The sequence below is a fragment of the Pseudaminobacter soli (ex Li et al. 2025) genome (assembly GCF_003012705.1).
In the GTDB taxonomy this organism is placed as follows: domain Bacteria; phylum Pseudomonadota; class Alphaproteobacteria; order Rhizobiales; family Rhizobiaceae; genus Pseudaminobacter; species Pseudaminobacter soli.
Window position 1 is genome coordinate 167935 of the sequence record NZ_PXYL01000006.1, and the last position, 115343, is coordinate 283277.

Below are 115343 nucleotides of genomic sequence, written 5' to 3' on the forward strand. Positions count from 1 at the left end.
AGATCGGCACGCATATCGACGCCAGCAACCAGCGGCTTTTTGTCCTCGCGGACCAGCAGCGCCGGTCGCCAAGGGCCAACCACGTCGAAAGGCGGGCACCAGCCCGGCATGTGGCCGATCAGGGTCGTGCGCACGAGCCGCAGCCGCTGATCGTCGATCATCCGCGGCTTCCAGCGGGCGCGCGGGCCCTTGAGCGCGTCGAGATGGCCGTCGAGGCTGCGGAAGGCGATGGCCAGCGTTTCCCCGCCGTCGAGCGTCAGGGGGACTTCGCAAGGCACGAACATGGACGTCGAAGTGTGGACCAGCCGGCCGTCGACATAGATTTCAGCGATTGTCGCCAGGCCTTCTAAGACGAGGCGCACCGGCCCAGCGGCGTCGAGCCGGCGGCGATACCAGACGTCTTTGTCGTGCAGGGGCGTCGGCGCGCCGCGCTGCCATAGGCCGTGCGCTTCGAGCGTTGCGGCCGCGGTGCCTGGGCACACAGCATCCAGCCACACGGCGGCAGGATCGATAGCTGCCGGTCCGGACCACGCACCAGCCGGCGAAATGGCGAGCTGCCATCCCGTTTCCAGTCGTTCGCCAAACCCGGCGATCGGGATCGCTGTCGTCATCGACCGTTCCAGGTCATGCCGTCCCCATTCCTGCGTTCCCCTCAGGCAGCTTTCGCCGAAGCTGCCATGCGGGCGTCGAGCACCTTCATGATCACATCGTAGGCTTCAGCCATGGGTTCCAGCGACGCCGCGAGGCCATCGAAACGCTGGCGCGCCATTGCGCGTGCGAGCTTGAACTGCATGACCTTGGCGCCTTCGGCGATACGGCCTGCGGCCTCAACCGCTTCTTCCAGGCCCTGCTGGCCATGTTGGCCCAGCCATTCGAGATGGCTTCCGAGAAGCTCGAAATTCGCGCCGACCTGACGCAGTGTGTTGAAGGCGTAAGTGTGAAAATACTCCGGCGAGCGTGCTGCCAGCGCCTCGGCATGGCGGCCGAACGCGGCCGCATAGGCGGCGAGGGGATTGCGCTTGGGCCGCCGCGCCAGATGCTGCGAAAGCAGTGCCATTGCCGTGCCCACTTCATCGCGAGCAGGCGGCGCGGCGTCGAACTTCACGAATTCGGCGTAAGGAAACAGCGGCAGAGCGCCAGGCGCCACACCGTCCCACTGGCCGAAGATCCCGTCATAGTCCTCGCCTTCCAGCGCAAAGAGACCGTCATTGTGGAAGTAGATCATGCGCTTGGCCTGCGGGTCGAGCGCGTTGACCCCCACGGTCGTCTTCGAATGGCCGGCGCGGTAGGTAATGCCCTTCGTGTCCGGCAGGTAGAAGGCGTCGACTTCCACCAGAGGCAGCCGTCCGCGTTCGACCTGGGTCAGGAAATGCGTTTCCAGCCGGTCGAAGATCGCCAGTTCCTGAATGTCAATGCCCGCGAGCCTTTGCAGGTCGGCGGTCGGGAACTTGAAGAAGGTGAACTGGTCGCCCTCGAAATCCTGCGTCACCGTAAAGCCGAGCGCGGCCACGGGGTCGTGGCCGGTCGCGTGCAGCACCTCGATCAGCAGGTCGACATAGCAATTGGTCTGCGGCCAGCGTCGCTCCGCGTCGTGCAGCCGGTGCGGCCGATAGGTCGCCGGATCGAGGCCGGGGATCACGGCCTTCATATCAGGCATCCCAGAGCGCCGCGCGAGCCGCTGCCGGCCAGGCGTTCACATCAGGTCCATGGTGGCGGAACAGTGCCAGCGCCACCCGCTCCAGCCCGAAGCCGACGCAGGCCGAATGGCACAGGCTGCCGTCGGCAAATTGCAGGCCCCAGGTCTGACCGAAGTGATCCTGATGATAGTTGAAGCTGAGGCACGCCGTCGGCTTTTCCTCGCTGGTCACCGGGATGAGAAGCTCGAACTTCAGCCCCTGGTCGCGCTGGTTGTTGGCCATCATCTTGCCGCCCCGGCCGAAGAACGGGTCGTTGGCAAGGTCAACCTCGCAGGGCAGGCCCAGCGACTCGATCATCGCCTTGCCGCGTTCCAGCCAGCTTTCGCGGAAGGCGCTCACTTGGTCGGCGGCGCCGATCCGGACGAACTCCCGCATGCGGAAAAGCTGCATGCGCGCCGGATCCTGCGACGGCTCGTGGCGGAAGCAGTAGGACGACAGCTCGAACAGAAGCCCTTCCGCCGGCACCGGCCCGCGCGCCGCCACCGTGGGGTAGAGCGGGTAGCAGGCAGCCGGCGTCAGAGCCACCTGGGTGGGCTGCTGCAGCTCGGTCCAGTCCTCGCCTGCCGCCATCATGCCGAGCAGTTTGGCATGCTCGCGCTCATTGCCCATGAAGGAGTGCACGCATCCCGCAAGCTGGGGAAAGCTCTTCATGTAGCCGCTCTTTTCCAAAGTGGCGCGGCTCATGCCGGGGGGGAAATGGATGCGGGTTGCTTTGTCCGGCGCGCCGAGGCGAGTGACCAGGCGCTCGAAACGTTCGATCACCTCTTCGAAAACGCCGGAACGGCCGTAAAGCCCATCGACGCCGGAATCGAAGAGGATCCCGTTGTCGAAAAGATCGTCCAGCAGGCTCTTTGCGCTGAATGTGCCGGTGTCCATCTCAAACTCCCAGGCTGGCATCGAAGCGGCTCATGAGGAGCAGCGTCGAGGTGTTGGCATGGATGCGGTCGTTGGAAATCATTACGGCCGCGGAAGTGACGTCGCGCAGATGCCGGCCGACGCTGAACGGGGTGCCGTTCTTGTAGCCGAGGATCCCAGTGATCAGCATCGCCAGTTGCACGACCTCGGCCGCCTTTTCGCTCGCGGCTACCTTCAAGGCGTTGATCTCGGCGGCAAAGCCGATCGAGGAAAGGTCGTCGTCGTCCTGTTCCGCGGCCTCGAAGCGGCGGATGGCGGCGATGAGATGCCCCTTCATCTCCTGCAACTTGGCGGCGGCCTCCGAAAGGCGCAGCGCGCCCGGCGGCACCACATTGGGCTGCTTGCGTGCGGCCTGCTTGACGAAGGCCTGGGCGCGGGCGAAGGCATCGGCGGCAATGCCGAACCATGTCGCGGCCCAGTAGATGTGCGAGCTGGCCAGCATCGATTGCGCCGCGATTTCGGAAAACGGTTTTGGGAAGATCTGCCCGGCGTCACCAGACGCCGTCAGCAGGAAGCCGTCGGAGCAAGTGCCACGCATGCCGAGCGTATCCCACACGGATGTGCGCTCCAGCTTGAGGTCGCCATTGACCGGGACAACCACCATCACCTGGTCGGTGCTTGCGGCGTCGGGTGCCCGGCGCGCGGTCGTCATGATAGCGTCGGCGTGAGCGCCATAGGAAATTACGGTTGCGTCCTTGGTCAGCGAGAAGCAGCCGTCCGCGATCTCGACGGCGCAGATCGAATTGCGAAGATTGCCGCCGACGCCCGCTTCCGAGGTCGCCGAGGCCATGAGCAACTGATCGGAGGCAATCCGACTCATATACTCCCGGTGCCATTCGCTGCCGACGCCATGGGTGACCAGACTGGAGATTTGGATCTGGTGCATGCCATAGACCATCGCGCTCGACCCGCAGGCTTGGCCCAGCTGGACGATCAGATCGGCTACGGCCGCAGTGGTCAGTCCCTCGCCGCCCAGTTCAGCCGGAATGGCGATGCCGAGCAGGCCTTCGCGCTTCAGCGCGTCAATGGTTTCCTGGGGGAAGCGCCCGTCGCGGTCGACGGCTTCGACGGATTTGGCGGCGATCGCAACGACGCGCGCCATGCGCGCGGCGGGACTTTCGCCGCGGGTCACCCCCTGGGAGGTACTGATCGTTTCAGCGACATCCATGGCGTCACGCAGCCTCTGTCGTGAGCTTGGTGACTGCATCGGCAATGTTGGCAAGCGATGCGAATGTGCGCCGCGTCAGCATCTCTTCCGGAAATTCGATGTCGAATTTTTCTTCGATCGCCAGCATGATCTGGACGGAGGCGAACGAGGTCATCCCCGCATCGTACAGATTGTCCTGGTCGGCTAGCTTTTCGACATCGAACGGAAGCGTTTCGTTCCCCACAAACAGCGAGCGAATTTGATCAATCATCTTAATTACCGTCCCAGATGCCCTGTCCTTCGGATCGCTTCATAAGCCGCAATCTCCAGTAGGGCGGTTAACATGGGCGGGGTATGTGGGCATATGGATAACCAAAAGTTTCCAAGATAATTTCAATTACAAATCAAATTGGTTGATTGAAGTCATCGTGTATTTGCACGTGCCGCATCCGCTAAATTAGATGGCGCTACGGCAAAAGACGTTGCGTGGGTTCTGCCGTAATGATGCAATTGCTTTATTAGAGGTTGCGTAGTCTTGACGGCTGGATGACGTTCTAAATGTTGCATTAGGCTTTGATGATGGAGGCATATTCAAAGCGGACTTTCGGCGCGACGATCATCAAACAATCCCGAATATCACGCCAGACCGTTGCTCCCGGTCATCCCGCCGAATTGCATGCCTATTGAGCATCGTTTATGGACCCTCCATGACAACCATTTCACGCATTGCGAGCATCGTGCTTTTGATCGGTATTGCGTTCGTCACGCTATGTCCGATCGATTTCAGGCCGGAAACCGGGCATCCAACACTGGAGCGCGCCGGAGCCTACCTGCTTTTCGGTCTGGCATTGGGTGCCGGTTTCCCCCGGCATCTTCGGTACTCTCTGATTTTCATCGTTGCCGTAGCTGCGGGGCTGGAGGCTCTTCAACTGGTTGATCCCGGGCGTCATGCTCGCCTCGACGATATGCTGGTGAAGGCAATAGGTGGGGTCGTTGGAGTGTTGCTGGCCTGGTTTCTCACGAGGGCGCGGGGTGCGACGGATAAGAGAGCGCCGCTCGCCTGACCTTCCGTCGAGTAGTGCGCATATGCACGACTCTTGCCAGCAAAGATGGATGTCGAGTTCTTCACCCGGCCAAGCCCGGCGTACTTAACCCGATATTAAGGCTGTTTGAGCATTGTTTCTTAACAATGCGGCGGGTCTGCCGCCTTTAGCTTCGCGGAGCACCTAGCATGGCCATCATCTCCGGCAACAGGGCCAGCCGCAGCCCGACGGCCGGCCGCCAGATCGATTCCGCAATCGATCTTGTCGGCCTTATCGAGACTCTCCTGCGCCGGCGCTGGACGATCGTTGCCTGCGTGCTCGCTTTCGTTGCATTGGCTTTCGTTGCGTTGTCGCTGATCGCGCCCCGCTACGTCGCGACATCCCGCATCTTCGTGGATCCCCGCGAGCAGCGGGCCGTCCAGAATGAGGTCATACAGCGGGGGCTAGGCGGCGACATGGCGCTTGTCGAGAGCCAGATCGAGGTCGTCAAATCCGAAGCAGTGCTGGGCGACGCCATAAAGCAGATCGGCCTCGCATCCGACCCCGAATTTGTGCCCCAGGGCGGTGGCGGCCGCAATCCTTCAGAAGTCGCGCTGGAGAACCTTGCCAAGGCCATCGAAGTAACGCGCCCCGATAACACCTATGTGCTTGAAATCAGTGTGACCGCGAAGGAGGCCGCCAAGTCGGCCCGGCTGGCGAATGCGGTTGCGGCTGCCTATGTCGCCGACCAGACCTCGTCCGCCGCCAACGCGGCGCGTGACGTCACTTCGGCCATCCGCAGCAGGCTGGCGGAATTGCAGAGCCAGTTGCACGAAGCCGAGGAAAAGGTCGAGGCGTTCAAGCGCGAGCATAATATCTCGCAGACGGAAGGACAGCTGCTTGGCGACCGCGAGCTGACCAATCTGTCGGCGCGCCAGTCCGCGGCGCTGTCGCGCGTCAACGAGGCCAAGGCCCGGCTGCAGGTCATGCAGGATGCGCTGAGCGCGCGCGGCTATGTGGGCGCCGCCACGACCGATACCGACAGCTCCATGGGCGCATTGCGTGTCCGCCTGGCTGAGGCCAAGGGGCGCCTCAACGAACTGCAGCAGGTGCTCGGCCCGCTTCATCCCCGCGTCGTCGTTGCCAAGGGGGAAGTGACCCAAGCCGAGGATGCTATCCGCGCCGAGAGCGAAAGGCTGGTTGCGATCGCACAGGACGACTACAAGACGGCCGTCGACGCGCTGAACAAGGTCAACACCGATCTTCAGCAGGCTACGTCGGCTTCCTTTTCCACCAACCAGAACATGATCAAGTTGCGCGAACTCGAGCGAGAGGCGCAATCGGTCAGGGTCGTTTATGAATCCTATTTGGTGCGCGCGAAGGAGACGGCCCAGCAGGAAAGCATTGCTGCAGGCACAGCGCGCGTGATCGCGGAAGCTGGAGTGCCGAATTCGCCTTCCTTCCCGCCAAGGGTGCCCATACTTGCCGCCGCCATGATGCTTGGGCTGTTCGTCGGGATCCTTATCGCGATCCTGCGCGATCTCTTCGCCGGCTTGCTGACCCGTCAGCCGGAAGCTGAGCCGTCCTTGCTCGAAGTCGATGCCGGCACGCCGGCGGCCGGGCTGGTGCTGGTCACCGCATTGGACGACCCCAAAATAGCGCGCCAGGCGGCACTGGATTTGGCGCATGGCGCGATGGCGCGCGATCGCAGCGTGATCTTCCTGGATCTGGCGGCCGACGCGCCGGCATCCAATCCGGGCCTTGCCGAAGTCGCCCTGGGAGAGGCGTCGGCACTCAACGCGGTCCAAACCTGCCACGATACCGAGCTGCACAAGCTCAATGCCGGTCGGCCGGCGGCGATTGCGAGAGTGTCGCGAGATGTACTTCGTGCGGTGCTCGAAGTCATTTCTGCCGAGTATGACGACGTCGTGGTCAATGCCGGCGAACTCGATATCGAGCACGGGATGCCGGTCCGTGTGGCGGCCGAAATGAGCGCTCATGCGGTGCTGGCCGTCAAAGGCGACCAAGCCGGCGCTCGCGAACGGTGGGTGCTCGAGGCACTTTCCAATGAAGGTGCGGTATCCGTTTCCCTCGCCTCGGTGAGGACGGACGCCGATCTCGATAAGGTAGCCTGACGTGATCGACTGCATCGAGCCTGTTTCGCGGCTTCGCGGAGTATGACCGTGGCCGTGCCGATCCGCGTTCTGTGCATCGTGCCACGTGGCCTGGCCGGCCGCGGCGGCATCGAGACTTTGTTCTCGCATGTCGATGAACAATTGCGCGCGCGCCCCGATATCGGCATCGAGATGGAATTTCTCGCCTCGCGCGGCGATGCCTCGGGTGCGGGCTGGGTGCTCCATTTCCCCATCGCGCTTGCGCGCTATGCTTGGCTGCTCGCGACCAGGCGCTACGATGTCGTCCACCTCAACACAGCGACGAATGCCTCGGCCTGGCGCAAATGGTCGATGCAATTGCTTGCTAGAATCGCCGGCGTTGCCACCGTCATCCATTTCCACGGCTCTGCCTTTCCCAAGCCGGGCGATCGTCGGCCGGGGTGGGTGCCGGTTCTGCGGCAGGTCTTCGAGCGAGCCGGCGCTATCGTGGTCCTCGGCGACTATTGGCGCGACTTCGTTGCCCGGTTCTATGGCATGCCGCCCGAGCGTTTTGACGTAGTGGCCAATGGCGTTGCCGATTTCGCGCCCGATGCGCCGCAGGCGCGGGAGGAGGGGGCTGCCGTCCAGCTTTTGTTTGCCGGCAATCTGACGGATGCGAAGGGCGCTAGCGTCCTGCTTCGGGCGCTCGCACTGCTGCCTGAGCATTTGCCACGGTGGCGCGCGGTCCTCGCCGGGACGGGTGACGTTGCAGGCTTCCGCGAACGCGCGGCGCAATCGGGGCTTTCCGGCCAGGTCGAATTCACCGGCTGGGTCGCCCGTGACGCCATCCTGCCTCTCTACCGCCAGGCCGATATCGTCGTCCTGCCGTCGCGCAACGAGGTCCTGCCGGTCTGCCTGCTGGAAGGCGCATGCGCCGGTGCGGCCCTGGTCGCCACCCCGGTCGGATCGGTGCCTGACGTCCTCAGCGAGGGGCAGAATGGCCTGATGATCACGACGGACGATCCTGAGAGCGCCGCGCGTGCGCTCGCGCAACTGATCGCGGATGCATCGCAGCGCGAAGAATTCCGTGCCGCTTCGCGCGATGTCTACGTTTCGCGCTTCCGCCTCGAGACGATGATCGAGGCGCTGCGCGAGGTCTATCGCAAGGCGCTGTCGGCGAACCGGTAGTCCGGTTCGCGCCGCCGCGTAGCAGTTTCCGAGATGGTTGGGCGGAATATCCGGAAGAACTGCTCCAGATTGGCGAGCGCCCAAAGGATCTTTTCGTGGTTCTGCGTGCCGCCGAGATGCTCGCCGACGAGCCGGTCGATCTCGCGGGCATTGCATACTTGTCGCACGGTCGCATCGCCGCTCTGCAGCAAGTCGCGGAGCTGATCGGCCATGCCGGCGCGGAACCACTGTTCCACCGGAACGCGGAAACCAACCTTCTTGCGCTCGATGATCTCACGCGGCAGCAATTTGGAGGCCAATACCCGCAGCACGCGCTTGCCTTTGGGCGCGCCGGTCAGGAAGGCGTCGGGAAAGCGTGCGGCGAGCTCGGCAAGGCCGACATCCATGAAAGGCATGCGTCCCTCGATAGAGCCGGCCATCATCATGCGGTCGCCGCGCTCCAGAAGGTTGTCCGGCAGCCACGAGGTCTGGTCGAAATGCAGCATCCGCTTGAGCGCGCTGCTGGCGCTGTCCGAAGCGAAGGGCAGCGGATCGAGATCCCGCGGTTGGGGCGATCCAGCATAGAGCATCTCGGCTTGACCGCCGTCAGCGCCGCCGAACCAGGCCGCCATGCGGGCCTGCAGGTCGCGGACGCCGGCGACGCCCGCCAGTGTCTTCACGCGCCGCGCCGCATAGGGCAGGGCGCGTACCGCAGGCGCCACCAGACCATCGTGCAAGGCGCCCGGTACCAGCCGCTGATACATTGCGACCCAGGGTTCGGCCCGATGCTTGGGATAGCCGCCCAGAAGCTCGTCGGCCCCTTCGCCGGTGAGCACCATCTTGACGCTGCGGCTTGCCAGCCGCGACAGCAGCAGGACGGGCAAGTCGGAGGGCTCGGCGACCGGCGCTCCACGCCGCAGCACTGCCTCTTCCCACACCGACGTGAATTCGTTCATGCCGACGGCGAGTTCATGGTGGTCGGTTCCGAAGGCCTGGGCGACCTGTCGGGCATAGGGCAGCTCGGAGGAGCCGGGAGCGTCGAAGCCGACAGAGAAGGTGGACACGGGCTTCGCCATCTGGCGGCTCATCAGCGCCACGATGGTCGAGGAGTCGAGTCCTCCCGAAAGATAGGCGCCGAACGGCGCATCCGAACGCAGCCTCAGCCGCACTGCCTCGTCGAGCTTGTCGGCGAAGAGCGCCACGGCCTCGTCGAAATTGTCGATATCGGGCTTGGTGCGCGAGAACGGCGTCGTGAAGTAGCGCTTGCTGCGGATTTTGGCGCCGTCGATCGCCACGAAGGTTCCCGGTGGCACTTTGGAAATGCCGCGGAAGAAAGTGGCAGGACCGGGGACGTAACGATAGCTGAGATATTCGCGTAGCGAATCCTGGTCCAGCCGGTCGTCAACTCCGGGAAAGTTCCGCAGCGGTTCGATCTCGGAGGCGAAGGCATGAAATCCTTCGCCCTTGGCGACGAAGAGCGGCTTCTTGCCGAAAGGGTCGCGGGCGGCGAATAGTTGACCCGTTGCGGTATCCCAGAGCAGGAACGCGAACATGCCGTTCAGCCGGGCCAGGCAATCCTCGCCCCAGGCGCGCCAGGCCTCGATCAAGACCTCGGTGTCGCCCAGCGTGGCGAAGCGATGGCCGCGCTCTACGAGTTCAGCGCGGAGCTCGATATAGTTGTAGATTTCGCCGTTATAGACGATCACGTAGCGGCCATCATGCGAATGCATCGGCTGCGGGCTGCCCTCGATATCGACGATCGAAAGGCGGCGATGCCCGAGCCCGACCTGCCAGTCGCTATCGGGGCTGTGCGCAACAAATGTTCCACGCCCGTCCGGACCACGATGAGCCAACAGATCGGTGGCCTTGTCGAGCTCGCCTGTGAGCGACAGGCGTGATCTGGCATGGAATCCGAAGATGCCGCACATGAGCGAGGGTCCTAGTCCTGGGCGCCGCGTGCGGCGGGATCGACCTCGGCGTAAGGCGTTTCGACTTTGCGCCCCTTGCGTGGCGACTTGAACAAGGCGTCATATGCCGCCAGCAGCTTCGGTGCCTCGTGGCTCCAGGCCAGTTCGTTGCGTACCCGTTCCCGGCCGATCGCACCCATCGCCGCGCGGCGCTCGGGATCGTCCAGCAGCTCGGCGATCTTGTCGCCAAAATCCGCCGGATCGGTGCACTTGGCATAGAGCGATGCGTCACGCGCCGAAAAGCGACCCTCGCGCAGATCGTATTGAACGATCGGTTTGCCGAGCGCCATATACTCCATGATTTTGTTCATGGTCGACTTGTCGTTCATCGCCGTCGGCCGGTCGGGATTGACGCACACGTCGGCCGTCGACAGGGCGGAGAAAAGCATCTCGTCCGGGCAGCGACCGGTGTAGGTGACATAGTCGTTCAAGCCGAGCGCGGCCGTTTCCACCTTGATCGCCTCGAGTTCGGGACCGCCGCCGCAGATGACGAACTGTATGTCCTGACGACCCCTCGCATTCACCAGGTGGCCGATGGACTCCAACAAAAGATCCAGCCCTTCCTGCTTGCCGATGACGCCGACATAGCCGACGACGAAACGACGCCCATTGCGCCATTTCGGATCCGGCTCCACCTCACGCACCCGGTCCAGGTTCGGCCCCGAGCGCACGATATGTACCTTGTCAGGGTCCATCCCGCCGCGCGTAATCGCGATGTCGCGATAACTCTCGTTCGTCGCGATCGAGAGGTTGGCGATGCGGAAGGACAGCCGCTCCAGCCACACCATCAGCTTCCAGCCGAAGTCGCGGCGGCCGAACTTGGCCTCGTAGAGCTCGGGATTGATGTCGTGATGGTCGAACAGGAATTTCTTGCCGAACAGCCGGTAGAAGCCACCGATCAGGAAGATCGTGTCCGGTGGATTGCAGGCGTGGATGGCGTCGAAGCCGCGTTGCCACGCGACCTTCAGTGACAGCAGGAACTCCCAGAACAGAGCGGCACTGTATTCGAGCGCATAGCCGAGCGCGCCCTCGGCATCGAGGGGCAGGGAATGCCGGTAGATATGGACGCCGTCGAGCACCTCGTAAGACGAGGTGTAGCCCTTGCCCTTCGGGCAGATCACCGAAACCTCATAGCCGGCTTTCACCAGGGTCGTGGCTTCGGACCAGACGCGCCTGTCGAACGGGACCGGCAGATTCTCGACGATGATGAGGACGCGTCTACCAGTTGATGCCGTCATAGATCCCCGCAATCCGATCCGTGTTTGGCAGCCGCGCCATGTCGAACAGCACCTGGTCCGGCCGCATATGCTCGACCACGGCCTCGTATTCGGGCGAGCGGCTGGTGGCCACGATCACGTCCGAATGCTTCACCACGTCCTCGATCGAGGGGACCATGAGCTGTGTGACATGCGGGATCGCATTCATCAGATAGGCCTTGTTGGCGCCCACGAGCTTTGCCAGCGAAACGTTCTGATCGAAAATGCGGATGTCGCAGCCCTTGCCGATCAAGCGCTCGATCAGTTCCAGATAGGGGCTTTCGCGCAGGTCGTCGGTGCCTGCCTTGAAGGAGAAGCCGAGGAAGCCGATGTTGCGCTTGCCGAAGCCGAGCACCCGTTCCAGCGCGCGCTCGATCTGCTGCTTGTTGGAAGGCATCAGCGACTTCAGTAGCGGGGCTTCCACGTCATTCTGGACAGCGAAGGCGTTGATCGCGCGCACGTCCTTGGGCAGGCAGGAGCCGCCGAAGGCAAAGCCGGGCAGCAGATATGCATTGGAGACGTTGAGCTTGGTGTCGGCAAAGAACACCCGCATCAGGTCGTGGCTGTCGACGCCGGCCGCCTTGCAGATATTGCCGATCTCGTTGCCGAAAGCGACCTTGAGCGCATGCCAGGTATTGTCGGTGTATTTCACCAGTTCGGCCAACCGCGGCTCGGTGAGGATCATCTGGCCGGGAAGGCCACTGTAGAGCTCGAGCAGCCGCGCGCGTGTCGTTTCGTCGTCGGTGCCGATCACCGTCTTGGCGGGGGTGTTGAAGTCGGCGACCGCCGAGCCCTCGCGCATGAATTCCGGATTTGAGGCAGCGCCGAAGGCCTCGCCCAACTTCTTGGCCGATGTTTCCTCAAGCGACGGCACGACGATGTCGGACAGCGTGCCCGGGAGCACCGTCGAGCGGATGACGACCGAGTGATAGCTGTTCTTGCCGGCGAGCGAGGCGCCGATCTGGCGCGAAACCGCCTGGACCGCCGACAGATCAAGCGAGCCGTTGGCCCGCGACGGCGTGCCGACGCACAGCAGCGACAGGTCGCTGTTCATCACGGCTTCCTCGGTAGAAACGGTGGCCCTCAGGCGGCCCGACGCAACATGGGCTGCGACAAGCTCTCCGATATCCTTCTCGATGATCGGGCTCTTGCCGGCGTTGATGAGGTCTACCTTCGCTTCGCTGACATCGCAGCCGATCACCTCATGACCACGGTCGGCCAGACAGGCCGCGCAGACGGTGCCGACGTACCCCAGTCCGAAAACGGAAACCTTCATACTTACTCAACCAATCTAGCTGTTCTTTCGCCAAGATTTTCAAATACTTGGCATTCTGTCGCGAAGGGTCTATCCGACACAAGTAAAGGTCAGGTTAGCGGATCTATTAGTATTGAACTTTGCCAGTGCATTTGCCGCGCCGGTGCCCGGAAGACAACGGTTGCGGCCTCCCTCAGAATGCCGAAGCCGGGCGAATGGAAGCCGCGTCCGGATGCAGCGTCTGCGCGCACGATTTGGATAGCGGCGCCTGCGGGCGCTACAAGCGTGAATTCCGTCCGGCTGCCGCGGCGTGCCACGACCCCGTGGTCCTCGACCGATGCTTCCAGGTCCGGCGCCAGCAGGAAGGCGATCTCGACTTCGCCCGATGGCGGCGTGCCAGTCAAACGGTCCGCGATGTCGAAGCCATTCGTGGTTTCGACAATGCGCCTGTGATGGACGGCACCAAATCGTTTTGCGTAACCGTCGTGCGAGGCCGATATGTCTAGCCGCGCGGCATGTGCCACCGAGTCCAGCGTTGCCTTTGCCCGCCTCGGCATCCAGTTGAAGGCGCCCGATGGCTCGCTCTGGCTGGCGCCGTCTATTGTCAGGGTGTTGTGTAGGGCGCTGACGCGGAAGCGGCGGCGGTTCTCGCCCTCGGAATGGTAGAGATGGGTGCCGGCATCCACAAGCACCGGCCTGCCGTCGAGCGACAGCCAAACCGACAAGGCGTCGGCATGGCCATGGGCGGCAAGAGCGCCAAATCCCAGCGGCCCATGGTCGAAGACGAGGTGCACACGCCGGCCATCGATTTCGCCCCGCCGAACCGTATAGCCGCCTTGCGGGAACGTGATGGTGCCGTCTGTCAGCTGAGGGCTGCATGGCGGCGTGGCAAACACGATGTCGCGCCAGTGCGGGTCGCGGATCGACGGCGTCAGATCCGGCCGACCGAGGAAGCCAGCAATAGCGCCGGCGATCGAGGCGATGTAGCGCGGCTCGTCGCTGCCGAAGGCCATGAGCACGCGACTCTGGTCGTCATCTCCGATGAGCGGCGCGTGACCGTCGTCGTCGAGGAATGCGTTCAGGGCGCTGGCGGCCTGTGCCATTCGCTCGCGCGTTTTCGGTCCCGGCGCGCCGGCACCCATGGCGGCAAAGCCGATAAGCAGCATCTCGAGCGTGAAGGCGCTGTAAGCGGGCGATTGCTCCTGTCCCACGCCATCTTCGTGGAACAAGGCGAGCGTTCTGTTCTCCAGATGCGCCCTACCGGTGGTGAGCCACATCGCGGCGTCTGGGTGCTCGGGCAACAGTTGCGCGGCGAGAACGAGCCCCATGGCCTCGGCAACGAGGTGGTTGTTTGCCGACGAATGCAGCGAAGGAAATCGCGCCAGCCAGCTGCCGTGGGCGGCCACGAAGGATGCGAGCCGTTCACCGGTCGCGGCATCGATCCATGGTTCGAGTGCGGCGACGATGCATAAAAGCGAGACCAGCCTGTATCCGGCCTCGATGCCCGAATACCAATTTACCCCGCGGCCGGGCGGATTTGCCTCCATCCACGAAATGATGGAGCTAAGGATCGCCCGGGCGAGTTCCGGGTCCAGCGCCCGGCGGGCATGAATGGCCGGCGAGGCCAGGAAATGCAGCCGATTCAGTTCGGCGACATATTTGACGTCTCCGTGGCCGGCTTCGAAGCGAAAATCGATGTCGAATGCAGATCGCTCGGCGCCGGGCCAGCTTGCTCCGCTTACCGGGTCGAGCGTCCAGATTGCGGAATCGACGCGCCCGGAACTGTCCAAGACGGAACCCGGCCAGTCGCGATTGAGCAGCCTGAGATGGCCGGAGCGGAGCGTTTCCGCGGCTGTTTGCAATTGCCGTTCAACTGGCTCGGGGAGGGCGGGTTCGAACAGTGGTGCGAACAGGTGTATCGGCGTGGGCCGCGCGCCGGGGATAACAAAATCCGCCCAGTCTCTACGCTCGCGCCGCGCGGCGCGCCGAGCCAATTGCTCGCGAACGCGATGGCGGATCTCGCCGCGCTCCATGACGGCGAGCCGCCGCGCATACCAGTTCAACCGCTTCAACATGGTGGTGGCTTAGCAAGCTGCGGTTGCGTTGTGATTAACGCCGCGATGCGGAGCTATGTGGGCGTACGGCGCGAAAGATACGCGTGGGCCGATTTGAGATGCTGCCACAGCAACTCGTTTCGGCGCATGCGACTCTTGGTTGCCTGCCCGAGCCGGATTGTGGTGATCGTGGCAGTGCCGATAGGTGTGAATGCCGCATATACGTCATCCAACTCATGAACGACATCACACCAGTGCGTCTTGTAGTCCTCGTAACCGACACCGAGGTCAAAGGCGGCCATACCGCGCTCACAACTGTCCTCGACATGCCTGAAGGTGAGCACGCGGCCGGGGCTGTGCGCTGCGAGCTCGTCGCTGGCGAAGGTCATGAAGTAGACATTCACGCGGCCGTTGTGAACCCCGGAGCCGATGACGGCCCGCGTCTTGCCGCCAACCGATAGCTCCGCCATTTCTAGTAGCGGCTCGGGCGTCGTCTCAGAGCGTTCCAGCAACTCGCGGAAGAAATTCATTACCCCTGGCTCGGCAAAGCTGTTGGGCTGGCCCTGCTCGGCGAGCCTCAGCGCCTTGTGCTCGCAGAAGAAGTCGAGCGCGGCCTTGGCCTCCGCCGGATCCCGCAACACACGGTATCGAAGGGCGCCGGCTTCAGCCATCTTGCGCTCCCTCTTTTCGATCTTACGCGTGCGCGCACCGGCTTTGCTTCTCGCCAGCACGGCCTCGAATCCGCCGTCGAGGTCAAAGGAATAGCCCTCCGTGGACGAAGTGCTGCTCTGCAAAGCGGAGAGGGCCTGGGGGATGCCGTTGTGGATTTTCGGCGTCCTGCCAAGCACCGCACAGTCTGCGCTTTCAAGCACGCTCCCCAGCATTGTTTCGATTTCGGCGCGTGGCAGACGGGCCATCATGGCGGCTGCCTTAGGGCTCCAGAGGCCGAAATTGTAGCCGGAATGCTTGCCGCCGATCCACGTCGCTATTCGCGCGGGCCCAACCCTTGAAATGGCGAGAGGCAAGATGAAGGCCGGCTGGCCGTCGAGCCGACCGAGCACGATCGCAGGTCGCCCATCCTCGTGCGGCAGCACGTTCCGGACATAAGCGTCGACCCAGTCATAGCGCTGGAAGATTGTGGCGACGCCGCTCGCCTCGAGCTGTCGCCATTCCCGCTCTATATCCGACGGCTGGGCGAAGGTCTCGACTTCGAAGTCACCGCAAAGCATGCCTCGTGCGTGCGCAAGCATGCTCAGCTGTGAGTTCATCTCTGGTACTCCATGAGCCCGCCGCAAGGCGGAAACGGATTTTGCCGGCAGAATCGGTGAGCTTGCATGCCGGGTGCGGCCGGCAAATTATCCCGCACGATTTAATGAATAGTCTAACGAGCGCCTAGAATTGGAGGCTTGCCGGATTTTCAGCATTGCGATCGTCAAACAGTGATATTTCTTACGGGATAGTTGATTTTCTATTCTCGTAGTCGCTTGCGCATTCTTAACAAAGTCAGCGCTGTACCCGGATATGTGAACCGGCGAGGAGGTCATCGTGGTGCGGTTTCTGGCAAGTATCAATCAACAGACCATGCCGGTTGAGTTGTGCAATCTATACTTGCGAGGAGCCGAGCCCAGCGATCACATGCGGCCAGATTCCCTGAACCTCCTCCGCCGGCATGTTACCGCAATAAAGATAGTTGCTTTTGCCGCCTTCCTCTTCGTTTTAGCTCCAGGGCTTTCCCACGCCGCGGACTGGCATCGCTATGGCAATGCTCGCTTCCAATATTGGGTCGACATTCCGCCCGGCTTTTCAGCTATTTCGGAAGCAGACAACGGTGACGGCGGGGTTTCCCGATCTTCCGATGGCCGCGCCGAACTCCGTGTCTGGGGCAGCTATCTGCTCGAGGACGATTTCAAGAACGAAGTGAAAGGGCGCGTCGATCTAGATGTCTCCGACGGCTGGACCATCGCATATCGAAAGCAGGGGGCAACCTGGGCCAGCTGGTCAGGCTTGAAGGGCGATAGAGTCTTCTATGAACGTGCGGTCCCAATCTGCGATGGCGCCGCCGCCTATTTCAGGATCGAATACGATAAAGAACAGGCCAAGACCTTCGACCCGATCGTCTCTCGGTTGGTGAAGTCCCTGAAAAGCGGCACCTGCCGATAGCCTTTGTTGGCAACGGCGCCGCGGAAACCCCACCCCCTCGGGTGATCTCGACGTTAGCTTTTTGAAAACGACCAACACGCTATCGCTATTGGCGAAATGAATTCGTCCTAGGTGCAGCCCGGGTACGTTTCGTTCTCAGGGCGGATATCCCGGCGGCTGCTTAGCCGGGCAATTGGGAGGAATTCAATGTTTCCAAAGACGGCAACCGGCCGCAACATGTTTGCCATTGTGGCAACCGGCGTCCTTACCACGGTCGCCACGGCAGGCGTCCTGGTCTGGCTTTCGCATCGGGCGCTGGAAGAGCGCTCCCTCTCCGAAATGACGACTATCGCCGAGGAGAGCGCAAGACGGGTCGAGACCTACTTCAGCCGGGTGGAAGGATTGGCGTATAACGCTAAGTCCAACCTGATTGCCGCGAAGGATGGCGCGGTTCCGGATCGTGAAGCTACAAATCGCCTCTTCGCACGCTGGATGCAGGACAACACTTGGGCGCTCGGCCTCAGCACCTGTTGGGAGCCCAACGCTTTTGACGGGAAAGATGCGGACTATCGCAATGCGCCCGGACATGACGACAGCGGCCGCTACATTCCCTATCTCGTCAGGAACGGCGGCAAGGTCGAATTGGAGGCCTTGGTCGATTACGAGAAGCCAGGTGCCGGCGACTGGTATCAAATCCCTAAGAAGACGGGGAAACCCGTGCTCATGGAGCCCTATAGTTACAGCATCGCCGGCAAGGATGTCGTGATGACATCGTTCATGGTGCCGTTGGCCTTCGACGGTGCTTTCAAGGGAACGGTGGGGGTGGATATCGCCCTCGACAGCCTCGCCAACGACCTGTCCAAGATCAAGCCGCTGGGTCAAGGTTATGTGGCGCTCGTCACCGGCAATGGCGGCATCGTCAGCTATCCCGAAGCGTCGATCCGCGGAAAGGCACTAAAGGATTCCGGCCTGGATGCTGCTGCCTGGGGCGGTCTGGTTGCGAAACCGGGCAAGCCTGCAGATTTGCTCGAAACGTCGGGTGACAGCAGCATTGCGGTTGCAGTTCCGGTCCGTCTGCTGCCGGACACCACCTGGTATACCGTGGTCTCGGTGCCGAAATCCGTCTTGCTCGCGAGCCTGTCGTCCCTCGTCATGACGTCCATTGCGGTCATCTCGATCGCGGCCGGATTGATGACCGCTGTCGGCTTCCTGCTTGCGGCACGTTTCCGCAAGCGGCTCGACAGGGTCATGACCGCGACCGGCGGTATCGCCGCCGGCAACACTGACATCGATCTTTCGGAAGCGACGAAGCAGGATGAAATCGGCGAGATGGCCCGCTCGCTGGCCATCCTCCGTGACGCTACCATTGCGAAGAACCGGCTGGAAATGGAAGCGGAAGAGGCCCGACATCGCGACGCGATGGAAGAGCAGCGCCGCGCTGAGGAAGCCGCCGAACGCGAGCGTCAGACGCGCTTTGCGGTCGACTCTCTGGCCGAAGCTCTACAGAAGCTTGCCGACGGCGACACGACCCATCGGATCGAGGACCATTTTGCTGGCTCGCTTGACCAGGTCCGGCGCGATTTCAACGCTTCGGCTGAGAAACTGCAGACGGCTTTGATTTCGGTCGGCCAGAACGCTGAGGCCATTCAGGCTGGATCCGGTGAAATTAGGGCGGCGTCCGACGATCTGGCAAAGCGGACGGAGCAACAGGCGGCAGCGGTCGAGGAGACTGCGGCGGCGATGGAGGAAATCAGCTCGTCGCTGAAAGATACCTCCAAGCGTGCGGACGAAGTCGGCACCTTGGTTGAACGCACGCGGACAAGCGCCGAGAAGTCCGGCGAGGTTGTGAAGCGTGCCGTCGTGGCTATGAGCGGCATCGAGACTTCCTCCAAGGAAATCTCCAACATCATCGGTGTGATCGATGAGATCGCATTCCAGACCAACCTGCTGGCGCTGAACGCCGGCGTTGAAGCGGCGCGGGCTGGCGATGCGGGCAGGGGCTTTGCGGTTGTCGCTCAGGAGGTCCGGGAGCTCGCGCAACATTCGGCAACGGCCGCGCGGGAAATAAAGTCGCTGATCACCAAATCCGGCGAGCAGGTCAGCACTGGCGTCGAACTGGTCACCGAGACCGGGGCAGCACTCGACGAGATCGTCAAGCGCGTACAGGAAATCGATCGAAATGTCGCAGCCATAGTGGCCGCCACCCGGGAGCAATCCAGCTCGCTCAACGAGATCAGCTCTGCCATCAATTCCATCGACCAAGGCACGCAGCGTAATGCCGCAATGGTCGAGGAGCAGACGGCCGCCAGCCATTCGCTGGCGAACGAAGTGATCGCTCTCAACGACCTGCTTGCTCAATTCCGGATGGGCAGCAGGCCTTCGGATGCGATCGCTCGCAACGCAGACGTCGGCATGATGGCTAGACACCGGCTGGCAAGCTGAGGTCAACGGCAACTGAGCCACACCGCGCCAACGGTCGGCATTCGTGCCGGCCGTTGCTTGTATACGGCTCAGAATACGCCGCGCGGACCGGGCTTCTATTCCCGACTAAGAAACTCGGCGATCGTGTCGGCTAGAAGTTGGTCATTTTCCCGGTGCGGCACGTGTCCGGTCTTTGGAAGGATCAGCGTCGTGCCCCGCCCCGCGGCAATGCGGTTCGGATGTTCGGCAGATCCGTATTCATCCAATTCGCCATGAATCGCGAGTATGGGGCAACACACCGCGGCGAGCGACGCATCCAGATTCCAGTTCGAAAATTCGGACGCCAGCCATGTCTCGGTCCAGGCGTCGACTACCCACCTGGCCTTGTCTCCATGGTATTTTGCCAGCCTGGCCAGATTGGCGGCATCGTGGAAATCGCGTTTCGCAACACGAATCCCGTTGAGCGTCCTGTCTTCGACAAAGGCTTGGGCGGCGATGGTGACTAGCGCCTGACATCGCGTTTGTAGGTGCGCTGCGGTCTCGACAGCCATGCCGCCACCGACGCTGTGCCCGCATGCGATAAACTCGGCGAACCCAAGTTGCTCGCACAGTTGCGGAACGACGTCGAGCGCTTCGGCCGCGATGAAATCGAACTCCAAGTGTCCCGGATGGGGATCCGAACGGCCGAAGCCAAGGCGGTCATACGCGATGACGCGCCGCCCGGTCGCCGAGGCAAGCAGCGCGGGGAAACCGCGCCACAGGTCGACGCATCCGAGAGAGTCGTGGAACAGCAGGATCGACGCGCGCAGAGCCGCTTCCGGACTGCCGGGCGTCCAGGTTTTTGCAAAGAGGCGCCCCTCCTTGGTACGAACCCACGCTTCCTGCTCGTCGATCTTCGTCACCCAAGGAAACTCCGCAAGACGCCCGCCGAGACGATGGCTACCAGGACAGTCGGCAGGATCGAAAGCCGCGTCGCGGCGACTACGGTTACGCCGAGTGCCACAATGTCGGCCGGATGGCCAGTGACGAAATTCGGGGCAATCACCGTGATGAGCACGCAGCCGGGTGCGCTTTCCAGAACTGTCCTCGCGCGCGGGCTCAGCGTGCGGTTGCGCAGGAAGATATATCCGCCGATCCGCGTCATATAGGTGACGGACGCCATCAGCACGATGGTCAGAATGGTCATCGGGTCGATCATGACGGCTTCGCCCAGTAATATGCGGCTGCGACGCCCGACAGCGCGCCGACTGGAACGTACCAGGCACCCGGGACGAGAAGATAGGTGGCCGCGCCCACGACGAGGCTGACGAGCCAGGGGCGGGCGGCGGAAACGCCCTTCCACATGCCAGCGAGCATGACGAGGAAAACCGCTGGGAACGCCATGTCGAAGCCGAAGCGCCTCACATCGCCGAGGACCGGACCGGCCAGAGCTCCGACGCCGGTGAACACGACCCAGGTGAGATAGAGGCTGATCGCTGCGCCCATGTAGTAACCAAGGCTCAAGCGCGAGCCGGTCTTTCGTCCGTCGGCCAGCCCTATGGCCCAGCTCTCGTCGCACATGAAAAAGAGCGCCGAAAACGCCTTGCGTTTCGGCAGATGCCGCATCAGCGGGGCTAGGGCCGCACCCATCAGGAAATGGCGGCTATTGACGAGAAGCGTGATGCCGACGATCAGCAGAACGTGCGGCGGCGAGGTCCACAGTTCGACGGCCGCGAACTCGGAGCCGCCGGCGAAGTTCAGCCCGGTCATCAGCGGTACCTCGATCGGACTGAGCCCCTTCTGAGCTGCCTGGGAACCGAGGACGAGCGCGAAGGGCACGAAGCCGAGCATGACCGGCAAGGCGTCTCTCAGGCCCCGGAAGCCTTCGGAAAGAGAACTTCGCTCGACCGGAGCGTCAAGTGTCAAATTCGTATCTGTCATGAGAGCGAAACCATGCACTGCCTGTGAAGTCCAACGACGCGCGGGGTTCTACACCAATCGGCATGGTCGTTGATTGCGTTCATAGCTCAATTGCCGCAAAGATTGGCATCAGTGATCAATCAAAGCTGCTTTGGTGAAATCGCATGCCAACCGAATTGGACTCCATCGATCGGGCAATCCTGAGAACGCTGCAGCAGGACGGTCGAATCCAGAACATCGACCTGGCTGACCGTGTCGGCCTGTCTCCCTCGCCCTCCCTGCGCCGCGTGCGCCAGCTGGAGCAGGCGGGTGTCATCCAGCGCTATGTAGCACTCGTCGACCCGGCAAAAGTCGGGATGGGACTGACGCTGTTCACTCGCGTCTGGCTGACCGGTCAGGACGAAGAAAGCGTCAATGCATTCGTGGAGGCGATCAAGAAGCTCCCGCAAATCATCGAATGCCATCTTATGGCGGGTGACAGTGACTTTCTGTTACGGGTTGTCGCCGAAGATCTCGAAGGCTATCGGCGCTTCCAGATCGAGCACCTCGGTCGCATCAAGGGGGTCCGCAACATCAAGACGGAAATCCCGATGCAGAAGATCAAATCCTCATGGGAGATTCCGGTTTAAGGCCTGGGCCACGGTTTTTGTGCGAGAAAGCAGAATTTCTAGCCAAGTGCTTGAAATTAGTGGTGCCGCTTGCGTGACTCGAACACGCGACCCCATCATTACGAATGATGTGCTCTACCAACTGAGCTAAAGCGGCGACCATGTTTTCGCGGCGAGGCGCGAAACGGTGAGCGGGTGATAGCCGCATTGCGCGGCAAATTCAAGCGGCCTTCGTGGTGATTTATGCGTTCGTTTTCAAACATTCCATATCTGTGCGCTCGATTGTGGGGGCGATTGATAAGGCTGATGGGGGACCGGTAGCGGACCCAAGCCAGTTGCGGGCGTCCTCGGGGGTGAGGATTGGGTGCCGTGTTCGTGCCGCGTGATTCGCGCGTATCAGGGGACGGGGCAGGTACTGCGATCAGAATCTTGTGGCGTCGCGAGTGCAGGAATCACCGAAGGCCGGCGTCGCCGATCCGCGCCAGCTTGCTCGCCAAGCTCGATCTATGCGGTTCGCACCCGGCGCTTGTTCCCAACTCTCGGCTGTCTTTCAGCGCGAAAAATGCCGTTCGCGGCCTTGCAGGCCGGGATAATGGCAAAGGCGGGCGTTGCCTGAAAGGCCGGCTGCGTCTAACCATCATGCAGGAATGAACCGCATGATGAGGGAATCGGCTTGGATCCGATCGAAAAGGCGATCCGCAACGCCTTCGAAAAAGGAAATGCCGAAGATCGGGATTTTCGAGAGAAAGTCTACCGTTCGGCTTTTGCCGCGCTCGATCGCGCCCTGAAGGCTAACCCGAACCTTACGGTCGAAGCCGCCATCAATCGCCGCAAGGCCTTGCAGGCCAAGATCGCCGAGATCGAGACCGAATTCGTGCCGGTTGCGGCGGCGGTCGATCCGGCAGGTAACGGTGGCTTCGAGCCCAGTCTCGACGACGTGCGACCGGGTAATCGCGGTCGGGGCGCGGCTGCGCCCGACATCTCCATCGAAAGACGCAATGATAGTGGGCGCCGCAAGGCGGTGCGTGCCGACAGCCTGGCTGTCGAGGGCGAGCGCGACGAACGCCGCGCGCGTCGAGGTTTCCGCATTCCGTTCGGCCGCATCTTCGTCACCACGACCGTTATCGCCGCCCTCGGCATTGGCGGCTGGTGGGCGTTGCAGACCGGCATGTTCAAGTCGGCCGCCCAGCGCGACACTTCCGTGCGCAATCCTATGCGGACCACGACCAGCGAGGATTTCATTCCCGAGAACGAAGGCGCCCCGATCAAGCCGGGCCAAGTCGACCCCAGCCGCAACTGGATCGACGTGTTTTCGCCAGCCGACGCTGCGAGCGTGACCGCGCCGGGCCAGACGTCGGCCCAGGTGATGCAGGACGCTTCCGGCAGTTTCCTGCGCATCCGTTCGGGCGGATCGGATGAAGCGGTGCTGTTCGACGTTGGCCAGGGCGTGCTTGAAAAGCTCGCCGGTAAGATGGCGACCTTCGACATCATTGCCCGCGGCGCCGACGGGCAGGCAACGCAGATGTCGGTCGACTGCAATTTTGGCGAACTCGGCGGCTGTGGACGCAAGCGCTACGCCGTCGGCTACGACCGCGGTGACTATCTGTTCGAGCTGGACTTCCGCTCGAAGAACCCGGGCTCGGGCGGCACCATCGCCGTCAACTCCGACGTCGGCGGCCAGGGCAAGCAGGTCGACGTCTACGAGATCCGTGTTTCCGTCTCGGAATAGTCTATAGTCCGGTCCAGCAGCGCCTGCAGCGTCTCGATGCGGTCGGCCTCGCCGGCCGGCTTGTCCCAGCGGAGACGTGAGATGCGCGGGAAGCGCATGGCGACGCCGGATTTGTGCCGTGTGGAGCGGTTCAGCCCTTCGAAGGCGACTTCCAGCACGAGCCCGTGGCTGCGGTCGGCGCGAACCGAGCGCACGGGGCCAAAACGCTCGATCGTGTTGTCGCGCACGAATTTGTCGATCTGGCGCAGTTCCTCGTCGGTGAAGCCAAAATAGGCCTTGCCCACCGGCACCAGCTCTTCCGCGCCTTCCGGACCGGCCCAGACGCCAAATGTGTAGTCGGAATAGAAGCTGGAGCGCTTGCCGTGGCCCCGCTGCGCATACATCAGCACTGCATCGACGGTGAAGGGATCGCGCTTCCACTTGAACCAGGGGCCTTTCGGCCGACCGGCGAGATAGGCGGAGTCGCGCCGCTTCAGCATCACGCCCTCGATGACCGGATGCGGAGGATTGCTGCGCATTTCCTCGAGCGCCGGCCAGTCGGAAAACAGCGCAAGCGGTGAAAGATCGAAACGGGCAGGATCGAGTCGGCGGACGAAGTTTTCCAGCCGCGCGCGCCGTTCCAGGAAGGGCAGGGCGCGCACATCTTCCCCGCCTTTCTGCAGAAGATCGTAACAGCGCACGAAGACGGGATAGCGATCCAGCATCTTGGCCGACACGGTCTTGCGGTTCAGGCGCTGCTGCAGGTCGGAGAAGGTGCCGGTCTCGCGCTGCGGATCGCCCACCAGCAGCTCGCCGTCCAGAACGCCCTCAAAGGTCATCGCCTCGACGAGATCGGGAAAGGCCGGCGAGATGTCGTCGCCGGTGCGGGAATAGAGCCGGCGGATGCCGCCTTCGCACACCGCCTGCACGCGGATGCCGTCCCATTTCCATTCGGCGGCGTAGTCGGCCGGATCGAGCCTTTCGAGGTCGCCGTCGCCGACCGGATTGGCAAGCATGACGGGCCGGAACAGCGCTTTGGCCGCCGTTTCCGGCTTCGGGCCCTTGCCCTCCAACCATGCGAATAGGTCGGCATAGGGCGGCGTCAGCCCGTGCCATAGTTCCTCGATCTCGGAGACGTCGACCTTGCCGAGATCGGCCAGCGCCTGCTTGGCCAGTCGCGCCGAAACGCCAATGCGCAAGCCTCCGGTCACCAGCTTGATGATGGCGTAGCGGGCCGAAATGTCGGCACGGTCGAGCAGGCGCGCCAGTACCCGCGGCCCGTCGGAACGGCTTGCGGATTGCAGTGCGCCCACAACGTCAGCCAGCGTGGGGCGGATGTTCGCCGCATGGTGCCCCGGCGGCTCGGGCCAGACGAGCGAAACGGTTTCGGCAAGGTCGCCGACATAGTCGTAGGAATAGCCGAACAGCACCGGGTCCATTCGCTCGGTCACCAGCGTTCGCAACATGGCCGGCTTCACGGCTGCGATCGACAGGTCGCCGGTGATGGCGGCGAGCGCCAGCCCTCGGTCGGGGTCCTCGACATTGCGGAAATAGTCGGTCAGCAGGGTCAACTTGCCATTGCGCGAGGGCGTCAGCACCAGGCGGTCGAGCAATTCGGCGAAGCGACGCATCAATCCCCCTCGTCCTCGTAGCCGACCAGATGCAAGGGCCGTGCCGCAATACCGTCCAGTTCGCACCAGCGCACAAGGGCCTCCTCGCGGCCGTGCGTTACCCAAACCTCGCCTGCGCCGGTTTCGGTAATGGTCTCGGTCAGTTCGTCCCAGTCGGAATGGTCGGAGATGATCAGCGGCAGCTCGACGCCGCGCTGCTTGGCGCGCTGGCGAATGCGCATCCAGCCCGAGGCGAAGCAGGCGACGGGATCGGGAAAGCGTCGCGCCCAGCGGTCGGAGAAGGCGGCCGGCGGGCCGACCACGATCTCTCCGGCGAAATCTTCCTTGCCGCCAGCCTCGACGGTAGCGGGCTGCAGGTCGCCCAGCTCGATGCCTCGGCTCTGGTAATAGTCGCAGAGTTTTGTCAGGGCACCGTGGATATAGATGGTGCGCTCATATCCGGCCTGGCGCAGCAGGCTGATGACGCGTTGCGCCTTGCCCAGCGCATAGGCGCCGACAAGATGCGTGCGTTCAGGAAACTGCTCGACCGATTTCAGCAGCCGCGCGATCTCATCGGCCGGATGAGGGTGGCGGAACACCGGCAGCCCGAATGTCGCCTCGGTAATAAACACGTCGCAGGGGATGGGAATGAAGGGTGCGCAGGTCGCGTCCGGCTGGCGCTTGTAGTCGCCGGAAGCGACGATGCGCATGCCGCGATGTTCCACGCAGATCTGCGCCGAGCCCAGCACGTGGCCTGCGGGCTGGAACGTCACCTTCACGTCGTTCAGCGAAATCGTTTCGCCAAGCCGCATTGCCTGCTTTGATCCGGCAAAATCCGCGCCGCAGCGCAGTTCCATGATGTCGAGCGTCTCGGCCGTGGCCAGAACGGCGCGGTGGCCGGGACGGGCATGGTCGGAATGGCCGTGGGTGATCAGTGCGCGCGCCACCGGCCGCACCGGATCGATGAAAAAGTCGCCGGGCGGGCAGTAAAGCCCTTCTGGGCGGGAGCAGAGAAGATCACTGGCGCGCATGCTCTCAAAATAGGTATTTGTGCGCGTCCGAAAAGCCTGATAAAGAGCGCGCCGCTCCGGACGTATCCGCGCCCGGATCCCCTCTTTTACAGGTCCAACGCTGCTTGAAGCCGCTGCAAACGTCGTCGGGTGATGTACTGGCGGATCGCCGCGCCGATTACGCAGAAATGCTGTTCGGTTCGGGCGATCATGCTGCCGCCGCCGAGCTGATGCTCGGTGCGCTGGAGCTCGTGCCGCAATGGGCACTGGGCTGGTTCCGGCTCGGCGAAATGCATGAGGCGGCCAGCGACAAGGCCGGGGCTGCGAAGGCCTGGCGCCATGCGCTGGAGCTTGAGCCGGAAGACAGGTTCGGCGCGGGGCTGAAGCTCGAGTTGATCGGCGAGGCAGGCCCGGGCGGTGCACCGCCCAGCGCCTTCGTTGAGGCGCTGTTCGACCAATACGCGCCCAAATTCGACGACTCGCTCGTCAACCGGCTGGCCTACAATGTGCCGGCCCTGCTCGACGCGGCAATCCGCGTTGTGCATCCCGGACGCTTCCCAAGCGCCAGCGATCTCGGCTGCGGCACCGGCCTGATGGGCGAAAAGCTGCGCCCATATTGCGACCATCTCGAAGGCTACGACATTTCAGCCGGTATGCTCAATGTCGCACGCGGCAAGGGCGTCTACGATCGTCTGGTCAAGGCCGACCTGCAGACGCTCGCATATGACGGCGCGCAGGTCGATCTCGTCGCGGCGGCGGATGTTTTCATGTATGTCGGCACGCTGGAAAAGGTCACTGCCACGGCAGCTTCGATGCTGCGGGAAGGAGGGCTGTTCGCCTTCTCGGTGGAATATTGGCGAGGAGAGGGGGATCTCATCCTCCAGCCCTCGCGACGCTACGCACATTCGGAGAATTATGTGCGTAGCGTCTTGAACCAGAATGCCCTTACCCTTCTATCTCTCGAAACCCACATCATCAGACTGGATCGCGGCCAACCCATCGAGGGCCTGATCGTGATCGCGCGCAAAGACCTCTCGGCGCGCTGAGCTTTTCTTCCGATATGCCTATTGGCCCGTTCATGGACGGTCCATCATTCCGCGCGAGCGCAACGGCCTTTCAGCCGGCTTCGCAGTCGTGCCTGCCTGCGATTGCAGGATGCTTTGCTGCAGTTCACGAACGAGCTTCTCCAGCGCAGCGACGCGCGCTTCGAGCGCGATAATCCGCTCGCTATCGGAACTGTCCTGGTCTGTCTTCACTCTGGGCCTCGTCGCAAAATTCGAACCAGCACTAACGGATCGGCCGGCAGCTGTCAGTCTCCCGGGATAAATGATCCTGTTTTGTTCGCAAAATCGCTTGGCGGCCGGTTCGCGCCGCGCTAGTTCTGGCGCGTGAACGACCAGAGCCGACCAGAGCCGAGCGAGCAATCCGCCATTCTGCCCGAACCGTTCCTGAAATGGTTTGCGGGTCGCGGCTGGTCGCCGCGCGCCCATCAGCTCGATCTGCTTTCGCGCGCGCAGGCCGGAAAGTCGGTGCTGCTGATCGCGCCGACAGGCGCGGGGAAGACGCTTGCCGGCTTTCTGCCCACGCTGGTCGATCTGGCAAACACGCCGAAGCGCCGGCCGGGCCAAGCGCGGCGGGGTACCCACACGCTCTATATCTCGCCGCTCAAGGCGCTTGCCGTCGACATCGAACGCAACCTCGGAAAGCCGGTGGCCGAGATCGGCCTGCCGATCACGATGGAGACACGCACGGGCGACACGCCCGCCCACAAGCGCCAGCGTCAGAAACTGGTGCCGCCCGATATTCTGATGACAACGCCGGAGCAGCTTGCGCTGTTGATCGCCTCGCCGGATGCGCCGCGCTTTTTCGAGGATCTGCGCTACATCGTGCTCGACGAGTTGCATTCGCTGGTCACTTCCAAGCGCGGTCATCTGCTGTCGCTCGGGCTGGCGCGGCTGCGCCGTTTCGTGCCCGATCTTCAAGCCATCGGCCTCTCCGCCACCGTTTCCGACCCCGACGAGTTGCGCCGCTGGCTGGTCGGGCAAAATCCGCCCGGCGACATGGCCGACCTGATCGAGGTCGCGGGCGGCGCCAAGCCGGAGATCAGTATTCTGAACTCGGAGGAGCGCGTGCCGTGGGCTGGCCACTCAGCCCGCTATGCCATCCCCGAAATCTATGAGGCGATCCGGCGTCACAAGACCACGCTGCTTTTCGTCAACACGCGCAGCCAGGCCGAGTTCCTGTTCCAGGAGCTTTGGCGCGCCAATGATGACAATCTGCCGATTGCGCTGCACCACGGCTCGCTCGATGTCAGCCAGCGCCGCCGCGTCGAAAAGGCGATGGAGACCAACAGCCTGCGCGCCATCGTCGCCACTTCCACCCTCGACCTCGGCATCGACTGGGGCGATGTCGATCTCGTCGTGCATGTCGGCGCGCCGAAGGGCGCAAGTCGGCTGGCCCAGCGCATTGGTCGCTCCAATCACCGCATGGACGAGCCCAGCCAGGCCATCCTCATTCCCGCCAACCGCTTCGAGGTGCTCGAATGCCGGGCGGCGCTAGAGGCCAATTATCTCGGCGCGCAGGATACGCCGCCGCTGGTCGAAGGCGCGCTCGACGTGCTTTGCCAGCATGTGCTCGGCTGCGCCTGCGGCGCGCCCTTCCGCGCCGACGATCTTTTCGAGGAAGTGCGCACGGCGGCACCTTACGCCGTGCTCGACCGCCACACCTTCGACCGGGTCGTCGATTTCGTCGCCACCGGCGGCTATGCGCTGAAAAGCTATGAGCGCTATGCCCGCATCAAGCTGACCAAGGACGGCACCTGGCGCATCAGCCATCCGCGCGTCGCTCAGCAATATCGGCTCAATGTAGGCACCATCATCGAGGTGCCGTCGCTCACCGTGCGCTATGTGCGCGAGGGCAGGGGGCTGGCCGCGCGCGGCGGGCCGGCGCTCGGCAAGATCGAAGAGGCGTTTCTGGAGACGCTGGTGCCGGGTGACACCTTCCTGTTTTCCGGCAAGGTGCTGCGCTTCGAGGGTATCCGTGAGAACGAATGCTTCGTCTCCAACGCGCCGGGCAAGGATGCCAAGGTGCCCTATTATGGCGGTGGCAAGTTCCCGCTTTCCACCTATCTGGCCGAGGTCGTGCGCGCCATGTTGGCCGATCCCGATCGCTGGAAGCAACTGCCCGACCAGGTCGCCGACTGGCTGCGGTTGCAATCGGAAAAATCCATCCTGCCGAAGCGCACTGACCTGCTTATCGAAACCTTCCCGCGCGGCGGGCGCCACTACATGGTGGCCTATCCCTTCGAGGGGCGGCCTGCGCACCAGACGCTCGGCATGCTGCTCACCCGCCGGTTGGAGCGCGCCGGCGCGCGGCCCCTCGGCTTCGTCGCCACCGACTACGCGCTGGCGATCTGGTCGCTCGGCGACATGGGGCGGATGTTCAGGCGCGAGCTGCCGCTCGGTCAGCTGTTCGATGAGGACATGCTGGGCGACGATCTCGACGCCTGGCTCGGAGACAGCTGGATGCTGAAGCGCACCTTCCGCAACTGCGCGCTGATCTCGGGGCTGATCGAAAAGCGCCATCCTGGACAGGAAAAGAGCGGCCGGCAGGTGAATGTCTCGGCCGATCTCATTTACGACGTGCTCCGCAGCCATGAGCCCGACCACATTCTGCTACAAGCTACGCGCGCCGATGCCGCAATGGGCCTGCTGGACGTCAGGAGGCTCGGCGAGATGCTCTCGCGCATACGCGGCCGAATCGTGCATAAACCGTTGGAGCAGATTTCACCACTGGCAGTGCCTATCATGCTGGAGATCGGCAAGGAGTCGGTTCGCGGCGATGCCGACGACACCCTTCTGCTGGAAGCCGAGGGCATTATCGAGGAGGCCATGGGGCCGCAATGAGCAGTCTGGCGCACAAGGCCCGGCAACCGCGCGACGAGGCGATCATCATTGCCGGCGAGCGCGTGGTCTGCGACCGGCGCGGCGTCCTGTTCGCGCCCGAGCTCGAACTGCTCGTCGTCTCGGACCTGCATTTGGAAAAAGGCTCGTCCTATGCGCGGCGCGGCGCACTGCTGCCGCCTTACGATACCGCGACCACGCTTCAGCATCTCGCCGCAGTCATCGACCACTACCGCCCGCGGCGGGTGATCAGCCTTGGCGACAGCTTTCACGATGGCGAGGGCGCCGCGCGTCTGCCCGATATATTCCGCAACGCGCTGGAAGCGTTGATGACAGGCCGCGACTGGTTCTGGGTGGCCGGCAACCACGATCCGCAGGCGCCAGCCGGACTTCCCGGCGACACGGTGGGCGAGATCCATGTCGGGGGCCTAAGCTTCCGTCACGAGCCGTCGGCCACTCCGGTCGAAGGCGAGATCGCCGGCCACCTGCACCCTTGCGCGCGCATTGTGCAGCGCGGCCGGTCGGTGCGCCGCCGCTGCTTCGCCAGCGACGGCAGCCGCATCGTCATGCCGGCCTTCGGCGCCTATACCGGCTCGCTCAACGTGCTCGACCGCGCCTATCAGGGCCTGTTCGATTGGGAGAAGTTCCGCGCCTATATGCTCGGCTCCCACCGCATCTTTTCCATTGCGGGTGCGATGCTGCATCCGGGCTAGGACTGGTTGGTCGGAAGGGGCTTACGCCCCATCCAATCAATCCTTCCTGAAGATGATGCGGCCGAGCCAGCCGGTGATCATGGCCAGCACCACGGCAAAGATGCCGAACCAGAGGCTGTGACGCATGGCGAAGCGGTAGATCGCCTGCTCGAAGCCTGACTTGTAGATCGCCAGCTGCGCCGAGGTCTCCTTGATGAAGACGCCGTTGCGGAACAGGAAGGCGCGCGCGCGGTGCGTGCCCACCGGCACGTCGGGTGCCAGGAGCAGCTTGGCGCGAAAGAGGTTGGCCGACAGGAACTGCACGCCGCCGATGCGCTCGCTGTAGAGGCCCGTCTTCTGCTTGAGTTCCCTCAGCGCGGCCACAAAGCCGGCGATGGTTGCCGGGCTTTCCGTTGTGTCCACCGGCGCGATGTGCAGATTGTTGGCGCCCAGCGAGAGCTGCCGGTATTTTTCGGGGTCCGCCATGTCCTGCCATGGGCGCGTGGTGGCGACCGAGTAGGACGACGGCACATTGTCGAAGGTCTCTGAATCGACGTTGATCCACATGCCGAGGACGCGGGCCTTGCGGCGCACCACGACCGGGCGGGTCGGTCCCTCGAGCGCGACGATCACGTCATAGCGCCCCTGTCGTGCCAGTAGCGGATCTGAATTCTCGATCGCGCCGAAGATGGTCAGGTCGGCGCCGGTGAAATCGGCGGTGATGGCGATGCGGTCGGTCGAGAGGCCGATCTGGATCGTTTCCTGTGGCAGCTCCACCGCAGGCGCCGGCGTTGCAGACAGCCAGGCAAGGGCAATGGCGGCCAGTGCCGCCACCGGCCTCATAGGTGGCCTCCGTCGACGCCGCTCAGCGAATAGACATTGGCAGGCTGTACGAACAGGTCGAAGGCAAGGCGTAGCGCCACTGCCAGCACCAGCAGCGCAAGCAGTGCCCGCAGCTGCTCGCCGCGCAGCCTCTGCCCGGCCTTGGCGCCATATTGTGCGCCGGCCACGCCGCCCACCATCAGCACGAAGGCGAGCACGATGTCGACGGTCTGGTTGGTGGTGGCATGCACGATGGTCGTGTAGGCCGAAACGAAAATGATTTGGAACAGTGAGGTGCCGATGACGACGTTGGTCGGCACCTTCAGCAGATAGATCAGCGCCGGCACCATGATGAAGCCGCCGCCCACGCCCATGATGGACGACAGGAAGCCGATGGCCGCGCCGAGCCCCAGAACCGGAATGATGCTGACGAAGAGTTTCGAGGCGCGAAAGCGCATCTTCAGCGGCAGGCGGTGGATCCAGTTGTGCTGACCGGGCTTCTTCAGCGTCGGTGCTGCTCCACCCTTGGACTGGCGCAGCGCGTTGACGCTCTCCACCATCATCATCCCGCCGACCGAGCCGAGCAGCACGACGTAGAGCAGCGAGATGAACAGGTCGAGCTGGCCGATGGCGCGCAGCAGCGAGAACACGTAAATGCCCAGCGTCGAGCCAAACACGCCGCCCACAAGAAGCATCCCGCCCAATTTGAAATCGAGCGTTCCTCGCTTGAAATGGGCAAGCGCACCCGAGAAGGACGAGGCGATGACCTGGTTGGCGCCGGTGGCCACCGCGATTGCCGGTGGGATGTTGTAGAAGATCAGGAGCGGGGTGATGAGGAAGCCGCCGCCGACGCCGAACATGCCCGACAAAAATCCCACCGCCGCGCCCATGGCGAGCAGCACGAAGATATTGACCGACAATTCAGCGATCGGGAGATAGATACCCACCCGTCAAACTCTACGCTATGCCCGCCGGCGAAGTCTGTTCCTTGCCTTGGGTGATTGCATGCCCTTGTGCCGACATTGCGGCAAAATCAAAGGTCGGCGTGCAGTCTAAAACGAAAAGCATGTCAACAGGTTAACGATCGCGCCGATTGTCTGTCACATAGCGTCATAAGCGGTGTCTGGACGCGGAGGGTGCTCCCCCGCGTCAAAGCACGCTGAAAGTCATATACCGGTTTCGCGGCAGACGACCACCCGCCACCCGTCCGGGTCCTCATAGGTGTGGCTCCGTTCGAGCCAGTAGGGGTTTTCCGGCGCGACGGCTTCGTAGCCCATGCGGTGCATGCGCAGGTTGAGCCGTTCATAGGCGTCGGCATCGGTGATGTAGAGCACGATCAGGTTGTCGAGGCTCGGCGCCGGGCAGGGGCTGCCATGCGCATGCTGGGTGAATTCCAGGTGGACGCTTTTGCCCGGCAGCCCGAGCATGATGCCGTCATAGTCGACATGGCCGGCGAACCGAAAGAGTTCTGGCAGGCCAAGGCCATCGCGATAGAAGGCAATGACTTGCTCGAGCTTGTCGGTCGGACGCGCGACACGAACCTGGACCAGAACTGCGCCTTCGCCAAGTGTCTGGCTGGCCGCGTCTGCAGCGAGGGCATTGGAGCCATGGACCATGGCAAAACTCCTTTCAATGTTCTGCTGTTTCGGGGGTGGTTTGGATTAGCGCGGGCGCCGGTTGCGATGACGCTTTGGACGACCCTTGCATCACGACGGCGCCGACCACGATGAAAGCCAGACCGATCAGGCGCGGCGCCGACAATGGTTTCTCGGCAAAGCCCATCAGACCGAATTGGTCGATCGAGATCGAAGCGATCATCTGGCCCGCGATTACAGCGGCTATGAAGCCTGCCGCGCCGAGCTTGGGCGCGAGCAGTAGGGCGGCGGTGATGTAGAACACGCCGGCCGCGCCGCCGATCCAGATCCATTTGGGCGCTCCGGCGAGGCTGGCAAAGCTGGGCAGCGGCACCCGCATCGCCAGCATCACCGGAAGCACGCAGAGCGCGCTGATGCCAAGCGAGACAAGCGTTGCCCAGAGCGGGTGACCGAGCATGCGGCCGAGCGCGGCGTTGGCGCCCGCCTGGAATGGTACGACGGCGCCGGCGACGACCGCGGCAATCATGAGGGACAAGGAACCGATTGCTTGCATGTAGAGCACCTCCTTTCGGGTGCGCCGACTTCGTATTCAATCACTTCATCGATGGGAAATTCTGATATATCATTCAGAATATGCACCAGATGAATAGTCTTCGAGGGATCGATCTCAACCTGCTCGTCGTCCTCGATGCTCTGCTTGCGGAGCGGCACGTTTCGCGCGCGGCCGTGCGGTTGAACATGAGCCAGCCAGCCGTCAGTCATGCGCTCGGCCGCCTGCGCGAACTGCTCGGCGATCCATTGCTGGTGCGAAGAGGTGGCGGGCTGGTTCCGACCACGCGGGCACTCGAACTCGCAAGACCGCTGGCTGACGCGCTCACCCAGGTGCGCGCCGTGCTTGGTCCCGTCCATTTCGATCCGGCAAGCCAGACCCACGCATTCAGGCTTGCCATGTCGGACTATGGCGCGGGACTTGTGCTGCCGCGGCTGGTTCGGAAGCTCCGCAGGGAGGCGCCGGGTATCGATCTCATCGTCACCCAGTCGAGCCGCGATGCGATGACCGCGCAGGTGTCGGACGGCGACATCGATCTGGCGCTCGGCGTCTTCCCCATGTTGCCGACGCGCCTGCAGTCGCAGGTGCTTTTCGAAGAGCGCTTCGTGTGCCTCCTCGATCGAAGCACTCTCGCAACTGAAGACGGCCTTTCCTTCGATGCTTATATGGCGCGGCCGCATGCCCTGGTGGCGGTGCGCGGCGAAGCGGACACCGAGATCGACGACCGCGTGACGGCGCTGGGAGGCAGGCGGCGCGTGGCTCTCATTCTCCCGCACTGGAAGGTGGCTCCGGGCCTCATCGCCGGCACGGACCTCGTGCTGACAGTCGCGCGCCGGAGCCTCGAAAGCGTGGCACCTGACGAACGGCTGACCATCGTCGACGCCCCGTTTGCGATCCCGTCCTTTTCATTCGTCCAGATCTGGCATGAACGGCGCGAGGCCGACCCTGGCCATCGCTGGTTGCGCGAGGCCGTGGCCGAGGCCGCAGGTGGCAGCTAGCGTTCAGCGATCGGCCAGCGCCAGCCGCGCGCCGAGCAGCACGAAGCCGGCCGCAAAGCTGCGGCGCATCCATGCCATCACCTGCGGGCGCGAAATGACCTTGTCGCGCACCGAAGCCGCGAACAGGCCGTAGCCGACGAAGACAACGAAAGTCATCGCCATGAAGACTCCGCTCAGCAGCAACATGGTCTCGATCGGGTGCGGATCGGAAAGGCTGACGAATTGCGGCAGAAAGGCCAGGAAGAAGATCGACAGTTTTGGATTGAGGATGTTGATGAGGATTGCGGTGACGGTCAGGCGCATCATCGAGCGCGGCTCCGAGCGCTCCTCCACGTTGAGCGACCCTTTTTCGCGCAGCGCGTTCCAGGCCATGTAGAGCAGGTAGGCCACGCCCGCATATTTGAAGATTTCGAACGCCAGTGCGCTTGTGTGCAGCATCGCCGCCAATCCGAAAATGGCGGCAGCCATGTGCGGCAGAATGCCGATGGTGCACCCGAATGCAGCCACGATGCTCGCCCGCGCGCCGTGTGTCAGGCCCGTCACCAACGTATAGAGCACGCCGGTGCCCGGCGAAGCGACGACGACGAGCGAAGTGATCAGGAATTCGATGCCCATGGATTTTCTCCTGCCGGGAGTGTGCTGTTGCAAGCGCGCATTCAAGCGGCAGGCGCGCCGCCCGTCTTGAACAGGATTGCAGGCTGGAAAAAATTCAGGCCAAGGCAGTGGCGTAGACGCCCGGTGACACACCATATTTGCGGGTAAACACGCGCGTCATATGCGCCTGGTCGGCGAAGCGGCTTTCGGCCGCAGCATCGGCTAGCCTTGCGCCGCGCGCTATCAGCCGCCTGGCAAGGTCGGCCCGCCGCTGCAGCATGTAGGCGTGCGGCGTGAAGCCGGTCGCCTTGGCAAAGCGACGGACAAGCTGGAAGCGGCTGAGTCCGCTCACTTCGGCAAGGTCGGCGAGCGTCAGTGCCGCCGTCGGTGCATCGTCGATCAGTTGGCGCGCCTTGACGATCGCGGCCGGCATTGTCGGCGCGCCGGCGAATTCAGTTCGCTCGCCGATGACGCGCGCGAGCAATAGCGGCAGAAGCTCATCGCGACGCAGTTCGGGCGAATGGGGCTTGGTCATCGCCGCGAACAGGCGGCGGAAGAGATCGGCGGTGCCGGCATCGGTCATGGCCGGCCGATGGAACTCGCAATGCGGGGAAATGCCCTCGCGCATATCCTCGACGGCGGCGACTACGATCTCGGGATCGAAATAGAGCATCCTCCAGGACCGCCCGGCGTCGCCAATCGGTGCGCCGTCATGCACTTCGCCCGGATTGACCGTGATGACGTCGCCAGCACCGGCTTCCACCACGCCGCGGCCGCTCAGGGATTTCTGGGCACCGCTATCGATGACGCCGATCCCGAACTGCTCGTGCGAATGCCGCTGGAAGACGTGCCGCGTCGACGCAGCCACCGCCTGAATGCCGGTGCTGCCGCAGCGAAGCATGGTGAACTCGCCCTGCATCCTTTTGCTGTCCGGCCCCATCGTCTCAGGCGCATTGTGGCATTGCGCATGCCTCATTTCCAAGAGGGATGAGAGACGGCACAAGCGAAAAGCCCCGCGACCTTGCAGTCACGGGGCCCTAATCCTGGTTGGGAAGCGGCTGCTATTTCAGCGCCAGCAGCGCGCGCACCACCTTCTCGTCGACTTCACCGGTCGGCTGCATGCCATTGGCCTTCTGGAACGCGGCCAGTGCGTCCTTGGTCTTCTGGCCCATCACGCCATCGGCGCCGCCGGCGTGGTAGCCATTCTTGCTAAGGATGGCCTGGATACTTTTGACCGCCTCTTTCACATCGACGCTAGCGGTCTTGATGTGGTCTTCCTGCCAGGCTGCGGGCACGTCGACCGCATTGGCATAGGCGTCGAGCTGCTTGGGCTTCCACAACTCGGCCGCGGCGCGGGCGCGCTGCAGCTGTTCGGGGCGCAGGGCCTTGCCGATTTCGTCGCGCTTGCTGGCTGCGTCCTTGTCGCCGCTAGTGGCGACGATCGCGAACCATTTGTAGGAGTCTTCGAGGTTCTGCTGCATGCCCACGCCCTTGGCGGCGAGGATGCCGAGGTTGAACTGGCTGTCCTTCACGCCGAGCTCGGCGGCCTGGCTGAACCAGCGCACGGCCGACTCGTTGTCGGGCGTACCGTCGGCCCCCATGGCGAACAGCACAGCCAGATTGTGCATGGCGCTGGCATTGCCCTGGTTTGCGGCCAGCTGGTACCACAGCTTGGCCTTGCCGAGGTCGCTTTCGACGCCGATGCCCTTTTCGTAGAAATTGCCGATGCGATACTGCGCCGGCGCGAGGCCCAGCTCGGCAGCCTTTTCATACCACTGCGCGGCCGTCTTGTTGTCGGTCGCAACGCCACGGCCATCTGCATAGCGCGAACCGATCTCGAACAGCGCCTTGGCATCGCCTGCGGCGGCGGCTTCGCGCAGCGGCGCCGGACCGGCTTCGACCGGCACGACGATCGCGGCGGTCTTCGATGCGGCGTCGAAGACCGGTGCGGCCGGCTGCTGCGCGGTCACGGGCGCCGAAGCTGCGGGCAGGGCGGCCGCTTTGGTCTGCGAGGCAAAGGCTGCCGGAGCCGGATTGGCAGCTGCGAACGACGACATTGCGGCCACGGGCGCGGCCGGCTGATCGGCCATCGTTGGGGCCTGTGCCGTTTCCACCGGCTGCGGATCGGGTGCCTTGGCCTCGGCAGCTTTGGCCTCGACATCGGGCTGGCTCGCGCTCTCAACCTTTGCCGTTTCGACGGCGGGCGTCTCGGTCACGCCGAGTTCGGCGGCGTCTTCGGCCTTGTTGGCGTCCTGGGGCGTTGCATCCGTGGCGACCTGGACGCCATCGGTCATCAAAGCCTTGCCGAGCTGCAGGCCGGCAAGCGCCATCATGATCGCGGCTGCGGCCATGAGGATGGGCTTGCGCCGCGCCTTCAGCATGTCGCCGAAGCGTACCGCGCGGACGGGTCCCTTGAGTTCGGAGCTGTTCTTCAGCGCTTCCACCTCGGCGGCCGCGGCCTGTGCCCTGCGGCGCGCAGCGGCGATGAAGTCGGCGCGAGCGGCGTCGGTCTCAGCGGGCTTGACCTGTTGGCCGCGCTCGTCGCGCACCCGGCGCATAATGGCGTTGAGGTCGGGTGCGCCGGAACCGGGCTCGAGCGGACGGTTGGCGAAATCCGGATCAAGCGGCATGTCGAGGTCAACGCTCGGCACTGCCTCGGCCTGCTCGGCGACGGGGGCGTCGACGGCTGGCTTTTCCGCTTTCTCCCGCTTGCGGCCGGAGAAGGCCCGCATCAGCCCGCCAAGCCGCGAATGTGAGGCGGCAACCGGCTTGTCGCTGGCGATCGCGTCGGAGTCGAGGGCGGAAGCCACTGCTGCAGCTACGGCGGCTTCGGCAGGCGAACGCACGCCGCCATCGCGGTCGGCCGGGCTCGGCCCCTGCAGATCGTCAAACACGCCCATCAGGGGCAGCGAGGCATCGAAATCCAGCGACGGCGTGTCCTGCACCGCCATTTTCTGCGGCGCCGCATGCTCGGGCTGGGGCATCGCCTCGACGCGGTCGGTGTGCTCCAGCGAACCGAGCCGGTCGACGATCTTCAGCAGCGTGTCGTGGATCGCCTCGAAGGTCTTGGTGTTGCGCTCGTCCGAGCGGCGCGTCAGTGCTTCGAGCGTGCGAAGATCTTCGGCCAGGCCGGAGACGGCCTCGCTCTGGCTCGCCGAACCGACCATCGAGCGCACGGCGCTTTCGGCGGCCTGGCGCGCGGCTTCGAGCAGCGATTCATGGCTGCTTGCAATCGAGCGCTCGATCACGTCGAGGCGCGGCGCGATGTCCTCGAATTCCGGCAGCGGATTCGTCGGGCGGGCGAGGTGCTCGGAAAGGCCGGCAACCTGTGCTTCCAGATTGCGGATCAGCTCCGGATCGATCCCGGCAAACTGCTGCGCCGAACTGTCGAGGCGGCGCGAGATGTCGTCGAGACGGGTTTCGAGACCGCGAACCGCTTCTTCATCGGCGCCGAACCGCTCCGCAAGAGCGGAGAAGCGGACATCGATGGCTTCCATGATGCCGGCATTGTCGAAGGTGGAGACATGGGCGCGCTGGTCGAGCCGGTCCGCAACTTCGTCTAGGCGGCGCTCGAGGTCGCGGAACAGCATGTTGCTCTGTTCGAGCGCATCGCCCTGGCGGCGTTCGATCATGGTAGAGAACAGGTCGAGCCGCTGCTCGATGCCCTGGAATATGTGATCGGCATCGGGTGCCACCGGTGCCCGGTCAATTTTTTCGGCAATGCCCGCGATCTGCTGGCCGATCCGCTCGACGGCGGCTTCAGGCAAGCGCACTTGCGTGGTGATTTCGTCGACGCGCTGCGAAAGCAGGGTCAGCCGCTCGATCACCTCGTGGGGAGGATGGTCGTTGGCCACTTCCTCGATCTGCCGGGCGAGTGAGGAAATCCTGGCCTCGATCCGCTCGAACGGCTCGGGGTCGAAATTGGCCTGGGTTATCGCAGCAGTGGAAGCCACGATGGCGCGGGAAATCTCGTCCAGTCGCTCTTCGATCTGGTTGAAGGTCTCGCCGCCGCGATGCTCGTTCTGGCGGGCGAAATGCTCGACCGCGCCGGCCAGCATGCGCACCTTTTCTTCCAGGGAGCGCAACGACAAGGATTCCGGCAGGTTGTCGACGGCATTGCTGATCTGTTCGAGACGCTGGGTCAGCGCGGCAATCGCCGGGTCCTGCGTCTGGCTCGACGCCACGCGGCCTTCGAAATCGGTCCAGCGGCGGTCGAAATCGTCCCAGCGCCGGTCGACGGAGAGCACGGTCTCCTCGCGGGCCAGCGTGTCGACTGCGCCCTTGACCTGTTCCAGCTCGAGCCGAAGCAGGTTGAGGCTCTTGTCGTCCGCGCGTTCCGACAGCGCCTGGATGGCGCCGGAGAGCCGCTCGAATTCCAGATTGAGTTCGTGCGCGTCGCGATTTGCCGGAGACTGGCCGACGCGCTCGATGTCGCGACGCATCGCCTCGAACTCGCGGCGCATGCCCGACGAGACCTGCTGGCGCAGATCCTCGCGCAGGGTCTTCAGCTCGTTCGCGATCTTGCCGAAAGCGGCAACACCGTCTTCCTGGCTGCGGATGTTGTCGAGGTCGCGGGCGATGGTTTGGTAGGCCTGTTCGGCAGTGCCCACGTCGTGCGCCGAGCGCTCGCGAAGCTCGGCGAAGCTGCGCGGAAGCTCCGCTTCAGGCTCCATGTGACGGCCGAGGCGCTGCTGCAGATGGTCCAGAGAGCGGTTGAGTTCCTCGAGTGTGGTATACGACCTGCGCGGCCGTCCGGCATTGAGTGTGTCGAGATAGGAGCGCTTGCTGTTCATCGAAACGTCCGTTCGCCGGTTGCTGGCTTGAGCCAGTGAGAAATTCACTGTCGGGACGGATGCGTGCGCTAGCGCTGCGAAAAGGCTATTTCCAAGGCTCGCCCACACTCCGGGAAACCGTGAACAAAGCGATACGGGATATCCACGACAGGCCGACAAGCGCACCTTTCGCCCAACGTGGTAAACAACCCGTTAACTGCGGGCCCGTTGGGGTAAGGATTTCGTTAAAATCGTTCAAAACTGTTTCGCGCACTCGGCGCTTGCAAGACCGGGGTCTCGTGAGTATAGCATTGACGTAAACGTAAGTGGCGCGAACAGTTCGCCGCTCACGGCATTGATCCTGAAGAAACCTTGACTGGAAGCCAGGCGTAAAGCCGTAGCCCCGCTGCTTCCATCCCGGTGTTGGCTCCGCGCCGCACCCCAACGGGGAAAGCAAATGACGATGAAACTTATGAAGGCCGACGATATGGCGGCCACGACTGACAGCATTATTGACGAAACGGACGAGAACCTCGTCCGCATCGGGGAAATGGCCAAGAAGTATGGCGTGACGCTGCGCACGCTTCGCTTCTATGAAGACAAGGGCCTGCTCAACCCGCAGCGCGAAGGCAGCACGCGTCTCTACACGCACCGCGAAGAAACCCGGCTCAAGCTTATCCTGCTTGGCCGCAAGGTCGGTTTCTCGCTGCGCGACGTCAAGCAGATGATGGACCTGTACGAGCCCAACGGCTCGAACACGAAGCAGCTGCGCGTTGCGCTGGACAAATCGGAGAAGCAGCTTGCCCGCCTCAACAAGCAGCGCCAGGCAATCGACGAAGCCATCGGCGAGCTGACCGACGCCATGGCGATCGTGCGCAGCAAGCTTGCCGAGCAGCGCCCCATGCCGGTTGCGGCCAACGACTAAGCGCAATTCCGATTTCTATCAGAAGGCCGCGCGATGCCCTGGGTGGGTATCGCGCGGCCTTTTTCTTTGGGCGGACGATTGCACGGGAACTGCCTGCAGAGCCTTCCGAGCTGCCGCCCGAGGCCGCTTCTCAAAGACCTGGCTGCGATGAAAAATTCAGCGCTTCACAAATTGACGTTTACGCAAACGTCAATTATTGCTATGGCCACAATTCGGAAAGCGGACTCGACGCTTCACGGACGGGGCATCGAAGCCGCATGTTTGTGGTGGAGGTTGTGCGATGCCGTCATACAGGGCGCCGGTTCAAGATACGCTTTTCGTGCTGAATGAGGTGCTCGGCTACGAGCGCTACAGCAATCTTCCCGGATTTTCCGACGCGGCGCCCGATGTGGTCGAAGCCATTCTAGGCGAAGGCGCCAAGCTCGCTGAAAACGTGCTCCAGCCCACCAACCGTGTCGGCGACATGGAAGGCTGCGTGCGCAACGCCGACGGCTCTGTCACCACGCCCAAGGGTTTTAGGGAAGCCTTCGACCAGTATCGCGATGGTGGCTGGCTCGGGCTGGCCGCACCGGTCGAATTCGGCGGGCAGGGGCTGCCTTACACGGTGCACTCGGCGGTCGCGGAATACATGGTCTCGGCCAATATGGCGCTGATGATGTATCCGGGCCTGACCCAGGGTGCCATCGCCGCAGTCCTCGCGCACGGCACCGAGGAGCAGAAGACCACCTGGCTGCCGAAGCTGGTCGAGGGCGGCTGGACCGGCACCATGAACCTTACCGAGCCGCATTGCGGCACCGATCTCGGCCTGCTACGCACCAAGGCCGCGCCGAACGGCGATGGCAGCTACAAGATTTCCGGCCAGAAGATCTTCATCTCCGCCGGCGAGCACGACATGTCGGACAACATCGTCCATCTGGTTCTGGCCCGCATCGAGGGCGCGCCGGAGGGCGTGAAGGGCATCTCGCTCTTCATCGTTCCGAAATTCCTGCTCAATGGCGATGGCGAGCCCGGCAAGCGCAACGCCGTTTCCTGCGGCTCCATCGAAGAGAAGATGGGCATCCACGGCAACTCCACCTGCGTCATGAACTATGACGAGGCCACCGGCTATTTGCTCGGCGTCGAGAATGGCGGCCTGAAGGCCATGTTCACCATGATGAACGAGGCTCGCCTCGGCGTAGGGCTGCAGGGCTTGGCCGTGTCGGAAGCCGCCTATCAGGGCGCTGTGGAATACGCCAAGGAGCGCCTGCAGGGCCGCTCGCTGTCAGGCCCCAAGGCGCCGGAGAAGAAGGCCGATCCCATCATCGTCCACCCCGACATCCGCCGTAACCTGATGACGATGAAGGCCTTCAACGAGGCCGGTCGCGCGCTGGTGCTTTGGACCGCGCTCAAGGCCGACATCTCCCATCGCGGCGAAGGCGAGGCGGAGCGCCAGGAAGCGGAAGACCACATGGGCCTGATGACGCCGGTGGTGAAGGGCGTGCTCACCGACAAGGGGTTCGAGCATGCTGTGATGGCGCAGCAGGTGTTCGGCGGTCACGGCTATATCGAAGAGCACGGTATGAGCCAGTTCGTGCGCGACGCCCGCATCGCCATGATCTACGAGGGCGCCAACGGCATCCAGGCGCTCGATCTGGTCGGCCGCAAGCTGGCGCTGAACGGCGGTCGGGCGCTGCAGGCCTTCTTCAAGGAAGTCGGCGATTTTTGCGAGGAAAACCGCGCCGACGAGAAGATGGCGCCCTACACCAAGGCGCTGAAGAAGGGCCTCAACGACCTCCAGGCCGCAACGATGTGGCTGATGCAGAACGGCATGGCCAAGCCCGACAATGCGGGTGCGGCTTCCACTGATTACCTGCATCTCTTTGGCCTCGTTGCGCTCGGCTACATGTGGGGCCGCATGGTCAAGACCGCCCACGGCAAGCTTGTCAACGGCGCCGGCGACAACGCCGCCTTCTACGAGCACAAGCTCGTCACCGGCCGCTATTTCATGGAGCGGGCCATGCCCGAGACGGCGGCGCATCTCGCCCGCCTGTCGAGCGGTGCCGACACGATGATGGCCCTGCCGGCCGAGGCGTTTTAGGGTGGCGAGCAGCGGCGTCTCCCTCCCCCTTGAGGGGAGGGTGGCCCGAAGGGCCGGGAGGGGTCAGGGCGGCCGCGCGCCGACTTCAGGCCCGAACATGCACGTTGGGAGGATTGCAGGCATGCCTCGTACCCGCGTCAGTTTCGAAATGCGCCAGAAGGCGCGCGCGCTTCGCCTCCATGCGACCAAGGCCGAGTCACTGCTTTGGTATGAATTGCGGGAGTTGCGGCCCTTGGGCCTGATATTCAGGCGCCAGGCGCCGGTCGGGCCGTATATCGTCGACTTCCTGTGTCCGGCGGTTCGACTGATTGTCGAGATCGATGGCGATCTCCACGAGACCGCAGCCGGTAAGCGCCACGATGCCAATCGCGATGCTTATCTTAAATCTCTTGGCTACGCGGTTCTCAGGATCGATGAGCCGGATGTGATGCACAGCGCCTGGCATGTGGCGCAGGCGGTGAGGGAGAAGGCCGAGCGCATGTTGGGCGACCCCTCCCGACCGCTTCGCGGCCACCCTCCCCTCAAGGGGGAGGGGGACGTTGGCGCTATAGAGGGAGCGAACCGATGACCACAAATCCCGCCGAAGTGCTTGGCCTGCCTAAGCCCGCCTGGGTCAGCGAAGACGTCGCCATGCTCTACGACATGGCGACGAAGTTCCTCGAGGCCGAGATCGCGCCGCGCTACGAGGAATTCGAGAAAGCCGAGATATTCGACCGCGAAAGCTGGAAGAAGGCTGGCGAGGCGGGGCTGCTCTGCGCCTCTATGCCTGAAGAGTATGGCGGCTCGGGCGGCACGTTTGCGCATGAAAGCGCCATCATGGAAGCCATCAGTCATGTCGGCGTCGACGGCTTCGGCATCGCGCTACACAACTCCATCGTGGCACCCTACATCCTCCACTATGGTTCGGAGGAGCAGAAGAAGAAGTGGCTGCCGAAGATGGCGACCGGCGAGTTGATCGGCGCCATCGCCATGACCGAGCCCGGTGCCGGCTCTGATCTTCAGGGCGTCAAGACCTCCGCCGTCAGGGACGGCAACCAGTACCGCATCAACGGCTCCAAAACCTTCATCACCAACGGCCAGCTCGCCAATCTGATCGTCGTCGTCACCAAGACCGACCCTTCGAAGGGTGCCAAGGGCACCTCGCTGATCGTGGTCGAGACCGACGAGGTGGAGGGCTTCGAGCGCGGCCGCAACCTCGACAAGATCGGCCTGAAATCCAACGACACATCGGAGCTCTTCTTCAACGATGTGCGGGTGCCGACGGCCAATCTGCTCGGCGCCGAGGAAGGACAGGGCTTTGTCCAGCTCATGCAGCAATTGCCGCAGGAACGCCTGCAGATCGGCGCGACTGCCATCGCCATGGCCGAGCGCGCGCTTGCCGTGACCATCGACTACGTCAAGGAGCGTCAGGCCTTCGGCAAAGCGATCCTCGAATTTCAGAACACCCAGTTCAAGCTGGCGGAGCTGAAGACCGAGGCAACGATCGGCCGCGTCTTCTACAATGACTGCGTCCAGCGTCATCTAAATGGTGGGCTCGACCCGGTAACGGCGTCCATGGCCAAATACTGGCTGAGCGATTTGCAGGGCAAGGTCGTGGACGAGTGCCTGCAATTGCACGGCGGCTATGGCTACATGAACGAATATCCCATCGCGCGCATGTATCGCGACGCCCGCGTGCAGCGCATCTATGGCGGAACCAACGAGATCATGAAGCTGCTGATCGCGCGGAGCCTTTAGGAGGAAGCCATGTCGATCCACACCGCGGAACTGAGCTGGAAGCCGGGTGACGACGACCAGTTTTCAACCGGCCGCTATAGCCGTGTGCATCAGATCGCCTTCGACGGCGGAACCAGTTTCCTCGGCTCGCCCGCGCCTACAGTGGTGCGCGAGCCCTATGCCTCGAAAGCTGCAGTCGATCCCGAGGAGATGTTCGTCGCCTCGCTGGCTTCCTGCCACATGCTCTGGTTCCTGGATTTTGCCCGGCGGGCCGGTATCGAGGTCCTGTCCTACCACGACAAGGCGGAAGGTCTTCTGGAGAAGAATGCGGAAGGCCGCATCGCCATCACCCGCGTCACCTTGCGCCCGGAAGTCGAAATCCGCGGAGACAGGGCAAAGCTCGCGGAAATTCACAGGCAGGCGCACGACGCCTGCTTCATTGCCAACTCGGTGAAGAGCGAAGTCATCGTCGCACCGGAAGATTGAGATTTCAGGAGGTAACGTCACCATGGCCGATGCATATGTCTATGATGCCGTGCGCACCCCGCGCGGGCGCGGCAAGAAGGACGGTTCGCTACACGAGGTTCCAGCTGTGCGGCTGGCAGCCCGTACGCTGGAAGCCATCCGCGATCGCAACGGGCTCGACACCGCGCAGGTCGACGACATCATCTTCGGCTGCGTCGATCCGGTCGGCGAGGCCGGCTCCGTAATCCCGCGCGCGGCCGCCTTCGAGGCAGGCTTCGACAACAAGGCGCCGGGCATGCAGATCTCGCGCTTCTGCGCCTCGGGCCTCGACGCCATCAATTTCGGCGCGGCCAAGATCGCCCAGGGCGCCGACGAAATCGTGATTGCCGGCGGCGTGGAGTCGATGAGCCGCGTGGGCATGGGCATGTCGGGCGGTGCCTGGTTCATGGACCCTTCGGTCGGCCTGCCGGCCTGGTTCGTGCCGCAGGGCATCTCGGCCGACCTCATCGCCACCAAATACGGCTTTTCGCGCGACGACGTGGACGCCTACGCGGTCGAGAGCCAGAAGCGCGCTGCCAATTCCTGGGAAAAGGGCTACTTCAAGAACTCGGTGATCCCGGTCAAGGATCAGAACGGCCTCACCATCCTCGACCATGACGAGCATATGCGCCCGACCACCGACATGCAGGGGCTGGCCTCTCTCAATCCGTCTTTCGTCATGCCGGGCGAAATGGGCGGCTTCGACGCGGTCGCGGTGCAGAAGCACCCCGAGATCGAGGCGGTCAACCACGTGCACCACGCCGGCAATTCGTCCGGCATCGTCGACGGCGCGGCCGCCGTGCTGCTCGGCTCCAAGAAGGCCGGCAAGGCGATGGGCCTGAAGCCGCGCGCCCGCATCCGCGCCTTCGCCAATATCGGCTCCGAGCCGGTGCTGATGCTGACCGGCCCGGTCGACGTCACCGAAAAGCTGCTCAAGCGCGCCAAGATGAAGCTGTCGGACATCGACCTGTTCGAGCTCAACGAGGCCTTTGCCTCGGTTGTGCTGCGCTACATGCAGGCCTTCGACATTCCACATGACAGGATCAACGTCAATGGCGGCGCCATTGCCATGGGCCACCCGCTCGGCGCCACCGGCGCAATGATCTTCGGCACCGTGCTCGACGAGTTAGAGCGGCGCAACCTCAACACCGCGCTGGTCACGCTGTGCATCGGCGCCGGCATGGGCACTGCCACCATCATCGAACGCGTCTGACAGGAGAGGGGAGACAAAAATGGCCTACAAGAACTTTACTCTCGAAACCGACGCCGAAGGCATCGCTCTCGTCACCTGGGACATGCCCGACCGGTCGATGAACGTCTTCACCGAAGAGGTGATGGACGAGCTCAGCTCGATCATCGACCAGGTCGCCGGCGACGCTGCCATCAAGGGCGCGGTCATCACCTCGGGCAAGGATTCCTTCTCGGGCGGCGCCGACCTCACCATGCTGCAGAAGATGCTCGGCCTGTTCCAGAAGGAGAAGGCCAAGGATCCCGACAAGGCGATCAAGCTCTTGTTCGACAATGCAGGCCGCATGAGCCAGCTCTTCCGCAAGCTCGAAACCAGCGGAAAACCCTGGGTCTCGGCCATCAACGGCACCTGCATGGGCGGCGCCTTTGAAATGTCGCTGGCCTGTCACGGTCGCGTTGCCGCAGACAGCGACGGCGTCAAGATGGCCCTTCCGGAAGTAAAGGTCGGCATCTTCCCGGGCGCCGGCGGCACCCAGCGCGTGCCGAGGCTGGCCGATCCGCAGTCGGCGCTGCAGATGCTGACCTCGGGTCAGAACCTAACACCGCAGAAGGCCAAGGGAATGGGTCTCATCCACGCCGTGGTCGAGCCCGCCAAGCTGGTCGAGTCGGCCAAGGCGATGATCGCCGCCGGCCTGAAGCCGGTGCAGCCCTGGGATGAAAAGGGTTTCAAGCTGCCGGGAGGTCCCGTCTATTCGGCCGCTGGTGCCAATCTGTGGCCGCCCGCAATCGCCATCCTGCGCCGCGAGACCTACGGCAACTACCCCGCCGCAGCCGCGATCCTGAAATGCGTCTATGAGGGCCTTCTGGTGCCCTTCGACACGGGGCTCAAGATCGAGCAGCGCTATTTCACCGAGATCATGCAGTCGAAGGAAGCGGCGGCGATGATCCGCTCGCTTTTCGTGTCGCTGCAGGAGCTCAACAAGGGCGCACGTCGCCCCGAGGGCGTTGCCCCGACCAAGTTCAAGAAGATCGGCGTCATCGGCGCCGGCTTCATGGGTGCGGGTATTGCCTATGTCACCGCCAAGGCCGGTATCCCGGTCGTGCTGATCGACCGCGACATTCCCTCGGCCGAAAAAGGCAAGGCGCATTCGGACGCGCTCATCTCCGAGCAGGTCAAGAAGGGCCGCGCCAAGCCCGAGGAGAAGGAAAAGCTGCTGTCGCTCATCACGCCGAGCGACGACTATGCCGCGCTCGAAGGCTGCGACCTCGTCGTAGAGGCGGTGTTCGAGGATTCCGAGGTCAAGAAGGCGGCCACCGAGAAGGCCGAGGCCGTGCTGAAGTCTTCGGCGGTCTTTGCCTCCAACACGTCGACCATCCCGATCACCTCGCTGGCGAAGAACTCGGTTCGGCCGAAGAATTTCGTCGGCATCCACTTCTTCTCGCCGGTCGACAAGATGATGCTGGTGGAAATCATCCTCGGCAAGAAGACGGGCGACAAGGCGCTTGCCGTGGCGATCGACTATGTCCGCGCCATCAAGAAGACGCCGATCGTGGTCAACGACACGCGCGGCTTCTACGTCAACCGCTGCGTGCTGCGCTATATGTCTGAAGCCTTCAAGATGCTGATCGAGGGCGTGCCGGCACCGATGATCGAGAATGCCGCGCGTGCGGCCGGCATGCCGGTCGGCCCGCTGTCGCTCGCCGACGAGACGGCCATCGACCTTGCGCAGAAGATCATGAAGCAGACCATTCGCGATCTCGGCGAGAAGGCGGTCGACCCCGAGCAGATGAAGCTCATCGACACGATGGTCGACAAGTATGGTCGCTTCGGCCGCAAGAATGGCAAGGGCTTCTACGACTATCCGGAAAAGCCGGCCAAGAAGCACCTTTGGCCTGGCCTGAAGGACCTCTACAAGCAGCAGAACCCCGACAAGATCGATTTCGAGGAGCTGAAACAACGCTTGCTCGCCGTCATCGCGCTCGAGGCTGCGCGCGTGATGGAGGAGGGTATCGTCACCGATCCGCGGGAGGCCGATGTCGGTTCCATCCTGGCCTTCGGCTTCGCGCCCTATACGGGCGGCACGCTGTCCTACATCGACGGCGTTGGCGCGAAGAATTTCGTCAAGCTCGCCAAGGCGCTGCAGAAGAAATACGGCGCCGAGTTCAAGGCGCCCAAGCTTCTCCTGGATATGGCCGAGAAGGGCGAGACCTTCTACCAGCGCTTCAGCCCCTATCCGAAGGAAGAGGCCAAGAAGGCGGCCTAATGCGGGTTGCTCCAGCCTGCTGCGGCAGATAGATCGCTGGCCGGGCGAGATTTTCCGATCTCGCCCGGCTTGCTACATAGGCCGCGGATTTCCCGATGCGGGAAAATGAGGTGGCATCACACAGGTGAATTGAAATGTATGTCTGGGCTCGTCTTGCCAGGATGGCGCTCACCACTGGCAGCCGCGGCGACTACCGCATGGGCGACGAGAGCCGGCTGAGCTTCCGCTGCCTGCCGACCGACATCGACTTCAATCTTCATCTCAACAATGCCCGTTATCTGATGCTGGCCGATGTGGGCCGCATCGACATCTTTTTCCGCACCGGCCTCATCGCGCTCGCGCGCGAAAAAGGCTGGGCCCCCATGCTGGGCGGTCTGCAGACCGTCTTCGTGCGCGAAATCCGGCTCTGGCGGAGGTTCGAGGTCGTCTCGACAGTCGAAACCTGGGAGGGCACGCAGATCATCGGCCGGCACAAATTCGTGCTCGACAGCGGCGAAACAGCCGCGCTGGTGCTGACCACGGCCGGCATCTACGATCGGCGCAATCGCCGCTTCGTCGAGTTCGACGAGGTGTTGAGGGCTCTCGGCCGCACCGCCACCGCGCGCCCGCCTACAGAGGCCGAGCGCATCTTCCTCGCCTCTCACACCGGCTTGCGCGCGCTGACCAAGCAGGGTGGCTAGCCGTTTTTCGGAACCTTTGGTAGCGGCTAGCTCAGCCGCCACAGCGTCAGCAGGGCAAAAATCGCCAGAACCACGCAGGCGAACAGGTCGCTCACCATCGCGACATTCTGTTTGACGTTTCGGTCGGTGTCCGTGGCATGCCGGATGCCCGCAATGCCGTAGAACAGGGCGCCAACGATCGCCATCGGCAGCACGAAGCTCGGCGCCACAAGCGAGAGCGTGCCGACGACGCCGGTCGAGAAATTCGCCACGCCGAGCTCCCGCACGAAAGGCAGGACGTCGCCGCTTTCGATGCCGAAGATCCGCCTTGCGGTGAAGCTCGGCTGGAAGAACTGCCTGAGCCCGGCCAGCAGCAGCCGAATCCCGACCATCCAGAACACGAACCACTTGCCGACGAGCGGCAACAGCGAAGCCGTTTCCTCCGAGTGGAAATATTCCGTCAGGATCGATCCAGCGGGCATAACCAGCATCAGGAGAAGAACGACCAGTGCGTACATGGCTGCTTCGAACCGGGTGCGAGAGGGATATGTAGCGGTGCGCCGTCTCGTCAAATCTTGACCAAGCCGGTGCTGAGGGCGCCCACTTTGCTTCCGCCAAGGGAGCCAAAGTGGTAAAGTCATCTCGTTACGTATGTCAGCCGGAAAGGATTGATCATGCGTATGTTGCTGAAGATCTCGATCCCGGTTGCCGAGGGCAATCGCACCATCAGGGACGGCAGCCTCCCCACCATCATGGAAAAGGCATTTGCCAAGCTTCGGCCTGAGGCAGCCTACTTCACGCTCGAGGATGGCAATCGCACCGCCTTCATCTTTTTCGACCTGAAAGATGTGACGGTGATGCCGACCATCGCCGAGCCGTTTTTCAATGGCTTCAACGCCAAGATCGACCTGACGCCGGTGATGAATGTCGAGGACATGAGGGCCGGCCTCAAGGCCATGCTGAACGAGGCCTGATGAGATTAGCGAACACTGGCACGACAACAGGAAATGGGGGGCGCGCGTTGCAGGACGGCTGGCACTCAACCGGTTTCGGATGTCTCAATGTATGGACAAGGCACATGGCGAGGGGTAGATAGCAGGAAAGGTATTTTTTCCTGTTTCCGAAGGGAGCAAGCCATGCTCTCCCATGAGCGAGTCTGGGCCGCCATCGATGCGCTGGCTGACCGTTATTCGCTGTCAGCCTCGGGGCTGGCCAAGCGTGCGGGCCTCGATTCCACGGCCTTCAACAAGTCGAAACGCGCTTCTGCAGACGGTCGCCCGCGCTGGCCGTCGACGGAGTCCCTTGCCAAGATACTCGAGGCCACTAATTCCACGCTCGAGGAATTTCTCGGGTTGGTGGAAGGGCGCAGCAGGGACGACAGGAAAGACGACAGCCTGCCCGTCCAGACCTCCACGGTCCCGTTGCTCGGCTTTGCCCAGGCGGGCGCCGGCGGCTTTTTCGACGATGCCGGTTTTCCCGCGGGCCAGGGCTGGGATCTGGTCGAATTGCCCGCGCGCACGACCGAGAATTCCTACGCGCTCCAGGTTCAGGGCGACTCGATGCTGCCGCTCTACCGCAATGGCGACGTGCTGATCGTCGAGCCGGGTGCGCCCATACGCAAGGGCGACCGCGTCGTGGTCAAGACGCGATCGGGCGAGGTCATGGCCAAGGTGCTTGCGCGCCGCAGCGTAAGCGGGATCGAGCTCGTCTCGATCAATCCCGAGCATCCGGACCGAAGCCTTGCCATGGAAGAGGTAGACTGGCTGGCACGCATCGTCTGGGCAAGTCAGTAGCGAGCCGATAGCCAGTAGCGAGCCAATGGAAAGGAGCGGGCCATGAGTCCGGCTGTCCTTCTTGTCTCCGCCGTTTCACTCGTGGCTATGGGGGGAGCGATTGTAGCCGGCGGCCGCGTCGTAAGTTCCAATGAAGCTGGACCGGCATCTCCGAAATTGAATGTCTCGGCCACCGAAGTGCGCACTGTGTCGAAGATCGACCTGGTCCTGCCGAGAGATAGAGCCGAGCTGATCAAAGCAACCGAACCCGATTCAGAGAGCGTCAGCGGGTACGCGCAAATGCTGGCCGTGGCCGCGCATGGCACCAAGCGCCATAGAGCGCCGAAAGAGCAGCCGACCATCGGCGACGTGTCCATCGCTATGTTGCCAATGCAGGAGCAGGGCCGGCTGAAGGTGCTCTATCGCCCGCGCGCGACGGAAACCGGCACCATCGACGCCATGGGCTACACGCTAATCCTCACGGGCGTGAACCCGCCGAAGCTCAATGAGAAGTGCGTCTACAATGGCAGGTCCTGGCCGTGCGGCGCGCGCGCCTTGACGGAATTTCGTGCCTGGCTGCGCGATCGCGCAGTCACCTGCCTGGTGCCTGCCCAGCCGGCGGGGCGTGCGGTTCTTACCAAATGCAGCGTCGGGCGCGAAGATGCCGGCGCCTGGCTGGTCAAGAACGGCTGGGCGCGGGCACAGGCCGCCGGCCCCTATGCAAGGGCCGGCGAAAAGGCGCGAGCGGAAAAGCTAGGCATTTACGGCGAAGCGCCATGGCTCAAGCCGAGGCAACCGGCATTGCCGCGCCCGGTCAAAGCGCCTGTGCCGCTGCCGCAACCCGAGCTGACGGCTACGCCGCCAACTGACCTTTCAGCGCCTTCTCAATGAGGGCGCGTGTCTCGGCGATGCCGTAGAGCGCAGCGAAGGAGCCGAAGCGCGGACCGCGTTCCTGGCCGATCAACACCTGGTAGATCATCTGGAAGAAGGCGACGGACACGCCGGGGCCGCCTTCCGGGCTTTGCTTGGTGTGATCCTGGTAGCGCTCGATCTTGCGGGCGACGTTGAGCGACGCGTTCTGGATCGCCTCGCTGTCCGCTCCGGCCGGCAGTGCCGCCAACGCATCCGACAGCTTCGCAAGCGCCTCCTGCTCGACTTCGTCGGGCGCACGGTAGACCTTGGTCGGCTTCACGAAATCGTCGAAGTAGCGGATCGCATAGTCCGCCAGCTTGTCGAGTTCGGGATGCGAGGCAGGGGTGACGTCCGGCGCATGGCGTGAGATGAAGCCCCACAGCACGTCCTTGGTCTGGGCGTTGGAAGCGCTGACCAGATTGAGCAGTAGCGAGAACGGCACTGGTAGGTCGATGACCGGCGGCTGGCCGTTATGCATGTGCCAGACGGGGTTGCCGAGGCGGTTTTTCCAGTCCTGCTTCGGATAGGCGGACAGGAAGCTGTAATATTCGTCCACCGCCTTGGGGATGACGTCGAAGTACAGCTTTTTCGCCTGCCGCGGCCGCTGGAACATGTAGAGACCCAGGCTCTCGGTCGTCGCATAGGTCAGCCACTCGTCGATGGTGAGGCCATTGCCCTTCGACTTCGAGATCTTCTGGCCGTTCTCGTCGAGGAACAGTTCGTAGACGAAATGCTCCGGCGCGCGGCCGCCCAGGATGTTGCAGATGCGATCGTAGATCGCCGCGTTGGTCTGGTGGTCCTTGCCGAACATCTCGAAATCGACGGCCAATGCCGCCCAGCGCATGCCGAAATCCGGCTTCCACTGCAGCTTCACATTGCCGCCCTTCACCGACAGCGTGGTCTCGGTCCCGTCCTCGTCGTCGAAGGTGATGGTGCCAGCTTTCGCGTCGACATGCTTCATCGGCACGTAGAGCACGCGGCCGCTCTTGGGTGAGATCGGCAGGAAGGGGCTGTAGGTCGCCTGGCGTTCTTCGCCGAGAGTGGGCAGCATCACCGCCATGATCTGGTCGTAGCGTTCGGCTGCGAGCAGCAGCATTTCGTCGAAGCGGCCCGACTTGTAGTACTGCGTCGCGCTGGCGAATTCGTAGTCGAAGCCGAACGTATCGAGGAAGCGGCACAGCATCGCGTTGTTGTGGTCCGCGAAGCTCTCATAGTCGCCGCCGAACGGGTTCGGGACGGATGAAAGCGGAATGTGCAGATAGGGCTCGAGCGCGGCGCGGTCCGGAACGCTGTCCGGAATCTTGCGCATGCCGTCCATGTCGTCCGAGAAGCAGATCAGCTTGGTGGCGACCTTGTCCTCGGTCAGCACGCGGAAGGCGTGGCGCACCATGGTCGTGCGCGCAACCTCGCCGAAGGTGCCGATATGCGGCAGGCCCGACGGGCCGTAGCCGGTTTCGAACAGCACCGTTTTGGGGAACTCGCGACCTTTATAACGCGCGATGATTTTGCGCGCCTCCTCGAACGGCCAGGCTTTGCTTTCGGCGGCCGCCGCGAGGATTTCGGGGTTGAGATCGATCATGTTTGATCCCGTCATGTCGCTGTTCCTGCATCGTTTGCCGGCGAAGCCCGCCGGCCAGCGTGTTTGTGGAGGCTTGCCAAACTCACGTGTTGAGGCGGGCGACCGCATCGGGCGCGCCCGCTGGAACGGAGTGTGCCAAAGGTCTCTAAGCGGGCGGGCGTTGGGCGTCAACGATTACAGGCATTTTTCCTTGCGGCCAGCGGGCCGCCTACCTACCTTCGGCGCATCGCAAACATGAGGATCGCGCCGCAAAATGTCCAAGCCCACTGCCCAGGAAGCCCTGATCTACCTGATGGTCATCACCTCGGCCGCGGACCGCGACATGACCGACTTGGAATTGGCGCGCATCGGCGACGTCGTGCGCACATGGCCTGTATTCGAAGACTTCAATGAGGACAGGCTGGTGCGCGTCGCGCAGGATTGCCAGAAGCTTTTGCAGGAGCCTGCCGGGCTGGACGGTGTGCTCGTCCTTGCGGCCAAGGCGATCCCCGAGCGCCTGCATGACACCGCCTATGCCGCAGCCCTTGAGGTGGCTGCAGTCGATCTCGAGATCCGACTTGAAGAGGTGCGCGTGCTTCAGCTGCTGCGCCGGCATCTCGCTATCGACAAGCCGACCGTCGCGGCCGTCGAGCGCGCGGCCAAGGCGCGCCACCGCATGCTGACCTGAGACAAGGGGGGAGGGGCAAGCGATGAATGCGATCCCTTCCGAACTTGCCGTTCGCGCCGGCGCCTTCCTGGCGATCTTCCTCACCATGGCATTTTTCGAGCTTTGGTCGCCAAGGTTGGAGCGGGCGGAAATGGCGGGCGCGATGAAGTCGCGCCGCTGGGTGACCAACCTGTCGATGGTCCTCATCTCTTCGCTGGTTTTGCGCGTGGTCTTCCCTGCGGCGGCTGTCGGCGCCGCGGTCTGGGCGCAAGCGCACGGGTGGGGACTGCTGCGTATGGCGGGCGTCCAGCCCTGGCTTGCCGGCATCATCGCCTTCGTCGTGCTCGACTTCGCCGTCTGGCTTGAACACGTCGCCAGCCACAAGATTCCGATCCTGTGGCGCATCCATCGGATGCACCACGCCGACACCGGCTTCGACGTCACCACCGGCCTGCGCTTCCACCCGCTGGAGATCGTGCTGTCCATGGTCTGGAAAGCAGCGGTTGTCGTGGCGCTTGGGCCTCCGGTGCTGGCCGTGCTCGTCTTCGAGGTCGTGCTCAACGGCACCTCGATGTTCAACCACTCCAATGTGCGGATCGCCCCGCGTATCGACCGCCGGCTGCGCCGTGTCATTGTCACGCCCGACATGCACAGGGTCCACCATTCCTCGGATCAACCCGAGACCGACTCCAACTACGGCTTCAATTTTCCGTTCTGGGATCGGCTGTTCCATACCTATGTCGCCGCCCCGAAGCGCGGCCATGAAGGCATGACGATCGGGCTCGACGAATGGCGCGGCGATCAGCCCTCACGTATTGGCTGGTCGCTGCTGCTACCGTTCCAGCCGAACCGCCGGCCGGCTGACCGGGAATTCAGTAGAAACTGACCGGAAAATATCGCAGATAGAGTTCGGCGAAGGTTCCCTTCACCGAAAGTGCGTGCAACGCGTAGTTGAACGCGTCCGCCAGCGCCGGATTGTCGGCCTTCACCGCGATGGCAAGGCCGTTACCGAGATATTCGGGCGCGAGATATGGACCGCCGGCGAAGCGGCAGCAGTCGGCCGCGTCGGAGCCGACGAGCCAGAAACCGAGCCGCATACCGTCGCCATAGACGGCGGCGATCTTGCCCTTTTTCAGGTCGCTGAACAGCGCTTCCTGCTTGTCATAGGTCACCACTTTTGCGTTGGGAAAATAATCGCGCAGCATGCGCTCATGCGCCGACCCGGCCATGACGCCGATCTCCTTGCCGGCGATCTTGCTGTAGAGCGGCTCGGTAAAGACCGCATCCTTGGGCATGATGAAGCGGGCCGGAAACTGAAGATAGGGGCGCGAGAAGGCATATTTGGTGCGCGCTTCTTCCGTCACCGCAATACCTGCGATAATTGCCTCGCCTTCGCCCTTCTGCAGCGCCTGCTCCAGCTCGCCCCATGGCAGGGCCTGGATCTGGCATTTGTCCGCGATGCCGAGCTCGCTGCAAATGGCGCGCACCAGGTCGACATGCAGGCCAGACAGGCGCCCACCGGCGTCGAGGAAGTTGAAGGGCGGAAAATCGGTGGTCGTCAGGAAGCGCAGGCGATCGAGCGACGACAGGTCGGGCTTGGCCAGCCGCTCCTTGGTATCCCAGAACACCGGCACCTGCGGTTCGGCCGCACGGGCGGGCAGGGCGAGGGTCGCCAAGGCACACGCGACAAGGGACAGAGATCGAAGCTTCACCAGAAGGCCCTCGGCTGAACGGGACGAATAAAGGCCGGCAGACCACTATTTCATAGCGCCAATTGAGCAGATTTCCACCCTGGCCTAGCCGATTGCCTACGCCTTTTGGCTTAGCAAAGATACAATCACCGGTACGTGGATCAATTTCGGTTACGTGCATACGATCTTTTCGGGGACTTGCAACATTGGGGGATGTTGCCATGAACAATCGCATTGACGTTGCATTCTGTCATACGCCGCCAGAGGGTCTTTTAAAGACTCGACTGTCGGCTCCTGCCGCGTCGCCACCTCAGATCGATACCGCAGCAGTGAGCCTCCGATGGTGGGTGCGGTGTCGTGGCTTTGTTTGACGCGACAGCTGACGGCTGGGGCACCTTTGAAAGAGTGCCTCTGCACCCCCGACCCACTCGCCCTGCGCCCAGCGCACCGGCGCCGACCTTGCTGGAAAGCCTGTCCTTTCCCGATCAGGAGGAATGGCAGCCGCTCCTGCAGCGGCTGAAGGTTGCGCCGGATATCGCGCTATCCGCCGCCGTGCGGGCTCGCGTCAATGGCACGGACTTCCAGACGGAGCTGCTGGCTTCCGGCCTTGTCACTGAGGAGGCCTTCTTCAGAGCACTCGCCGACGAAATCGGCCTGTCCTTTGTGGAGCGGATAAATCCCGACAAACTGATCCTGCGCGAGGCCCATTGCCTTACGCTGCTGCAAAGCAGCAACGACTATAGACCCGTGAGGGTCGAGGGGGACGATGGGATTTTCCATGTGATTGCGCCCGAGCGGCTGTGCATGGGCGCTTTTCGGGCGCTGATAACGCACTGTCCTGGACTGTACACTCAGCTCAAGCTTACGACACCTGGTGCGTTGCGCAAGGCACTGCTGGCGCGAGCCGAGCCGCTGTTGGTCCGGGCCGCTGCACGCGGCCTGTTCGAGAAATACCCTCAGTATTCGGCGCGCATCGTCGCGAATGCCTGGCAAGGGATGGTTTGGGGAGTTGCCATGGCCGCCTTGGCGGCAGCGATCCTGATCACCCCGTCTGCGGCATACGGCTTCGTCCATTTCATTTTTTCCATCTGCTATCTTGCATGCATCGCTCTTCGCTTTGCAGCCCTGCCGACTGCGCAACCGCCGAGCACGGCCGAAATGCGACCTGCCGAAGCCGGCGAGATGCCGGTCTATTCGGTGCTGATCGCCCTTTATGATGAAGCCGAGATGGTTCCGGGCCTGCTCGACTCCCTGGCGCGTCTCACCTGGCCAAGGAGCAAGCTGGAGATAAAGCTGGTCTGCGAGGCCGACGACCGCGCCACGCTGGCGGCAATACGCGCCCGTCCGCTTCCGCCGCATATCGAGGTGATCGAAACGCCGCTATATGGTCCGCGCACCAAGCCCAAAGCACTGGCGTATGCCCTGCCGATCGCACGTGGGGAGATCGTGGCGTTGTTCGATGCGGAGGACCATCCTCATCCTTCGCAGCTCATACAGGCCTGGCAACGGTTTCGCGACAGCGACGAAAGCCTCGCTTGCGTCCAGGCGCCGCTGGAAATTGCCAATCCCAACGGCTCATTGATATCGCGGATGTTCTTCTTCGAATACGCTGCCCTGTTTCGAGGCTTGCTGCCCTGGCTGGCGCGCAAGGGATTGGTGCTGCCGCTCGGCGGCACATCGAACCATTTCCGTCGCGAGGCGCTGGAGAAGGTCGGCGGCTGGGATCCGCACAACGTCACCGAAGACGCCGATCTCGGTCTGCGGCTGGCGCGCTTCGGCTATAGGTCGGAAACCATCTCGTGCCCCACGCTGGAGGATGCGCCCGAAGATTTCGGCACGTGGTTGCCACAGCGGACTAGATGGTTCAAGGGCTGGGTCCAGACCTGGCTGGTCCATATGCGCAGCCCGTCCCGGCTCGTTGGCGAGGTTGGCTTTGGCTCCTTCGTGATCGCCCAGATCCTCTTCGCCGGACTGATAATTTCGGCCCTGACCCACCCGTTGCTTGTGGCGATGGTGCTGGACACGCTTTTGGACATCGCAGCGGGCAAGCCGCTCGATCCGTGGGAATCCAGACTTTCGCCGCTCGACATCTTCAATATCGCCTGCGGCTACCTATCCTTCCTGCTTCTCGGCTGGCGAACGCTGCTGCCTTCGGAGCGGAAAGGGTACTGGAAAGTGGTTCTGTTCATTCCGGTCTATTGGCTGATGATCTCGCTCGCCGCCTGGCGCTCGGTCTGGCAATTGTGGCAGCGGCCTCACCATTGGGAGAAGACCGCCCACCGCCGGGCAGCGAAGGCGAACCTTTAGAGCTTTCGAGTAGGGCGGAGGCTACTTAGGATATCTTCTTGAGGAATTTCGGCCCCTCGCCGACCAGTTTTTCGTCACGCTTGCCGACCGCTTCGAGGTCGCGATCGTCATAGGGCAGGCTGAGCAGGATGTGGCGCATCACCTCCAGCCGCGCGCGCCGCTTGTCGTTGGCACGCACGATCGTCCATGGGGCGTGTTCGGTATGTGTGCGATCGATCATCTGGTCGCGCGCCTCGGTGTAGGCATCCCATCTGGTCATGCCCTCGACGTCCATCGGCGAGAACTTCCAATTGGTCAGGGGGCTGTGGCGGCGCTCGTGAAAGCGCTTGAGCTGCATTTCCTGCCCGATGTTCAGCCAGAACTTGAAGAAGCGGATGTCGTCACCGACGATCTGCCTTTCGAAACGTGGTGTATCCTCGAGGAAGTGCTCGTGCTGCTTTGGCGTGCAGAAGCCCATCACCGGCTCCACGCCGGCGCGGTTGTACCAGGAGCGATCGAATGTGACGAATTCGCCCGCGCTCGGGAAGTGGGCCACATAGCGCTGATAGTACCACTGGCCGCGTTCGGTTTCGGTCGGCTTGGTCAGCGCAACATTGTGCGCGGTGCGCGGGTTTATGTACTCGTGCATCACCTTGATCGTGCCGCCCTTGCCGGCGGCATCGCGCCCTTCGAAAAGGGCCATCACGCGGGTTCCCGTCGTCTGCATCCAGGAAATCAGCTTCACGAGCTCGATCTGGAGGCGCCGCAGCGTCTCTTCGTATTCCTTGACGGGCATTTTGTCGTCATAGGGATAACCGCCCGATCCTATGGCCTTCTTGTCGATCCAGTCGGGCAGCTTGGGATCGTTGATGTCGAAGACGCGCTTCTTGCCGTCGACCTCGAGCTTCAGCGGGCCGACGCTGACTGTGTTCTCGCGACTGGCGATTTCCTCGACGGCCTCTTCGGCGTTTTTCATCGCAGCGAACCTTTCCTGTTCTTCAACTCATGCTATTGGGTGCTGTCCGCCGGGTCCAGAGAGAGCGTGATGGGCCGGCAAGGAGGTTTATTCGCATGAGCGCTGCAAGCAGGGACAATGGCCGCGGCCGCGCCGCCAGGCTCTTTGCCCATCGGTTCCGCCAGAACCGTTGGATGCTTGCTGCCGGTGTGGCGGCAGTCCTGGGCGTCTTTCTCGCATTGCCCCAATGGCCCTGGGTGGTTGCCTGCGTCATCGCCGCTTTGTTCGTCGTTGCCGCGCTGGCGCCCAGCCGCACGGCCGACCAGCGCCGCGTCGAGGCGGAGGAAGTCAGCAACTCGGGCGGGTTGATCGGCCTGTCGAGCGAAAACCTTGCCGCCGCCGTCACCGATCCGCTGATCGTGTTCGATGGCGCCGGCGCCGTCGTCCACGCCAATGCCGCAGCCACCGCCGCCTTCGGCGCCTTGCATCCGGGCATATTGCTGCTTCTGAAATTCCGTGCACCTGAAATGCAGGAGATCATCCAGGCAGTGCTGTTCGGCCACGCGACCGCGCGCCAGACGGATTATTCCGAGCGCGTGCCGATCGAACGGGTGTTTCGCGTCACCGTTTCGGCCGTCGGCCGGGGCACCGGCTTCTACGTCATGGTGTTCAAGGACCAGAGCGAGACGCGCCGTATCGACCGCATGCGGGCCGACTTCATCGCCAACGCCAGCCACGAGCTGCGCACGCCGCTGGCGTCGATCTCCGGCTTCGTCGAGACGCTGCGCGGGCCGGCCCGGGACGACGCCAAGGCGCGCGACCAGTTCCTGCAGATCATGCAAAACCAGACGGCGCGCATGGCACGTTTGATCGACGATCTTCTGTCGCTGTCGCGACTGGAGATGAAGCCCTTTTTGAAACCCGGCGCGACAGTGGACCTGCGCGGCGTCGTGGAAAGCGTCATCGATTCTTTGACGCCGCTGGCCAAGGACAGCGGGGTCGTCATAGAGCGCGACTTTGCCGACGACATCCCGGCCGTCCTCGGCGACCGCGACGAGCTGTTCCAGGTTTTCGAGAACCTTGTCGAGAATGCCTGCAAATACGGCCAGACCGGCGGTCGGGTCATCGTGTCGATGGTCGGTCCGGAGACGAATGCGGAAAAGGAGACGACCGTCACCATCCGCGATTTCGGCCCGGGCATCCCCGAGGAGCACATTCCTCGCGTCACCGAGCGCTTCTATCGCATCGATGGCGAACTCAGCCGTACCCAGAAGGGGACAGGGCTCGGCCTCGCAATCGTCAAGCACATCCTCACCCGGCATAAGGCGCATCTGACGATACGCTCGAAGCTGGGCGACGGTGCGGCCTTTACCGTTCATTTCCCATCCGAGTGATAGTTCTTCGGCGCCGGGGGGCGAACGAGGACATATAATGACAATCCTGCTCAGACCAAGACTTCTGCTTGGGCTGCTCGCTGTCGCGGGCTGGCTCGGCATCTCACCGGCTGTTGCGGCACAGCCGGCCAAGGTTCCCGAATGCACCGTCATACTGGATGCGGCTACCGGCAAGACGCTGCATCGCGAAGGGACATGCAGCGAACGCTTCAATCCGTTTTCGACGTTCAAGCTTCCGCTTGCGCTCATCGGCTACGATGCCGGCATCCTGCAGGACGAGCACACACCGAGCTGGGACTACAAACCCCAGTTCAAGGCGGTCAAGCGCGACCAGAAGACGGTCGATCCCACCATTTGGGAAAAGGACTCCATCCTCTGGTTCTCGCGCCAGATCACGCGGCGGCTGGGCGAGAAGCGCTTCGCCGGCTACGTCTCCAAGTTTGGCTACGGCAATGCCGATGTTTCAGGCGACCCCGGCAAGAACAACGGCCTCACCGATGCATGGCTCTTGTCATCGCTAAAAATCTCGCCCGACGAGCAGGCCGATTTCGTGCGCCGCATGCTCGCGGGCCAGCTACCCGTGTCCGACAAGGCCTACGCGATGACCAAATCGATCATCCCGCAGTTCGAGGCCAAGGACGGCTGGGTCGTGCACGGCAAGACGGGCAGCGGCTGGCTGCCCGGCAAGGACGGCAAACCAAACAGAAACCGACCGCTGGGCTGGTTCGTCGGCTGGGCGGAAGCGAACGGCCGCCAAATCGTTTTCGCCCGCATGCAGGTCGGCACGGACAAGGCCGAGTCCCCCAAGGGGCACAAGGTCCGCGACCGGTTCATCGAAGAACTGCCGGGCTTGATGCGGCAGTGAAGTTTGGTCGAGCTGCCTGGGTTCAGGCAGCTCGACTGCAATAAGGGCTATGCCGTCTCGCGCTCGAGGGCCCTTGCCAGGCTTTCGAACAGTTCGCGCGTGCCTGCCTCACGCTGCTCCACATTGTCGAAGCCGTCGAGATAAGCGCCCTGCTCGGTGAAGACGAGCTTGGTGCCGTTCCCCGCCGGCGTCAGTTCGGTGGTGGCGAGCGAGGCGGAAATCCGGTTGTCGCCAATCATCATCGAATAGGCGGCGATGATGCGCTGGTTGGGCACGATGTCCTGATAGAGCGCGTCATAGCGCATGCGCTCGCCGCTGCGGAACTTGAACTGCGACGCCTCGATGCCGCCAACGCGAAAATCGAGGTCATAGCTTTCCACGATCCAGCTTTCGCCCTCGGCGAACCATTGCCTCTTGATTGCGGGATCGGAACATGCCCGGAAGACCTGCTCGGGCGACGCGTCGTAGAGGCGCTCGATAGTGAAGGTTGCATGCGTGACGTGTCTTGCAGTCATGACTTACTCTCCTTGTCCTGTTCGTTGGCCTGATTGGCGAGGATTTGCCCGAGGCGGTCGAAGCGCCGCTCCCAGATCGCCCGCCGCTGGCTGATCCACCGCTCAGCAATGTCGAGCGCCTGCGGCTCGATGCGGCATGTGCGAACGCGCCCTACCTTCTCGGAGTGGACGAGCCCGCTCGCCTCCAGCACCTGCAAATGCTGCACGACGGCCGAAAGCGACATGTCGAGCGGTTCGGCAAGCTCGCTGACCGATGCAGGCCCAAGCGCGAGGCGCTCCACCATCGCGCGCCGGCTGGCGTCGGCAAGAGCCTGGTACATGAGGTCGAGTTGGTCTGAATGGTGAAGCATACGCTTAAGTATCCTGCTGCGTGGCCGGTGTCAAGAAAAGTTTAGCGTCTACTTCAGTATCGGGAATTTGCGCCTGTTTTCGGCGCTTCGGCGCGTATCCCGGCTAAGCATTCTTTTTTCCGTCATGCAGCTGGCGTATGTACTTAGATTCAGGATCAGAGCTGCCTGAAGGGCATCGAGGAAGAGCACCGCTCATGTATTCGCACCACACCGTTCGCGCCTATGACGACGAGCTGACATATCTGACGCGCAAGATCGCCGCGATGGGTGGCCATGCCGAGCGGCTTGTGGATCAGTCGGTGGCGGCCCTCGTCAATGCCGATGTCTCGCTGGCCCGAAAGGTCATCGAGGATGATGCGTTGCTCGACGAGGCGCAGCGCGAGATCGACGACAAGTCCATCCTGGTCATCGCCCGGCGTCAGCCCATGGCAGGCGACTTACGTGAGATCATCGGCGCCATTCGTATTGCTTCAGATCTCGAGCGCGTCGGCGACCTTGCCAAGAGCGTCGCCAAGCGTGTCATGGTGGTGGCCGAGGGCCGTCAGCCGATCAGCCTGTTCCGTGGGCTTCAGGCGCTGGCCGAACTTGCGCTGACCCAGCTCAAGGAAGTGCTCGACGTCTACGCGTCGCGTTCGGTCGAGCGCATCGAGTTCGTGCGCGACCGCGATAACCAGATCGACGCCATGTACACCTCGCTGTTCCGCGAGCTGCTCACCTATATGATGGAAGATCCGCGCAACATCACGCCCTGCACGCATCTTCTGTTCTGCGCCAAGAACATCGAGCGCATCGGCGACCACGCCACCAACATTGCCGAGACGATCTATTACGTCGTCACCGGCGACCAGATGCCGGTCGACCGCCCGAAGGAAGACAAGAGCCACCGCGTGACGCTGCCGGCGGATAAGCAGTAGGCCGGTTTGGGAAGTTGCGCCCTTATCTCCCTCTTGATGGGGGAGGTGGCCACTCCGAGCCTTCGAGTTTCCAAGAAACAGTGGGAACAGCCGCGCCCCGATAAAAAAACGCCGGGCTTGGAGCCCGGCGCGATAATTTGGGAGCATTTCGCAGAAGGCAGGATCAGCGCAGGCGGCGGCGTTCCGCGGCCGGCTGGAAAGCGATCTTGGAGTGGTACCTGCAATAAGGGCCGGTTTCGCCTGCCTCATTGCCGCAGAAGTGGAATTCCTCGGTCAGCGGGTCGCCGTTCGGCCACTTGCAGGTGCGCTCGGTGAGATCGACCAGCTGCAGATGACGCGAGATCGGAACCACGACGTTCTCGACCGGGCGCAGGTATTGGCGGGCCACCGGCTCGACTTCGAACTGGGCCTGCAGCGCCGTGGCACCCACCGTTGCGGTCACGGTGCGGGTAGGGGCTGCAACCGGGCGTGGCGCGGCCTTGGTCACGGTCGCGACCGGAGCCTGGACGGTCTTCTTCTGCCGGGTCGGGGCGGCCGTAGTCCGGCCGCGGCTCGACAGCTTCAGCCGGTGAACCTTGCCGATGACGGCATTGCGGCTGACGCCGCCCAGCTGTGCTGCAATCTGGCTTGCGCTCAGGCCTTCGGCCCAAAGTTTACGTAGGGTTTCGACGCGCTCGTCAGTCCACATGGAAATGTGCTCCTGCTGCAATGTGCGGCACCCGGAATCCATTCCCGTCCCGACTAAAGTCGGGCCGACACCACATATACACGGGTGAATGAGTTTGCCGCACGAAATCTAGTTATTTCTGGCCACAAATTAGCTTATCGGCTGACTCGGTGACAAGAGTCCGAGAAGCCACACGAATCCGTTTTTTGGGTTTTCCCCAACTTGCCCGCGAAATCGCCAATCCCGACCGCGCGATTTTGCGAGCTTTTCTTTTCTGGGCGACGTTTTCGTTGACTTGATGGCAGAAAAGGCAATATGCCCGTTAAGGCCGCCGTTTGGGCGGCTTTTTGGTTTTCGGTACCCGGAGACGCATAGATGAGCGGTTCGGCGCTTTATGATACTTTTGCGCGCGCCCCCCTGGCTTTCGAGCGGGGTGAGGGCTCATGGCTGATCACCGAGGACGGGCAGCGATATCTCGATTTCGCCGGCGGCATTGCGGTCAATTCGTTGGGCCACGGCCACCCAAAGTTGGTGGCAGCGCTGACCGAGCAGGCCGGCAAGCTCTGGCATACGTCGAACCTTTATGAGATCCCCGGCCAGTCTCGCCTGGGCGAGCGGCTGGCTGAGGCCACCTTCGCCGACAAGGTGTTCTTCACCAATTCGGGCGCCGAGGCGCTGGAGTGCGCGATCAAGACCGCGCGCCGCTACCAGTATGTGAACGGCCACCCCGAGAAGTTCCACATCATCACCTTCGAGGGCGCCTTCCACGGCCGCACGCTGGCGACCATCGCCGCCGGCGGCCAGCAGAAGTATCTGGAAGGTTTTGGGCCCAAGGTCGAAGGCTTCGACCAGGTGCCGTTCGGCGATATTGCTGCGCTCGAAAAGGCGATCACGCCCGAGACGGCCGCGCTGCTTATCGAGCCCTTGCAGGGTGAGGGTGGCATTCGCGAAGTGCCGGTCGCGTTCCTGAAGCGTCTGCGCGAGCTGTGCGACCAGCACGGCTTGCTGCTGATCTTCGACGAGGTACAGAGCGGCGTCGGTCGCACCGGCAAGTTCTTTGCCCACGAGTGGGCAAACGTCACCCCGGATATCATGGCGATCGCCAAAGGCATCGGCGGCGGCTTCCCCGTCGGCGCATGCCTTGCGACCGCTGAGGCGGCTGCCGGCATGACCGCCGGCGTCCACGGCACCACCTTCGGCGGCAATCCGCTGGCCATGGCGGTCGGCAATGCCGTGCTCGACGTGGTGCTGGAAGATGGTTTTCTTGCAGAAGTCCAGCGCAAGGCGCTGCTGATGAAGCAAGGTCTCGCGGCCGTTGCCGACGAGTTTCCGGACGTCATCGAGGGCGTGCGCGGTTCGGGCCTCATGCTCGGCTTGAAGTGCAAGATGCCCAATACAAAGGTCAACGCGGCCCTGCGTGATCAGAAGCTGCTGGCGGTTCCCGCCGGCGACAACGTGATCCGCCTTCTGCCGCCGCTGACCGTTTCGGACGAAGAGATTCGCGATGCGCTGGAGCGCATCCGATCGGCTGCCAAAGGCCTGTCCGAAACTTCCGCATGAGCTGAAACGACCTCAGAGGATCGACATGACCAGTGGTATTCGCCACTTCACCGACCTTTCCGCTATTTCCGCAAGCACGCTGCGCGGCATCCTCGACGACGCCGTGGCGCGCAAGGGAAGGCTGAAGGCCGGCGAGCGATCGCGACCGCTGGACGGCAAGGTGCTGGCCATGATCTTCGACAAGCCGTCGACGCGCACCCGCGTGTCGTTCGATGTCGGCATGCGCCAGCTCGGCGGTGAGACCATCATGCTGACCGGCACCGAGATGCAGCTCGGCCGCTCCGAGACGATCGCCGACACTGCCAAGGTGCTGTCGCGCTATGTCGACGCCATTATGATCCGCACCACCTCGCATGAGCGGCTGCTCGAGCTGACCGAGAATGCTACCGTGCCGGTCATCAACGGCCTCACCGACGACACCCATCCCTGCCAGCTCATGGCGGACGTGATGACCTTCGAGGAGCATCGTGGCCCCGTTGCCGGCAAGACTTTCGCCTGGGTGGGCGACGGCAACAACGTGCTGCATTCGCTGCTGGAGGCTTCGGCCCGCTTCAGCTTCAACCTCAATGTCGCTTCGCCGGAAGGCAGCGAGCCGGCGCAGAAGTTCATCGACTGGTCGCGCGACAATGGCGGCCAACTGAAGTTCACGCGCAGCGCGGAAGAGGCGGTCGAGGGCGTCGACTGCATCGTCACCGATTGCTGGGTGTCTATGGGGCAGGAGCATCGCGCCCGCGGCCACAACGTCTTCATGCCCTATCAGGTCAATGAAGCGCTGATGAAGCGTGCCAAGTCTGACGCGCTGTTCATGCACTGCCTGCCCGCCCACCGTGGCGAGGAAGTCACCGACGAGGTCATCGACGGACCGCATTCGGTGGTGTTCGACGAGGCGGAAAACCGCCTGCACGCGCAGAAGGCGGTGCTGGCCTGGTGCCTGGGCGCCGGAGCCTGACGCTGAAGGCTCGTCGCTGGCGCTTGTGAATTGTGCCAGCGCGGGCCGGTGGTCGGCGACGGCTTGACCTTGGCCGCGCAGGACAAGAGCTTGATCCGGCGGGCATGTATGCCTATTTGCGCCGGATCGCACTTGTTTTGATGCTCGAACGCGCGGCCCCGGCGCATTGTTGGAGGCCGTAACAAAGGATTTGGTCAATTGGCTGATACTGAACGCAAGCTTGGCGAATTTGGCTTCGCCGGTGACGACGCCGTCGTTCCTTTCGAGGTCGGCCCGCTCGACGTGCGCGGCCGCATTGTGCAACTCGGGCCGTTGCTCGATCAGATCCTGGCCCGGCACGACTATCCCGAGCCGGTGGCTCGTCTGCTCGCCGAGGCGGTGGTCGTGACCGTGCTGCTGGGCACGTCGCTGAAATTCCAGGGCAAGTTCATCTTCCAGACCCGCACCGACGGGCCGGTGGACATGCTTGTGGCGGATTTCACCACGCCGCAGTCGCTGCGCGCCTATGCGCGCTTCGATGCCGACCGGCTCGAAGCTCTGGTGGCGGCAGGCGAGACTTCGGCTGCGACGCTGCTCGGCAAGGGCGTTCTCGCGCTGACCATCGACCAGGGCGCGCACATGCAGCGCTATCAGGGCATCGTCCAGCTCGACGGCACTTCGCTCGAGGAAGCCGCCAAGACCTATTTCCGTCAGTCGGAGCAGATCCCGACTGACGTGAAGCTGGCGGTCGGCAAGCAGGTCGTTCCGGGTTCGGGCGGCCGCGAGCACTGGCGCGCCGGTGGCTTGATGGCCCAGTTCCTGCCCAAGGCGCCGGAGCGGATGCGCGCGCCTGACATCCATGGCGGTGACGGCGACCACGATCACTCGCCGCGCGAGCTGGCAGATAATGCCTGGCAGGAACTGCTGGCACTGACCGGGACCATCGAGCCGACCGAGCTGGTCGACCCCACCGTGGGCTCCGAGCGGCTGCTCTACCGGCTGTTCAACGAGCACGGCGTGCGCGTCTTCGACAGCACAGCCGTGCGCGACGAATGCTCCTGCTCCCGCGACAAGGTCCGCGGCATTCTCGGCGGCTTTTCGGCCGAGGAGATCGCCGACAGCGTGGAAGAAGGCGTCATCCGCGTCAATTGCGAGTTCTGCTCGAAGAAATACGAGTTCGAACCGACGGAAGTTACCGCCGACGCATAAACACGACTAAGGCGCAGGATCGGCGACTGTCGTTCCTGCGCCTTTTCGTTGTCGTTTCTCGCGCCGACCCGATGGGTCAGTTCACCGTGCGCATCGTGTCCGGCAGGTCGAGCGAGAAGGCGGGGATTTCGACGTCGAACAGCTCGTCGCGTTCATTGCGCATGGTGTAGCGCCCGACCATAATTCCCGACGGCGTCGTCAGCGGGCATCCCGACATGTATTGATAGCTGTCGCCGGGGCTGAGTTCGGGCTGTTCTCCAACCACGCCGGCGCCGCGCACCTCTTCCACGCGGCCCAGCCCGTCGGTGATGTGCCAATAGCGCGACAACAATTGCACGAATTCGTCCGATTGGTTGGCGATCGTCACGCGATAACCCCAGACGTAACGGCTTTCGGCAGGGTCGGAACGCTCTTCAAGGTAGAACGGCTCGACGCTCACTTCGATATTGCGCGTAATGGCGCGGTACATGGCATCGACTCCTTACCCAACACAAGAATCTTCCCATGCCATAGGCAGGTCAACAGACTCTTGTCATCATCACCGCGATTGTGATTTCCGCATGAGCAATGTGGCAGCGAAGGGGAAACGCATGCTGGATGGCTGGGCGCGCAGGCGCATCGATCCCGTGCTGAACGTGATGGGCAAGGGCCTCGCGCAGGCAGGCATTTCTGCGAATTCGGTAACGCTTGCCGCTTTCGGCGTCGGCGTTCTGGCCGCGGCTGCCATCGCCTTTGGCTGGTTTCTCACCGGCCTTGCACTGCTTCTCGTCAGCCGCCTCGGTGATGGGCTCGATGGCGCGATAGCGCGGTTCAAGGGCAAGACCGACTTCGGCGGCTATCTCGACATCGTGCTCGACTTCGCCTTCTACGGCGCCATCCCGCTCGGCTTCGTGCTGGCCGATCCCGCGACCAATGCAGTCGCGGGCGCCGTGCTGCTACTCTCATTCTACGTCAACGGTTCGAGCTTTCTCGCCTATGCCATCATGGCCGAGAAGCGGATACTCCTGGGCGAGGTGAGGGGCGACAAGTCGCTCATTTTCAGTACGGGCCTTGCCGAGGCCACCGAAACGCTGATCGTCTTTGTCGCCTTTTGCCTGTTCCCCGGCTGGTTCGCCCAGATCGCCTATGTATTTGCGGCGTTGACCTTCTACACTGCGCTTTCCCGCATCGTGCTGGCGTCGCGCTCGTTTCGGTGAGGGAAGGGCTATTTCCTCGCCACCGCAACTCTCACCAATTCATAGGCAGCATCCCCGGCCGCTTCCATATAGGCCGGGTCGCGATGCAGCAGTGCCACCGCGAAGGAACCGTCCAGCAGCAGGATGACCTGGCGGGCGAGCAGTGGAGCGGCATCCGCTGCTCCAGCCGCCGCGAACTCGGTTTTTAGCCAATCTTCCACCCGCTTCTTGTGCGCGGCGCCGGTCTTCATGGCCGGATGTCCCGGCATGTTGGCGAGCTCGGCTGCAGTGCGCAGGAAGCCGCAGCCTTTCCAACTCGGTTTACGCGCCGATTGCGCGAGATTGAGGAATAGCCCACGCACCTTGTCGGCGGCATTGCCTTCCATTTCGGCGAACCATCGCCGGTAGAGAGCGAGATTGGGTTGGTCGCGGGCGGCGAGATAGGCCGCGACCAGATCGTCCTTGCTTTCGAAATGATAGTAGAGCGTGCGCTTGGTGACGCCGGCCTTCTCGGCGACCGCATCGACGCTCACTGCCCTTATGCCTTCGCTGTAGAACAGCTTGGCGGCGGCCGAGACAATGCGTTCGCGGGTCGGGATCTCGCTTTGCTTCATGCTTCGAATGTATACCGACTAGTGAATATACTCAATCTGCCGCAATCGTTAGTCTGCCTGCCATGAACCAGCCGGAGCATGCTGCCATGGGCAGGACGGAAAGTGTCGCGGTGGAGATCGTCTGCCGCGACGGCGTGAAGCTTGGCGGTCACCTGTGGCCTGCTCTTGGACGGACGCGTTGCGGCAGCGTCGTCATTAATCCGGCAACCGGGGTCCTGGCCAGCTACTACCACCGCTATGCTCGCTTTCTCTCCGAGCGCGGCTTTACCTGCCTGACCTACGACTATCGCGGCATCGGCCTGTCGCGGCCCGAAAAGCTGCGTGGCTGCGGCTATCGCTGGCGGGATTGGGGCGAGTACGACTTCGATGCCGCCCTCCGGTTTCTGCGCAGCCAGGCCCCGGAGGGTCCCTTGATGGTCGTCGGGCACAGCATCGGCGGCTTCCTGCCGGGGCTGGCGGAAAACGGGCCGCTCATCGACCGCATGCTGACGATCGGCGCCCAACATGCCTACTGGCGCGACTATGCGCCCGGCAGCCGCCTGCGCCTATTCCTCAAATGGCATGTCGCCATGCCGGCCGTGACCGCGCTGTTTGGCTATTTTCCCGGCCGCTTGCTCGGCTGGCTGGAAGACCTGCCCGCCGGTGTTGCCAATGAATGGGGCCTTCGGCGCGCTCGGGTGGAGTTGAGTCACCCAGCCGAGACGCGGGCGGCGGTTCTTCGGCGTTTCGCCGCCGTCACCGCTCCGATACTTGCCATCTCGGTCACCGACGACGATCTGGGCACCGCCCCGGCTGTTCAGCGGGCTCTGGGCTATTACGGGGGCGCGAAATCCACGGCGGTGCTTCTATCGCCCGGCGATCTTGGTTTCGACCGGATCGGCCACTTCAGCTTGTTCCACGCACGCCACGCCGCGGGCTTCTGGCTCGATACGCTCCTGTGGTTACGAGACGGCACGAACCCCTGGCCCGACAAGCAGTTCGGCCGTCTTGGGCAGAGCAGCGCAAAACCCCGCGTTGATCGCTGTTTGGGAGTGATGTGAGGGGTAAACCCAGGAGCAAGAAACGGGTTGCCGCTGTCGGTCATCAGCGCAAGCTGTGGGTGCCGCCGGCGTGGATCGAGACATCTGATCGCTGCCAGGCGATGGAACTGGAGTTCGATCGATGACCCTCTTTCTCTCTGCCTTTCACAGGATTGCCGTTCAACGTGGCGACGGGTTGCTGCCCGAACTGGCTGAATTGCTGATTGCTGGCCGCGCCGGTTCCGAGGCTGACCTTGAAGTTCCGTTCGGTGACGAGATACGTCGAGCGCCTGGGCCGGAATCCTGTCGTTCATCATCACTCGACGCCGCTTGCTCGCCAAATAGACGGTTGCATCTGGTGCGCCGGCGGTGATGAAGGTCGCCGGGGCGCCTCATTCGGTAAAGTTGGCCAGATTGTCCAGCGTTGACGCCATGCCTGCGGCGTGGTCCTCGGGCCTGATGCCCCGGGGCACGTTCTCGCAGCGAATGGTGACTTCCGTCCCGCCGTCCACAGCTCGCAGGCTAGTCGTCACCGTCATAGCGCCTGCGAAAGCCGGGTCGTCGGACTCGAACTCGATCAGTTCCACGACGCGCTGATCGGGGACCAGTTCCAGAAAGCGTCCTTCGAAAACGTCTGCGTCGTCGGAGGTCTTGCCGCGCACCTCATGACTGGCATCCGCGTAGGAAAACGACATCCGGAATGTCCCGCCCTCCCGCGCGTCGAAGGCATAGACCTGCGCCTTCATGCCGGCGGGCGGGCGCCATCTGACGATGGCCTCGGGATCAAGCAATGCACGGTAGATAGTGTGCGGCGTTGCGCGAATGATGCGCGACGCGGTGTCCGTTCTCCCGGTGCTGGCACTCATTTGTCCTCCTTTCCCCTGCCGCTTGGGTCGCATGATAGCGGTCCCTCGCGCAGACGCGAAGGTTGGAAATGGATCGAACGAATGGGCAGATTTCCGGGAAGATGAGGCGCCGAGCGAAGACCGGCGCCTCCGATACCTTAGGCCGCCGCCTTCAACGCGCGGTCGATGTCCTTCAGAAGGTCGTCGGTGTCTTCCAGTCCCAGCGACAGGCGCAGCGTGCCGTCGCCGATGCCGAGTTCGGCGCGCGCTTCATCGGTCAGGTTCTTGTGCGTGGTGGTGGCCGGGTGCGTGATCAGGCTCTTGGAGTCGCCGAGATTGTTGGAGATCAGCACCACGTCGAGCGCGTTCTCGAAGGCGAAGGCCGATTTCTTGCCACCCTTGAGTTCGAAGCAGATCAGCGTCGAGCCGCCCTTCATCTGCTTCTTGATGATGTCGGCCTGCGGGTGGTCGGCCCGGCCGGGATAGATCACGCGCGCCACCTCCGGCCGCCCGGCCAGGAAGTCGGCAACCTTGGCCGCACTCTCGCTCTGCTGGCGCACGCGCAGCGGCAACGTCTCAAGCCCTTTCAGCAGCGTCCAGGCGTTGAAGGGCGAAAGGCTCGGGCCGGTGTGGCGGAAATAGTCGTGCAGGTTCTCATCGATCCACTGCTTGTCGGAGAGGATGACGCCGCCCAGGCAGCGGCCCTGGCCGTCGATATGCTTGGTGGCCGAGTAGACGACGACATGCGCGCCAAGCTCCAGCGGCTTCTGCAGGAGCGGCGTGGCGAAGACGTTGTCGACGATCAGCCGCGCGCCGATCGAATTGGCGAGCGCTGCCACGGCGGCGATGTCCACGACTTCAAGCGTCGGGTTGGTCGGGCTTTCCAGGAAGAACACCTTGGTGTTGGGCTGCACCGCCTTTTCCCAGTTGGCGATGTCGCGGCCGTCCACCAGCGTCGCCTCGATGCCGTAACGAGGCGCAAGCGTCTCCACCACCCAGCGACAGGAGCCGAACAGCGCGCGCGCCGCCACGATGTGGTCGCCGGCCTTGAGGCTGCACAGGATCGCGGCCGTCACCGCCGCCATGCCGGACGCCAGCGCGCGGGCGTCTTCGGCGCCTTCCAGCGCGCACATGCGCTTTTCGAACATGTCGACCGTCGGGTTGGCGTAGCGCGAATATATGAAGCCGGGCGTCTCGCCCTTGAATCGGGCCTCTGCGGACTCAGCCGTTTCGTATACATAGCCCTGCGTGAGGAACATCGCCTCCGCGGTCTCGCCGAATTCGGAGCGCAGCACGCCGGAGTGGACGAGTTGGGTTGCAGGTTTCCAGTCACGCGTATTGTTCGTCATAGCCTTGATCCAGACACAAAAAAACCGGCCGCGAAAAAGTCGCATGCCGGTTCACGAACGGCCCTTTAGCGACTTGTTTAACGTGGCTGCAAGCCGACCGGCAAATCACCACGGGATAAAGTTCCATTAGACCTCGTGCAGGCTTGCGTCAATGGCGCACATCACTAAACCTCCTTCGACCATTTTCGTGGAGCTGGCATTGGCGAAGGCAGGAATTCTTCCGGATCAGGAGATCGCGGCACTCTTTGAGAAGAGAGCGCTGGTCTCCGCACGCGCGCTCGACGCCGACCAGATCCAGCCGGCGAGCCTCGACCTGCGCCTCGGCGAAAAGGCTTATCGCGTGCGCGCGAGCTTCCTGCCCGGGCCCGGCCACAAGGTCGTAGACAAGCTCGAGCGGCTGAAGCTGCATGAGATCGACCTGACCCAAGGCGCAGTACTGGAAACCGGCTGCGTCTATATCGTGCCGCTGCTTGAAAGCCTCGCACTGCCACAGGCGATATCGGCCTCTGCTAATCCGAAGAGCTCGACCGGTCGCCTCGACATCTTCACCCGCGTCATGACCGACCACGGCCAGGAGTTCGACAAGATCCCGGCTGGATACACCGGGCCTCTCTACATGGAGGTCAGCCCGCGCACCTTCCCGATCATCGTGCGCACCGGCTCGCGCCTGTCGCAAATTCGCTTCCGCACCGGCAAGGCCGTGCTGACCGAGGCCGAACTCCACGACCTGCACGAAAACGAGACGCTGGTCGCTTCAGAGACGCCCAACATCTCGGGCGGCGGCATCGCACTCTCGATCGACCTTCATGGCGATAAGGACGGACTGATCGGCTACCGCGCCAAGCATCACACCGGGCTGATCGATGTCGACAAGCGCGCGGCGCAGGATCTGCACGATTTCTGGGAGCCGCTCTACCGGCGCGGCGCGGGCGAGCTGGTGCTCGACCCGGACGAGTTCTACATCCTCGCCAGCCGCGAGGCCGTGCATGTGCCGCCCGGCCATGCGGCCGAGATGACGCCCTTCGACCCGCTGGTTGGCGAATTCCGCGTCCATTATGCCGGGTTCTTCGATCCGGGCTTCGGCCATTCGGCCGCCGGCGGCACTGGCAGCCGCGCGGTGCTGGAGGTGCGCAGCCATGAAGTGCCGTTCATCCTTGAACACGGCCAGATCGTCGGTCGCCTCGTCTATGAGCGCATGCTGTCGCGCCCGAAGGCGCTTTACGGTTCCGATCTCGGCTCGAACTATCAGGCGCAGGGCCTGAAGCTCTCCAAGCATTTTCGTGCGGAATCCTGATTGACGAAGCGGAGGCCACATCTGCAGCCTCCGCTTGAAATTGAAGCGTCGTTATCCTCGCCGCCGCGTTAGGCCACCCGCATCCAGATGGCCGGCGCGCTTGTGGAAGCCGCCTCACTCGCCACATATCCCCATGCCGCGGGAGTGGCGGTCGCAAAGGCAAGCGTGCGCTGCAGGGTCTTGTTGACGGTTGTGCCGATGGCTGCAAGATCGAGATTGGGCGATGCATCGGGTTGCCAGGCCGAAACGGTAGCGGTCGAACTGTGCCGTAGGCCAAGCCAATATTGCACCCCCTTCCGAAACGCCAGCGAGACGGTTGCCTCCTTCGCCCCGGCGGTCGAGAAGTCGAGCGTTCCGGTCTCGGTAATGCGCCCGCTCGGCCGGCCTCGGGCGTCACTCTCATAGACGACAATCTTGCCTTGGGCGCTCGCCACCGCCGTGGTGACGTTCGCCCCGATCCGATCCGCGGTGAAATCGAATTTCGGAATGAATGGGTAGAGGCTGATGCGGTTGGCGGCGCCCGCCACCGTTGCCGGCGTCGTTCCGACGCCGGTGTCCGCGCAAACGTAGCGGCCGCTGTCCGCCTCGATACCAGGTAGTTCGTCGTCGCCCAGCGTGACCGTGCGGCCGGCCTTTCGACCCTGGAAGCGGCCGCTCGTGTGATTGTACCAGAGTTGGCCGTTGACGGGCGTGCCGGGATCGCTTGCCTGGCTCACCAACTCCAGGCCGTTGTGCACGCGGGTGAGCCCGCTGGTCCGGACCAGTTCCAGAGAGGTGAAGAAGGCGGAGCCGTCCGGCGACACCTTCATCGTGAAATTGTCGTCGCCCAGCGTGCCGAACAAGGCGCGCGAGCTCCAGTTGGTCTGGAAGATGAACCCAGCGTCGTTGCCGGATGCGCTCTTGTTCAGCGTTGCCTGCATGCTTGCGCCGGCGTGGTTGAACAGTACGGCCGGCGAGTTGATGGACAGGCGATTGTAGCTGTCGGCGGTGGCGCCGCCTATGCCCGCATACAAAGCGGTGACGTTCGCCGACGCCGCAAGGACCTCCAGCACCCGGCCACTGAACGTGACCGTCGCAGCGGCGGTGGCGGCTGTGGGGCCGATATTGACGTTGGTCGTGGACCCGTTGGCGCCGCCGGTGCCGATGTTGACGATCTTGGTGTTGCCGCTCGTCGTCGCGCCGGTGCCCAGGTTTACGGTCGACGCGCCGGTGCCGGTGCCGAAGGAGACCGTGGTGCCAGACGCCGTGAAGGTGCCAGAGAAGGTGGTGGCGCCCGAGAAGGTCTGCGACAGGTTGCCGATCGTAGCAAGTGCGCCGGTCAGGTTCGGCAGCGTGTAGGTGCGCGTCTGACCGGCCGTGATGCCCGAGAGCAGGAACTTCGCCTGCTTGCTGGCGTCGGCCTCGTTGACGAGCGTAAACAGGGTGTCCTGGAACGGAGAGGCAACGGACGTCGTCCACTTCCCGCCGTCCCAGGCAACCAGCTGCGCCTCGTCGGCCACCCAGGCCAGCCAGCCGGTGCCCGGCGAGAGAAATATCCACCCGCCGTCCTGGGCAACCGCGATCTTCCCGTGCTGGCCCGCCCAGGCACCCGTCGCGCCTGAGGCCACGATCCAGCGCTCACCGGCGCTCACGCTGCTGGGCGGCGCGGCAAGGTCACGGTCCTGGACAGAGAGCTGCACCAAGGCATCGAGCATTTGCAGCGCCTCGTTGTGCGTCACATGCTTCTGCGCCTGCGAGGGCATCAGATAGGGAAGGGCGAGATTTGGCGTGTTGTCCATGGCGGTTCCTGCGCTAGGGTTTCCTGGGCGCAAGTGTACCGGTGGCTCTGAGATGGGGGATAAATCCGCCCGATTACGTGTCCAAGGCGAAAGCCCGCCGGGTAAAAGAACACATATTCGTGGTTGCAGGGAAAACTGGAGCGGGTAGCGGGAATCGAACCCGCGCGATCAGCTTGGGAAGCTGACAAGCTACCATTACATCATACCCGCACAGGCTTCGATTATCACGGAGTTGCGGAGGTCGGCAATCGCAAATCGCTCTGCCGTCTTTCGGTCGAGCTTGTCGGTATGGTCGAAAGTCGCGTATGTGCGCGAAAGAGCAATTGGAATGCGAATCGCAGGAGGACAGACGTGTCCGAACTTACACGCTTTCTCGGCGACACCCCGTTTCGGGTGTTTCTCAAGCTGGTGGTGGTGTCGTTTCTGGTCGGCATCGCCATGAGCTTCTTCGGCTGGTCGCCCTATGACATCTTCTACCAGCTGCGTGATTTCGTCGTGCAGATCTGGAACATGGGTTTTAAGGCCATCGACCGCTTCGTCGGCTACTTCCTGCTCGGCGCGGCCGTTGTCATCCCTGTCTTCGTGGTCTTGCGGCTTCTCAGCTATCGCCGCTGATCAGCCAAAGGCTGAAGCCACTTCAAACAATATCGCGTGCCGGCGTGCCAGTGCCGGCACATCGCGCGAATAGCCGCCGCCGATCACACCACAGACCGGCACGCCTTTTTCCCGAAAATGCTGGATGACGGCCAGGTCGCGGCGACGCAGGCCGTCGTCGCTCAGCGACAGTCGACCGAGGCGGTCTTCGGCATGCGGGTCGACGCCCGCATTATAGAAAACCAGATCCCAGCGCGCGATGGACGACAGCCTCGGCAGCGTTTCCAGCAGCGTTTCGAGATAAGCATCGTCGCCGGTTCGATCCGGAAGCGCGATGTCGAGATCGGAAGCGATCTTGCGCGCGGGGTAGTTGCGCTCCCCGTGCATCGAAAAGGTGAAGACGCGCGGCTCGCCGCGGAGGATGTCGGCGGTGCCGTCCCCCTGATGCACGTCGAGGTCGACCACGAGGATTTTCATGTCCGGTTCTTCGGCAAGCAAGGCCAGCGCGGCCACCGCAACATCGTTGAAGGTGCAGAAGCCGGCCCCTTGCAGATGCCGAGCATGATGGCTGCCGCCGGCGGTGTTGCAGGCAATGCCGTGCCGAAGCGCCAGCCTGGCCGCCAGCATGGTGCCGCCTGCGGCAAGCTGGGCGCGGCGGGAGACGCGCGCGGAAATCGGAAAGCCGATGTCGCGCTCGATCTGCTCCGGCACCGCGCAGGCAATCACCTGCTCGACGTAGCGTAGGTCGTGGGCGAGGCCGAGCAAGCTTGAGGGCGCGGGCTCGGCAAGATGCAGATTGCCATTTGCCAGACCGCGCTCGTTCAGGCTTTCCATGAGCAGACGGTACTTGCCCATCGGAAAACGATGGTCAGCCGTAAAGCCCGCGTCATAATCGGGGTGGTGGACAAGCTGCAGCGCCATGATCAGCCTTATGTAGCCTGTCCGGGCCCCGGTGACAGCCCTCTGCATCAACTGTCTCCTGACAGACGGGCCTTGCGTTGCAGAGGAGCCCTGTTGCAAATCTGGCACCTCCGCAAAGGGAAAGGCTGCTAGCCGTGAACCAAGCTCCATCGATCACGCCAGGTGCGAAGGCTTTCGAGGTGAACAATCGCCTCGTTCTGGCCATCGCCATTCCCATGACCCTTGCCTATGTCACCACGCCCTTGCTGGGTCTGGTCGACACGACGGTTGTGGGACAGTTCGGCGACCCGGCACTGCTCGGCGGCCTTGCGGCCGGGGCGATCATTTTCGACGTGGTATTCGCCAGCTTCAATTTCCTGCGCTCGGGTACCACGGGCCTGGTTGCGCAGGCGTTCGGCCGCGGTGAACCGTTGGAAGAACGAGCGGTTTTCCTGCGCGCCTGCGCCATAGCGATCGCCTGCGGCCTGGCGCTGGTCGTGCTCGTTCCACTGTTAGCCAGAATGGGCGAATGGTTCATGGGGGCCGAGCCGGGCGTCACCGCCGCCATGGACAGCTACCTCCGCATCCGCATGCTTTCGGCGCCCGCATCGTTGCTCAACTACGCCATCCTTGGCTATTTCCTTGGGCGCGGCGAGGCCAATCTGGGGCTGCTCCTCCAGCTCGTGCTGAACACCGTCAACATCGTTCTTTCCATCTGGTTTGGCTTGCGTCTCGGCTGGGGCGTGGCGGGCGTCGCCTGGGGTACGGTCTGCGGCGAGATCGTAACCGCGCTGCTGGGGCTGACAATCATCGGCAGGCGCTTCATCGCCATGCCAAAGGTGGTCTGGTCCCATGTCTTTGCGACGGCGGCGCTGCGCCGCATGCTGGCGCTCAATGGCGACATCATGATCCGCTCCTTCGTGCTGATGGGCGCCTTCACGCTTCTGACGCGTCAGGGCGCCCAACTCGGCACGCTGACGCTCGCGGCCAATGCGGTGTTGATGCACTTCTTCATGGTGTCGAGCTATTTCCTCGACGGCTTTGCGACGGCGGCGGAGCAACTGGCGGGCAGGGCGGTCGGCGCCCGGTACCTGCCGGCCTTCAACCGTGCGATCCGGCTGACATCGCTGTGGGGATTCGGAATGGCTGGCGTTGCAAGCGTCGTCGCCCTTCTTTTCGGCGATCAGCTGATCGGGATCATCACCACAGCCGCCTCGGTCAGGGAGGAGGCGGCGCTTTATCTGCCTTGGGCAGCGTTCACGGCGATCAGCGGCGTCATGGCCTTTCAGATGGACGGCGTTTTTATCGGCGCCACCTGGTCACGCGACATGCGCAACATGATGCTCCTGTCCTTCGCCGTCTTCGTCGTGGCGCTGCTGCTTCTCGGCCATTTCTTCGGCAATCACGGCCTGTGGGCGGCCCTGCACATCTTCCTCATCGCGCGCGGCCTCAGCCTCATGGCGATCCTGCCGAGAAGCGTTCGCGCGACCTTTTCCGAAAGCTGATCAGCCGATCGAACGATCGGCCCATTGAACCAGCCGGGAGTCGCGGATTTCGCGAAGGCTCGCGATGTTCTGGCTTTCCGCAAAGCGTGCCATGCCGGCCACCACGCGCGCCGGCAGCGCCGGTCCGGCATAGATCATGCTCGTATAGAGCTGCACGAGGTCGGCGCCCGCCCGGATTTTTTCGAGCGCCGTCTCCGCAGAATGCACGCCGCCAACGCCGATGATGGCGAAGTCGGGCCCGAGCAGTCGGCGCATCTTTGCCAGCACAATGGTCGAGCGCTCGAACAACGGCTTGCCCGACAGGCCGCCGCTTTCGCCCTTATTTGCCGTGCTGGCGAGCACTGGGCGCGCAATCGTCGTGTTGGACACGATGACGCCTTCAATGGCCTTCTCCGTCACCTCGGCGGCGATGTCCTCCAGATCGGCCTCGTGCAGGTCCGGCGCGATCTTGAGGAACAGGGGAACCTTGCGGCCGAGCCGCTGAGCCTCAGTGTCGCGCGCCGCAACTACGCGAGAAAGCAGTTCTGCCAGGCTTTCGCGCGCCTGCATGTTGCGCAGGCCCGGCGTGTTGGGAGACGAGATATTGACGGTCAGGTAGCTCGCATAGCGCGCAAACCGCTTCACGCCCAACTCGTAGTCACTGATGCGGTCGGCGCTGTCCTTGTTGGCGCCGATGTTGACGCCCACGATGCCGCCCCGTCCTGCGCGCGCGGCAAGGCGCTGTTCGCAGCGCTCATGGCCTTCATTGTTGAAGCCAAGGCGGTTGATGACGGCCTCGTCCTCGGTCAGGCGGAATATGCGCGGCTTTGGGTTGCCGGGCTGCGGCAGCGGCGTCACCGTGCCGACTTCGGCAAAGCCGAAACCAAGCCGCAACAAGGCGTCCGGCACTTCGGCATTCTTGTCGTAGCCGGCCGCCATGCCGAGCGGATTGGGAAACTCAAGCCCGCATAGAGACACGCGCAGTCGAGGACTCGAAACTACGCGGCCGGGAAGCGGAACGCCGCATTTCAGTGCCCTGATGGAAAGCCCGTGGGCCGTCTCGGGATCGAACGTGAAAAGCAGGTTGCGGCCAAGCGTGTCGAAAAGGCTCATCAGGATTCCAGCACCGGAAACTGGTGGACGCCGTCGCCATCGAGCGGCAGCGGCTTGACCCAAAGCACAGCTTTGAGGTCGAGCAGGGCGTAGAGATGCGGGAAGAGGGCGCCGCCGCGCGAAACCTCGTATTTCAGCGCGTCGCCCAGCTTTTCCCCGTCGATGGCGATCAGCAGCAGCCCGTTCTGACCGGCAAAATGCTTGGCCGCGGTTTCTCGGACCTGCTCAGCGGTCGAGAAATGGATGAAGCCGTCGGCGAGGTCGATGGGCGCGCCGGTGAAGGTCCCCACAGCTTCGGCCTCGCGCCAGAGCGATTCAGGGCATATCTTGTAGATGATCTGTCGCATCAGCGCCCTATAGTCCGAAAGCGGTTGCGGGGAAAGCTGCGCTTGCAGGCCCGGACCCAATTTCCGGCGCAAAGGAAGCGCAGCCTGTCAAACTGCTTGCGAATGGAGGAAAACATGCGCCCCATTGCCATCGCCGCCGCCACGGTTTTCATCTCGCAAGCCATTGCCGGAGCACACGCTGCGGAAGACCGCTATCGGCTCGAGAAGACCGACAACGGCTATGTGCGGATGGACACGCAGACCGGCGCGATGTCGATCTGCGAGGAGCGTTCGGGACAACTGGTGTGCAAGCTCGCGGCGGACGAGCGCGAAGCCTACCAGACCCAGATCGATCAGTTGCAGAGCGCGTTGAAGGCTATCGAGAGCCGGGTTACCGCGCTTGAAAAGAACCGTCCTGCCCTACAGGCGCCGCTGCCGACCGAAGAAGAGTTCGAAAAGGGTATGAGCTATATGGAGCGCTTCTTCCGGCGCTTCATGGACATAGTCAAGGATTTCGACAAGGAAGAGAAGCAGCCGAACCAGCAGCCGCAAGGGCAGCTCGAGCCCAACAAGACCTGACCTCTTGGTTTTGCACCGATTTTCACCCGTCTGCTCATCCATGCGGCAGTTCCGGCCGCGACCCGCTTGAAAAGAGCGCCCATCGCCGCATAATGCCTCGCAAGATCCCGCGCCTAACAACAACGACAAGCGAGGATTTGGGGAGGGTAGGCATTTGCCGTCAGGCTACAAGTTCGTGATCGCCGACGATCATCCGCTTTTTCGGGGAGCACTCAAACAAGCCCTATCGGGCGTGGCTCAAAAAACAACCATCCTTGAGGCTGGCGATTTCGAATCCACCAAGTCGCTGGTGGCCGCCAACGAGGACATCGATCTTCTTCTGCTCGACCTTTCGATGCCTGGCACAAGCGGTCTGTCGGGCCTGATCTCGCTGCGCGGCATCCATACGGACGTGCCGATGGTGGTGGTTTCGGCCCATGACGAGCCGGAAACCATCCGCCGGGCGCTGGAGCTCGGCGCCTCGGGGTTCATCTCCAAGTCGGCGAGCATGGACGATATCCGCAGCGCGGTGCAGACGGTGCTGTCGGGAGGCATCGCCGCGCCGGTTGGTGTCGACTTCGGCGTCGAGCGCGATCCTGAGGTTTCCGATCTCATCAAGCGCCTGCAATCGCTGACGCCGCAGCAGGCCAGGGTGCTCGGCATGCTGGGGGAGGGGCTGCTCAACAAGCAGATAGCCTACGAGCTTTCGGTGTCGGAAGCCACGATCAAGGCACATGTCTCGGCCATCTTGCAGAAGCTTGGCGTCGACAGCCGCACCCAGGCGGTCATCATGCTCTCCAAGATCGGCGGCGACCCGCGCGCAGCCGTGCAGTAGGCAAGTTCGCTATTCGGCGGCGGATGCCATGCGCCGCAGCCGCATCATCGTCGAGCGCAGCACGGCCGGCTTGATCGGCTTGTTGATCACTGGCACGTCGAGCTCATCGGCCGCCGAGCGAACCTCGTTCGACCGGTCTGCGGTCAGAAGCGCGGCCGGTGTGTCGCGGCCATAGATCGCACGGAGGTCGGCGATGACGTCAAGGCCGTTTTCGCCACCGTCGAGATGATAGTCGGCCAGGATCACGTCTGGCCGATCTGCTGGGCGAGCGTCCTCGAAGTCCCGCAGGCCGGAATAGGCGTAGACATCGCAACCCCAGCCTTCGAGCAGCAGGCGCATGCCTTCCAGAATGCGCGTGTCATTGTCGATACAAAACACGGTCAGGCCGTTGAGCGCTGCGCCGGGCGTGGGGTGAGGCTTCGCCTCCACGGCCAGAGTTTCCTCCGGCGCCTCCGTCACAGGCAGGATGACCGAGAAGCGCGTGCCCATGCCGCGATCGGAAAAGATCTGTAGTTCCAGCCGCAAGACGCGGGCAATGCGATCCACAATCGACAGGCCAAGTCCAAGCCCTTCGGCTTCTCGCGCGCCTTCATCGAGGCGCAAGAATTCGCGAAAAACCGTGTTGAGCTGGTCGGCGGGAATACCGATGCCGGTGTCGATGACTTGGATCTCGGCCAGTTCGCCACGTCGCCTGACGCCTAAGAGGATGCTGCCGCTGCGGGTGTATTTGATGGCGTTGGAAACCAGGTTCTGGATCAGGCGCCTGAGCAGGTTGCGGTCGGTTTCCACTGCCAGCGACGAGGGCATGATGGTGAGCGTCAGCCCCTTCTCCGCCGCAAGGGGCTGGAAGTCGGTGCCTATCTGGCGCAGCAGCCCGTCGAGCCGGAACACCGTGTCGACGGGTTTCATCGCGCCGGCATCGAGACGCGAAATGTCGAGAACCGCCCCGAGGATCGTTTCGACCGATTCGAGCGACGACTCGATGTTCGTCGCGGCATCTCCAATCGCGCCGCTTCCGGCGGTTTCGATCAGCGACGAGCAATAGAGCCGGGCGGCATTGAGTGGCTGCAGGATGTCGTGGCCGGCCGATGCCAGGAAGCGCGTCTTGCCGAGATTGGCCTCTTCGGCAAGCATCTGCGCCTGCGCCAGTTCCTCGTTGACGCGCGTCAGCTCTACAGTGCGGTCGCGGACGCGTTGCTCCAGCGATTCATTGGCGCGCTTCAGCGCAAGGTCGGCCGCCACGCGCGCGGAAATGTCGGCATAGGTGGCGACGATGCCGCCGTCCGGCATGGGGTTGGAGCGTAGCTCGATGATGCGTCCGCTCGTGCGCAGCTCGAGCTGCCAAGGGCTTTCGAAATTGGTCAGGCGGTTGAGCACGAACAGGCGCGTTTGCTGGGTGATGTCGCCGCGCGTTGCCAGAAAACCTAGTATCTGGTCGAGCGAGACGCCGACCTGTCCCAGCTCGTCAGGCAGGTCGAATAGGATCCTGTACTGCCGGTTCCAGCAGGTCAGCCTAAAATCCTGGTCGAATACGGTGATGCCCTGCTCCATCTGGTCGAGCGCGATCTGCAAGAGGTCGCGATTTTGCTGCAGCGCCTCGGTGGCATCGTCCAGCAGGCGGAACGTGTCGCGGGAAGAGTTGTCGTGGCGTTTGAACAGCAGCGACAGGATAAGCCGCGCCGACGAGGAGCCGACGGCACTCGCCAGAAGCTGCTCCGAAAAGCGTACCACCTCCATGCTGGCCGGCTCGTTGCCGTTCAGCTTCAGCCCATCGTTCACCTCGAAGGTGTGGAAGGAGCGTTCGGTGCGCTCGACGCCCAGGTAGCGCGAGATCGTGTCCTTGAGGTCGTTGACGGTCACCGCAGTTCGGAAGCGGCGCAGGCTCGGCATCGGGTTTGCATCGCGCGGCACGAAAATGGCCGCCTGGATGCGCTCCAGCGGCACCGAAGCGCGCGACAGCGAACCGAGCACGAAAAAGATCGTGTTGATGGCAAGGCTCCACATCACGCCGTGGTTCAGCGGCTCGGCGACGGTGCCGAACAGGGCCTGCGGCCGCAGTGCCTCGATGCCGAACAAGCCGCCCGCGATGATCGGCGTGCCAGGCACTGCTAGCGACGGCAGGAGCAGCGTATAGGCCCACACGATTATGCCGGCCGTCATGCCAAGGGCGGCGCCACGCGCATTGGCGCGGCGCCATATCAGGCCGCCGAAGAAGGACGGGGCGAACTGCGCAATGGCAGCGAAGGACATCAGGCCGATCGAGGCCAGCCGCGCATTGTTGGTGCTCTCGCGATAGTAGAGGAAGGCGACGAACAGAAGGACGAAGATCGCGGCGCGCCGGATGTTGAGTATCAGGTTCGACCAGTCCTCGTTCTCGCTGCTTTGGGATTTCAGCAGGCGCCGCACGAAAAGCGGGATGATCAGGTCATTGGAGATCATGATCGCCAGCGCCACGCTTTCGACGATCACCATCGCGGTCGCCGCCGAAAGCCCGCCAATGAAGGCGATCATGGCGAGCAGATCCCGGTTGCCGAGCAGCGGCACCGACAGCACGTAGAGGTCGCTGCTGGTGCGCTGCCCGACCATGACCAGGCCCGCAAAAGCTATCGGCAGCACGAAAAGGTTGATGGCGACGAGATAGAGCGGGAACACCCAGGTCGCCTTGCGCAGCTCCTTCTCGCTGCGGTTTTCGACGATCATCACGTAGAACTGCCGCGGCAGCATGATGATGGCAAAGCCGCTGATGACGGTCGATACCAGCCACGTGCCGAGCGAGGTGGTGTAGCTCATCGCCTGCTCGACACCGGCGTTTGCCGAAAATGCCTCGAGCATTTTGCCGGGGCTGCCGAAGAAAAGGAACGTGACCACGATGCCGACCGCCAGGAAGGCGGCGAGCTTGACCACGGATTCCACGGCAACCGCCAGAACCAGGCCGTCCTGATGCTCCGTGGCGTCCGCGTGGCGTGTGCCGAACAGGACGGCGAACAGCGCCAGAAGCATTGCTACGACCAGCGAGATGTCGCTGACGAAGGGGTCGAACGAAGGCGGTGAGCCGCTGTAGTGCTCGACCATCAGGCTGACCGAGCCCGAGATCGCTTTGAGCTGCAGGGCGATGTACGGCACCGCCCCGACGGTGGCGATCAGTGTGGCGATGCAGGCCACGGCGAAGCTCTTGCCGTAGCGGGCGCCCAGGAAGTCGGCAATCGAGGTGATCTTCTCGGCCTTGGCCAGTTTGACGATACGCCTGAGCAGCGGAAAACCGAAGGCGAAGACCAGCGTCGGCCCAATATAGATGGCGAGGAATTCGAAGCCGCGCTCGGATGCCAGTCCAACCGACCCGAAGAAGGTCCACGATGTGCAGTAGATGGCAAGGCTGAGCGAGTAGATGCCGAGCCTCGGACGCCCCGAACCGCGGAGCGCCGCGCGGCGATCTCCAAGGCTGGCGATCGCAAAGAGCAGCGTCACATAGGCGACCGCGATGATGACAATGACCCAGCCCTGCACGCTTGCTCACCCCTCCTCGCCGAGCGCGTCCTTTTGGAAAGGCAAGCATAGCTTGCCGCCCTTGTCTATCGTCGGCCCGTAGGCGGTTGATGATGCTCGTGGTTTTCTGAAACCGGGCCGCGATTTTCGGATTTTGCAATTCAGGGTTTTTGCTATCATGGCGTAGCGCGCTGCGTCGTCGACGCGGTCGCCAGGATTGCGGACAAGAATTTACCAGGAGGGTCGGGTGCTAAAGGAATTTCAGGAGTTCATCTCAAAGGGCAACGTAATCGACCTGGCGGTCGGTATCATCATCGGCGGCGCCTTCACCCTGATCGTCAATTCGCTGGTGGGCGACATCGTGATGCCGATCGTCGGCGCCGTTTTTGGCGGCTTCGATTTCTCCAACTACTTCCTGCCGCTTTCCTCGAAGGTCACAGCCGATACGCTGGTGGAAGCCAAGAAGCAGGGCGCGGTCTTCGCCTATGGCGCCTTCCTGACCGTCCTGATCAATTTCCTGATCCTGGCCTGGATAATCTTCCTGATGGTCAAGGGTGTGAACACCATGCGCCGCAAGCTGGTGGCCGAGAAGGCAGCGGCGCCGGCAGCTCCGGCGCCGGAGATCGCTCTTCTGACCGAAATCCGTGATCTGCTGGCGAAGAAATAGGCCCGCCTGGAGCAATCAAAGTTTGAAAACCCCGGTCATTGTGGCTGGGGTTTTCTGTTTTCGAAGCTTGGAAAACCGGCTAGCAATTCTCGGATCATCAGGACCTGACATGACCTTAATTGACAGTCTGCGAAGCGAAGCCCGGCTTGCCCCTGAAAGCGGCATCGTTGCCGTCGCCAATTATGGCCGTGGCCGCGAAGGCCTCATCCCGCTCTGGGCGGGGGAAGGCGACCTGCCGACCCCGTCCTTCATTTCGGATGCGGCAGCGCGCGGGCTGAGCGCCGGCGAAACCTTCTACACCTGGCAGCGCGGCATACCCGAACTGCGCGTGGCGCTTGCCCGCTACCACGAGCGCCACTTCGGCCGCAGCTTCAGCGATCAGGAGTTCCTTGTCACCGGCGGCGGCATGCAGGCGATCCAGCTTGCGCTGCAGGCAACGGCTGGCGCGGGTGACGAAGTCATCTACCTGACGCCTGCCTGGCCGAATTTTCCAGGCGCCGCGGGCGTAGCCGGTGCAAAGCCGGTAGCTGTCAGGCTGGACCAGTCCGACAACGGCTGGACCTGCGACGTCGACAAGATCGAAGCGGCCGTGACGGAGCGAACCACCGCGATCTTCGTCAACAGCCCGTCCAACCCGACTGGGTGGACGGCCGACATCGAGACGCTGAAGGCCATCCTCGATCTCGCGCGCCGCAAGAACCTCTGGATCATCGCCGACGAGATCTATGCGCTGTTCTACTACGGCGCTGCGCGGGCGCCGTCCTTCATGGACATCATGGAGGACGAGGATCGCATCCTCTTCGTCAACACGTTTTCGAAGAACTGGGCGATGACCGGCTGGCGCATCGGCTGGCTGCGTCTCCACCCATCCCTGCAGCAGACCTTCGAGAATCTGATCCAGTATTCGACTTCGGGCGTTGCTCAGTTCATGCAGCGCGGCGCGATTGCGGCGCTCGAACATGGCGACGAGTTCCTGGCTTCACAAATCGAGCGGGCGCGGCAGGCTCGCGATCTCGTCTGCGGCATCCTCGGCGAGACGGGGCGTGCGCGGATCAGCGCACCGCAGGGCGCGTTCTATCTGTTCTTCTCCGTCGACGGCATCGACGATTCAAGAAGTGCTGCCTTCGATATCGTCGACAAGGCCAATGTCGGCCTGGCTCCCGGCACCGCTTTCGGGGACGGGGGAGAAGCCTTCTTCCGGCTGTGCTTCCATCGCCGCCTCGACCAGCTCGAGGAGGCTGCGACGCGCCTCGCCGCCTGGATCAGAAGCACCTAATTTTACCCGTCGCTGTTGCGAACCCTTGCCGGAGTGGACTATGCAGTCTGCAAATTTCGGCGACACCGAGAAAGTACATTCGATGACAGACAAGGCATCCATCAAACACATCAAGCATCCTTCGCCGACCTCGCCTGAGCAGCGCGCGGCACTGATGCAGAATCCGGGCTTCGGCAAGGTCTTCAGCGATCACATGGTGACGATGAAGTGGACCGCCGAGAAGGGCTGGCATGACGCCGAGATCAAGGCCCGCGCGCCGTTCTCCATCGACCCCGCTGCTGCCGTGCTGCACTACGCGCAGGAAATCTTCGAAGGCATGAAGGCCTACAGGACCAAGGACGGCATCGCGCTCTTCCGTCCCGAAGAGAATGCGCGCCGCCTGGCGATGTCGGCTGAGCGCATGGCAATGCCGGCTGTGCCAGAGGATCTGTTCATCGAAGCCGTCGAGACGCTGGTGCGCACCGATGCAGACTGGATTCCGGATGGCGACGGCAGCCTCTATCTCCGGCCATTCATGTTCGCCAGCGAAGCCTTCCTCGGCGTGCGTCCGGCTTCGGAATACATCTTCTGCGTCATCGCATCGCCGGTGGGCGCCTACTTCAAGGGCGGCTACAAGGCCGTTACCGTCTGGGTGTCGGACGATTACACGCGCGCAGCACCCGGCGGCACTGGTGCTGCCAAGTGCGGCGGCAACTATGCGGCGAGCCTGATTGCCCAGGCTGAAGCGACCAAGAATGGCTGCGACCAGGTGGTGTTCCTCGATGCGGCCGAGCATCGCTGGGTCGAGGAGCTCGGCGGCATGAATGTGTGCTTCGTCATGGACGACGGCACGCTCATCACCCCGCCGCTCGGTGGAACCATCCTGCCGGGCATCACGCGCAACTCGATCCTCAAGCTCGCCCAGGAGGCTGGCCTCAAGGTCGAGGAAAAGCCCTATTCCATCGAGCAGTGGCGCAAGGATGCCGAGAGCGGCAAGCTGCGCGAAGCCTTTGCGTGCGGCACGGCCGCCGTCGTGGCCGGCATCGGCGCGGTGCGCTTCCGGGACGGTTCGTTCTCGATCGGCAACAGCGGCGATGGTGAAGTGACCGCCCGCCTGCGCGCCGATCTGGTCGGCATCCAGCGCGGCAACGCTGCCGACAAGCACGGCTGGGTTCGCCTGGTCAAGTAAGGCGCGGGGCAGCCTGGCTGCCCCAGCAAATTGCCGGTCGACGCAAGAGCTTCGACCGGCCTTTAGGAAGGTCGTAAGAGGCCTCTGCCCACGCCACTTGAATGGCGTTGATGCGCCCCCCGCGACGTTACGTGCGGGACGCCTTTGTTTCTTCAAAATGAAAAGATGCTTGGCGGGGCAAAGCCCATTCCACCGACAGCTTGCCCCACATCGGTCAGGCAAGCGCCGTTCGCTTGCCTGCTGAAGCTATCGAAAATCCGTGAGGTGGCCAGGCCGAAGCCCGGCTATCAGCCGCCCGACTTCGGCACCAGGAGCGGGATGATCCGCTCGGACTTCGCAACCGAAGGCTGGTCGGAGGTGCGATAGGGGATACCCAGCGCGTTCCAGGTTTCGACGAGCGCATCCCTGAGCGTTTCGATCAGCGCGTCGTCATGGAACGGCGTCGGCGTGATGCGCAGGCGCTCCGTTCCGCGGGGAACCGTCGGATAGTTGATCGGCTGGATATAGATGCCGTGCACGCCGAGCAGGCGGTCGGAAGCCATCTTGCAGAGTTCGGGATCGCCAACCAGCAGCGGCACGATGTGCGTGACCGAAGGCATCACCGGCAGGCCTGCCTCGGAGAGAATGTGCTTGGCCTGCTCTGCCTGTCGCTGCTGGGCGTTGCGCTCGGCCTGCGAGCTCTTGAGGTGGCGGATCGACGTGGCCGAGGCCGCTGCGATCGCCGGCGGTAGCGCCGTGGTGAAGATGAAGCCCGGCGCATAGGAGCGCACGGCGTCGATCACCGCGCTCGGGCCGCTGATGTAGCCGCCCAGCGTGCCGAAGGCCTTTGCCAACGTGCCCTCGATGATGTCGATGCGATGCGCCAGTCCTTCGCGCTCGGTGATGCCGCCGCCGCGCGGACCGTACATGCCCACCGCATGGACCTCGTCAATATAGGTCATGGCGTTGTACTTTTCGGCGAGGTCGGCGATCTCGGCGATCGGGGCGATGTCGCCGTCCATCGAGTAGACCGATTCGAACACGATCAGCTTGGCGCGCTCACGGCCGGCGGCCTGCAACAGGCTTTCGAGGTGCGCCACGTCGTTGTGGCGGAAGATCTTCTTCTCTGCGCCCGAGCGGCGCACGCCTTCGATCATCGAGGCGTGGTTCAGCTCGTCGGAGAGGATGAGGCAGTTCGGCAGCAGCCGCGCGATGGTCGAGATCGACGCCTCGTTCGACACGAAGCCGGAGGTGAAGACCAGCGCTGATTCCTTGCCGTGCAGATCGGCCAGTTCGGCCTCAAGCTCGACCAGCGGATGATTGGTGCCGGAGATGTTGCGCGTGCCGCCGGCGCCGGAGCCCATCTGGCCGGCCGCGTTCTGGAACGCGCCGATGACGCTCGGATGCTGGCCCATGCCGAGATAGTCGTTGGAGCACCAGACGGTGATTTCCTGGGCTTGGCCGTTCGCCCGGTATATGGCTCGGGGGAACCTGCCAACGATACGTTCAAGATCGGCAAAGACGCGGTAGCGTCGTTCGGCATGAAGCTGGTCGATAGCCTCTTCGAAAAATCGCTGATAGTTCATCATGGCTTCCCGGATTTCGGCAGGATCATAATGACCGCGTGCATTTCAGTCCATTCCATGAATGCGGTCAAAATGCCACGCCGCCTTTGGTCGAAATATAGACCCGCATTGGCCCATTTCATTGATTCAAGTCAAAAGGTGCCATCGCCGGATGAGACGGTGGCATCTCCGTTTGTGGTGGCGTTCGTGCGGCCCTTTCAGTAATCAAGGATTGTCAATGAGAGGGCTCAAGCATGACGGTTTTGGTGACTGGCGGCGCTGGCTATATCGGCAGCCACATGGTCTGGGAGTTGCTGGACGCGGGTGAAGAGGTCGTCGTCGTCGACCGCCTTTCCACCGGTTTCGAGTGGGCCGTCGCGCCTGAGGCCAAGCTGGTGGTGGGCGACATTGCCGACAGCGCGTTGATCGACTCGGTGATCCGGGAGAACGGTGTCGATGCCATCATCCACTTCGCCGGCTCCATCATCGTGCCCGAATCGGTCGCGGACCCGCTGAGCTATTACGAGAACAACACCTCCAAGACGCGCACGCTCATCGATACGGCAGTGCGTGCGGGGGTGCCGCACTTCATCTTTTCCTCTACTGCCGCGGTCTATGGCGCGGCGGGGCTCGAGCCGGTGCGCGAGGATGCCAGGCTGGCGCCCGAATCACCCTACGGCCTTTCGAAGCTGATGAGCGAGTGGATGCTGCGCGACGCCGCAGCCGCACATAGCCTGCGCTACACCGCGCTGCGCTACTTCAACGTCGCGGGTGCCGATCCGCGCGGCCGGACCGGCCAGTCCACCCCCGGCGCGACTCATCTCATCAAGGTCGCCTCGGAGACCGCGCTGGGCAAACGCAACTCGATGCAGGTTTTCGGCACGGATTATCCGACGCCCGACGGCACCTGCGTGCGCGACTACATCCATGTCTCCGATCTCGTCGCGGCACATCGTCTTGCCTTGCAGCGCCTGCGCGATGGTGGCGGCGACCTCGTCGCCAATTGCGGCTACGGTCACGGCTATTCGGTGCTACAGGTGGTCGACAGCGTCCGGCGCGTGCATGGGCGCGAATTCGAGGTGACGGTCGGCGGCCGCCGGGCGGGCGATCCGCCTTCGATCATTGCCGACGCCGGCCTTGCGCGGCGCGAATTGGGCTGGGTACCGACCCGGGACGATCTCGACGCCATCGTTGGCGATGCGCTATCGTGGGAGCAGATTTTGACCGGCAAGAATTCGGCACGCAGCGCCTGATCGGTCGGGGGCGAGGGGGCGATCTTTCATGAAAATTCTGGTTTTGGGCGCCGGCGTCGTCGGAACGGCAGCCGCCTATTACCTGGCGCGTGACGGCCATGAGGTGACCGTCATCGAGCGCCATCCGGCGCCGGCACGCGGCACCAGCTACAGCAATGCCGGCCTGGTTTCGCCCGGCGATGCTTTCGCCTGGGCCTCGCCAGGCGCGCTGCGCACATTTGTGAAATCGATCTTCAATCCCGATCTCGGCGTCAAGCTGCGGCCGAGCCTCAATCCGGTCTTCCTGTCGTGGACCTGGCGCTTCCTGCTCCAGTGCACGGAGGCGCGCGCCTATGCCAACACCGACGTGAAGCTGCGGCTGGCCCTCTACTCGCGCGAATGCATCAACGAGATCAGCGCCGAGACCGGCGTCGACTTCGATGAACGGCGCAGGGGCATCGTCTATTTCTACCGCGACCAGAAGAGCCTCGACAACGGCGCCCAGCATTTCCGCTACATCGGCGAGCGGGGGCTGGAGGTCGAGGTGGTCGATCGCAAGCGGCTGCTCGAGGTCGAGCCGGGCCTGGCCAGCTCCGGCGACAGGATCGTCGGCGGCATCTATTCGCCGATGGACCAGACCGGCGACTCACGCATGTTTGCGACCAAGCTGGCGCAGCTCGCCGTCGAGCGGCACGGTGTGAAGTTCATGCGCGACACCAATGTCGAAGGCCTGGATGTCGAGGGCGGTCGCGTGCGCGCCGTCAGGACCAGCAAGGGCTCGATTGCATGCGACGCGGCGGTGCTTTCCATGGGGCCGGAAAGCGGCGTGTTCGGCCGAAAGATCGGCATCGACCTGCCCGTCTACCCCGTGAAAGGCTACACCGCGACGATCCCGCTGGAAGACCCCGAGAAGGGGCCGACCATGGGCGGCGTCGATGAAGACCGCTATGTCGCCTATTCGCGCCTCGGCAATCGCCTGCGTCTGGCTTCTACCGCCGAGTTCGCGGGCTTCGACCGGACGCACAAGCCGAGCGACTTTGCTCGGATGTTCCGCTCCGCCCACGAACTCTTCCCCGGCGCGATCGACGAGAAGAAGGCCGAGCTTTGGGCCGGCCTCAGGCCGATGATGCCCAATTCGGTGCCGGCCATCGGCCGCACCCGCTACGACAATTTCTATCTCGACACAGGCCATGGCCATGTCGGCTGGACCATGGCCTGCGGTTCCGGAAAATTCCTCTCCGACATCGTTGCCGGCCGCAAGCCCGACATCGACCCGCAAGGACTTCTGCCGAAGGCCTGAGCTCCCAATACCCGTCGCAAGCACGGGCGAAATCGCCGAACTTTTCAAGACCGCACCGACCCGCTCGGTGCGGTCTTGTCATTTTGCCCGGCTTCCACAATCATCGGTTTGGTTGGCCCAATGAATTGCCCGCTTCCGGGGCTGTCGCCGAGGCGGTGAAGCAGGTCACGTTGAACAAAAAAGTGCAGCTTTGCCGCGAGGCGAAGACTGCGCAGGGGTTGAATAAGGAAGGAGTTTCGCAATGTCGAAAGTGATCAAGGGCGGCACCATCGTGGCCGCGGACCGGACCTACGAGGCCGACATCCTGATCGAAGGCGAGCGCATCGCCGCAATCGGGCAGAACCTGTCCGGCGATACGGTAATCGATGCCAGCGATGCCTACATCATGCCTGGCGGCATCGATCCGCATACCCATCTTGAAATGCCCTTCATGGGTACCACCGCCGCTGAAACCTGGGAAAGCGGCACCTTTGCCGCGGTTTCGGGCGGCACCACCATGGTGGTGGACTTCGTCATCCCCGGCCAGGACGGCATGCTGGCTGCGCTGGAGGAATGGGAGAACAGGGCAACGCGCCAGGCGTCGTCCGACTATTCCTACCACATGTGCGTGACCGACTGGTCCGAGCAGATCTTCTCCGACATGGCCAAGGTCGTCGACCGTGGCATCAACACCTTCAAGCACTTCATGGCCTATAAGGGCGCGCTGATGGTGAATGACGACGAGATGTTCGCTTCGTTCCAGCGCTGCGCGGCGCTCGGCGCTCTACCGCTGGTCCATGCCGAAAACGGCGACATCGTAGCAGCCCTTCAGCAGAAATACATCGATGCCGGCATTCCCGGCCCCGAGGCGCATGCCTATTCGCGCCCGCCGGAAGTGGAGGGCGAAGCGACCAACCGTGCCATCATGATCGCGGACGCTGCCGGCGTGCCGGTCTATATCGTGCACGTCTCCTGCGAGCAGAGCCACGAGGCCATCCGCCGCGCGCGCCAGAAGGGCATGCGCGTCTTTGGCGAGCCGCTGATCCAGCATCTGACGCTCGACGAGAGCGAATACCAGAACCCCGACTGGATGCATGCCGCGCGCCGGGTCATGTCGCCCCCGTTCCGCGACAAGAGCCACCAGGACAGCCTGTGGGCGGGTCTGGCCGCCGGCTCGCTGCAGGTGGTTGCGACCGACCACGCCGCCTTCACCAGCGAGCAGAAGACGCTTGGGCTCGACGATTTCCGCAAGATCCCGAATGGCACCGGCGGCCTTGAAGATCGCATGCCGGTGCTGTGGACGCGCGGCGTCGACACCGGCCGCCTGACTATGAACGAATTCGTGGCGGTCACCTCCACCAACATCGCCCGTATCCTCAACATCTACCCGCAGAAGGGCGCGATCCTGCCGGGCTCTGATGCCGATCTGGTGGTATGGGACCCCAAGCTTTCCAAGACGATCTCGGCCAGCAACCAGAAGTCGATCATCGACTACAACGTGTTCGAAGGGTTCAAGGTCAATGGCCTGCCGCGCTACACGCTCTCGCGCGGCGACGTGGTCTGGTCGCATGGCCAGAACGATCAGCCGCAGCCCGGCCGCGGCAAGTTCGTCAAGCGCCGGCCGTTCCCGGCCGTCAACCAGGCGCTGTCGAAGTGGAAGGAAATCACCGCGCCGCGCGCCGTGACCCGTTCGGCCGAGCATATGCCGATCGGCATCTAACCAACCGCGCCTTGCCAAAAGCCCGGCAAGATTTGCCGGGCTTTTTCATTTTTGGACGGAGCAGATAGGCTCTGCCGTGGCCGCGCGGCTACATCGTTCGAAAGTTCATGAAGACCTCGGTGCCTGGTACTGTCATGCCATATTGCCGGCCATTTTTCCGGCTCAAGGTGCCGCATCGCGCTCGGGAGCATCCGACTCTGTTGCCATCCCGCAGCTCTGAAATATCTTCGAGCGGAATCGCACATCAGGGAACATGGACGTGAAGCGCTTTCTGGGGTTCTCCCTCGCATCCTTCTGCCTGCTCGGCGTAGCGGGATCGGCCCCTGGCGCGTCCATCGATACGGGCCTCATTCCGTCCCCCCGCATCGTCATGCCGGACGATACGCCCAAGAGCACCGTCTTCCTATTTTCCGACAAGACGGGCTGGTCTGCTTCCGAAGACGATTTTGCGCAGCGCCTCAGCAAGAACGGTGCGATCGTCATTGGGGTCGACCTGCCGCGTTACCTGGGCGCGATCGAAAAGGTTCCGGACGACTGCGCCTATCTCGTCTCGGACATAGAGAACATCAGTCATCAGGCTCAGCGCGCGGCCAATTCGGACAATTATAATCCTCCGATTCTCGCGGGCGTAGGGCAGGGCGGCGGGCTGGTCATGGCGATCGCGGCCCAGACGCCTGATGCCACGATCGGACACAGCGTGGCTGTGGACCCGACCGCCAGCGTTCCGCTCGCCAAGACCCTTTGCAGCGGCGCGCCCCGCAAGGTGACCCCGCAGGGCACCGTTTACGACCTCGCCGAGGGCGCCTTGCCCAATCCTATCGACGTCACCTTTACGCCGGAAGTTTCAGCCGACGGGCGCAGCCATATCGAGGACCTTCGCAAGCAGGGCTTCGACATTACCGTCAAGGATGCTGGTGTTTCGGCCCAGGCGGCGCTGGAAGCCTCCCTGACTGCGATGGTCGGCAATCCGCCGGCCAGTGCGGCCGCCAGCATGCCCATCGTGGCGCTGCCAGCCAAGCCGACGCACGACACCATGGCCATCGTCTATTCCGGCGATGGCGGCTGGCGAGACCTCGACAAGAGCGTCGCCGACGTTCTGCAGTCGCGTGGCATACCGACCGTGGGCGTGGATTCGCTGCGCTACTTCTGGTCCGCGCGGGCGCCGCAGGATGTGGCGAAGGATTTGCATGATCTGATGAAGACCTACACCGAGCAGTGGAAGGTCAAGCACGTCATCCTGATCGGCTATTCGTTCGGCGCGGACATCATGCCGGCCACCTTCAATGCGCTGAGCACGGACGACAAGATGAAGATCCGGCAGATTTCGCTGCTGGGCTTCTCGCCCCAAGCCGATTTCGAGATATCGGTGGCGGGCTGGCTGGGTTCGTCCAGCTCGGATGCCGTTGCCACGCTGCCCGAGCTCGGCAAGATCGATCCCAAGCTCATCCAGTGCTTCTACGGCCAGGAAGAGGACGATACCGCCTGTCCGCAGCTCGAAGGCCATGGACCGGAAGTATTCAAGACTACGGGCGGCCACCACTTCGACGGCAACTATCCCGGCCTGGCTTCGAAGATTATCGATGGCCTGGAAAAGCGCCTCGACCAGGAAGCGCGCGCAACACCTTGATCGGTGACACGTAGCGTCGGCTCGACTCTTTCGCTCGGTAGATCGAAAGCACGACCGCAAAGAATATCGCAAGTAATTCCGTCATTCAGTCGATGTTCGGGGTGGATTCTTGCGGGTGTCTTTCCCGTTCCAGCGTGTATTGGTGAGCTGGGAATTAAATCTTCGTAATGTGCGAAATAGCTCTAAATTGCGGCCCGGTCGCGCCCTAACTACATGGGTATCGAATGAACCGTGGCGACGTGCCGAGCCGACAATTCGCGGTCCCGATACGTCGAACAGACGGTTCCGTCAGGAACACGCCACGGCGCTGGATCAACTCTCGCAGGGACCACGCAAATGTCCTCCACCATCCTCCGTAGACACCGTCTTGCCGCCTTGCTTGGCGCTGCGCTGATCGCTACGCCTTTCTTGCTCTCACCCATGCTGCACGCTGACGCGCATGCGACGCTACCCATAACGCCGGTTGCTGGCATCGTTGTACCGGGCGGCTCGTTTGCTCCCATCGTCAGCTCGGACAAGCCCGCCGTGGTGACCATCACGACCAAGATGAAGGTCGCCTCGAGCGACAGCAACGACCAGAATTCGCCATTCGCACCCGGCTCGCCCTTCGACGAGTATTTCCACCAGTTCTTCGGCGACAACGGGATACCGAAGATGCCGCATCGTCCCAAGGGCCAGGAGGCCCAGGCCTTGGGATCGGGCTTCGTCATCAATCCGGATGGCACGATCGTGACCAACAACCACGTCGTTGACGGAGCCTCCGAAATCAAGGTGACGCTCGACGACGGCACGGAACTGCCGGCCAAGCTCCTCGGCCGCGATGCCAAGACTGACCTTGCGGTCATCAAGGTCAATGCTGGCAAGCCGCTGCCGGTCCTGAAGTGGGGCGACTCCGACAAGCTCATGACGGGTGACCAGGTGCTGGCGATCGGCAATCCGTTCGGTATCGGCACGACGGTGACTGCCGGCATCGTATCAGCGCGTGGCCGCGACCTGCATAGCGGCCCCTATGACGACTTCATCCAGGTCGACGCCGCCATCAACCACGGCAATTCCGGCGGTCCGCTTGTGGACATGGAAGGCAATGTCATCGGCATCAACTCGGCCATCTACTCGCCCAATGGCGGTAATGTCGGCGTCGGCTTCGCGATCCCGTCCGATCAGGCGCAGCCCGTTGTGGCCAAGCTGATCCAGAGCGGCTCCATCGAGCATGGCTTCATCGGAGTGCAGATCCAGCCGGTTACGCCCGACGTTGCCAATGCGATCGGCCTCAATGCCCCCTCCGGCGCCCTCGTCGCACATGTCAACGATGGCTCGCCGGCGGCGGCGGCCGGCCTGAAGACGGGCGATATCGTGACAGGCTTCGGCGGTCACAACGTCAAGGATCCGAAGGATCTGTCGCGCGCCGTGGCCGACGTGACGCCAGGGTCCAAGGAAGAGATGACCGTATGGCGCAATGGCAAGAGCGAAAACATCACGATAACCGTTGGCAACAACGACACCAGCGAGAAAACGGCAACAAACCAGACCGCGCCGAGCCAGTCGCCTGAAGGTAACTTCAACGTCCCGAGCCTTGGTCTGTCGCTGGGTGACATCACGCCTCCGGTTCGCCAGGCGCTTAACCTTCCCGCCGGTCAGAAGGGAGCAGTCGTCGCCAGCGTCAATCCGGACAAAGCCGGTGCTGACCAGGGCATCCAGGAAGGCGACGTGATTCTCTCGGTCAACCAAACTCCGGTGCGGAATGCCAAGGAGGCAAGCCGCGCGGTGGCCGAGGCCAGCAAGTCCGGCAAGAAGTCCGTGCTGCTCCTGATCGAACGGGGTGACACGCAGACTTTTGTGGCAGTGCCCTTCAACCACGCCTGATCCGACATCAGGCTGACATGCCGCTCGGACAAATTGTCCGGGCGGCATCTTTTTTGCGTGGAGTCTCACCGATTGCCGCCAAAAAGCCGCGAGGCAATTGACTAACATCGCCGCCTGCAGCGAAATCGCCTCAATATCGGTTTTGCGCAGGGCATGGAGCAATAGAAGAGTCTTTGCTTGGAGGCTTGCGTTCATTCATGAGCGAGCAAACCGTCGAAGGAACGCGGTTCTATCAGCGTGCGGGGGCGTATTTCGGGCCCGTCCTGGCAGTGGTAGTCACGGTGGGAGCCCTCTGGCTGTTCCACCAGATGACGGCCGGGCTGCGCCTTCACGACATCAAGTCGGCGCTGAGCGCGATGCCAACATGGGGCATCGGGCTCGCCCTGGTCGCCACCGCGATCAGCTATTGCGCGCTGGCAAGCTATGACATCGTCGCCTGCCACATCGTCGCTCCCGGCAAGGTGCCGTGGCACAACGCTGCCATGTCCGGCATGAGCGGCTACGCCTTTTCGAATTTCCTCGGCTTCCATCTCTTCACCGGAGGCGCGATCCGCTTCCGCACCTATTCCCGCAGCGGGCTCGATGCCGGCGAGATCGGACAGGTCGTCCTGCTGACGTGGATGGGGCTTTGGCTTGCCTTTGCCACCATTGTCGGCCTCGCGCTCATGGTGGATCCGGAGGGCATTCCTTTCCTGCAGATCATGCATGCTTCCGCCGACCGCGTGATCGGCTTCGGCATGATCGCAGCGCTGGTCGCGCTTTTCGTCATTGCCGGGCCGGAGGGGCGCGAGCTGCGGCTGTTCGCCTGGCGCATTCCCGTGCCGCGCCGCGGCATGCTGTTGCTGCAGCTGCTGGTCGGCGTCATCGATCTGCTGGCTTCCGCTGCTGTTCTTTACGTCCTGCTGCCTGCCGACGCACAGGCCGGGCCGGCCCTTTTCATCACGGTCTATATGAGCGCGGTGATCCTCGGCTCGATCAGCCATGTGCCGGGCGGCATTGGCGTGTTCGAAGCAACCCTCATTGGCGGCCTTGGGCTGCAGGGGCGTGCCGACATACTGGCGTCGCTACTGGCCTACCGGCTGATCTATTATTTCCTGCCCTTCGCGTTTGCCGTCGCGGCATTGGCCGCGGCCGAAACCGGCATCATGCGCGGCAAGCTGGCGGCCTGGTTCGTTGGCCCGAGCAAGGCGATCAGGGCCATGGTGCCGCTGGTGGCAGCCACCCTGGTGTTCATCTCCGGCGTGGTGCTGCTGTTCTCCGGCGCAACGCCCGGCATTCCGGATCGTCTGGAAATACTGGAGGACTGGCTGCCGCTGTCGGTTGTGGAATCTTCCCACTTCCTGGGCAGCCTCGCTGGCCTTGCCCTGCTGGTTGTCGCGCATGGTTTGCACCGGCGGCTTTTCTCGGCCTGGGTCGTGGCCGTCGCCATGCTCTTCGCCGGGTCGCTGCTGTCGATGATCAAGGGGCTGGACTGGGAAGAGGCGCTTACGCTCGCCCTGTCAGCGGTGTTCCTGCTGCTGTCGCGCCAGGCCTTCTATCGCCGTACGCCGCAACGCATCAGCCGCCTCTCGTGGGAGTGGTTGGCGCTTGTGGCGCTGGCGCTGGTCGCGACGACCTGGCTTGGCTTCTTCTCCTACAGCCATGTCGAATATTCCAACGAGCTGTTCTGGGAGTTTGCATGGCGCGGCGAGGCGCCGCGCTTCCTGCGCGCTACGGTCGGCCTGGTTGTGGCGGCGGTCGGCCTGGGCGTGGCGGTGGCGATCCATCGCCCGCCGGCGAAGACCAAGCGCCGTGACGAAACCGAGCCCGATGCCATCGCAGCCGTCATTGCGAACTCGCCCGATACCCAAACCAACATCGCCTATCTTGGCGACAAGGAATTCCTCTGGTCGCCGGACGGTCAGGCGTTCCTTATGTATGCGCGAGCAGGGCGCTCGCTGGTGTCGATGGGCGACCCGGTGGGCGATCCAGAGCAGGTCGAAGACCTCGTCTGGCAGTTCCGTGACATGGCCGATCGTGAGGCATCGCGTGCCGTGTTCTATGCCGTGCGGCCCGACAACCTGCCGCTCTACCTGGACATGGGCTATGCGCTGCTGAAGCTCGGCGAGGTGGCGCGCGTGGAATTGTCGAACTTCTCGCTGGAAGGGCCCAAGAACCAGGAGCATCGCTACTCGGATCGGCGCGCGGCCAAGGAGGGCCTGGTGTTCGAGGTCATCCCGCGTGCGGACGTGCCCCCCATCATGGACGAGTTGCGGCACGTATCGGATGTCTGGCTGCAGGAAAAAGGCGGCAGCGAAAAGGGCTTTTCGCTCGGTCGCTTCGATCCGGACTACCTGTCGCATTTCGACATCGCGGTGATACGCGACACAACTAACGGAAATCGCATCGTCGCCTTTGCCAATATCTGGCGCAGCGGCTGCATGAACGAGATGTCGATCGACCTGATGCGCTACCTGCCCGGCGTGTCGAAGGTGCTGATGGACGCATTGTTCGTTCGTTTGCTGCTTTACGCCAAGGAGCAGGGATATCGCTGGTTCAACCTCGGCGCGGCACCGCTGTCGGGTCTTGCCGATCACGCGCTTGCCTCGCGCTGGAACCGCATGGCGACCTTCGTCTTCCGCCACGGCGACGATTTTTATCACTTCGAGGGCCTGCGGGCCTTCAAGCAGAAATTCTCGCCAGTATGGACGCCGCAATATCTGGCATGCCCGGGCGGCCTGAACATCCCGCAGGTGCTGCTCGATGTGAATTCCCTGATTTCGGGCGGCATCGGCCGGCTGATCGGGTCGAGTGCGCTGCGGCCCAAGCGTAAGCGCTCGAAAGCTACTCAGATGGCGTGACTTGAGGGCTTCGCCGCTCCGGCTCCCATCAGCCGTCGGAGCCGGAAGCGGCACAGGCTTGCTAGAGCCCCATGAAACTCTCGAACCCGCCATAAATCATTCGTTTGCCATCGAAGGGCATGTTCTGCATCGAGCCCTTGAGACGCGGGTCGGCCACCACCTGCTCGTTGATGGCGTCGCGATCGGCCCGCGAGGCATAGACGATCCAGGAAAACACCACGACTTCATCCTCCTTGGCCTGCACGGCCCGGGGAAATGAAGTCAGCTGGCCATAGGGAACGTCGTCGCCGATGCACTCGACATAGGCGAGCGCGCCGTATTCCTTCCAGATGTCGCCGGCCGTCCGCGCCAGCGACTTATAGGCTTCGATATTCTGCCTGGGGACCGCGACTACGAAGCCGTCGACATAGCTCATTTCGCTTCTCCTCTCGTTGACATTGACTGCCTGGCAAGGACGAATGGAGCGATGCTGATCCGACAGCCAGTCAGAGATTTAAAAACGGCGTCTTTGCCGGTACGGTTCACGACCTCACGATTGGACGCAGAAAAAAGCTTAAGCGGGTTGTCGGATTTGCAACCGTCCGTTCGTCACTATGAGAGCCGCCTACGGCAAAACCGAACAACAGGAGTTTCGCAATGTCCGAAGCAACCGCACAGACCATGGAGAATCCGGCCCCGAAAGTGCATGGCGGCCTCGTCGCCTATCTGCAGGTCGACGGTGCCCACAAGGCGGCCGAATTCTACCAGCGCGCCTTCGGCGCCGAGACCGCATTCGCCTATCCGTCGGACGAGAAGGGTCGGACCATGCACGTCCACCTCTACGTCAACGGAAGTTCCCTGATGCTCGGTGATCCGTTTCCTGAGCATGGCCACCCGAGCGTGCCGCCGCAGGGCTATACGATGCAGCTCGTACTGGGCGACGACGTCGATGCCTGGTGGAAGCGGGCTGTCGAGGCCGGCTGCGAGGTGGTCGTGCCGCTCGGTGACATGTTCTGGGGCGACCGCTGGGGCCTGCTGCGCGATCCTTTCGGCGTCAACTGGGGAATGAACTCGCCGGTCAAGAAAGGCTAAGTCGACGTTGTCGGCATTCTGCCGTCGGCCTTTTCGGGCCGGCGGCAAGAGCTTCCGAAGGGCTTCGATAGCTCTTTTCGCGCGAGCTTAAAGGGGGCCGGGCAATGCGGCCCTGGCGCGCAACTCCAGTTCCTTCTCGTGATGCCGGAAGAACAGATAGCCGGCGATCACCAGGACGACCGCCCCGATAAGCAGTATCGCGCTGACCGGGCCGGCGACGGCTCTGATGCGCTCGCCGAAGAAATACGCTCCGCAGCCGAACAGGATTGCCCAGCAAATGCCGCCCGCGGCATTCATCAGCAGGAAATGCGGCCAATTCATCCGGTTGGCTCCGGCAAGCACCGCCGCAAAGGCGCGCAGAAAGGCGACGAAGCGCCCGAAGAAGACGATTTTGCCGCCGTGCTTGAGGAACATGTATTGGCCGACCTTGAGCCGGCCTTCGTCGAGGCGAATGTAACGGCCATATTTGGTCAGCAGTTTCAGGCCGATCGTATGGCCGATCAGGTAGCCGATATTGTCGCCGATGATGGCGCCGGCCGACGCAATGGCGATCACATGCACCAGGTCGATGTGATGGGTCGCGCCGGCATAGAGGGAGGCCGATACCAGCGCCGTTTCGCCGGGCATGGGAATTCCCATGCTCTCGCCCATGACCACGAAGAAGAGCACCCAGAGCCCATAGCTGTGTATCAGTTGGTGGAGCAACTCCGGTGAAAGGATATCGGGCATTTGGGTTACGCTGCGAGCCTGGTTGGAAAGTTAGAATGCCTGCGCCGGCCTTAGGTTGCGGCCCGCCCGGATATGAAGCGCGACGGGAAAGGCATGATCATGACTTTTTCCATCGTATCGCAAAGATAATTTGATCCCTTTGCGCCGATTTCGCCTGACATCTCAATGGGTGCGCGCCGGTTCCGCCCGGTGACGCCCAAAAGTTGATGTGCTATCTAGCTCGCATCGATAACAGGAGAGGTCTTCGATGAAAATACGCTTGTCTTTGGCCGCCACCCTGGCGCTGACGACTCTTGCGCTCGCCGGGTGCAACACGCCGGGGGAACGTGCCGTTGGTGGCGGCGCTATCGGCGCGGGCGTTGGCGCCCTGGCAGGGCAGGCCATCGGTGGGAACACGGGGAGCACAGTTGCAGGCGCCCTGATCGGCGGCGCTGCGGGTGCAGCGATCGGTGCGTCGACTGCGCCCAACATGTGCGTCTATCAGCAGTTCGACAAGCGCGGCCGTCCGCTTTACGACCGCTACGGCAACCCGCGCACCTATCAGGCGCCCTGCCGCTAATATGTTGATGGCCACATAGGCTGGCCAATCTCAGTTCTTGCCGCCCGCTGCTTCCGTTGAAGCGGCGGGCGTTTCCTTATCTGCTGCCGTTTCAGCCCCCTTGTGCCGGAACCGGGCAAGTCGGGCCGAAGCCCATTCGCTGAAAATCTCCATGTAGAGATATGTCACCGGCGTGGTGAACAGCGTGAGGGCCTGCGATACAATCAGGCCGCCCACCACGGCAACGCCTAGCGGCTGGCGCAAATCGGCGCCGGCGCCTATGCCCACCGCAATGGGAAGCGTCACCAACAAGGCTGCCATCGTGGTCATCATGATCGGCCGGAAGCGCAGCACCGCCGCTTCATAGATAGCCTCTTCGGCGGACTTGCCCTCGATGCGCACCCGCTCCAGCGCAAAGTCCACCATCATGATCGCGTTCTTCTTCACGATGCCGATCAGCATCAGCAGGCCGATGATCGCCATCATCGTCAGGTCGAAGCCGAATATGTTCAGGAAGAACAGCGCACCGACGCTGGCCGACGGCAGTGTGAGTAGGATGGTGATCGGATGCACGAAGCTCTCATAGAGCACGCCCAGCACCACATAGACCGCAAACAGCGCCGCGATGATCAGCATGGGCTGCGTCGACAGCGACGCCTGGAATTCATGCGCCGTGCCCTGGAAGGTGGGGGTGATGGTGTCCGGCATGCCCATCTGGGCTGCAGCCTTGTTGATGGAGTCCACCGCCTGGCCAAGCGACACGCCCGGTGCCAGGTTGAACGAAAGCGTAACCGAGGGGAACTGGCCCTGATGGTTGACCGCGATCGTCGTCGGTGCCGGCTCGAGCGTCGCGAACTGGCTGATGGGGATCAGCTTGCCGCCGGTTCCATGCACGTAGATGCGTGAAAGCGCTGAGACATCCGTCTGGTACTGCGGGGCAACCTGCAGGACGATGTGATAGGTGTTGAGCGGCCCGTAGAGCTGGGTGACGAAGGGCTGGCCGAAGGCGTCGTAGAGCGTCTGCTCGATTTCGGTCACGTTGACGCCGAGGCGGGCTGCGTTGTCCCGGTTGATCTTGATCATCAGTTGCGAGCTGCCGGTCTGCTGGTCGCTTGCCACGTCCTGAAGGCCGGGAATGGTCTTCAGCTTGGCCAGCATCTTTGGGCCCCATTCGTTGAGCTCATCCAGGTTGATGTCCTGCAGCGTGTACTGGTACTGCGTCGCGGTCAGGCGCGCGCCGATCTGGATGTTCTGGATGGACTGCAGGAATGTTGTCACGCCGGGTACCCCGGCGAGCTTTGGCCGCAGGCGCTGGATGAACTGACTCGCCGTTCCGATGCGCTCGCTGTAGGGCTTGAGCTGGATGAATATGCGCCCGTTGTTCAGGCCGGAACTCGAGCTGCCGCCGATCGAGGAGCCGAAAGCCTGGACGTCCGGGTCCTGCGCGATGATGCGCGCCACGGCCTCCTGCCGGCTCGCCATGCCTTCGAACGAGATATCCTGGTCGGCCTGCGTAAAGCCGAAGACCAGGCCCGTATCCTCCTGCGGGAAAAAGCCCTTCGGCATGGAATAGAACATCCATGCCGAAACGACGATCAGCAGGAGGTTCAAGGTCATGGTGGCGCGCCGGTGCCGCAGGGTGAAGTGCAGGCCCCGCTCATATACATCGAGCATGTATTGGAAGCCGCGCTCGCTCCATTGGTAGATCCGACCGTGCTTCTCTTCCTTCGGGTTTTGGAGCACCAGCGAGGCCATCATCGGCGACAGCGTCAGCGCAATCACCGCCGACAGGATCACCGCAAGCGTCACCACCATGCCGAACTCGTGGAACAGGCGGCCCACGATGCCGCTCATGAACAGGATGGGGATGAAGACGGCCACGAGAGACACCGTGATCGACACGATGGTGAAGCCGATTTCCTTCGCACCGAGCAGCGCGGCGGTGACGCGATCGTGCCCCGCTTCGAGATAGCGGTAGATGTTCTCCAGCATGACGATGGCGTCGTCGACGACAAGTCCGGCGGCAAGCGTCAGCGCCATCAGGGACAGGTTGTCGAGGCTGTAGCCTAATATGTACATGAGGCCAAATGTGCCGACCAGCGACAGCGGAACGGTCACGCTTGGGATCAATGTCGCCCAGACATTGCGCAGGAACAGGAAGATCACCAGCACAACGAGTACGACGGCCGCGAGCAGCGTCAGCTTGACGTCGGTGAAGCTCTCGCGGATCGACGACGACCGGTCGCTGATGATCGAAAGATTGATCGAAGGCGGGATGCCGGCCTGCAACTGGGGCAGGGTCGCCTTGATCTGGTCCACCAGCTGGATCGTATTTGCGCCGGGCTGGCGCCAGATGCCGATCATCTCACCGCGCGTCGTCCCAACCCAACTCGCCTGAAGCGGGCTCTCGGATCCTGCGGTGACCGTGGCGATATCATCGAGCCGAACGGGCGCCCCGTCGCGATAGGCCACGACCGAACGTCCGATCTCCTTCGTGTCGAAAAGCTGTCCGTTGGTGGCGATCTGGTAGGATTGTTGCGGCCCTTGCAGCGTGCCCACCGGCAGGTCGGCGGTGAGGCTGGCGATCGAATTGGCCACGTCATCGAGCCCGATGCCGCGCGCGGCCAGCGCCAGCGGATTGACGCTGACGGTTGGCGCATATTTCTGCTCCCCGAAGATCAGAACCTGACCGACGCCGGGGATGGCGGAAATCTGCTGCGCAATGTTCAGGTCGGCATATTGGTCGAGTTGCGTGAGCGGCATGACGGACGAGGTCATCCCGAGAATGAGGATCGGGTGATCCGCCGGGTTCACCTTCCTGTAGGTGGGGGGCGTCGGCAGATTCTTCGGCAGCGAGCCTCCGGCCGCATTGATTGCGGACTGCACGTCGCTGGCCGCCCCGTCGATGTTGCGCGAAAGGTCGAACTGAAGCGTTATCAGCGTGTTGCCGAGTGTGCTCGACGAAGTGATCTGGTTGACGCCGGGCAGATCGGCGAATTGCCGCTCGAGCGGCTGTGCGACCGAGGCGGCCATCGTTTGCGGGTCGGCGCCAGGCAGGCTGGCCGACACCGAGATAGTGGGAGAGTCGATCGTGGGCAGCGCCGACACGGGCAGCAGGTAGTAGCCGACGACACCGCCCACCAACAATGCCAGCATGAGAAGGAAAGTGGCGATCGGCCGCGCAATGAAAGGCGCGGAAATGTTCATTGGGTTGCCACTCCGCCAGGTTCTGCCGGGGTGGCCGACGCGATCCCGGTATTATTGTTGGCGATGGCCACGGCGGCGCCGGGCGTAAGCCTGGATTGACCCACAGTGACGACCTGCTCGCCCTCGGTGAGGCCCGAGCCGATCAGCGAGACGTTGTCCTCCGTCTGCGTGACGGTCACCGGCCGCACCTCGACCGTATCGTCGGGTTTCACCACATAGACGAATGTGCCCTTCGGACCGGTCTGCACTGCGGCGCTGGACACGGTGATGCCGTTCTCGACCGTCTCGACCACGAGATGCGCATTGACGAACTGGCCCGGCCACAGCGCTTCGTCCTTGTTGGGGAACCTCGCCTTGAGTTTTACCGTACCGCTCGCCTGGTCGACCTGGTTGTCGACGAGTTCCAGCGTGCCTTGTGCGATCTGTTTCTGGTCGGCAGGGTCATAGGCGAGGACCGTGAGCTTGCCTTTGCTCATGGCGCTGCGCACGCGCGGGATGTCAGTCTCGGGAATGGTGAACACGACGTAGATCGGCTTGATCTGGGTGACCACGACGAGCGTGCCGGAATTCGCCTGGACGAGGTTGCCGAGGTCGATCTGCCTGATGCCTGTTATCCCGTCGATGGGCGAGCGGATGGAAGCATATTCGACGTTCAGCTTGGTTGCGTCGATCATGGCCTTGTCGCCGGCAATGATCGCTTCGTCCGCCGCCACCGTCGCCTTCTGGGTGGCCACTTGCTGCTCTGGCGCGAAAGAACGCTTGAGCAGATCGGAATAGCGGACAAGGTCCTTCTGTGCGTTGACGAGATTGGCCTGGTCCTTGGCGAGGCTTGCCTGGGCCTGGTCAAGCGCCGCCTGGAATGGGCGGACGTCGAGCTGGATGAGGAGATCGCCGGGCTTGACCTCCTGGCCTTCCTTGAAATTTACGTTGACGACATTGCCTTCCACTCGGCTTTTGACGTCCACGGTATTATAGGCGGTGACCGCGCCCAGCCCGCGGATGATGACCGGCGTGTTCTTGGTGCCGGCGGTTACCGTCATCACCGGGACAGGTGCGGGCGCAGTACGGGCCGCCGCCGTGGTGGCGGAAGAACCGCCGCGCATGGTGTTGTTGTGGAAGGCCACAAATCCGACGCTGACACCGACGATGGCAGCAGCGCACCAGATCATGATTTTGAGCAGTTTTCCCATCCGCCAGGAGCACTTTCAGGTGGGCGTATTGTACGCCCTTGGCGATGGATTAAATGGTCAATCGATACTGCGGTTCCTCTTGGAACCGTCACTAGTTGGTGACTGGCCGGTTACCGGAAAGCCGGGAAAATCGCGCTGCTAGCGCTCTCCGGAGATGTCGCGACGGGCCTTGTCGAGCTCTTCCGCATAGCGCCTCAGCATATGGCCCTCCGTCAGAAGGCCAACGACTTTGCGGCCGACGAAGTCCTGCACCACAGCCAGTTCTTCGCTGCCGGAACGTGTGAACGCTTCTGCGGCCGCCTTCACGTTCATCGTCGGTACCAGCACCGTGTCATGGTATTTCGCAAGATCCGCGATCGGCTCGCGCTCGCCCGCCGTGTCCGGGTGCTTGGCGTGAACCTCGGCGACGACGAGTATGCCGAGATATTTCTTCTCGGGACCGGTGATGATCACGCGCTGCGTGGAGCCCAGCGGAACCGCGTTTCGGAACTCGGCCACGGTCATGTCGCCGGGCACGGTACGCGGATCCTCACGCATCATGCTGCCCACGGTGAGATTGCGCATCCAGCCGATATCCTGTGCGCCGCGGATGGTTTCTCCGCGGAGGTGGAAGCGCCAGGTCGAGAAGGAGAAGCCGAAGGTCTCCCGTACCAGCAGCGATGATACGATGGCCGCGGCCAGAACCACGCCGGTAAGCGCTAGATTGCCGCTGGATTCCAGCGCAAGGAACGTCATCGTCAGAGGTCCGCCCACCACGCCCACGGCCAGCAAGGTCATGCCGACGACCGCTGCGACCAGCGGATCGATGCCGACTTCGGGCGACAGTATCGCCATGCCGGCGGCGAATATCTTGCCCAGCAGCGCGCCCAGAAAGAGCGATGCGAAGAACAACCCGCCGCGAAAGCCGGAACCGAGCGAGACCGCGGAAGCGAGCACCTTGAGCACGAAAAGCTGGGCGACGACATAGAGCCCATAGTTCATTGCCAGTTCTCGGTGCAGGCCGCCATGTCCGCTGGAGAGGACTTGCGGCGTCATCAGGCCAAGCAGCCCGACGATGCAGCCGCCGAGCACCGGACGCAGGGTCGCGTCCACCGACAGCTTGGCGAAGAACTGCTAGCGGAAATCGCGGCTGCCATCACCGGGGCGACATTGGCGATGGAGTATGTGCCGATGATGAGCTCGAAGGCATAAAACGCGCCCGTGAGTGGTGCGCCGAAGGCCGCAGCGATCGCACCGCCTGCACCGGAGCCTACCAGGATCCGGACGTCGCCCCGGCGCAGACGGGTTTTGCGGGCTATCCATGATGCCACACCCGATCCGGCTTGCGTGTATGCCGCCTCCAGGCCCACCGATGCGCCGAAGCCGGTCGAGATGATCGTTTGCCCGCCGACGATGAAAGTGTCCGTCATGGACAGGCGTCCGCCATGCAGGGCATTGGCCTCGATCGGGTCAATCGGCGTGCGAAACCGCCGCCATCTCAGATAGACGACGCTCAATCCAAGGACGCTACCTCCGATGACCGGTATCAGTCCCTGCCACGGGCTGGACAGGGAAAACATCGCCGAAAGGCGGGCACCCGGCTGCAGACCGAAAAGCAGCCAGTGCATCGTCTGTACGATCCAACTCATCGCGGTGACGAGTACACCTGCTATTACGCCGACTATGCAGCCCAGCAGGACGATTGCGATGCCGCGGGCATTGAGGAAACGCAAGGTGGCGCGGACGTGCGCATACAGTCGTCCGGGTTGGGTAGCTGTGAAAGTATCGAGGCGCACGGCAAAGTCCAATCGGCAGAAAATAAGATTAGCAACAGCGCGCGTATTTGGACAATTGCATGATCGCAAGAGGCGGCGTTTCGAAAAAGGGACGTCGCCGTTGGAAAATGCGAGATGGGCCTGCCAAGGGTCAGCAATGCAGCGTGAGCGCGATTGTGCTAGCATCGGTCTCAACGAAGCTGATCTGGTGGAGCGCGAGGATGAAGGCGATGGTGCTGGAAGCCGTGGGGCGGCCACTGGTTCTCTCGGAGCGGCCGGATCCCGTGCCTGGGCCGGGCCAGATCAGGCTGGAAGTCGAAGCTTGCGCCGTATGCCGTACGGATCTCCATGTCGTCGATGGCGATCTTCCTGATCCGAAGCTTCCGCTCGTCCCCGGCCATGAAATCGTGGGCATCGTCGATGCCGTTGGCGATGGGGTCGATGCCGCACGCATAGGACGGCGCGTCGGCGTGCCGTGGCTCGGCCATACCTGCGGCACATGCCCTTATTGCCGGATGGGCTCGGAAAATCTCTGCGACTATCCGGAGTTCACCGGCTACACGCGCGATGGAGGCTTTGCCACCCATGTCGTTGCGGACTCGGACTTTGCCTTCGACCTCGACATGGAGGCGGATCCGGTTTCGCTTGCACCGCTTCTCTGCGCGGGCCTGATTGGCTGGCGGTCGCTGAAGCGGGCGGGCGAGGGCCGGCGCGTCGGTCTCTATGGCTTCGGCGCGGCCGCCCACATCATCGCGCAGGTTTGCATATGGCAGGGGCGAGAGGTCTATGCCTTCACGCGGCCGGGCGACGTGGAGGCGCAGCGCTTTGCCCGTGAAATCGGTGCGGTCTGGGCCGGAGGCTCGGACACGCAGCCGCCGGAGCAACTCGATGCCGCGATCATCTTCGCGCCGGTTGGCGCGCTCGTGCCGGAGGCATTGCGAGCGGTGCGCAAGGGCGGCCGCGTGGTCTGCGGCGGCATTTACATGAGCGACATTCCTTCGATGCCCTATGCGCTTCTGTGGGAGGAGCGTGAACTGGTTTCCGTCGCCAACCTGACGCGGCAGGATGCGCAGGAGTTCTTTCCGATAGCCCGGGAGGCGGGTGTCCGCACGCACACCACTCCCTATCCGCTGGAGCAGGCCAACACCGCTCTTGCCGATTTGCGCGCCGGACGGTTCAGCGGCGCTGCCGTGCTCATTCCCTAGTGAAGTCAAAGGGTACTGCCGAATTCGAAAGCTGTTCGGCGTAGCGCCGCGCGGACGGGAATAGACGCTGCGGTCTTTCCATCGGCTCGTCGGATACCTAGCTATGCAGTTAGACGTAAATCCGTTTCATACAGCGAACCTCATCCCGCCAGCGATTGCGCAACATTATTGCGCCCGGGGTATTGATGTAGGGCAGGCTTCGCGGAGGCACTCGTAAGACCTTGGAAAGGGTTGCGATGCTGAAGCGCATGATAATCATGCTGGCCCTTGTCGCAGTGGTGCTGGGCGGGGTCTTCGGGTTCGAGGCCTTCCGGGCGTCGATGATCGAGAAGGTCATGGCCTCGCTGGCCAATCCGCCGCAAACCGTCTCGACGATGGTGGCGGAAACGCAGGACTGGCAGCCGCAGTTGGAGGCGGTCGGCAGTTTGCGGGCTGTCAACGGGGCCAACCTCAGCGCACAAGTCTCCGGCATCGTTTCAGCCATCCATTTCGAGTCCGGCGCCGACGTGGATGAGGGCGATCTCCTTCTGGAGCTTGCCGCGGCCGATGACATCGCCCATCTCGAGGCCCTGAAGGCGACCGCCGCGCTCGCCAAGATTACCTACGATCGCGACAATGCCCTCGTCAAAAACACTACGGTGAGCAAGCAGGTCGTCGATACCGACAGGGGCAACATGCTGAATGCCCAGGCGCTGGCGGCGCAGCAGCAGGCCCTTGTCGACTACAAGACGATCAGGGCGCCGTTTGCGGGGCGGCTCGGCATCCGTCAGGCTGACATCGGCCAGTATCTACCCGCAGGCACCATGATCGTGACCTTGCAACAGCTCGACCCGATCTATGTCGACTTCTTCGTGCCGCAACAGTCGTTGGCGCAGATCAAGGTCGGCCAGCCGATAAAGGCGAAAGTCGACACCTTTCCCGACAAGACCTTTCCCGGAAAGATCTCGGCCATCAACTCGCAGGTGGATGCCGCGACGCGCAACGTGCTGATGCGGGCGACCCTGCAGAACAAGGCGCACCTGTTGCTCCCAGGCATGTTTGCCACGGTCGATATCGATATCGCCGCCCCGCAGAAGCTGGTGACCCTTCCGCAGACCGCGATCGCCTACAACTCCTACGGAAACATCGTCTATCTCGTCGACAAGCAGGGTACGGACACCAACGGCCAGCCTCAGCTCGTCGCCCGCCAGACTTTCGTTACCACAGGCGCAACGCGGGGCGATCAGGTCGCGGTGCTCAGCGGCGTGAAGGACGGTGATACCGTCGTAACCGCCGGCCAGATCAAGCTGCGCAACGGCGTGCCTATCCGAATCGAAAATGACGTGCAGCCTTTGAATAACCCCAATCCGAAACCGGTCGACAAGTGATGGACGGGCAGTCCGCCAGATAGCCGACATGGAATGCGGTAGGTCGTGATGAACTTCACCGACATCTTTATCCGCCGACCAGTTCTCGCGATCGTCGTCAGCCTGACGATCCTCGTGCTCGGCTTGCGCGCGGTCGGGTCCCTGCCGATCCTCCAATATCCCCGCACGGAAAACGCCGTCGTCACGGTCACCACGACCTATTACGGCGCGGACCCGGACGTCATCGCAGGGTTCATCGCCACCCCGCTCGAGAATGCCATCGCGCAGGCAAACGGCATCGACTACATGAGTTCGACCAGCCAGTCGGGCGTCAATGTCATCACCATCTATCTCCGGCTGAACTACGATGCCGACAAGGCCCTGACCGAAATCAGCACCAAGGTCGCCTCGGTCATCAACCAGTTGCCATCCGGCACCCAACAGCCGGTGCTGAGCATCAAGGTCGGGCAGACCATCGACGCCATGTATATGGGCTTCGACAGCGATGTCCTGCCGCGCAACAAGATAACGGACTACCTCACGCGCGTGGTCCAGCCCAAATTGCAGGCCGTGCCCGGCGTCCAGACCGCGGAAATCCTAGGCGGCCAGAATTTCGCGCTCAGGGCCTGGCTCGATCCGCTCAAACTTGCTGCCTTTGGCTTGACGGCCACGGACGTCTCCAACGCGCTGCAGCAGAACGACTATATCTCCGGGCTCGGCAATACCAAGGGCCAGATGGTGCAGGTGAATCTCACCGCCTCGACCAATCTGCACAGCGTCGAGGAGTTCGCAAACCTCGTCGTCAAGCAGAGAGGCGGCGCCATCGTACGCCTGAAGGACGTGGCCAATGTCTCGCTCGGCGCGGACGACTATGAATCGCAGGTCGCGTTCGATGGCAAGCAGGCAGTCTACATCGGCATCCAGATTGCGCCGGCGGCCAATCTTCTCGACGTGATTTCCGGCGTGCGCAAACAGTTTCCGGGCATTCAGGCGCAGCTGCCGCAGGGGCTGCGCGGCGCCATCGTCTACGACTCGACCGACTTCGTGAACAGTTCGATCCGCGACGTGATCTGGACACTCGGCGAAGCGCTGGTGATCGTCACATTGGTTATCTTCGCCTTCCTGGGCTCGTTGCGCTCGGTGCTGATCCCGACCATCGCTATTCCACTATCGCTCATCGGCACTTTCACGATGATGCTGGCGCTTGGTTTCTCGATCAACCTGCTGACGCTTCTGGCCCTGGTGCTCGCCATCGGCCTTGTCGTGGACGACGCCATCATCGTGGTCGAGAATGTCAACCGCCACCTCGACGAGGGCCAGCAACCCATTCCTGCCGCGATCCTGGCAGCGCGAGAACTCGGCGGCCCCATCATCGCGATGACGGTGGTGCTGATAGCCGTCTATGTCCCAATCGGATTTCAGGGAGGTTTGACCGGTGCACTGTTCACCGAGTTCGCCTTCACGCTGGTGGGCGCGGTGACGGTGTCGGCGATCGTTGCGCTGACGCTCTCGCCGATGATGTGTTCCCGCATCCTCAAGCCGCGCTCGGCCGAACGCGGCTGGCAGGAAAGATTGTCGGATTTCATCGATCGAACGTTCGATCGTCTGCGCGACGGCTATGAGCGGATGCTGCGCGGCAGCCTCAATTATCTTCCGGTGACGGGGCTCTTCGCACTGATCGTTCTGGGGAGCATCTACTTCCTCTACACCGGCGCCAAGAGCGAGCTTGCGCCGCAGGAAGACGAGGGCGTCATCATCGCCTCGGCCACGCCGGCGCCCAACGCAACACTGGACCAGAAGCTGCTTTATTCGAAGCAGGTCTACCAGATATATGCCCAATATCCGGAAACGGCCCATGTGTTCCAGATCGACGCTCCGGGCACATCGATCGGCGGCATGGTGTTCACGCCCTGGGACGAACGTACGCGGACCACGAACGAGCTGCAGCCGATAATCCAGAAGCAGCTCGACAACATCGCCGGTACCCGCGTCGCAGCCTTCCAGCTGCCGCCTCTGCCGGGCAGCCAGGGGCTGCCGGTGCAGTTCGTTCTGGGAACGACGGAGTCGTTCGAGCAGCTCAATCAGGTGGCACGGAATTTCCTGCAGGAAGCCGTGAAGAGCGGCATGTTCATCTTCCTCGACAGCGACCTCAAGATCGACAACCCGCAATCGACCGTCGTGTTCGACCGCAACAAGACCGCCCAGCTAGGCCTGAATATGAGCGACGTCGGCTCGGCGCTCGCCAACATGCTGGGTGGCGGATACGTTAACTATTTCAGCCTGGACAACCGTTCGTACAAGGTGATCCCGCAGGTGCAGCAACGAAGCCGGCTGAACGTCCAGCAGCTGATGAATTACTATATCGGCAGCGTGAACGGCGTTCCCATTCCGCTCTCGTCGGTTGCGACGGTCGAGACCAAGACCATTCCGGAATCGATCAACCACTTTCAGCAGCTGAACAGCGCGACCATTCAGGGTGTCGCCGCACCGGGCGTCGCACAGGCCGATGCGCTGAACTATCTGAAGGACCTTGCCCAAAGGACGCTGCCGCAGGGCTATTCGATCGACTACGCGGGACTGTCGCGGCAGTATATCCAGGAGTCGTCCGGCTTCATCGCCACCTTCGGCTTTGCGTTGATCGTGATCTACCTGGCTCTGGCGGCGCTATTCGAGAGTTTTCGAGATCCCGCCATCATTCTCGTCTCGGTGCCGATGTCGATTGCCGGCGCGCTGATCTTCATCAGCGTTGGCCTGGGTGGCGCGAGCCTCAACATCTACACCGAGGTTGGCCTGGTGACCCTGATGGGCCTGATCAGCAAGCACGGTATCCTGATCGTGGAGTTCGCCAACACGTCGCAGCTGGAAGGAAAATCCAAGCGCGAGGCCATCGAGCAGGCCTGCGGCATCCGGCTGCGTCCGATCCTAATGACGACGGCCGCCATGGTGCTGGGCGTCATTCCGCTGATCATCGCCACCGGCGCCGGCGCGGTGTCGCGCTACAACATGGGGCTGGTGATTGCCAGTGGCCTGGCGATCGGAACGCTGTTCACCCTGTTCGTCGTCCCTGCCGTGTATCTGATGATCGCAGCCGACCACTCGAAGCGGCGCGAGGTTGAAGAGGTCGTCGAGCCGCAGGCGTAGAGCCTTACGCAGGAGCAGCGGCAACAAACGGCCGCTCCAGCCAGCATGCTCGGTCAAACAATTCGTGGCCGTCTAGGCTCGCCTGGCGCGCATTCGAGGTTGGGGCAATCCCAGTTCCCGAGATCGGCCGCTGCCCGGTAGGTGGTGTCGAGGAAGGCCAGCAGCGTGGCCACAGGATCCTCTGCGCGCCGAACAGCGTCATATGGCAGCAGAAATTCGCCCAGCGTCTTGTCGAAATAGGCGGCGTGGGGTGCGACTTTCGTGTCGGCATAGCCGGGCGGAGCGGGATAGGCATAGGAATAGAAGGCCGGAAAATCCACTCCGCCGCCCCCGGGCCAGAAGCCCGCCGAGGAAACCTCGTGGCTATAGGCTTCGCGGGTGACCGCGTCGGGCAGGCTCGGCACGCCACCGGGATGCAGCGGCGCACGCCTGCCTGAAAAACGCGTCACGGCCAGATCGAAGCTGCCCCAGAAAAGATGGATCGGACTGACCTTGCCGAGAAACGAGGTGCGGAATTTGTAAAACACCGTCGAGATCGAGAGGCAGGCCTTGAAGAAGCGATGCACCGCATCGGCATCATAGGGGCGCTCGTTCAAATCCGCCTCGAAGGGAATTTGGTCGGGAACCTCGTTTGGATGGTCGTCCATTTCCGGCGTGCCGCCAAGGAACTCGATCAGTTCCAGAACATGCGCATGAAAAGCCGCGACGGACATCGGCTCCAAGGGGAAGCTTGCCTGCCGCCCCTCTGTGGAAGCGCCGACCACGCGATGGGCGATCAGGTCGAAGCTCAGCTCGATGCCGCCCGGGCGATCCGGCACCAGCCCTGTCGTGAAGCCGCGCGCATTCGGATAGAGCGTTGCGTGCCATGAATGGTTGACCCATGGCGTCCGGGCGAGCCGATATTTCCCAATGATCTGGAAGTAGAGGTGGAGCGCCGAGCAGGTGTCGCGCCAGGCGGGGTAGGGGATATCGGGCCATTGTTCGGCAGTATGAGCCATGTCCAAATCTCCTAGACGGCGATGTTCAAGTTAGCGCTTCAACGAGCGACGTGCATGAAAAGCTAGGGTAAGTCGGGGTTAGAGGCTAGTCAAAGCCGGTCTGGCTATGCGC

99 protein-coding genes, 2 tRNA genes, 1 pseudogene and 1 riboswitch (2 of these 103 only partly in view) are annotated in these 115343 nt (G+C 62.9%); of the genes and pseudogenes, 53 read left to right on the forward strand and 49 right to left on the reverse strand.

The features are described from left to right. The 5 genes in view from C7I85_RS14030 to C7I85_RS14050 are tightly spaced (at most 41 nt apart) and all read right to left on the reverse strand, a layout consistent with a single transcriptional unit that may run on beyond the window. Positions 1–611, reverse strand: partial view of a glycosyl hydrolase 2 galactose-binding domain-containing protein gene (locus tag C7I85_RS14030; RefSeq protein WP_106724612.1) — the start only. The gene continues 1897 nt to the left of window position 1, outside the view; 611 of the gene's 2508 nt are visible here — the first part of the coding sequence; the start codon lies at positions 609–611; its stop codon lies beyond the left edge, outside the window. Between the two features lie 41 nt (positions 612–652). Further along, positions 653–1648 (reverse strand): DUF1839 family protein, encoded by a 996-nt coding sequence (locus tag C7I85_RS14035; RefSeq protein ID WP_106724613.1) that lies wholly within the window; start codon positions 1646–1648, stop codon positions 653–655. Position 1649: 1 nt separating this feature from the next. Further along, the gene (locus C7I85_RS14040; RefSeq protein ID WP_106724614.1) at positions 1650–2573 is read right to left on the reverse strand and encodes an amino acid--[acyl-carrier-protein] ligase; all 924 of its coding nucleotides are present in this window, start codon (positions 2571–2573) and stop codon (positions 1650–1652) included. A gap of 1 nt (position 2574) precedes the next feature. Further along, entirely contained in the window at positions 2575–3780 is a 1206-nt protein-coding gene (locus C7I85_RS14045; RefSeq protein ID WP_106724615.1) for an acyl-CoA dehydrogenase family protein, read from the reverse strand. Positions 3781–3784: 4 nt separating this feature from the next. Next, complete coding sequence (locus C7I85_RS14050) at positions 3785–4030, reverse strand: acyl carrier protein (RefSeq protein ID WP_106724616.1); 246 nt, start codon at positions 4028–4030, stop codon at positions 3785–3787. A 436-nt stretch (positions 4031–4466) separates the two neighbouring features. Here C7I85_RS14050 and C7I85_RS14055 point away from each other — a divergent pair, with 436 nt between their 5' ends. From C7I85_RS14055 to C7I85_RS14065, 3 genes are all read left to right on the forward strand, one after another. Continuing rightward, complete coding sequence (locus tag C7I85_RS14055) at positions 4467–4823, forward strand: VanZ family protein (protein WP_106724617.1); 357 nt, start codon at positions 4467–4469, stop codon at positions 4821–4823. 167 nt (positions 4824–4990) lie between these two features. Beyond that, positions 4991–6916, forward strand: coding sequence for a GumC family protein (locus C7I85_RS14060; RefSeq protein ID WP_106724618.1), 1926 nt, complete (start codon positions 4991–4993; stop codon positions 6914–6916). Between the two features lie 48 nt (positions 6917–6964). Then, positions 6965–8062, forward strand: a complete 1098-nt coding sequence (locus C7I85_RS14065; RefSeq protein ID WP_181257179.1) for a glycosyltransferase family 4 protein — start codon at positions 6965–6967, stop codon at positions 8060–8062. Here C7I85_RS14065 and asnB read toward each other — a convergent pair. From asnB to C7I85_RS14090, 5 genes are all read right to left on the reverse strand, one after another. Beyond that, complete coding sequence (asnB, locus tag C7I85_RS14070) at positions 8032–9969, reverse strand: asparagine synthase (glutamine-hydrolyzing) (protein ID WP_106724620.1); 1938 nt, start codon at positions 9967–9969, stop codon at positions 8032–8034. The genes C7I85_RS14065 and asnB overlap by 31 nt on opposite strands. A gap of 11 nt (positions 9970–9980) precedes the next feature. Then, positions 9981–11246, reverse strand: a complete 1266-nt coding sequence (locus tag C7I85_RS14075; RefSeq protein ID WP_106724621.1) for a glycosyltransferase family 4 protein — start codon at positions 11244–11246, stop codon at positions 9981–9983. Further along, complete coding sequence (locus C7I85_RS14080; protein WP_106724622.1) at positions 11227–12540, reverse strand: nucleotide sugar dehydrogenase; 1314 nt, start codon at positions 12538–12540, stop codon at positions 11227–11229. Before C7I85_RS14080 ends, C7I85_RS14075 begins: the two co-directional genes overlap by 20 nt. 89 nt (positions 12541–12629) lie before the next feature. Next, complete coding sequence (locus C7I85_RS14085; protein WP_106724623.1) at positions 12630–14594, reverse strand: heparinase II/III family protein; 1965 nt, start codon at positions 14592–14594, stop codon at positions 12630–12632. Between the two features lie 53 nt (positions 14595–14647). Then, positions 14648–15841 carry a GNAT family N-acetyltransferase gene (locus C7I85_RS14090; RefSeq protein ID WP_106724624.1) on the reverse strand — a complete coding sequence of 398 codons (1194 nt, stop codon included), beginning with the start codon at positions 15839–15841 and terminating at the stop codon, positions 14648–14650. Positions 15842–16118: 277 nt separating this feature from the next. Between C7I85_RS14090 and C7I85_RS14095 the strand changes: the two genes are divergently transcribed. Continuing rightward, positions 16119–16733, forward strand: a complete 615-nt coding sequence (locus C7I85_RS14095) for a hypothetical protein (RefSeq protein ID WP_245444941.1) — start codon at positions 16119–16121, stop codon at positions 16731–16733. 186 nt (positions 16734–16919) lie between these two features. Continuing rightward, on the forward strand, positions 16920–19154 hold the full coding sequence (locus tag C7I85_RS14100) for a methyl-accepting chemotaxis protein (protein WP_106724625.1): 2235 nt from the start codon (positions 16920–16922) through the stop codon (positions 19152–19154). Between the two features lie 95 nt (positions 19155–19249). Here C7I85_RS14100 and C7I85_RS14105 read toward each other — a convergent pair whose 3' ends face one another. From C7I85_RS14105 to C7I85_RS14115, 3 genes are read right to left on the reverse strand one after another with little or no spacing between them, the layout of a single operon-like run. Next, positions 19250–20035 (reverse strand): alpha/beta fold hydrolase, encoded by a 786-nt coding sequence (locus C7I85_RS14105; RefSeq protein ID WP_106724626.1) that lies wholly within the window; start codon positions 20033–20035, stop codon positions 19250–19252. Continuing rightward, complete coding sequence (locus C7I85_RS14110; RefSeq protein WP_106724627.1) at positions 20032–20331, reverse strand: AzlD family protein; 300 nt, start codon at positions 20329–20331, stop codon at positions 20032–20034. The genes C7I85_RS14105 and C7I85_RS14110 overlap by 4 nt, the downstream gene beginning before the upstream one ends. Then, positions 20328–20963, reverse strand: coding sequence for an AzlC family ABC transporter permease (locus tag C7I85_RS14115; protein ID WP_245444956.1), 636 nt, complete (start codon positions 20961–20963; stop codon positions 20328–20330). The genes C7I85_RS14110 and C7I85_RS14115 overlap by 4 nt, the downstream gene beginning before the upstream one ends. A 233-nt stretch (positions 20964–21196) precedes the next feature. Here C7I85_RS14115 and C7I85_RS14120 point away from each other — a divergent pair, with 233 nt between their 5' ends. Further along, the gene (locus C7I85_RS14120) at positions 21197–21661 is read left to right on the forward strand and encodes an Lrp/AsnC family transcriptional regulator (protein ID WP_106724629.1); all 465 of its coding nucleotides are present in this window, start codon (positions 21197–21199) and stop codon (positions 21659–21661) included. Between the two features lie 60 nt (positions 21662–21721). On the opposite strand, the gene C7I85_RS14125 is transcribed toward C7I85_RS14120, so the two are convergent. Beyond that, a tRNA-Thr gene (locus tag C7I85_RS14125) sits at positions 21722–21797 on the reverse strand. Between the two features lie 516 nt (positions 21798–22313). On the opposite strand from C7I85_RS14125, the gene C7I85_RS14130 reads away from it, so the two are divergent. Further along, the gene (locus tag C7I85_RS14130) at positions 22314–23369 is read left to right on the forward strand and encodes a hypothetical protein (RefSeq protein ID WP_106724630.1); all 1056 of its coding nucleotides are present in this window, start codon (positions 22314–22316) and stop codon (positions 23367–23369) included. Here the strand turns inward: C7I85_RS14130 and C7I85_RS14135 are convergent. Then, positions 23339–24979 carry a cisplatin damage response ATP-dependent DNA ligase gene (locus C7I85_RS14135; protein ID WP_106724631.1) on the reverse strand — a complete coding sequence of 547 codons (1641 nt, stop codon included), beginning with the start codon at positions 24977–24979 and terminating at the stop codon, positions 23339–23341. The genes C7I85_RS14130 and C7I85_RS14135 overlap by 31 nt on opposite strands. Beyond that, the gene (locus C7I85_RS14140) at positions 24979–25989 is read right to left on the reverse strand and encodes a ligase-associated DNA damage response exonuclease (protein ID WP_106724632.1); all 1011 of its coding nucleotides are present in this window, start codon (positions 25987–25989) and stop codon (positions 24979–24981) included. The genes C7I85_RS14135 and C7I85_RS14140 overlap by 1 nt, the downstream gene beginning before the upstream one ends. Positions 25990–26093: 104 nt before the next feature. Here C7I85_RS14140 and C7I85_RS14145 point away from each other — a divergent pair, with 104 nt between their 5' ends. Next, positions 26094–27014, forward strand: coding sequence for a methyltransferase domain-containing protein (locus C7I85_RS14145; RefSeq protein WP_106724633.1), 921 nt, complete (start codon positions 26094–26096; stop codon positions 27012–27014). A gap of 30 nt (positions 27015–27044) precedes the next feature. On the opposite strand, the gene C7I85_RS14150 is transcribed toward C7I85_RS14145, so the two are convergent. Continuing rightward, a complete protein-coding gene (locus C7I85_RS14150; RefSeq protein WP_106724634.1) occupies positions 27045–27224 on the reverse strand; it encodes a hypothetical protein in 180 nt (59 codons plus the stop codon). Positions 27225–27356: 132 nt separating this feature from the next. Here C7I85_RS14150 and C7I85_RS14155 point away from each other — a divergent pair, with 132 nt between their 5' ends. Together C7I85_RS14155 and pdeM are read left to right on the forward strand one after the other, a co-directional pair. Then, entirely contained in the window at positions 27357–29873 is a 2517-nt protein-coding gene (locus tag C7I85_RS14155; protein WP_106724635.1) for a ligase-associated DNA damage response DEXH box helicase, read from the forward strand. Further along, complete coding sequence (gene pdeM, locus C7I85_RS14160; protein WP_106724636.1) at positions 29870–30583, forward strand: ligase-associated DNA damage response endonuclease PdeM; 714 nt, start codon at positions 29870–29872, stop codon at positions 30581–30583. The genes C7I85_RS14155 and pdeM overlap by 4 nt, the downstream gene beginning before the upstream one ends. Before the next feature lie 36 nt (positions 30584–30619). Here pdeM and C7I85_RS14165 read toward each other — a convergent pair whose 3' ends face one another. The 4 genes from C7I85_RS14165 to C7I85_RS14180 all read right to left on the reverse strand — a co-directional run bounded on the left by C7I85_RS14165 (position 30620) and on the right by C7I85_RS14180 (position 33532). Then, positions 30620–31405, reverse strand: a complete 786-nt coding sequence (locus tag C7I85_RS14165; protein WP_106724637.1) for a TIGR02186 family protein — start codon at positions 31403–31405, stop codon at positions 30620–30622. Further along, positions 31402–32331 (reverse strand): sulfite exporter TauE/SafE family protein, encoded by a 930-nt coding sequence (locus C7I85_RS14170; protein WP_106724638.1) that lies wholly within the window; start codon positions 32329–32331, stop codon positions 31402–31404. The genes C7I85_RS14165 and C7I85_RS14170 overlap by 4 nt, the downstream gene beginning before the upstream one ends. Before the next feature lie 219 nt (positions 32332–32550). Beyond that, positions 32551–33000 carry a VOC family protein gene (locus C7I85_RS14175; RefSeq protein ID WP_245444942.1) on the reverse strand — a complete coding sequence of 150 codons (450 nt, stop codon included), beginning with the start codon at positions 32998–33000 and terminating at the stop codon, positions 32551–32553. 13 nt (positions 33001–33013) lie between these two features. Continuing rightward, complete coding sequence (locus C7I85_RS14180; RefSeq protein WP_106724639.1) at positions 33014–33532, reverse strand: DMT family transporter; 519 nt, start codon at positions 33530–33532, stop codon at positions 33014–33016. A gap of 89 nt (positions 33533–33621) precedes the next feature. Here C7I85_RS14180 and C7I85_RS14185 point away from each other — a divergent pair, with 89 nt between their 5' ends. Continuing rightward, the gene (locus C7I85_RS14185) at positions 33622–34527 is read left to right on the forward strand and encodes a LysR family transcriptional regulator (protein WP_106724774.1); all 906 of its coding nucleotides are present in this window, start codon (positions 33622–33624) and stop codon (positions 34525–34527) included. Between the two features lie 3 nt (positions 34528–34530). Here the strand turns inward: C7I85_RS14185 and C7I85_RS14190 are convergent, their stop codons facing one another. From C7I85_RS14190 to C7I85_RS14200, 3 genes are all read right to left on the reverse strand, one after another. Beyond that, complete coding sequence (locus C7I85_RS14190) at positions 34531–35142, reverse strand: LysE family translocator (RefSeq protein WP_106724640.1); 612 nt, start codon at positions 35140–35142, stop codon at positions 34531–34533. Positions 35143–35236: 94 nt separating this feature from the next. Then, a complete protein-coding gene (locus C7I85_RS14195) occupies positions 35237–36040 on the reverse strand; it encodes an AraC family transcriptional regulator (protein WP_106724775.1) in 804 nt (267 codons plus the stop codon). Between the two features lie 142 nt (positions 36041–36182). Beyond that, positions 36183–39914, reverse strand: a complete 3732-nt coding sequence (locus C7I85_RS14200) for a peptidoglycan-binding protein (RefSeq protein ID WP_106724641.1) — start codon at positions 39912–39914, stop codon at positions 36183–36185. Positions 39915–40350: 436 nt separating this feature from the next. On the opposite strand from C7I85_RS14200, the gene C7I85_RS14205 reads away from it, so the two are divergent. From C7I85_RS14205 to C7I85_RS14240, 8 genes are all read left to right on the forward strand, one after another. Further along, positions 40351–40818 (forward strand): MerR family transcriptional regulator, encoded by a 468-nt coding sequence (locus tag C7I85_RS14205; RefSeq protein WP_106724642.1) that lies wholly within the window; start codon positions 40351–40353, stop codon positions 40816–40818. A 280-nt stretch (positions 40819–41098) separates the two neighbouring features. After that, positions 41099–42895, forward strand: a complete 1797-nt coding sequence (locus C7I85_RS14210; protein ID WP_106724643.1) for an acyl-CoA dehydrogenase — start codon at positions 41099–41101, stop codon at positions 42893–42895. A 121-nt stretch (positions 42896–43016) separates the two neighbouring features. After that, complete coding sequence (locus tag C7I85_RS14215) at positions 43017–43463, forward strand: endonuclease domain-containing protein (protein ID WP_106724644.1); 447 nt, start codon at positions 43017–43019, stop codon at positions 43461–43463. Continuing rightward, the gene (locus tag C7I85_RS14220; protein WP_106724645.1) at positions 43460–44632 is read left to right on the forward strand and encodes an acyl-CoA dehydrogenase family protein; all 1173 of its coding nucleotides are present in this window, start codon (positions 43460–43462) and stop codon (positions 44630–44632) included. The genes C7I85_RS14215 and C7I85_RS14220 overlap by 4 nt, the downstream gene beginning before the upstream one ends. Positions 44633–44641: 9 nt before the next feature. Beyond that, on the forward strand, positions 44642–45097 hold the full coding sequence (locus C7I85_RS14225) for an OsmC family protein (RefSeq protein WP_106724646.1): 456 nt from the start codon (positions 44642–44644) through the stop codon (positions 45095–45097). A 22-nt stretch (positions 45098–45119) separates the two neighbouring features. Next, entirely contained in the window at positions 45120–46328 is a 1209-nt protein-coding gene (locus C7I85_RS14230; RefSeq protein WP_106724647.1) for an acetyl-CoA C-acetyltransferase, read from the forward strand. Positions 46329–46347: 19 nt separating this feature from the next. Further along, the gene (locus tag C7I85_RS14235; protein WP_106724648.1) at positions 46348–48567 is read left to right on the forward strand and encodes a 3-hydroxyacyl-CoA dehydrogenase NAD-binding domain-containing protein; all 2220 of its coding nucleotides are present in this window, start codon (positions 46348–46350) and stop codon (positions 48565–48567) included. 134 nt (positions 48568–48701) lie between these two features. Then, positions 48702–49247: a thioesterase family protein gene (locus C7I85_RS14240; RefSeq protein ID WP_106724649.1), complete on the forward strand. Its 546-nt coding sequence runs from the start codon at positions 48702–48704 to the stop codon at positions 49245–49247. Between the two features lie 26 nt (positions 49248–49273). On the opposite strand, the gene C7I85_RS14245 is transcribed toward C7I85_RS14240, so the two are convergent. Then, the gene (locus C7I85_RS14245) at positions 49274–49744 is read right to left on the reverse strand and encodes a DUF6790 family protein (protein WP_106724650.1); all 471 of its coding nucleotides are present in this window, start codon (positions 49742–49744) and stop codon (positions 49274–49276) included. A gap of 156 nt (positions 49745–49900) precedes the next feature. Between C7I85_RS14245 and C7I85_RS14250 the strand changes: the two genes are divergently transcribed. The 3 genes from C7I85_RS14250 to C7I85_RS14260 all read left to right on the forward strand — a co-directional run bounded on the left by C7I85_RS14250 (position 49901) and on the right by C7I85_RS14260 (position 51889). Beyond that, positions 49901–50200: a hypothetical protein gene (locus tag C7I85_RS14250; protein ID WP_181257180.1), complete on the forward strand. Its 300-nt coding sequence runs from the start codon at positions 49901–49903 to the stop codon at positions 50198–50200. Between the two features lie 162 nt (positions 50201–50362). Next, the gene (locus C7I85_RS14255) at positions 50363–51019 is read left to right on the forward strand and encodes a S24 family peptidase (protein WP_106724652.1); all 657 of its coding nucleotides are present in this window, start codon (positions 50363–50365) and stop codon (positions 51017–51019) included. A 42-nt stretch (positions 51020–51061) separates the two neighbouring features. Then, positions 51062–51889: a thermonuclease family protein gene (locus C7I85_RS14260; protein WP_146148879.1), complete on the forward strand. Its 828-nt coding sequence runs from the start codon at positions 51062–51064 to the stop codon at positions 51887–51889. Here C7I85_RS14260 and C7I85_RS14265 read toward each other — a convergent pair. Then, on the reverse strand, positions 51852–53504 hold the full coding sequence (locus C7I85_RS14265) for a lysine--tRNA ligase (protein ID WP_106724654.1): 1653 nt from the start codon (positions 53502–53504) through the stop codon (positions 51852–51854). The two genes, C7I85_RS14260 and C7I85_RS14265, sit on opposite strands and share 38 nt — an antisense overlap. Positions 53505–53742: 238 nt before the next feature. Between C7I85_RS14265 and C7I85_RS14270 the strand changes: the two genes are divergently transcribed. Further along, positions 53743–54156, forward strand: a complete 414-nt coding sequence (locus C7I85_RS14270) for a tellurite resistance TerB family protein (protein ID WP_106724655.1) — start codon at positions 53743–53745, stop codon at positions 54154–54156. A gap of 22 nt (positions 54157–54178) precedes the next feature. Further along, positions 54179–55021 (forward strand): sterol desaturase family protein, encoded by an 843-nt coding sequence (locus C7I85_RS14275; RefSeq protein ID WP_106724656.1) that lies wholly within the window; start codon positions 54179–54181, stop codon positions 55019–55021. On the opposite strand, the gene C7I85_RS14280 is transcribed toward C7I85_RS14275, so the two are convergent. Continuing rightward, positions 55008–55811 (reverse strand): transporter substrate-binding domain-containing protein, encoded by an 804-nt coding sequence (locus C7I85_RS14280; RefSeq protein WP_245444943.1) that lies wholly within the window; start codon positions 55809–55811, stop codon positions 55008–55010. The genes C7I85_RS14275 and C7I85_RS14280 overlap by 14 nt on opposite strands. Positions 55812–56285: 474 nt before the next feature. Between C7I85_RS14280 and C7I85_RS14285 the strand changes: the two genes are divergently transcribed. Beyond that, entirely contained in the window at positions 56286–58133 is a 1848-nt protein-coding gene (locus tag C7I85_RS14285) for a glycosyltransferase (protein ID WP_106724657.1), read from the forward strand. 25 nt (positions 58134–58158) lie between these two features. On the opposite strand, the gene ppk2 is transcribed toward C7I85_RS14285, so the two are convergent. After that, on the reverse strand, positions 58159–59088 hold the full coding sequence (ppk2, locus tag C7I85_RS14290) for a polyphosphate kinase 2 (RefSeq protein WP_106724658.1): 930 nt from the start codon (positions 59086–59088) through the stop codon (positions 58159–58161). 95 nt (positions 59089–59183) lie between these two features. Here ppk2 and C7I85_RS14295 point away from each other — a divergent pair, with 95 nt between their 5' ends. Together C7I85_RS14295 and blaOXA are read left to right on the forward strand one after the other, a co-directional pair. Then, complete coding sequence (locus C7I85_RS14295) at positions 59184–60461, forward strand: sensor histidine kinase (protein ID WP_106724659.1); 1278 nt, start codon at positions 59184–59186, stop codon at positions 60459–60461. 37 nt (positions 60462–60498) lie between these two features. Then, the gene (gene blaOXA, locus C7I85_RS14300) at positions 60499–61326 is read left to right on the forward strand and encodes a class D beta-lactamase (RefSeq protein WP_106724660.1); all 828 of its coding nucleotides are present in this window, start codon (positions 60499–60501) and stop codon (positions 61324–61326) included. 47 nt (positions 61327–61373) lie between these two features. Here blaOXA and C7I85_RS14305 read toward each other — a convergent pair whose 3' ends face one another. Together C7I85_RS14305 and C7I85_RS14310 are read right to left on the reverse strand one after the other, a co-directional pair. Then, positions 61374–61841: an SRPBCC family protein gene (locus tag C7I85_RS14305; RefSeq protein WP_106724661.1), complete on the reverse strand. Its 468-nt coding sequence runs from the start codon at positions 61839–61841 to the stop codon at positions 61374–61376. Then, on the reverse strand, positions 61838–62191 hold the full coding sequence (locus C7I85_RS14310) for an ArsR/SmtB family transcription factor (protein ID WP_106724662.1): 354 nt from the start codon (positions 62189–62191) through the stop codon (positions 61838–61840). The genes C7I85_RS14305 and C7I85_RS14310 overlap by 4 nt, the downstream gene beginning before the upstream one ends. Positions 62192–62385: 194 nt before the next feature. Here C7I85_RS14310 and phoU point away from each other — a divergent pair, with 194 nt between their 5' ends. Beyond that, a complete protein-coding gene (gene phoU, locus C7I85_RS14315) occupies positions 62386–63105 on the forward strand; it encodes a phosphate signaling complex protein PhoU (RefSeq protein WP_106724663.1) in 720 nt (239 codons plus the stop codon). A gap of 163 nt (positions 63106–63268) precedes the next feature. On the opposite strand, the gene C7I85_RS14320 is transcribed toward phoU, so the two are convergent. Further along, positions 63269–63793, reverse strand: a complete 525-nt coding sequence (locus C7I85_RS14320; RefSeq protein ID WP_106724664.1) for a GcrA family cell cycle regulator — start codon at positions 63791–63793, stop codon at positions 63269–63271. Positions 63794–64147: 354 nt separating this feature from the next. On the opposite strand from C7I85_RS14320, the gene C7I85_RS14325 reads away from it, so the two are divergent. The 3 genes from C7I85_RS14325 (at position 64148) to C7I85_RS14335 (ending at position 67469) form a co-directional block, all read left to right on the forward strand. After that, complete coding sequence (locus tag C7I85_RS14325) at positions 64148–65332, forward strand: aspartate aminotransferase family protein (protein WP_106724665.1); 1185 nt, start codon at positions 64148–64150, stop codon at positions 65330–65332. 25 nt (positions 65333–65357) lie between these two features. Continuing rightward, positions 65358–66281, forward strand: coding sequence for an ornithine carbamoyltransferase (gene argF, locus C7I85_RS14330; RefSeq protein ID WP_106724666.1), 924 nt, complete (start codon positions 65358–65360; stop codon positions 66279–66281). A gap of 198 nt (positions 66282–66479) precedes the next feature. Further along, positions 66480–67469: an Hsp33 family molecular chaperone gene (locus tag C7I85_RS14335; RefSeq protein ID WP_181257181.1), complete on the forward strand. Its 990-nt coding sequence runs from the start codon at positions 66480–66482 to the stop codon at positions 67467–67469. Between the two features lie 76 nt (positions 67470–67545). On the opposite strand, the gene apaG is transcribed toward C7I85_RS14335, so the two are convergent. Then, on the reverse strand, positions 67546–67938 hold the full coding sequence (apaG, locus tag C7I85_RS14340; RefSeq protein WP_106724668.1) for a Co2+/Mg2+ efflux protein ApaG: 393 nt from the start codon (positions 67936–67938) through the stop codon (positions 67546–67548). Positions 67939–68059: 121 nt separating this feature from the next. Here apaG and C7I85_RS14345 point away from each other — a divergent pair, with 121 nt between their 5' ends. Further along, positions 68060–68665, forward strand: a complete 606-nt coding sequence (locus C7I85_RS14345) for a CDP-alcohol phosphatidyltransferase family protein (RefSeq protein ID WP_106724669.1) — start codon at positions 68060–68062, stop codon at positions 68663–68665. Positions 68666–68673: 8 nt separating this feature from the next. On the opposite strand, the gene C7I85_RS14350 is transcribed toward C7I85_RS14345, so the two are convergent. Beyond that, on the reverse strand, positions 68674–69258 hold the full coding sequence (locus C7I85_RS14350) for a TetR/AcrR family transcriptional regulator (RefSeq protein ID WP_106724670.1): 585 nt from the start codon (positions 69256–69258) through the stop codon (positions 68674–68676). 86 nt (positions 69259–69344) lie between these two features. Here C7I85_RS14350 and C7I85_RS14355 point away from each other — a divergent pair, with 86 nt between their 5' ends. Together C7I85_RS14355 and C7I85_RS30570 are read left to right on the forward strand one after the other, a co-directional pair. Further along, positions 69345–70298, forward strand: a complete 954-nt coding sequence (locus C7I85_RS14355; RefSeq protein ID WP_245444944.1) for an alpha/beta hydrolase family protein — start codon at positions 69345–69347, stop codon at positions 70296–70298. A 121-nt stretch (positions 70299–70419) separates the two neighbouring features. Further along, a complete protein-coding gene (locus C7I85_RS30570) occupies positions 70420–70650 on the forward strand; it encodes a hypothetical protein (RefSeq protein ID WP_146148880.1) in 231 nt (76 codons plus the stop codon). A 19-nt stretch (positions 70651–70669) separates the two neighbouring features. Here the strand turns inward: C7I85_RS30570 and C7I85_RS14360 are convergent, their stop codons facing one another. Both C7I85_RS14360 and C7I85_RS14365 read right to left on the reverse strand, forming a co-directional pair. After that, positions 70670–71143, reverse strand: a complete 474-nt coding sequence (locus tag C7I85_RS14360) for an SRPBCC family protein (RefSeq protein WP_106724672.1) — start codon at positions 71141–71143, stop codon at positions 70670–70672. Positions 71144–71280: 137 nt separating this feature from the next. Next, positions 71281–72471, reverse strand: coding sequence for an O-succinylhomoserine sulfhydrylase (locus tag C7I85_RS14365; RefSeq protein ID WP_106724777.1), 1191 nt, complete (start codon positions 72469–72471; stop codon positions 71281–71283). 45 nt (positions 72472–72516) lie between these two features. Further along, a riboswitch (SAM riboswitch) is annotated at positions 72517–72593 on the reverse strand. A gap of 77 nt (positions 72594–72670) precedes the next feature. Here C7I85_RS14365 and C7I85_RS14370 point away from each other — a divergent pair. Next, positions 72671–73765, forward strand: a complete 1095-nt coding sequence (locus tag C7I85_RS14370; RefSeq protein ID WP_106724778.1) for a 2'-deoxycytidine 5'-triphosphate deaminase — start codon at positions 72671–72673, stop codon at positions 73763–73765. A 68-nt stretch (positions 73766–73833) separates the two neighbouring features. Here the strand turns inward: C7I85_RS14370 and C7I85_RS32285 are convergent, their stop codons facing one another. Then, positions 73834–75543: a DUF2793 domain-containing protein gene (locus tag C7I85_RS32285; RefSeq protein ID WP_106724673.1), complete on the reverse strand. Its 1710-nt coding sequence runs from the start codon at positions 75541–75543 to the stop codon at positions 73834–73836. A gap of 136 nt (positions 75544–75679) precedes the next feature. Further along, positions 75680–75753: transfer RNA gene (locus C7I85_RS14380), tRNA-Gly, on the reverse strand. Between the two features lie 141 nt (positions 75754–75894). Between C7I85_RS14380 and C7I85_RS14385 the strand changes: the two genes are divergently transcribed. Continuing rightward, positions 75895–76158, forward strand: coding sequence for a DUF6460 domain-containing protein (locus C7I85_RS14385; RefSeq protein WP_106724674.1), 264 nt, complete (start codon positions 75895–75897; stop codon positions 76156–76158). On the opposite strand, the gene C7I85_RS14390 is transcribed toward C7I85_RS14385, so the two are convergent. Beyond that, positions 76159–77058: a histone deacetylase family protein gene (locus C7I85_RS14390; protein ID WP_106724779.1), complete on the reverse strand. Its 900-nt coding sequence runs from the start codon at positions 77056–77058 to the stop codon at positions 76159–76161. A 215-nt stretch (positions 77059–77273) separates the two neighbouring features. Here C7I85_RS14390 and C7I85_RS14395 point away from each other — a divergent pair, with 215 nt between their 5' ends. Continuing rightward, positions 77274–78542 carry an MATE family efflux transporter gene (locus C7I85_RS14395; protein WP_181257187.1) on the forward strand — a complete coding sequence of 423 codons (1269 nt, stop codon included), beginning with the start codon at positions 77274–77276 and terminating at the stop codon, positions 78540–78542. Here C7I85_RS14395 and C7I85_RS14400 read toward each other — a convergent pair whose 3' ends face one another. Together C7I85_RS14400 and C7I85_RS14405 are read right to left on the reverse strand one after the other, a co-directional pair. Beyond that, positions 78543–79637 (reverse strand): quinone-dependent dihydroorotate dehydrogenase, encoded by a 1095-nt coding sequence (locus C7I85_RS14400; protein WP_428832861.1) that lies wholly within the window; start codon positions 79635–79637, stop codon positions 78543–78545. Further along, a complete protein-coding gene (locus C7I85_RS14405) occupies positions 79634–79981 on the reverse strand; it encodes a DUF952 domain-containing protein (RefSeq protein ID WP_106724780.1) in 348 nt (115 codons plus the stop codon). The genes C7I85_RS14400 and C7I85_RS14405 overlap by 4 nt, the downstream gene beginning before the upstream one ends. 114 nt (positions 79982–80095) lie before the next feature. Between C7I85_RS14405 and C7I85_RS14410 the strand changes: the two genes are divergently transcribed. Together C7I85_RS14410 and C7I85_RS14415 are read left to right on the forward strand one after the other, a co-directional pair. Further along, positions 80096–80539: a hypothetical protein gene (locus C7I85_RS14410; protein WP_106724781.1), complete on the forward strand. Its 444-nt coding sequence runs from the start codon at positions 80096–80098 to the stop codon at positions 80537–80539. 154 nt (positions 80540–80693) lie between these two features. Beyond that, positions 80694–81353 (forward strand): response regulator transcription factor, encoded by a 660-nt coding sequence (locus C7I85_RS14415; RefSeq protein WP_106724677.1) that lies wholly within the window; start codon positions 80694–80696, stop codon positions 81351–81353. A gap of 9 nt (positions 81354–81362) precedes the next feature. Here the strand turns inward: C7I85_RS14415 and C7I85_RS14420 are convergent, their stop codons facing one another. After that, complete coding sequence (locus tag C7I85_RS14420) at positions 81363–84857, reverse strand: hybrid sensor histidine kinase/response regulator (RefSeq protein WP_106724678.1); 3495 nt, start codon at positions 84855–84857, stop codon at positions 81363–81365. A 226-nt stretch (positions 84858–85083) separates the two neighbouring features. Between C7I85_RS14420 and mscL the strand changes: the two genes are divergently transcribed. The 3 genes from mscL (at position 85084) to C7I85_RS14435 (ending at position 87947) form a co-directional block, all read left to right on the forward strand. Further along, positions 85084–85503: a large conductance mechanosensitive channel protein MscL gene (gene mscL, locus C7I85_RS14425; RefSeq protein WP_106724679.1), complete on the forward strand. Its 420-nt coding sequence runs from the start codon at positions 85084–85086 to the stop codon at positions 85501–85503. Between the two features lie 109 nt (positions 85504–85612). Beyond that, positions 85613–86779: a pyridoxal phosphate-dependent aminotransferase gene (locus C7I85_RS14430; protein WP_106724680.1), complete on the forward strand. Its 1167-nt coding sequence runs from the start codon at positions 85613–85615 to the stop codon at positions 86777–86779. Positions 86780–86861: 82 nt separating this feature from the next. Beyond that, a complete protein-coding gene (locus C7I85_RS14435; protein ID WP_106724782.1) occupies positions 86862–87947 on the forward strand; it encodes a branched-chain amino acid aminotransferase in 1086 nt (361 codons plus the stop codon). 287 nt (positions 87948–88234) lie between these two features. Here the strand turns inward: C7I85_RS14435 and hemA are convergent, their stop codons facing one another. After that, complete coding sequence (hemA, locus tag C7I85_RS14440; RefSeq protein WP_106724681.1) at positions 88235–89512, reverse strand: 5-aminolevulinate synthase; 1278 nt, start codon at positions 89510–89512, stop codon at positions 88235–88237. Between the two features lie 233 nt (positions 89513–89745). Between hemA and galE the strand changes: the two genes are divergently transcribed. The 6 genes from galE to mprF all read left to right on the forward strand — a co-directional run bounded on the left by galE (position 89746) and on the right by mprF (position 100052). Then, complete coding sequence (gene galE / locus C7I85_RS14445; protein WP_106724682.1) at positions 89746–90744, forward strand: UDP-glucose 4-epimerase GalE; 999 nt, start codon at positions 89746–89748, stop codon at positions 90742–90744. Between the two features lie 28 nt (positions 90745–90772). Continuing rightward, positions 90773–92023 (forward strand): D-amino acid dehydrogenase, encoded by a 1251-nt coding sequence (locus C7I85_RS14450; protein ID WP_106724683.1) that lies wholly within the window; start codon positions 90773–90775, stop codon positions 92021–92023. 241 nt (positions 92024–92264) lie between these two features. Continuing rightward, the gene (hydA, locus tag C7I85_RS14455; protein WP_106724684.1) at positions 92265–93722 is read left to right on the forward strand and encodes a dihydropyrimidinase; all 1458 of its coding nucleotides are present in this window, start codon (positions 92265–92267) and stop codon (positions 93720–93722) included. 253 nt (positions 93723–93975) lie between these two features. Further along, complete coding sequence (locus C7I85_RS14460; RefSeq protein ID WP_106724685.1) at positions 93976–95349, forward strand: virulence factor family protein; 1374 nt, start codon at positions 93976–93978, stop codon at positions 95347–95349. 336 nt (positions 95350–95685) lie between these two features. Then, positions 95686–97212, forward strand: a complete 1527-nt coding sequence (locus C7I85_RS14465; RefSeq protein ID WP_106724686.1) for a DegQ family serine endoprotease — start codon at positions 95686–95688, stop codon at positions 97210–97212. 197 nt (positions 97213–97409) lie between these two features. Next, positions 97410–100052 (forward strand): bifunctional lysylphosphatidylglycerol flippase/synthetase MprF, encoded by a 2643-nt coding sequence (gene mprF / locus C7I85_RS14470; RefSeq protein ID WP_106724687.1) that lies wholly within the window; start codon positions 97410–97412, stop codon positions 100050–100052. A 61-nt stretch (positions 100053–100113) separates the two neighbouring features. Here the strand turns inward: mprF and C7I85_RS14475 are convergent, their stop codons facing one another. Further along, entirely contained in the window at positions 100114–100467 is a 354-nt protein-coding gene (locus C7I85_RS14475) for a DUF1428 domain-containing protein (RefSeq protein ID WP_106724688.1), read from the reverse strand. 221 nt (positions 100468–100688) lie between these two features. Between C7I85_RS14475 and C7I85_RS14480 the strand changes: the two genes are divergently transcribed. Beyond that, complete coding sequence (locus C7I85_RS14480; protein ID WP_106724689.1) at positions 100689–101123, forward strand: VOC family protein; 435 nt, start codon at positions 100689–100691, stop codon at positions 101121–101123. An 87-nt stretch (positions 101124–101210) separates the two neighbouring features. Here the strand turns inward: C7I85_RS14480 and C7I85_RS14485 are convergent, their stop codons facing one another. After that, entirely contained in the window at positions 101211–101852 is a 642-nt protein-coding gene (locus C7I85_RS14485; RefSeq protein WP_106724690.1) for a DedA family protein, read from the reverse strand. A gap of 247 nt (positions 101853–102099) precedes the next feature. Between C7I85_RS14485 and C7I85_RS14490 the strand changes: the two genes are divergently transcribed. Beyond that, the gene (locus C7I85_RS14490; RefSeq protein WP_106724691.1) at positions 102100–102411 is read left to right on the forward strand and encodes a hypothetical protein; all 312 of its coding nucleotides are present in this window, start codon (positions 102100–102102) and stop codon (positions 102409–102411) included. Positions 102412–102441: 30 nt separating this feature from the next. On the opposite strand, the gene C7I85_RS14495 is transcribed toward C7I85_RS14490, so the two are convergent. The 3 genes and pseudogenes from C7I85_RS14495 to C7I85_RS14505 all read right to left on the reverse strand — a co-directional run bounded on the left by C7I85_RS14495 (position 102442) and on the right by C7I85_RS14505 (position 108562). Further along, complete coding sequence (locus C7I85_RS14495; RefSeq protein WP_106724692.1) at positions 102442–105597, reverse strand: efflux RND transporter permease subunit; 3156 nt, start codon at positions 105595–105597, stop codon at positions 102442–102444. Beyond that, entirely contained in the window at positions 105594–106787 is a 1194-nt protein-coding gene (locus C7I85_RS14500; RefSeq protein ID WP_245444947.1) for an efflux RND transporter periplasmic adaptor subunit, read from the reverse strand. Before C7I85_RS14500 ends, C7I85_RS14495 begins: the two co-directional genes overlap by 4 nt. 138 nt (positions 106788–106925) lie before the next feature. Next, positions 106926–108562 (reverse strand): annotated as a pseudogene (locus C7I85_RS14505) (chloride channel protein). A 200-nt stretch (positions 108563–108762) separates the two neighbouring features. On the opposite strand from C7I85_RS14505, the gene C7I85_RS14510 reads away from it, so the two are divergent. The 3 genes from C7I85_RS14510 to C7I85_RS14520 all read left to right on the forward strand — a co-directional run bounded on the left by C7I85_RS14510 (position 108763) and on the right by C7I85_RS14520 (position 114233). After that, positions 108763–109746 carry a zinc-dependent alcohol dehydrogenase family protein gene (locus C7I85_RS14510; RefSeq protein ID WP_106724693.1) on the forward strand — a complete coding sequence of 328 codons (984 nt, stop codon included), beginning with the start codon at positions 108763–108765 and terminating at the stop codon, positions 109744–109746. A gap of 236 nt (positions 109747–109982) precedes the next feature. Continuing rightward, the gene (locus C7I85_RS14515) at positions 109983–111113 is read left to right on the forward strand and encodes an efflux RND transporter periplasmic adaptor subunit (protein WP_106724694.1); all 1131 of its coding nucleotides are present in this window, start codon (positions 109983–109985) and stop codon (positions 111111–111113) included. A 48-nt stretch (positions 111114–111161) separates the two neighbouring features. Further along, positions 111162–114233: an efflux RND transporter permease subunit gene (locus tag C7I85_RS14520; RefSeq protein WP_106724695.1), complete on the forward strand. Its 3072-nt coding sequence runs from the start codon at positions 111162–111164 to the stop codon at positions 114231–114233. A 53-nt stretch (positions 114234–114286) separates the two neighbouring features. Here C7I85_RS14520 and C7I85_RS14525 read toward each other — a convergent pair whose 3' ends face one another. Both C7I85_RS14525 and C7I85_RS14530 read right to left on the reverse strand, forming a co-directional pair. Then, a complete protein-coding gene (locus C7I85_RS14525) occupies positions 114287–115231 on the reverse strand; it encodes a DUF5996 family protein (protein WP_106724696.1) in 945 nt (314 codons plus the stop codon). Positions 115232–115335: 104 nt separating this feature from the next. Continuing rightward, positions 115336–115343, reverse strand: partial view of an FGGY-family carbohydrate kinase gene (locus tag C7I85_RS14530; protein WP_106724697.1) — the end only. The gene runs 1372 nt beyond the window's last position; only the last 8 of its 1380 coding nucleotides appear in the window; the start codon falls outside the window, past its right edge; its stop codon occupies positions 115336–115338.

Bases quoted from the DNA above. Each gene is read 5' to 3' on its own strand.
- C7I85_RS14295 (WP_106724659.1), top strand. From the start codon at position 59,184: ATGAGCGCTGCAAGCAGGGACAATGGCCGCGGCCGCGCCGCCAGGCTC.
- C7I85_RS14355 (WP_245444944.1), top strand. From the start codon at position 69,345: ATGGGCAGGACGGAAAGTGTCGCGGTGGAGATCGTCTGCCGCGACGGC.
- C7I85_RS14115 (WP_245444956.1), bottom strand. From the start codon at position 20,963: ATGCTCGGCTTCGTGCCCTTCGCGCTCGTCCTCGGTTCCCAGGCAGCT.
- hydA (WP_106724684.1), top strand. From the start codon at position 92,265: ATGTCGAAAGTGATCAAGGGCGGCACCATCGTGGCCGCGGACCGGACC.
- C7I85_RS14040 (WP_106724614.1), bottom strand. From the start codon at position 2,573: ATGGACACCGGCACATTCAGCGCAAAGAGCCTGCTGGACGATCTTTTC.
- C7I85_RS14085 (WP_106724623.1), bottom strand. From the start codon at position 14,594: ATGTTGAAGCGGTTGAACTGGTATGCGCGGCGGCTCGCCGTCATGGAG.
- ppk2 (WP_106724658.1), bottom strand. From the start codon at position 59,088: ATGAAAAACGCCGAAGAGGCCGTCGAGGAAATCGCCAGTCGCGAGAAC.
- C7I85_RS14480 (WP_106724689.1), top strand. From the start codon at position 100,689: ATGTCCGAAGCAACCGCACAGACCATGGAGAATCCGGCCCCGAAAGTG.
- argF (WP_106724666.1), top strand. From the start codon at position 65,358: ATGACCAGTGGTATTCGCCACTTCACCGACCTTTCCGCTATTTCCGCA.
- C7I85_RS14250 (WP_181257180.1), top strand. From the start codon at position 49,901: ATGCGTATGTTGCTGAAGATCTCGATCCCGGTTGCCGAGGGCAATCGC.
- C7I85_RS14165 (WP_106724637.1), bottom strand. From the start codon at position 31,405: ATGAGGCCGGTGGCGGCACTGGCCGCCATTGCCCTTGCCTGGCTGTCT.
- C7I85_RS14090 (WP_106724624.1), bottom strand. From the start codon at position 15,841: ATGAACTCACAGCTGAGCATGCTTGCGCACGCACGAGGCATGCTTTGC.
- C7I85_RS14180 (WP_106724639.1), bottom strand. From the start codon at position 33,532: ATGCAAGCAATCGGTTCCTTGTCCCTCATGATTGCCGCGGTCGTCGCC.
- C7I85_RS14050 (WP_106724616.1), bottom strand. From the start codon at position 4,030: ATGATTGATCAAATTCGCTCGCTGTTTGTGGGGAACGAAACGCTTCCG.
- C7I85_RS14410 (WP_106724781.1), top strand. From the start codon at position 80,096: ATGCGCCCCATTGCCATCGCCGCCGCCACGGTTTTCATCTCGCAAGCC.
- C7I85_RS14450 (WP_106724683.1), top strand. From the start codon at position 90,773: ATGAAAATTCTGGTTTTGGGCGCCGGCGTCGTCGGAACGGCAGCCGCC.
- C7I85_RS14190 (WP_106724640.1), bottom strand. From the start codon at position 35,142: ATGGGCATCGAATTCCTGATCACTTCGCTCGTCGTCGTCGCTTCGCCG.
- C7I85_RS14075 (WP_106724621.1), bottom strand. From the start codon at position 11,246: ATGACGGCATCAACTGGTAGACGCGTCCTCATCATCGTCGAGAATCTG.
- C7I85_RS32285 (WP_106724673.1), bottom strand. From the start codon at position 75,543: ATGGACAACACGCCAAATCTCGCCCTTCCCTATCTGATGCCCTCGCAG.
- C7I85_RS14120 (WP_106724629.1), top strand. From the start codon at position 21,197: ATGCCAACCGAATTGGACTCCATCGATCGGGCAATCCTGAGAACGCTG.
- C7I85_RS14490 (WP_106724691.1), top strand. From the start codon at position 102,100: ATGAAAATACGCTTGTCTTTGGCCGCCACCCTGGCGCTGACGACTCTT.
- C7I85_RS14055 (WP_106724617.1), top strand. From the start codon at position 4,467: ATGACAACCATTTCACGCATTGCGAGCATCGTGCTTTTGATCGGTATT.
- C7I85_RS14365 (WP_106724777.1), bottom strand. From the start codon at position 72,471: ATGACGAACAATACGCGTGACTGGAAACCTGCAACCCAACTCGTCCAC.
- C7I85_RS14185 (WP_106724774.1), top strand. From the start codon at position 33,622: ATGAATAGTCTTCGAGGGATCGATCTCAACCTGCTCGTCGTCCTCGAT.
- C7I85_RS14460 (WP_106724685.1), top strand. From the start codon at position 93,976: ATGGACGTGAAGCGCTTTCTGGGGTTCTCCCTCGCATCCTTCTGCCTG.
- C7I85_RS14240 (WP_106724649.1), top strand. From the start codon at position 48,702: ATGTATGTCTGGGCTCGTCTTGCCAGGATGGCGCTCACCACTGGCAGC.
- C7I85_RS14110 (WP_106724627.1), bottom strand. From the start codon at position 20,331: ATGATCGACCCGATGACCATTCTGACCATCGTGCTGATGGCGTCCGTC.
- C7I85_RS14405 (WP_106724780.1), bottom strand. From the start codon at position 79,981: ATGCGACAGATCATCTACAAGATATGCCCTGAATCGCTCTGGCGCGAG.
- C7I85_RS14035 (WP_106724613.1), bottom strand. From the start codon at position 1,648: ATGAAGGCCGTGATCCCCGGCCTCGATCCGGCGACCTATCGGCCGCAC.
- C7I85_RS14395 (WP_181257187.1), top strand. From the start codon at position 77,274: ATGACCCTTGCCTATGTCACCACGCCCTTGCTGGGTCTGGTCGACACG.
- C7I85_RS14485 (WP_106724690.1), bottom strand. From the start codon at position 101,852: ATGCCCGATATCCTTTCACCGGAGTTGCTCCACCAACTGATACACAGC.
- C7I85_RS14325 (WP_106724665.1), top strand. From the start codon at position 64,148: ATGAGCGGTTCGGCGCTTTATGATACTTTTGCGCGCGCCCCCCTGGCT.
- C7I85_RS14100 (WP_106724625.1), top strand. From the start codon at position 16,920: ATGTTTCCAAAGACGGCAACCGGCCGCAACATGTTTGCCATTGTGGCA.
- C7I85_RS14475 (WP_106724688.1), bottom strand. From the start codon at position 100,467: ATGAGCTATGTCGACGGCTTCGTAGTCGCGGTCCCCAGGCAGAATATC.
- galE (WP_106724682.1), top strand. From the start codon at position 89,746: ATGACGGTTTTGGTGACTGGCGGCGCTGGCTATATCGGCAGCCACATG.
- C7I85_RS14465 (WP_106724686.1), top strand. From the start codon at position 95,686: ATGTCCTCCACCATCCTCCGTAGACACCGTCTTGCCGCCTTGCTTGGC.
- C7I85_RS14230 (WP_106724647.1), top strand. From the start codon at position 45,120: ATGGCCGATGCATATGTCTATGATGCCGTGCGCACCCCGCGCGGGCGC.
- C7I85_RS14220 (WP_106724645.1), top strand. From the start codon at position 43,460: ATGACCACAAATCCCGCCGAAGTGCTTGGCCTGCCTAAGCCCGCCTGG.
- C7I85_RS14210 (WP_106724643.1), top strand. From the start codon at position 41,099: ATGCCGTCATACAGGGCGCCGGTTCAAGATACGCTTTTCGTGCTGAAT.
- C7I85_RS14360 (WP_106724672.1), bottom strand. From the start codon at position 71,143: ATGAGTGCCAGCACCGGGAGAACGGACACCGCGTCGCGCATCATTCGC.
- C7I85_RS14270 (WP_106724655.1), top strand. From the start codon at position 53,743: ATGTCCAAGCCCACTGCCCAGGAAGCCCTGATCTACCTGATGGTCATC.
- C7I85_RS14390 (WP_106724779.1), bottom strand. From the start codon at position 77,058: ATGGCGCTGCAGCTTGTCCACCACCCCGATTATGACGCGGGCTTTACG.
- C7I85_RS14255 (WP_106724652.1), top strand. From the start codon at position 50,363: ATGCTCTCCCATGAGCGAGTCTGGGCCGCCATCGATGCGCTGGCTGAC.
- hemA (WP_106724681.1), bottom strand. From the start codon at position 89,512: ATGAACTATCAGCGATTTTTCGAAGAGGCTATCGACCAGCTTCATGCC.
- C7I85_RS14435 (WP_106724782.1), top strand. From the start codon at position 86,862: ATGACAGACAAGGCATCCATCAAACACATCAAGCATCCTTCGCCGACC.
- C7I85_RS14520 (WP_106724695.1), top strand. From the start codon at position 111,162: ATGAACTTCACCGACATCTTTATCCGCCGACCAGTTCTCGCGATCGTC.
- C7I85_RS14195 (WP_106724775.1), bottom strand. From the start codon at position 36,040: ATGCAGGGCGAGTTCACCATGCTTCGCTGCGGCAGCACCGGCATTCAG.
- C7I85_RS14215 (WP_106724644.1), top strand. From the start codon at position 43,017: ATGCCTCGTACCCGCGTCAGTTTCGAAATGCGCCAGAAGGCGCGCGCG.
- C7I85_RS14510 (WP_106724693.1), top strand. From the start codon at position 108,763: ATGAAGGCGATGGTGCTGGAAGCCGTGGGGCGGCCACTGGTTCTCTCG.
- C7I85_RS14260 (WP_146148879.1), top strand. From the start codon at position 51,062: ATGAGTCCGGCTGTCCTTCTTGTCTCCGCCGTTTCACTCGTGGCTATG.
- C7I85_RS14080 (WP_106724622.1), bottom strand. From the start codon at position 12,540: ATGAAGGTTTCCGTTTTCGGACTGGGGTACGTCGGCACCGTCTGCGCG.
- mprF (WP_106724687.1), top strand. From the start codon at position 97,410: ATGAGCGAGCAAACCGTCGAAGGAACGCGGTTCTATCAGCGTGCGGGG.
- asnB (WP_106724620.1), bottom strand. From the start codon at position 9,969: ATGTGCGGCATCTTCGGATTCCATGCCAGATCACGCCTGTCGCTCACA.
- C7I85_RS14060 (WP_106724618.1), top strand. From the start codon at position 4,991: ATGGCCATCATCTCCGGCAACAGGGCCAGCCGCAGCCCGACGGCCGGC.
- C7I85_RS14515 (WP_106724694.1), top strand. From the start codon at position 109,983: ATGCTGAAGCGCATGATAATCATGCTGGCCCTTGTCGCAGTGGTGCTG.
- C7I85_RS14225 (WP_106724646.1), top strand. From the start codon at position 44,642: ATGTCGATCCACACCGCGGAACTGAGCTGGAAGCCGGGTGACGACGAC.
- C7I85_RS14245 (WP_106724650.1), bottom strand. From the start codon at position 49,744: ATGTACGCACTGGTCGTTCTTCTCCTGATGCTGGTTATGCCCGCTGGA.
- phoU (WP_106724663.1), top strand. From the start codon at position 62,386: ATGTATTCGCACCACACCGTTCGCGCCTATGACGACGAGCTGACATAT.
- C7I85_RS14500 (WP_245444947.1), bottom strand. From the start codon at position 106,787: ATGGGAAAACTGCTCAAAATCATGATCTGGTGCGCTGCTGCCATCGTC.
- C7I85_RS14275 (WP_106724656.1), top strand. From the start codon at position 54,179: ATGAATGCGATCCCTTCCGAACTTGCCGTTCGCGCCGGCGCCTTCCTG.
- apaG (WP_106724668.1), bottom strand. From the start codon at position 67,938: ATGTACCGCGCCATTACGCGCAATATCGAAGTGAGCGTCGAGCCGTTC.
- C7I85_RS14320 (WP_106724664.1), bottom strand. From the start codon at position 63,793: ATGTGGACTGACGAGCGCGTCGAAACCCTACGTAAACTTTGGGCCGAA.
- C7I85_RS14265 (WP_106724654.1), bottom strand. From the start codon at position 53,504: ATGACGGGATCAAACATGATCGATCTCAACCCCGAAATCCTCGCGGCG.
- C7I85_RS14495 (WP_106724692.1), bottom strand. From the start codon at position 105,597: ATGAACATTTCCGCGCCTTTCATTGCGCGGCCGATCGCCACTTTCCTT.
- C7I85_RS14205 (WP_106724642.1), top strand. From the start codon at position 40,351: ATGACGATGAAACTTATGAAGGCCGACGATATGGCGGCCACGACTGAC.
- C7I85_RS14310 (WP_106724662.1), bottom strand. From the start codon at position 62,191: ATGCTTCACCATTCAGACCAACTCGACCTCATGTACCAGGCTCTTGCC.
- C7I85_RS14175 (WP_245444942.1), bottom strand. From the start codon at position 33,000: ATGGTCCATGGCTCCAATGCCCTCGCTGCAGACGCGGCCAGCCAGACA.
- C7I85_RS14200 (WP_106724641.1), bottom strand. From the start codon at position 39,914: ATGAACAGCAAGCGCTCCTATCTCGACACACTCAATGCCGGACGGCCG.
- C7I85_RS14235 (WP_106724648.1), top strand. From the start codon at position 46,348: ATGGCCTACAAGAACTTTACTCTCGAAACCGACGCCGAAGGCATCGCT.
- C7I85_RS14045 (WP_106724615.1), bottom strand. From the start codon at position 3,780: ATGGATGTCGCTGAAACGATCAGTACCTCCCAGGGGGTGACCCGCGGC.
- pdeM (WP_106724636.1), top strand. From the start codon at position 29,870: ATGAGCAGTCTGGCGCACAAGGCCCGGCAACCGCGCGACGAGGCGATC.
- blaOXA (WP_106724660.1), top strand. From the start codon at position 60,499: ATGACAATCCTGCTCAGACCAAGACTTCTGCTTGGGCTGCTCGCTGTC.
- C7I85_RS14140 (WP_106724632.1), bottom strand. From the start codon at position 25,989: ATGCGCGCCAGTGATCTTCTCTGCTCCCGCCCAGAAGGGCTTTACTGC.
- C7I85_RS14305 (WP_106724661.1), bottom strand. From the start codon at position 61,841: ATGACTGCAAGACACGTCACGCATGCAACCTTCACTATCGAGCGCCTC.
- C7I85_RS14345 (WP_106724669.1), top strand. From the start codon at position 68,060: ATGCTGGATGGCTGGGCGCGCAGGCGCATCGATCCCGTGCTGAACGTG.
- C7I85_RS30570 (WP_146148880.1), top strand. From the start codon at position 70,420: ATGACCCTCTTTCTCTCTGCCTTTCACAGGATTGCCGTTCAACGTGGC.
- C7I85_RS14135 (WP_106724631.1), bottom strand. From the start codon at position 24,979: ATGCGTCGCTTCGCCGAATTGCTCGACCGCCTGGTGCTGACGCCCTCG.
- C7I85_RS14430 (WP_106724680.1), top strand. From the start codon at position 85,613: ATGACCTTAATTGACAGTCTGCGAAGCGAAGCCCGGCTTGCCCCTGAA.
- C7I85_RS14525 (WP_106724696.1), bottom strand. From the start codon at position 115,231: ATGGCTCATACTGCCGAACAATGGCCCGATATCCCCTACCCCGCCTGG.
- C7I85_RS14350 (WP_106724670.1), bottom strand. From the start codon at position 69,258: ATGAAGCAAAGCGAGATCCCGACCCGCGAACGCATTGTCTCGGCCGCC.